This is a genomic window from Pseudoalteromonas sp. NFXS53, assembly GCF_056629255.1.
The window spans coordinates 1-115,343 of record NZ_JBWVBR010000011.1; the positions used below are offsets into that span (position 1 = coordinate 1).

Below are 115,343 nucleotides of genomic sequence, written 5' to 3' on the forward strand. Positions count from 1 at the left end.
TCGCTGCTACCGAAGTGTTTTAATTTTGTGTGGGTCGTCATTTATTGCGCCAATGTATTTTATTAGGTAGCACCGACATATTGTGCAAAATATACGTTGCGAAGCAAGGTTATTTTTGCGCAAGGTGAAATGAGCAATTTTAGCAGTTGCAATGGAGTGCTCAATCAACAGAACGCGATATGAAATCGCTGCTACCGAAGTGTTTTAATTTTGTGTGGGTCGTCATTTATTGCGCCAATGTATTTTATTAGGTAGCACCGACTTATTGTGCAAAATATACGTTGCGAAGCAAGGTTATTTTTGCGCCAGGTGGAATGAGCAATTTTGGCAGTTGCAATGGAGTGCTCAATCAACAGAACGCGATATGAAATCGCTGCTACCGAAGTGTTTTAATTTTGTGTAGGTCGTCATTTATTGCGACATTATCGTGCAAAATACACGTTGCTAAGCAAGGTTACTTTTTCGACAGGTGAAAAGGGAAAATTTAACAGTCACTATGGAGTACTCAATTATCCAACTTATCTCTTCACCAACCATCGTTTTCTTCACTTTACCCAAACCGGTAACTTAGATATTGTTGCTCTTGTTTAAAAAAGGAGCACACTATGCCAAGTGGAGATGGCGAAATAATTATAAAACACCATGGTGCAACCCAAGGGGTAACCGGTTCTTGTCATGAGCTGGTTATCAGCGAGCAATCTAGCTTGCTCATTGATTGCGGCTTGTTCCAAGGAGAAGAATCTCGGCAACCTCTAAGTATCGAATTTGATATTCAAACCGTCTCAGCGCTTATCATCACCCATTGTCATATTGATCATGTTGGGCGTATTCCTTATTTGTTGGCCGCAGGTTTTTCCAAGCCTATTTATTGTACCCCCGCAACAGCCAAATTATTACCGCTTGTGATAGAAGATGCACTTAAAGTTGGCGTTACACGAGAACAAGCATTAATTAATACCTGCCTCAAGTTGTTACATAAACTGATTGTACCTTTAGAGTTTAATCAATGGCATAAAGTTAATTTAAGCTGCGAGTCTGAGGCAAAAATACGATTTCAGCGTGCAGGTCATATATTGGGTTCTGCATATGCTGAAATTGATATAGGGCAATGTCATGAACAATCCAAAAAAAGTAAGCGCATAGTTTTTTCTGGTGACTTGGGTGCGCCTTACACGCCTCTTTTACCTACGCCAAAACCACCTTATAAAGCCGATGTACTCGTACTTGAATCGACTTATGGTGATAAAAACCATGATGGTAGAAAGCAGCGTACTAAAAAGCTAAAACAAGTGATTGAGAAGGCTGTTAGTGATAATGGTGTTGTGCTTATCCCTGCTTTCAGTATTGGTCGAACTCAAGAGCTACTCTATGAGTTAGAGCAAATTATTCATAGCGCATCTCAAAAGTCAGTCTGGCAGAGTATAGAGGTCATTATCGACTCACCTATGGCGGCCAATTTCACTGAATTTTATCTAGAATTTAAAGAACTGTGGGATGCCGAAGCCAAGCGCCGTGTAAAACAAGGGCGACACCCTTTGGACTTTTCTAGTGTTGTCACAATAGGCGATCACAAAGAGCATGTTGCAGTGGTGAATTATCTAAGAACGCGAAATAAGCCCGCGATTGTTATCGCTGCTGGCGGTATGTGTAATGGCGGTCGTATCGTAAATTACCTTGAAGCATTTCTACCTGACTCTAAGGCGGACGTTTTATTTGTGGGTTATCAAGCTAAAGGCACTTTAGGGAGAAACATCCAAAAATATGGTACTAGAGGTGGTTATGTGTTTATTAATAACCAGCGTGTAAATATCAATGCTGCGATTTACACTATCAGCGGTTACTCTGCCCATGCCGATCAAGCAGGTCTAATTCGGTTTGCCACTAAGATGAAAAGTCCGCCAAGCGTGATCAAGCTTGTACATGGTGATAAATCTGCAAAACAAGTACTTAAGAATAAGTTAGCTCCTTTATTACCAAAAACAGAAATACAAATCCCAGAGTAAAGCTTTTAATAGTACTTTACGGGTTGTTATTCGACTCGAAAGGCCGTTAAAATAACGAAAATGCCAAAGAATATGGCGATAAATAATAAATTGGACGAATTATGAAAGCAGTTATCCCAGTAGCGGGCCTTGGTACTCGTATGCTCCCTATGACGAAAGCCATTCCTAAAGAAATGCTACCTTTAGTTGATAAGCCTCTTATTCAATACATTGTGAAAGAGTGTGTTGCTGCTGGTATTAAAGAGATAGTGTTAGTCACACACTCTTCTAAAAATGCCATTGAAAACCACTTCGATACGAGTTTTGAACTTGAAGCTACCCTAGAAAAGCGTGTAAAGCGTAAGCTTTTAGATGAAGTTCGCGGTATTTGCCCAGAAGACGTAACCATTATGCATGTACGTCAGGGTGAAGCTAAAGGATTAGGTCATGCAATTATGTGCGCGCGTCCAATCGTTGGTGAAGACGATTTTGTTGTGGTACTACCTGATGTAATTCTAGATGAGTACACGGCAGATCAAAGCTCTGAAAATTTAGCTGCGATGATTGCTCGTTTTAGAGAGTCAAGTGCTAGCCAAATCATGCTTGAGCCTGTAGCACAAGAAGATGTCAGTAAGTACGGTATTGCTGATATCAACGGTGCTGAACTGAATGCGGGTGAAAGTGCGCCAATCAAAACTATGGTTGAAAAGCCTGCAGTTGCAGATGCACCTTCAAACCTTGCTGTAGTAGGGCGCTATGTGTTGTCTAAAAACATTTGGCCACTCCTTAAGAAAACACCAATTGGTGCTGGCGGTGAAATTCAACTAACTGATGCTATCGATATGCTAATGGAGCAAGAGACTGTAGAAGCATTCCATATGAGCGGTCGAGTACACGATTGCGGTGATAAAATGGGTTACCTAAAAGCCATTGTTGAATATGCAATGCGTGACGAAGCGTTAGGTCCTGAGTTCACAAAATTTGTGAAGAGTCTTTAATTTCTAGTTGTGTGATTACCAAGAGGTGCTGACGGTATAAGTGCCAAGCGACCTTGGCGTAGTCACACTATTAATATTACCGAGTTATTCAAGTTTTGCTAATCATAACGCTGTAGTATCCATATTTCCCATTAGCCAGATATTTCGAACGCCGCTAACATGTATGTCGGCTTCTCTTTATAGACTTGATAGGCCGTGACACTTTGGATTGCCCCATTCTTGGGGGAAGTTACACTTTAATTTGAGCTAAATTCTTTTCTGTTAATTCAAAACTCGCACTTACTAGCTTTTCTATTGCGCTGTGAATTGAAAAATTCTTACATTCTTTTTTTTTTGGTGACCAGATTACTGTACAATTTATCCCTTTGTAGAATTAGAGTTGTACATATGATTAATGTCAATATACAGTTACTTAGAGGTGTTTCAGTACTTCTAGTACTGCTTTTTCATCTGGATGTGGATGTTTTTAAGTTTGGATATATAGGGGTTGATATTTTCTTTTTGATATCCGGATTTTTAATGCCCATAATTCTTCCGAAGTATGATGCATGGGGGTTTATTAAAGCTCGTATTCGTAGACTTCTACCCGCTCTCTCTGCTGTAGTATTTACAACATTAGTTTTAGGCTATTTCTTACAATTACCTGGAGAGTACTTGAGTTTGGCAAACTCATCATTGAGCTCTTTTGCTTTCCTTAGCCAATTCTATTTTATGTTCAACACGGGATACTTCGATCAAGAATCAATATTTCAACCACTTCTACATACTTGGTCACTTGGAAATGAGTTTTTAGCTTATATTGCTGTTTTTATTTCATTATTACTTCTACCTAAAGAAAAATTAAAAAGCTTCTCGCTGGTTATGGTTTTTTTATCGGGTATATATACATTTTATATGATGACTTTTTCATCAATAAACTATTTAGACCCAATACCAAGAATATTTTTGTTCTTTATCGCTTTTTATGTATCTTACAACAGAGCTGACATAAAGATTTCTGATAAAAAGTTGGCTGTAGTTTCTTTTATTTCTCTGCTTTTAATCTGTGTTTTTTTTGGCGAACAAATTTTACTTAAATCCTGGCCTAACTATTCTATTTTGTTTTTTCCAAGTTTAATCCTTCCTTTGATGTTGATGGATAAAAATATAACACCATTTTTTGTTTTAAATAAGACACTTAAAAAGTTTGGTGATTGGAGTTACTCTATATATATATGGCATTGGCCCGTGATTGCTTTTGAGAGGATTTATCTTAGAAACGCTTATATAAGTAATAAGGAAGTATTATTCCTGTTTGTTGTAAGTGTTGTTGTTGGTGTTTTTTCTTATTATTTTATTGAGCGAAGAAAGCATATTGGAATTATAGGTTTAGTTCTTTCTTTGATTTTTTCTATAGGAATATACATTACAAATGGAGCATCTTATAGGACACCAGAGTCGTTGAGTAATTATTCATCTGTAGAGAGAATGACTGATAATAAATATTACCTCTCTGTGGAGAAAGTACAGGGTATTGATGTATTTAAGGTTGCTAACGGGGAAGTAAAAGGCACTACGGTATTGATAGGTGATAGTCACTCTCGACATATGCTGCCAATATATAAGTCAGGGTATAAATCTGATATTTTTCGTATTTCTCTTCAACCCAGTGAACTGATAGAAAATTGGAGAGAAGTTAATACTATTCTTGAAAGTCTGGGGGCAGATAAAATAATTTTTGCATACAGGTTTGATAAGAAAAATGAAAAAGAAGTAGAGTTATTGGTTGAAAAAATTAGCTTTCCGAACTTTACGAATAAATATGAAGTATCAATTATAAGAGATATCCCTTCATTTGACGGCGACCCAATATCTTGTCTTTTTGCAAATGAGTCAGACCTGCTTTTCAAGGGATGTGGGTTTGATATTAAGCATGGAATACCTGTTAGTGAAGTTATGAATCGTGACAGTTCTATTTGGAAGATTGTCTTTAATAATTCAAGCAATAAAATCAGGTTAATTGATACTCATAATAAAATGTGTAATTTGGATACTTGCATAACTATGGTTGAAGGTGAGTTTATTATGAGGGATAGCAACCATTTTAATGAAAAAATGTCACATACAGCTAATTTTTATCTGTATGAATTATTATTTGAGTACCGCTAATTATAAATGTTTCTCAGGCTGGATCACCGAATAGTGATCTGGCCGCATTTCAAACTTCAGATGATGGTTGACCTGTCCATTCCATTCCTAAATGTAATTTCTAAGTTCGATACCGGGGCACTTTTAGTTAGTGAGTTACGAGATGAAAGTTATGAGTTAGTTTGTAGGTGACGGTTTATCAGGCGCTTTATGTAAATGAGTGTGATGTAAAGTCAATTTATATAGTGATTTCTGAATTCTCGGTAGCACCGACTTATCGTGCAAAATACACGTTGCGAAGCAAGGTTACTTTTGCGCAAGGGCGAAACGCGTCTTGAGGCTTGCGAGTGCGCGCAGCAAGACTAGCGTTTAGCGTGAGGCCTAGGATGGCCGAACCGGACCTATGCTACATGGAAGTATTACAACTCAACTCTTATAAAGACCGAAACGAAGTTTCGCAGCACGAGGAGGTGAGGGTATGGATACCCGATGGGCGAAGCTACATGGATGTAAAACAACACTTCATCCAGAACTTTCCATTTATAGTGCGCACAGCAAGACTAGCGTTGAGCGTGAGGCCTTGGATGGCCGAACCGGACCCATGCTACATGGAAGTATTACAACTCACTATTATAAAGACCGAAACGAAGTTTCGCAGTACGAGGAGGTGAGGGTAAGGATACTCGATGGGCGTAGCTACATGGATGTAAAACAACACAGCGACCAGAGCTTTTCATTTACAGTGCGCGAAGCAAGGTTAAGTGAGCAATCTTATCAGCAACTACGGAGTACTCAACCTGTGGTTTTATCATCGTTCATGGCGACAAGGTGTTTTATGTTTCGGTAGCACCGACTTTATGTCGGGTAATTCAATTCATAGCATCAATTAAAAAGCCTTGTTGCACTAAAGCACAACTTTTTCCAAAACAGAACGCGATATAAAATCGCTGCTACCGAAGTGTTTTAATCATATGTAGGTCGTCATTTATGAGGGCAGGTTTAGTTAGCTTGTTGCACTTAAGCGCAACCTTTTTCAAAACAGAACGCGATATAAAATCGCTGCTACCGAAGTATTTTAATCTTATTTAGGCCGTCATTTTCGTGCAAAATACATGTTGCGAAGCAGGGTTATTTTCGCGCAAGGTGAAATAAGCAATTTTAACTGCTGCAATGGAGTACTCAATCTGTGGTTTTATCGTCATTATCGTGCAAAATACACGTTGCGAAGCAAAGTTATTTTTGCGCAAGGTGAAATGAGCAAATTTAGCAACTGCAATGAAGTACCCAATCAACAGAACGCGATATAAAATCGCTGCTACCGAAGTGTTTTAATCTTATGTAGGTCGTCATTTATGGCGACAAAAATGCAAACACAAAAAAGCCGAGCTGAACTCGGCTTTGTTATAAGAGACCTAATAAGTAGGGTAGAAATTACTTATATTGTGCGTCTAGTGTCACACCAGAGAAGCTGCTGTAAGCACGTAAACCGATGTGCCAAGTACCAGCTTGTGGGTTTGTGAATGTACAAGTTTCAGCATTACCGTTTTTGTACGGACGACAATCGTAAGTTGAAGTAGTTGGTTGGCTACCTTGTCTTACATATAGGTCAGCATCACCAGAACCACCAGACATAGTCACTGTAAAGCTTGTCATGCCCGCAGGGATATCAACTGTTTTGTAAACCCAATTGCCACGGCTTGCAGAAAGGTTCGTTTCAGTGATACCACCAGGTTGTGGGCCTGTTGCACCCGCAGTTAAATCACCTTGTAAGCTTACGCCTGTGTATGCAGAGTAACCTTGAAGCATTACGTGATACGTGCCTGCTGCTGGGTTATCGATGGTACATACTTCGTTGTTACCGCCTTTATAAGGGCGACAGTCGTATGACGATGTAGTCGGCTTGCTACCTGCTTTAACATAAAGGTCAGCATCACCTGTGCCACCGCTCATCGTGAATGTTACTTTGCTTGTGTTTGCTGGTACTTCCATTGTGTAGAAGTCTTGGCCGCCTTGCGAACCGCTAAGGCCTGTTTTAGCAACGCCATCAGCTAGTACATTGTCACCTACTGGAGGCTCAACTACACCGCCAGATGCTTCAGCAACTGCTGCAGCTGCATCGATAATACCCGTACCACAGTTGTTACAAGTCGCACCGAAGCTCTTTGTTGTATTCTTAAGAATCGTTTCAATCTCATCAGGCGTCGCTGAAGGCTTAGCTTGTTTGATTAGTGCCGCTACACCTGCAACATGAGGTGCTGCCATTGATGTACCTTGAGAGTAAGCATAGCTGTCAGAGCTTGGTGTTGTTGAACCTGAGTTGTAAGTAGATAAAACACCCTCAGGGTCATTTGCAAAGCTTTGTGCGCCACCCGGTGCTGCTACGTCAATGTTTGAGCCATAGTTTGAGTAGTAAGCACGACCACCGTTACGACCTACCGCAGCAACGTTCACTACGCCAGAACAGTTACCTGGGTTGTAGTTTGCTGAGTTATCGTTGTCGTTACCTGCAGCAATAACAACTACCGCACCATTTGCACGTGCTTGGTTAATTGCGTTTTGCGTTGTTGAACTACAAGCACCACTGCCACCTAAACTCATATTGATTACGTCAGCTGGGTTAGGGTTTGCAGGAACGCCAGACACTGAACCACCTGCAGCCCAGATAATACCGTCAGCGATATCAGATGTTAAACCACCACATTTACCAAGTACACGTACAGGCACAACTTTTGAGTCATAAGCAACACCAACAACCCCTTCGCCGTTGTTTGCTACCGCCGCAACCGTACCCGCAACGTGTGTACCGTGCCAGCTTGAACCTTGTGCACCGTGTGTGTATCCACACTCGTTTGCAGAAATCGCATCACCTGGATCGCTCGCGTCTGAATCACGACCACCACCATCATTGGCAACTAGTGTGTTTGAGATCATGTCATAACCAGGTAGTAGGTTAGCGTTTAGATCTGCGTGAGGGCGGTAACCTGTATCAAGCACAGCAACTACAACGCCAGCACCGGTTGCGCTATCCCATGCCGCAGGTGCGTTAATGCCCGCTGTATTTTCAAAATAGTGCCACTGATCAGAGTACTGTGGATCATTTGGAGTCGCAGTTGGTTTTAGCATTTGGTCAATTTCGATGTACTCAACATTGCCAGATGCTGCAATTTCTTGCATTAATTCGTTTGCTTCAAGCGCTGATAGTTTTTTGTTAACACGCATTACGTGGTGGTTGCTTAACGCCATTGCACGTACGTACTGAGGTGTTACTTTTGCTTTTTTACTTTTAAAGTTCTTAACAAAAGACTGAGCGCGTTGATTCATCATTGCTGGAGAAAGATCTCCGAACTCAGCTGACATCATCATTTGCTGTTGCATGTTGTCTTTATATTTGATGATGAACTGAGTGCCAAGCGTTGACTGGCTTTTTAGTTTTGCCGCTGTTTGGTTAACAGAAGGTGTGTTTACTTGGTCTTGAAAAGGTAAAGCTGAAACTGAACCTGCTACCATCGCAGAGGCCATTGCTAGGCTAAGTGCGCCTAATTTAAATGGTGTTTTAATTGTCATAATAGTTTCCCAATAGTCACTTGTTGTTTTTCTTCGCCAAACTGCGGCGAGAAAGAAAAGTAAAATAAAAGTTAATTTTTTGAAAGAGGAAGTTTGGTTATTAGTGTATGTGCAATGGTTATATATGGATGGATAAACGTCTTTTAAATTTAAAAGGGTATTGATTATTAAGGTTTTTTTAAATTTAAATGAAAGTTTAGAGTTTTAACTAGTAATGTAAACATATGTAAATAGCTAGTAATTTTGTGTTAATTTTATGCTTGTTTGCACAAAAGACCCACCATCAAGGTATAATCCTCCCCGATTTCGGCTAAACAGAGAAAAATATGTTGCAATACGATGTGGTGATTATTGGTGCAGGTGCTGCGGGTTTAATGTGTGCAGCTCAGGCTGGCTATCGAGGCAGACGTGTTGCAGTTGTTGATATGGGCAAAAAGCCAGGTCGTAAAATCTTGATCAGTGGCGGTGGGCGTTGCAACTTTACCAACGAGGGCGCAAGCCCAGCAAATTACTTGTGTGGTAATCCGCATTTCGTTAAATCTTGTTTAAGCCGCTATACACAACATGATTTTATAGAATTTGTTGACCGTCATGGGCTTGCTTACCATCATAAAACCTTAGGTCAGTTATTTTGCGACAATAGCGCACAAGATATCGTTGATATTCTCATGACAGAATGTGAATGGGCGGGCGTTGAATTACACCTCAGAAATGAAGTATTAAGCGTCTCTGAGTTAGCAGAAGGCGGTTATCAGGTAACTACCTCAGATAGTGTCTTTACCTGTGAGTCGCTGGTTGTAGCCGCAGGTGGCTTAACTATGCCGAAACTTGGTGCTACGCCGATTGGTTATAAAATCGCAGAGCAATTTAATTTAAAGGTGTTGCCGACAATGGCGGCGCTTGTGCCATTTACTCTTCATGATCATGATAAAACGCGTTTTGATGGTTTATCAGGGGTGAGTATTCCATGTTTGGTCTCGAGTGAATGCGGCACTGAATTTAGAGAAAATATTTTATTTACGCACCGTGGTTTATCAGGGCCCGCTATCTTGCAAATCTCATCATTTTGGCGAGCAGGGCAAGCGGTAACCATAAACTTATTGCCAGACCTTCAATTAGATGAAGCTATTCACCAATGGCGCAAAGAGCAAGGCAGTAAGTCTTTAAAGAACACCTTGTCTAATATCTTGCCAAAGCGCTTCATTGAAGTGCTGATCAACGAACAAGCTATTCCAGATAAAGCATTGAATCAATTAACACACACTGAAATTGATAAAGTTGCAAAATACATTCACCAGTGGCAGATCAAACCTAATGGCACAGAAGGTTACAGAACCGCTGAGGTGACCTTGGGTGGTGTAGACACCGATGAGTTAAGCTCAAAGACATTTGAATCGAAAAAGCAAAAAGGTTTGTACTTTATCGGTGAAGTAACCGATGTGACTGGTTGGCTAGGGGGTTACAACTTCCAGTATGCGTGGAGTTGTGGTTGGGCATGCGGGCAAGCTTGTTAGTTTTTCAGCATAAATGACGACCTACACAAGACTAAAACACTTCGGTAGCAGCGATTTTATATCGCGTTCTGTTGGTTGAGTACTCCATTGCAGTTGCTAAATTTGCTCATTGCACAAAAATAACCTTGCTTTGCAATGTGTATTTTGCACGATAATGTCGCCATAAATGACGACCGACACAAGATTAAAACAGTTCGGTAGCAGCGATTTTATATCGCGTTCTGTTGATTGAGTACTCCATTGCAGTTGCTAAATTTGCTCATTGCACAAAAATAACCTTGCTTCGCAATGTGTATTTTGCACGATAATGTAGCCATAAGTGACGACCTACAGATAACAAAACAATTACCTGTAGGTTGTGCTTTAGCGCAACAATATTATTGATTTAATACCGCACTCAAAAGTGAAGCTTAAACTAATATATTTACCTCATTATTCAATGCCATTGCTGCAGAACGATTAGGCGCATTTAATTTTTCTAAAATCTTCGCGACATGGTTCTTTACCGTATATTGGCTGATCCCTAGGATCATACCAATCTCTCCATTGGTTTTGCCTGATGATATCCAATCTAACACTTCTTTCTCACGCCCTGTAAGTAAGTGGATAGGTGAGTTATAAGCTCTCATAGACTCGTACCTAAACAGCTGTGCTTTATGTAGATAAGGTAAAATGAGCTCGATTAGATAAGACGCTGGGGCCGATGTGTTTGAGCGTTTGTTATTAAAGGCCACCAAAGTAACAAATCCAGAGTCTTGGTTATCTAAATCATATGTCGCGATATCAGATAATGGGTTTCTCGCTTTTGCGTAGCTTTTCAATAAATTAATATTGTTTAATTTAGTGCAATTAATGGTTTTTAGCAGTTGTTGTTGTTGGTTAGGTGAGTATTCGATTGAATAATCAGTTTTAACTGATAGGTTCGACTTATCTATTAATGCGATGTATAGCGCTTCTTTTTCAGCAAAAAACATAACCTCTTCAAAAATAGTGAGATCAAAAGAACGGTCCTTTATAGATGTTTTTAACAGCTCTATGGCCTTTAAAATACTTGATAGCTCTTCAGTACAACCCAAAAACATGTGCATTCTCCTTAAAATACGATGTCAAGGTAATGAATTTATTCATATTAATTCTGCAGACGGTGCAGTAACTAAATTCATATTTAATTAATCGCGTGATTAATTAAAGCATGGATGCGGAATTGATAGCAATTAAAAGTGAAGAAATTGTGAATGAAAAAAAATAAATCGCTGATCTCGAGTAATTGTCATAAAACTGGGTGTTAAACAAGCAAAATTGGGCCGTATAGACGGATACAAGTAATTTTTATGTAATCTAATAATGAAGTTGAGTGAGGTGATAACAGATAATTCAAGCTCTCTGTTTTTGCGACATGAGTGATAGATGGTCCTATCAGACTATACGAAGTGTCAACGCATATGGTTAGACTTAACAGGCGATTGAAAGGGATCAAGGTGTAATATGATTGAAAGATTACGGCGACCATCGTCATGGCCATTTTATTTTACCGTGCTGATTTATGCTGCATTGATTTGGTTACAAGGCCTCTCGAACTCATTGTTGCAAATAGTTCATGAATTTGAGATCGCGTTAACGATGGCATTAGGCTCTTTTGTGGCTGGTGGTACAGCTTTAGGTGGGGGAGCGGTTGCATTTCCTGTGATGACCAAGGTTTTAGCTATAGATCCCGCTACTGCTAAAGTGTTTTCTCTGGCTATACAGAGCTTTGGTATGACTGCGGCAGCAATCACCATTTTTTGTCGTCGCATTCCTATTTATAACAACATCGTTTTCATGGCATTGCCTATGTCGGCTTTAGGCGTGGCAATCAGTTTGTTGTATGTGGCCCCATTCGCGCCGAGATTATTGGTTAAATCGATTTTCAGTTTTCTACTTTTGTGTTTCGCCATTACCATGGTGCTGCGCTGGTGGAGAAAAGCACATCATCAACCGAGTGCTGAGCATATAAAGCCTAGCCTAGGACGGTTTTTATTCGTTGGGTTTGTTGGCGGTATTGCTAGCGGTTTAGTGGGGTCTGGTTCAGATATCGCATTATTTGCTTTGCTGATCATTGCCTACCAAGCCGACATCAAAAAAGCGACCGCAACTTCTGTAGTGGTGATGGCATTTACTTCATTGGTGGGCAGCGCCATTAATGCTTGGCATCTCAATGCGATTACCCCTGAAATTGAACAATATCTATTGGCTGCAATTCCCATTGTTGTTGTTGGCGCACCGCTCGGGGCTTATGTGTGTTCAAAAGTGAAAGTTGGCCAATTAGTGAGTTTTTTACTGTTGTTAATCAGCCTAGAAGTATTCTTTACAGGTTATGAACTATGGCAGCAGTAAATGCAATCTTCACCTGGCACTCGCAATCAAGAGAATTAGCATAAGTATCTATTCCATAAATAAAAAATAAACTTTAGTTGACTAAATAATGAACTTTATATTTAATTAACCGGTTGGTTAATTAAATATAAAGAGAATAAAATGACAACAAAAGTTACTCGAGGAAGGCCTGTTTGCGAAACTAAAAAAGCGGAGCAAAAGGCTAAGCTGATTATCGCTGCACAGCATTTACTCAACGTAAAATCGTATAGCCAGATCACTATTCGAGAGATAGCTGCCGAGGCAAAAGTAAACTCAGCGATGATTAAATATTACTTTGAGAGTAAAGAGGGCTTATTCGTTGAACTGATCCAAGCCTTAGCTGATGAACACTTTTCCCAATTTGGTGATTTGCATGCACAGGCTCGCCCTGTTTATCACTTTATGTGTCAGTTTAATCAAATCTTGCAAACGAACCCCGGATTTGTGCATTTGTTAGCGGAAGAAATTCTAAACAAAACCACGCCTTTAGCGAAGGCTTTTATGAGTGCGTTTCCAGAACGAGTGTCGCAATTTTTACCTGAGTTAATCAAACAAGAAACTGGCATTGAAGATCATAAAAAAGCCAAGTTGGCGGCTTTTTCACTGATGACACAATTGGTGTCACCTTACATTTTTAAAACATTACGTCAGCAAGCTTGGCAAATTGAAGATGCCGACATACAAAGCGAACAGCGTGTAAAGGAATTATATCTACAGTTTATTTTTGGCTTAAAGGAGCAACAAACTCATGAGGTGGAATTTTAGTGCAAGAAGGAACTTGCCTATCGCAGTGGCGATTGGCGTTCTATTAGTTGTCATCATTGTTAAATTAAATGCGTCAATGCAGCATCAGCCTACGACTGATGACGGTCAATTAGCGCATTATCAGTTGCTCAATCAGCGAGCAATAAAGCCAGAAATAGTGGGCTTTGGGCGCGTAGAGCCAAATATTCAATTTAATAGTATTGCTGAGGTGTCGGGTAAAATTATCTATGTACATCCAGCACTAAAAAAAGGCGAGCTATTTGAGCAAGGCTCTTTATTACTATCAATAGATGACAGTGATTACCAACTCCAACTGGCAAAAGCCAATGCCAACTTAGCTGCAGCAGAGGTTGAACTTGCAGCCAAGAAGACCGCACAATTAAATAATGCGCTCGACATTAAACTTAGCCACAACAAGCTCAAAATAGCGCAAAGCGAATACGAGCGCTTAGCGCGTTTATTTAAGCAAAAAAGCATATCTCAAAATGAGCTAGATAGAGCCCAGCAACAAGTGTTATTGCAACAGCAAGACTTGCAACGTAATGAAAATACCAAAAGCTTGTTGCCGTTAGAGATCAAAGCTCTACAGGCGGGAGTTAATAAAGCCCAAGCCGATGTGAAACAAGCACAGCTTGCGATTGAGCGTACACAAGTTCGTCTGCCATTTACGGGGCGTATTCATAAAGTGAATATTGAGCAATCGCAATGGGTCACTATGGGCATGCCATTATTCAGCGCCAGCGATGTGGCGCAAGTACAAATAAATGCCCAATTCACCTTTAACAGTTTTCATCAATTTACTGGTTTTTTTCAACGACCACCTAATATTACAACGTTATCAGGCCAAGGTATGGCCGCCTATTTTGACGAACAAGGTTTGCAAGCTCAGGTAGAGTTATTGGGTCATGAAGGTATGCGCTGGCAGGCTAAAATTGCTCGTATGAGTGATGAAATAGACCCACAAAGCCAAACTGTTGGGGTGGTTGTCACCATTGACGATAGTTATAAAAATATCGAGTTAGCAAACAAGCCGCCGCTATTGGCAGGTATGCGCGCAAAAGTAACATTAGTAGCCACAGAACAAAACTTCATTGCAGTGCCGAGGGCGGTGGTAAAAGGTCGCTATGCGCTTCTAGCCGATGCTCAAAACACATTACAAAAGCTTGATACGCGTGGTGCGCTGAAGCAGCAAAATTATTTTTTATTTCAAGATGAAAAGTTAGTCGGTGCGAAACTGATCACCACAGATCTTTTTCCTGTGATCGCAGGCAGTAAATTACAGTTAGTGCCAGAAAATGCCGTATTGGCGGTGACATCAGTGAAGGAGCTGTAATAATGATCCGCTTTTTTGCAGCGCACCCCACAGCAGCCAATATTTTAATGCTGCTGTTTATCGTGATTGGCTTAGTCAGCTTACCGCAAATTCACCGTGAAACTTTACCTAAAATCAACCAGTACCAGCTCGATATCGTGGTGCCTTACCCCGGAGCCAGTGCAGAAAACGTCGAACAAAAGATCTGTTTAAGTCTAGAAAGTGCGCTAGATGGGATCAGCTTTTTAGAAGAAAAACATTGTGTGGCACGACAAAATGTTGGCCAGATGACGGTCAAAATGTTTGAACAAGGTGACTTTGAACAGTTCAGTACTGACGTTAGAAATGCCATCGATACCATAGATGATTTTCCTGTTCAGGTTGAGCAATGGACCATTAATGAGCGAGGGCGTACACAAGATGTGGTGAGTGTCGCAGTGACCACTCATACGGCACAAAATGGCGCAGACAGCGGTTTATCGCGCGTTGAGTTAAAAGCCTTAGCAGAGCAAGTTAAAGTGACTTTACTGCGCCATCCTGACATTCCAATTGTTGAAATCAACGATTTTTCGAAACACCAGCTGCGTGTGACAGCATCGCAAGACGCGCTGCAACAATACGGCATGAGCTTGCAAACCTTGAGCCAGCGTTTAATTGCACAGAATATTGAACTGCCGCTTGGTGTGCTCGAAACATCAGAAGCCGACACGCAAATTCGTATTAAAGACGAACGTCGCTCTGCGGAGCAGTTGGCAGATGTAGTAGTGAGCACAGGCACACAAGGTAATCACGTGCGCATCGCCGATTTAGGGCAAGTGAGCGATACGTTTGAACGCGGTGAAAAGCAGATCTTTTTTAACGGTGCGCCTGCAGCCATTATCACCATTAAAAAGAACACCAACGAAGATAGTCTTAGGGTGTTACATGCCACCGAAGCGGTGCTGGCAAAGTTACAAACCAGTTTGCCAAGTGGGGTGCATTTAACCTTGACCAACGACAACACCAGTTTAGTGAAAGACAGGATCAATCTGTTGATCACCAATGCGTGGCAAGGTTTGTTGTTGGTATTTTTTGTGATGTGGCTATTTTTCTCTTTTAAATATGCGTTTTGGGTGGTGATGGGTCTACCTGTGTCATTTTTAGCGAGTTTCTTTCTAATGACGCACTTAGGGATCTCAATCAATATGCTCTCTATGGTGGCGCTGTTATTGGCGCTTGGGATCTTAATGGACGATGCCATCGTGATCGCCGAGTCTATTGGATCGCACATTGAAAAAGGCTTAAAAGTGCAAGATGCAGTACTTCAAGGCACGAAAGTCGTCTTGCCAGGGGTGTGTTCTTCGTTTGTCACTACGTTATGTATTTTTGTTGGTTTGATCTTTATTGAGGGTAATTTAGGGCAGATCTTAAAAGTGATCCCCATTGTGCTTATTTCTGTTATCACCGTTTCTTTGATTGAAGCCTTCTTCATTTTGCCGAACCACTTAAGTCATGCCTTACAAAGTAAAAGCAAAGATGGAAAATGGGCACAACGTGTTGGTGAAATTCGCGCTCGTTTTGAAGCTAAGTTTACCCATTGGAATCAGCAAATATTGCATTTGAACCATGTGTTGATCCGCTATCGCTACTTGGTGTTTGGTACGGTGATCGCCACCTTTTTATTGTCTTTGAGTATGTTGATTTCTGGCGTGCTGAAATTTACTGCATTCCCTGATATTGATGGCGATGTATTGCAAGCACGCCTGTTAATGCCAAACGGCACGCCGTTGGTTAAAACTCAGCAAACCATGCAAAAGATTGAGCAAGCTTTGGCGCGCACCAATGCAAAACTCAGTGAGCAAGAAGTTGGTGAGTTGGTGATTGCCAGCACTGTGGTGTATGGGCAAAACCCAGACTACCAAGATCAAGGGGCCAACTTGGCTTATATTTCAGTGGATTTACTCAGTGCCGAGCAGCGCAATACCCACTTACAGGCTTTTTCGGATCTATGGCGCAAAGAATTAGGTGATGTGCCAGAGGCGCTGAGTTTATCGTTCAAAGAGCCTAAATTGGGACCGCAGGGCAGAGCCGTCGATATTCGTTTGCAGTCTGACGATATAGAACAGCTGAGTCAGGCAGCCTACGAGCTAAAAAACTGGTTAAAGGGTTATCCTGGAGTGCAGAATATCACCGACGATTTGAGGCCGGGCAAACCTGAGTTTACCTTGACGCTTAAACCGGATGCATTAGTTACGGGCATTACCTCTGCTGACATTGCCCAGCAACTTAGGCCTGCATTTCAAGGCAGCAAATTATCTGACATTCATGTTGGGCTCGAAAACTACGAAGTGACGGTAAAACTGGCAGAGCAAAGTATGGACGAATACAGTGATTTTGATAACTTTCTGATTATTCATCCAAAAAGCCAAGTTGCCATTCCATTAGCTGCGTTAGTTAATATCGAGCAAACCCGAGGGCTTGCGGTGATCAACCGCGTGAATAATATGCCGACGGTTTCTGTATTCGCTGATATTGACAGTGAGCTTAATACCGCCTCTGTGGTGGTGAAAGATGTCGAAAAACGCTGGTTGTCTGAGCTCAATTCACGCTTTCCCGACATGGCTTATAGTATTGAAGGTGAAGTTAAAAATGCGGGGATCACTCAGTCGTCTATGCGCCGCGCCATGTTACTCGGCATGATAGGTATTTTCTTGCTGTTGGCTTTGCAATTCCAAAGTTATATCGAGCCTTTAATCGTCATGGTGTCTATTCCGTTTGCCATGATAGGCGTTATTTTAGGTCACTTTATTATGGGTATTAACTTCTCGATGCCCTCGCTAATGGGTTTTATTTCGTTGGCAGGTATTGTTGTTAATGATTCTATTTTGTTAGTGCAATTTGTGAAGCGTCGTGTCAAAGAAGGTTTGTCAGTACATGATGCTGCCGCTCAAGCCAGTCACGACCGTTTTCGTGCAGTGGTGTTAACATCAGTGACCACAATAGCAGGTATGACGCCGCTGTTATTCGAAACCAGTTTGCAGGCGCAGATCTTAATTCCGCTGGCGACCAGTATTGTGTTTGGTATTTTAGCCTCAACCTGTTTGGTACTGCTGGTGTTACCTTGCTTGTACAGCATTTTAGAAGACTTTGGAGTGGCAAAACCTTATCACAGTCATCATGGTATAGACTCAGGCGATGCGGTTAACGAGCGCGAGTTAGGTGGTAATGTAAAAGTTACAGCAGTAGTAAAATCAATTTAAACCGAGTCACAAAATTTAAAGGCCACAGCGGGGCAAACCGCTGTGGCTTTTTTGTTTTTATACCAGTCCTCTTAATTAAGCGGTCTATTTTGAGGCTGAAAAAAAGAGCCCTGACGGGCTCAAACACTAGGCTTAATTAGCTTGGTAAAATGCAGCTTTAAAAGCTGTGGAAATTAAATAGCTTGGGAGCGACCTGATAGCTGTTTTATCAAATCAATATTGGTATCGCCTATCAGTTCGATAGGCAGAGAGATTTTTTGATCTATGATCTTTTTTGCGGCCATAAAATCTTTTGCCGTGTTAATACAGTCAGCTGCGATGATGCGGCCTTGCTTTAAATACCACAATGAAAAGCTGCTTGATGAATGTTGGCGTAATACGGTGTTGTCATAGCCATTATTTAAGCCTGCGATCTGAATTTTGCAGTCGTATTGATCAGACCAAAACCAGGGTACTGACGTCACCGCTTGATGTTTACCACAAATCGTCGCGGCAGCGGTTTTTGCTTGTGCTAACGCATTTGGCACAGATTCAATACGTGTTGCGATACCACTGTGATGCTCAATACCTATGGTGCAATCGCCTGCAGCATAAATATTTTTATCTGTGGTTTGGCATAGTTCATTGACCACAATGCCATTTTGCTCCACCAGTAATCCAGCTTGTTCAGCAAGCTCAGTGTTAATTTCGGCGCCAATACCAACAATGACTAAATCGGCATTAAAATACTGCTCAGGCGCGTCTAATTGGGTAAGTGTTTTACAACGCACCCCAGTCACGGTTTGCTCACCGGTGAATGCTAAAACTTGTGTGTTGGTATGTATTTCTACGCCCTGTTGTTGGTGGAGCTGCTGATAAAACTCAGAAATAAAGGGCGCAGTAACGCGAGCAAGCAATCTCGGCGCTTGCTCTAGTAGTGTTATTTGATGGCCCATTTTATTGAGTACAGCAGCGGTTTCTAAACCAATGTAGCCGCCTCCAACCATCACAATACGCTGTTTATCTGTGTTTAATTGTGCAGCTAATTGTTCAATGTCTTTCAGGGTTTTTATATAAAAAACATTATTTAATTCACTGCCTGAACAAGTGATTTTACGCGCCCGACTGCCCGTGCACAGTAGCAAGTGTTCATAGCTTAGGCGCTCACCATTTTGCAGTACCACACTTTGTAAAGCGGGCTCTATTCTTGTCACTCGAGTGCGTAATTTTAGGGTGATGTTATCTTTTTGGTAGGCTTGCTCAGGTCTTATTAATAAGCCTTTTTCATCTACCTGACCCAGCAAATAATTTTTAGAAAGCGGAGGGCGATGATAGGGCAAGCTGTGTTCATCACTGATCAAAACAATTTCGTCAGTCCAGCCTTCTTTCCTTAAGCTAGTACAAGCTTGCGCGCCAGCATGTCCGCCGCCAATGATGATGCATCTTGCCATGATGTTATCCCTTAATTTTGTGGCTAAAGCTCAGACTATCCAGGGCTAGTATTGAGATTCTGGTAATCTTACTTGCAAGCCATGGTGCTCATCAGACACTAAAACCTGGCAACTTAGACGACTTAACTCAGTCGGCTCAGAGACCATTTCTAGCATATCTGCTTCACTGCTATTTGGTTCATTTACTTTGCCTTGCCAGTCGTCTGTTAAGTAACAATGACAGGTTGCGCAACTGCCTGAACCTCCACACTCAGCTTCAATGCCATCGATCATGTTTTCCATCGCGGCTTGCATTAAAGAAGTCCCTGCTGGTACATCTATGGTGGTTTCATTGCCGCTAAAATCAATAAAAGTAATATCAGGCATAACGACTCCTACACAGAAAAACGACTAAGTTGATTAATTTCAGCCAAGATAGCCGCCGGATCGGCTTCTAGTTGACTGTCCATGGTGGTATTCCAGCGGTTTAAAAAGCCACAAATGGCGATGACCGCTGAGATCTCAATGACCGCCGCTTCACTAAAGTGTTTACCTAAGTCGTCATAATGGTGTTTTTCTAGGTGAGCAGGCGAGGTGCTTGCAGCAAATGCAAAGCGAAGTGCTGCGCGTTCAGCATCGTCATATAAAATGCTGGTTTCAAATTCAAATGCGGCCAAGACCTTGGCACGATTCACATTCACGCGACTGGCGATATGCGAGAAATGCCCCTGACAATATTGGCACCCCGCAGCATTAGAACTAATGGTGGCAATCGCCCATTTTAGTTCTGTGCTGATGTGTTCAAATTGGCTTAAACAGCCAAACAACTGGCCAAAAGCTTTAGCGAGCATAGGGTTTTTAGCCATGGTCAAAATGCCGTTTGGTATAAACCCTAGATTGTTCTCAATGCCCTGAAAAATGGGCTCTAACTCAGGAATATCAGCGCGACTAACCGGGCTGACTAAGTGGTTTTTAGTTTGCTGCATTGCAGTCTTCCTAACTGTGATAGCGAGCCATCAAGGTATAGCTAAGCGTAGAACATTCCTATAGTCCCAACGGACCAAGGCCATAGTCCACAGGGGCTATATGGCTATATCAACATTCCCTGTAAGGTTTTTAATAGATTCAAACTGAACCCGAACATTCGCGGCATCGCTTACTATTCAAAGCAAATAAGTCGTGGTTGAAGGATTTGCAAAGACTAGACAGGAAACTAGCATGATTGAAGAACTAATCGACTTTATAAACAATGAATTACTTGAAGGTGCGGCACCTGATTTAGATCAGCACACACCGCTTTTAGAGCTAGGTATTTTAAATTCACTATCGATGGTGAGATTACTGGCGCATGTAGATCAGCGCTACGGTGCGAAGATCCCTGAGCACGATATTACCCCTGTGCATTTTGAGAATATAGAAACACTTGCAGCGCTTATTAACACCTTAAGTACAAAAGATGAGGTACAGGCTGAGCAATCGGTATCTGAGCTAGAGCGGCTTGTGAAATTACAAGAAAGCTATGGCATTCAGAGTGAGCTGGTGGATGCGGGTGAAGGCTTTAAGCAGCACGTATTACGAGTGAAAGGCGATGGGCCTTTATGGGTTTTACTGCCTGCACTTGGCAATCCTTCAACATCTTGGTCTTCAACGCTGCGTTCAGTACAAGGTCGTCACAATGCCGTGGCGCTTGATTTAGCGGGTTTTGGGTTGAGCCAAAGTGCCAATGAAGCGCCCTCTTATGTTGATCATGTTGAGTTTACATTGCAATACCTTGCAACGCTTGAAGAGCAAGAGTGGGTGCTGGTGGCGAACTCTGCAGGAAGCATGATCGCAACTGAGATTGCACGTCGCTTCCCTGAGAAAGTAAAAGCCTTAGTTTGTAGTGGCTTTGGTTTGGTTGAAGACGTCGAAAACTGGTGGGGCGACTTAAAGAAAATGTCGTCAAACCCAGAGCAATTTTTAGCAGCTGCTTATTACCACCCACCAAAGATGACGCCAGCCTTAGAGTCATTACTTGATGATGTCCTGTCTCGCCCTGCCTATCACAGCTTCTTAGATGATTATGCGCGTCAATCTATTGCGAAAACCTTTGATGGGGTGATGGTACCCACTTTATTTGTTGCAGGTAATCACGACCAAATTATTCCACCAGAATGGAGTGAAAAAGCCGCTGAGCTACTTGATAACGCCAGTGTTACTCGCCTTTCTCGCTGTGGTCACTTCTCGGCTTCTGAACGCCCAGAAGAGTTTGTTTGGGTAGTGGAAGATTTCTTAAATAGGGAAGCAATGTAATGGATCAGTTTAAAAGTTACGACGTCGTTATTATTGGCAGTGGCCCAGCAGGCAGCTTATGCGGTATAGAGTGTCGCAAAAAAGGCTTATCGGTTTTATGTATTGAAAAAGATGAGTTTCCGCGCTTTCACATTGGCGAATCACTAACTGGTAACGCGGGGCAGATCATACGCGATCTCGGTTTGGCGGATGAAATGAATGCAGCAGGCTTCCCAGACAAACCCGGTGTGAACGTGATTGGTTCACTATCAAAAAATGAGTTCTTTATCCCTATCTTAGCGCCGACTTGGCAGGTACGCCGTAGCGACTTCGATAATATGTTAAAGCGTAAAGCCCTAGAGCATGGCGTTGAATATCAGCAAGGCTTAGTTAAAGACGTGATCAAACATGAAGAAAAAGTGGTTGGCGCGATTTATAAAGCCGATGGCATTGAGCATCAAGTTCGTTCAAAGGTGCTGGTAGATGCCAGTGGTCAAAATACCTTTTTATCGCGCAAGGGCATTGCCGGTAAACGTGAAATTGAGTTCTTTTCACAGCAGATCGCTTCTTTTGCACATTATAAAAATGTTGAGCGTGACTTACCGCCTTTCTCAACGAATACCACCATTTTATATTCAAAGCAGTATCACTGGTCGTGGATCATTCCAATCTCGCCAGACACAGATAGTCTAGGGATAGTGATCCCGAAAGACTTGTACTACAAAGAATGTAAAAACCCAGATGATGCCATCGAATGGGGTATGGAGCATATCAGCCCTGAGATCAGACGCCGTTTCAAAAATGCAGAGCGCGTAGGTGAGTCGCAATCAATGGCAGACTTTTCTTACCGTATTGAACCGTTTGTAGGTGATGGTTGGTTGTGTATCGGTGACGCGCATCGATTCTTAGATCCAATTTTCTCTTATGGTGTGTCATTCGCCATGAAAGAGGGCATTAAAGCTGCCGATGCCATTAAACGTGCTATCGATGGTAACGATTGGAAAACGCCTTTCTACGAATACCGCGATTGGAGTAATGGCGGTCAGCAAATTGCTGCAGATCTTATTCGTTATTTCTGGATCTACCCAATTTTCTTTGGCTATCAAATGCAAAACCCTGATTTACGCGATGAAGTTATTCGCTTATTAGGTGGCTGTTGCTTTGATTGTGAAGGATGGAAAGCACCGACCATCTTTAGAAATGCCATTGAAGAATACGACCGCAAACAAATGGCTGGTTGAGGATAGATCATGAACTTTGCGTGGAATGAGGATCAGCTCGCATTACATGAGCACGCCTTGAGCTTTGCACGAGATCTCGACTTTTCGAAGATCTCTGCAGGCGAGTTTCCAATGGAAGCTTGGCAATCACTGGGTGAGTTTGGCTACTACGGTTTACCCGTAGATAGCCGCTACTCACCTTGTGGCAGTGGTTTTGACATTTTAACCACAGTTAAAATTTTAGAGGGTCTTGGTCAAGGTTGTGCAGATACCGGCATTTTATTTGCCGGTGCTGCACACACCTTTGCTTGCGTTATGCCGATTTATGAACATGGCAGTGAAACACTTAAACATGAATTATTACCAGCACTGACCAGTGGTGAGAAAATTGCGGCGAATGCCATTTCTGAAGCTGAAGCAGGGTCAGATATTGGCAAATTAACGACCAAGGCAACCAGAGAGGGTGATTACTACATCATCAATGGTGCCAAGTCTTATGTGACTAATGGCAGTGTGGCCGACTACTTTGTTCTCTATGCGACAACTAACCCAAAGTTTGGCTACTTAGGACAAACAGCCTTTGTTGTGCCTGCTGATTTACCTGGCATTGAAGTAGGAAAAAACTACAAAAAGTTAGGGCTTGATTCGGCGCAGCTAAACCAAGTGTTTTTTGATGAGGTAAAAGTGCATAAGGACTATGTACTGGGCAGCGAAGGGCAGGGGGCGCGTATTTTTGCTGCTTCCATGGATTGGGAACGCTGTTGTCTATTTGCCTTGTTCGTTGGTGTGATGCAGAACGATTTAGAGCGCTGTATTGAGTTTGCCAATACTCGCAAGCAGGGTGATAAAACCATCAGTAAATTTCAGGCGGTGTCACATCGAATTGCTGATATGGAAGTACGTTTACAAAGTGCGCGCCTATTGTTGTATTTCGCGGCTTGGCAAAAGTCGCAAGATGTTGATAACACCAAAGCAGTGGCATCAAGTAAGTTAGTCATCAGCGAAGCCTTTGTTCAATCGGGTATTGACGCCATTCGTATTCATGGCGCGGCCGGTTACTTACAAGAAAGCGGTATAGATAGCAGTATTCGTGATGCCCTAGGGTCGGTGTTGTTCTCAGGCACATCTGATATTCAACGAGAACTCATCTGCAACAGGTTGGGCCTACTATGAAATTGCTCAATCAAGTATTAACCCAAGGCTTAGTGTGTGCAGGTGAACAAGCTCTGGCAGTGAGCGATAGCACAGAGTCGTATAGTTATGGTGAATTACAACTCAGGGCGACTCAAATTGCTGTGCTGCTGCAAAAAATTGGCGTTAAAGCGGGTGATAGAGTGGGGCTTTGGTGTGATAAGTCATGTCGAGCTTTGGCTGGTATGTTGGCGGTGAGTAAACTCAATGCCGTTTATGTACCAATCGATCCAATGAATCCGAAAGTGCGTGTGGATATTATTCGTCAAGACTGCGACATGAAGGTATTGATCACCAATAAAGCTAAGTTTAGTCAATATCAGCGCGGTGATAATGCTTTATGCGACTTTGTGGTATTAGACGAAGATGCGCTAATTAGCTCTGTATTACATGTACACACGTGGCAGCATATTTCTGCTCAGCAACCAAGCCAGCTCAACTTACCAAAACAGGGTAAAGGTACAGATTTGGCGTATATGCTGTACACATCTGGCTCAACTGGCGTGCCAAAAGGCGTCAAAATCAGTCATGAAAATGCCCTTGCCTTTATTGAATGGTCGGCGACTAAACTCAATGCAACAGTGCAAGATCGTTTTGCCAATCATGCCCCTTGGCATTTTGATTTATCAGTGCTGGATATTTATGTGGCTTTATTATCAGGCGCAAGTGTTCATTTGGTATCTGAAATCGACAGCTATGTGGCACAAAAATTAGTGTCATTTGTGGCCCAAAAGCAGATCAGTATTTGGTATTCAGTGCCGACCGCATTGGTGATGATGCTAGAAGCTGAGGCGGACTTTGCAGAGCGTTGCCAGCAACTTAGAGCCATTATTTTTGCCGGTGAAGCTTTTGCGATTAAACCGCTTAAACAACTTCGTGAAGCGTTCCCCGAAGCCGAGCTTTACAACTTTTATGGCCCGACCGAAACCAATGTTTGTAGTTACTACAAAGTTCCTCGGGTAGTACCAGACAAGCTGCCTATAGGTTACCCAGCCAGTAATGCTTTGCTATCAATTTGTGATGAACAAGGTAAAGCACTGCCTGTGGGCGAGCAAGGGTTTGTTACTGTAATTGGCCCGACTGTTTTCAGCGGTTATTGGGGGCGCGCAGATCTGCAATCAGAAGCTTATAACACAGGTGATATCGGCTATTTCAATGAGCTGGGAGAGTTGATGTACGTCGGTCGCCAAGATCATATGGTGAAAGTGAATGGTTATCGAGTTCATCTTGGTGAAGTTGAACGCGCTATTTACCAGCATCCAGCAGTGAAAGAGTGCTTAGTTGAGCTCAGCAGCCAAAAAACACTCCATGCGCATATTGCCGTAGAGGGCGATGCGCCGTCTTTATTAACCCTAAAAATTCACTGTGCCAAACGTTTACCTAAATACATGTTGCCAGAGCAGGTGATAGTGCACGATGCACTGCCTCGTAATCGCAACGGAAAATTATCGCGTCAATGCTTATCTGGGTTGTCTGCTTAATCGTGATCTGAAAATAACACCCAGATCACGATGAGCGAGGCGTAACACGTTTGCTCCGGCAAACACCTCCTAGTTAAACAAGGAATGAAAAATGAGAAAAAAAATCGCAGTCATCGGTGCTGGTTTATCAGGCATTGCCGCCATCAAACAGCTTACGGACGGAGGCCATGAGGTTGTCTGTTTTGAAAAAGCTGAAAGCTTTGGTGGTGTATTTGCCGATAAAAAAATCTATGAAGATTTGCACCTAACCATTTCTAATTACTTTATGGCGTATTCAGATTATGTACCGAGTCAGCAAAAGCTGAAGTTCTGGTCTAAAAAAGAATACGTTAACTACTTAGGCGAATATCTTGCCCGCTTCGAATTAGGTCAATACATTCATTACGATCACGAAGTACGAAAGGTAGAAAAGCAAGCGGGTAAATGGCAGGTCACCACGAAGCATGGTATGGCTGAACAGACTGATACCTTTGACATGGTTGCCGTTTGCTCGGGTCATTTCCAAAAGCCAAAACTGCCTGAGCTTGCAGGTTTAGATATGTTCGAGGGTGAAATTGAGCACTCGAATGATTACCGCGATAAGCACAAATATGCGGGTAAACGTGTGTTATGTGTCGGTTTGGGTGAAAGTAGTGCCGACATTACTTCTGAGATTTCAGAGGTTGCGAGTAAATGTATCTTATCGTTGCGCCGTTACCCAGCTGTGGCACCGCGCTATATGGCGTTCCAAGAAGATCCTTATTTCACCATAGATACCAGCTGGTTAACATCACGCATCGTGAACAAATTACCACATCGTTATCATGGTGGGATCACGAAAGGTATTTTCAATAAGTATGTGAATAGCCGTAACGATCATGTGCGGATCAGAGGTGAGTGGCTGAAAAAATCTGGCCCTTCTCACCATCAGGCCGTCACTAAAAATGAGCGACTATTCAGGCCAATCGCCGATGGCAAAGTAGTGCCTAATATTGGTGGTATTGTACGTTTTGAGAAAAACGCCGTGGTGTTTCAAGATGGCACGCGTGAAGAAATTGATGCCGTAGTATTTTGCACAGGCTATCAACTGAGCTTCCCATTTTTAGATGTCAGCATCAGCAATATGCGTGACTTGTATAAACAAATGTTTATTCCTGAAATGGGTGACTCACTGTCGTTTATCGGTTTTGTTCGTCCGCAACAAGGAGGCATTCCGGTTATTGCTGAAATGCAATGTCGTTACTTATCACAGCTGGCCAGTGGCGAGAAATCATTACCGCCGCTATCAGAAATGGTAGATATCATTAAATACGACACTGAGCACTGGCAGACGGAGTATAAGATCACCCCACATGTGGCGTCTTTGGTTAACTACTGCCATTACATGGATTCTATGGCAAAGCTGGTCGGCTGCATGCCTGAGATCCCTAGCTTGTTTAAAGATCCACTGTTGCGCGTAAAGCTATTGCATAACCCACAGTTTGCAGTGCAATACCGTTTAGATGGCCCAAATAAAATGACGCATACAGCGCGCTCGTTTTTATTAGGCTTTCCAAATATCAGTTCTTGGCCACGCATCATTCATTTTGAATTGGCTTTGATCACCCAAAAACTACTCTCACGTTTACGTCTCGATGGCTTACGTGAGCTTAGTAAATAGCTGCTCAGGGACGGGAAAACGTTATGATCCGACTAACCGATGAGTGCTTGTGTAATTTAGATGATGCGTTGCAACCACACCGCTTTAACTTAAGTCGTTTAAGCCATTTGCAAAAAATCATCTTAGGCACCGATGGCACAGTAACCCAATTAATCGAAAGTATTGTCGATGAAAAGTTGGTGGTGAATAAACTGTTTGAAGCCGATGTTGATAGCGACACGATCGCCACAACCTCGAGTGAACAACAAGCTGAAACACATTGCCAAAGGCGGGTTATTTTATTGCAAGGCGAGACCTCAGGCTTGCCTTACCTATACGCCGACTCCTTGGTTTATCACGGCAACATGAACGTGAATTTTTCTCGCGCCCTGACTCATTCTCAGATCCCCATCGGCAAAGCTTGGGAAAAGTTTCAGGTAGAAACTTATAAAACCTTACTGTCATGGGGATTTGAATATGCCAATGAACTAGCACCTCACTTTGCGATTTCAAGCCATGATCTGGTGTTGTATCGCACCTATTTGGTGTTTTCTCAGGGCAAAAAGATCTTTCGGATCACCGAAAAGTTTCCTTTCGTTTGGTATCTGCAATCAGAGCAATTCACAGCGAGTGCAGCGACCACTGCAACGCCAACTTTAGTCAGCGGAATTTGAGCAATGAAAAATACAGACAGCGTCGTGGCGCAACCACAAATCAATTTAGACATTAATAAACTGACTCCGAGTATTCCTCACATCCCATTTAACAGCGAAGACGGGCAGCTGTTTTTTTGGGGTGAGGATTACCATCTAATTATCGAGTCTCTATCTAAGAAGTACGGAGATATCTACTCGGTTGAAACAGCCAAGGGCAATTTGGTGGTATTAAACGGCTATCAATACATCAAAGAAGCATTGGTTACACAAAATGACGTGTTCAATGTACGAGCCGATTATAAAATTCTGCAAATGGCACCACAAAAGCACTTTTTAGAATTAGAAGCTGGCGAGCCTTGGCAGGTGCACCGTAAAGTATTTGCCCATGCCATGCGCGAATATTTTGCTACGCGCTGGGATAATATTGAGCAATGGATGACCACTGAAATTGAGGATATCGCAGCACTATGGCAAGCAGACGAGGGCAAGCCATTTGACCCGAATCGCGAAGTGTCAATTAAGCTTGCTAGCTTTTTACATAAGGTCATGTTTGATGATCGTTTTGGTGAATTTGAAAAAGGCCTGTTTGACGAGAAAAGCTTAAGTTGGTTACCAAATGGTTTTATTAACAGCACGCGTTACGAGTTGATGCCTACTGAGCTGCAAGAGAAATATTATGCTCAGTATGGTGATGCGATTGAAAAGTTTAGCGGCAACCTCAACGCCCTTGATCAATATGTGTCATTCAATGTTGACCGTCGTAAAGCCGATTATAAACCGGGCGAGTATCGTGATTTATGTGATTATTTGTTTGCTGCAAATGACAGTGTTGATGAGCAAACGAAAGCAGCCTTAAACATTGATGAAAAAGAAATTGTCATCGGTTCACTGACTCAAGTCGCGGGAGCTGGTGGCGGTGTTGGTGCATTTGCGATGCGCTGGGCCTTGTTATACCTGGCTGCTTTTCCAAAACAGCAGCAGCGAGTACAAAAAGAACTCGATGAAGTGGTGGGTAAAAACGCGGTGCCATTGAATAAGCACAAAGCGGATCTGCCTTACACACAGGCATTTATTAGTGAGGTATTGCGTCATTGTTCAATTACATCAATGCCTGCAGCCAATTATGCAACCAGCAAAGACACGCTATTAGATGGATATTTTCTTGCCGAAGGCACGCCATTGGTGATTAATAATTACAGTATTACCCGAGATGAAACGCTGTGGGAAAACCCGCATGAATTTATGCCTGAGCGCTTTTTAGATGAAGATGGGGAGTTGAGCAAAAAGCAATTGGGTAAAGCTTTCCCATTTGGTTTAGGACAGCGCCGCTGCTTGGGTGAACATTTTGGTAAATACATCATTCATACCTTGTTTGCTCAGTTAGCGCATAAGTTTGAATTTAGTCTGCCTGAAGGGAAGCAAGCCAATCTTAAAGCGATTTCAGGGGTGTTCTTAGTACCTGAAGAAGTCGAAATCGTGGCTAAATCGCGCAACGTCTAATTCATTTTCATACGCATACATAAAGGTCGCGCACTTAAGAAAGTACGCGGCCTTTTTTATATGAATTAAGTTTTTATTTTACATTTAACATTTTTGTAACGTTGAGTTTTTATTCTATTCTAAGTAATTGATGTTTTTACTTAAGGAAAGAATATGAACAATAATAAATGGCTTTTTGCCCCGCTACTGCTGAGCGCTGCCTCGGCTTTTGCACTACCACAGTGCCCGCAACCACAATTGATGGAGCAGCGTTTTGAAGCGCCCAGCTTTGAAACGGGTAAATATACAAACTGGTCAAATCGTTTTATTACTTGGCTGCCAAGCTTTCATATGATCCACGATGAAATTGTCGCGGTAGGTAAGCCTGTTACAGTAACTGCTAAGTTTGATTACGGCAGCGTGGCGCATAAAGACTTAGAGTTTGAAACAGTGAAGTTTTATATTCGTGGTCAGAACGACTCGCAGTGGCAATATCTATCGACAGCGACCACAAACAGCGATGGCAAAGCGACTTTATCTTTACCAGGTATGTCTGCAGGTCAATACCGTATTTATGCGGGTGTTCCAGCTGATGGCTCGGGCACAGAAGGTTTCTTAACGGTCGTAGAGCTAAATACCGAAGCGGTATTATTCGACATTGATGGCACATTGACAGAGTCTGATGCCGAGCAAATTGGTGATTACACGGGCATAGATTATACTGATGCAAAGGATGAGGCTTATACCTTAGCGCGCAGCTATTTGGATTTAGGTTATCAGCCTATTTATCTGACCGCGCGTGTTTATTGGTATGCCAAAGGTACGCGTAAATGGTTATCTTGGATGGGCTTGCCTCAAGGTTATCTGCGCACATCGCTGAGTAATGAAACCAGCTTGTTCCGTACTGCTGAGTACAAAACAGAGCAGATTAATCAGCTTGAAGCGAATGGCATTAAAATTGTGCGTGCTTACGGCAATGCAAAAACGGATGCCGAAGCATTTATCAAATCTGGGTTGAGTGCATCTCAAAGCTTTACCATAGGTAAAGATGCGGGTCATTACGGCACAACGCCGATTTTAAATAACAGTTACGCCGATCATATCGCGACTCACGTCAGTAACTTCCCGAACGCGAATTGCCAGTAATTTATTTACTCTCTCCAGCCCTGAGTCTCCCAACCGCTTAGGGCTGTTATCAAAAATTTCACTCATTCCTTTTAAACTTTTATTAACATAGTTGTAACTTTAAAGTTTTAACTCTACTATGCGGATGATTTTTATTGGCTTAAGGAAATGAGCTGTAAAAAGCTTATTAAGCCCGTTCTATAAGGAAAATTATGAATATCAAAAAACTGAGTATTGGTCTTGCGCTGCTAGGTGCGACGTCAGCAAGTGCATTTACGCAATTAGGTGGCGGTGGCATCATGCCAATGGGTCACGAATGGCTCACACGTACCTCGGCACTAGAGTTATTAGACCAAGAGCACATCACTCAAACCGATCCTAATGATCCTCGATATCACTGGCAACATGGCCTGGCGAAGCGCACTGACTTAACTGCGGCGTATAATGAAGTACAGCGCATACAAGCTAAAAGTAATAACAATGCGAGTTACCAACCTAAGTATGATGATATCTATGCAGCCATTGTGGGCGAGCGCTGGGTGGACATTGCTGGGTTTAATGTGACGAATGCGAGTACGGATCCGACTGGACCAAACTGCTTTAGTGCGATTTCGCAAGAACCTGCCGATCTGCAACAAGATCACTTTATGCGTCGTTATGATGACATAGGTGGTCAAGGTGGTGTGGATGCCGCTTACCGAGGTCAAAAGCGCTTTATTGAACACTTTGTTAATGCCGCAATGGCAGAGCAAAAGCGTATTCAAGTGTGGGATGGTGGAGGCTATTCAGCTAAAGCCGAAGTAGATCATAACTATTTCTTGTTTGGTCGAGCGGTGCACTTATTCCAAGACTCATTTAGCCCTGAGCATACAGTGCGTTTACCAGCGGATAACTACGAAAAAGTATGGCAAGTAAAAGCTTATTTATGTTCAGAAGGTGCAGAGCAGCACACACATGACACCAAAGATGTCCTCGACTTCAGCAGTGGCGATGTGATCTGGCAAGAAAATACTCGCCTTGATTCAGGGTGGAATTCATATTCTGCAAGTAATATGAAGCCTGTTGCACTGGTGGCCTTAGAAGCAAGTAAAGACCTATGGGCGGCGTTCATTCGTACAATGGCCGTAGACAAAAGTGCACGTGAAGCTTACGCAAGGCAAGAAGCACAAACCTTGGTAGACAATTGGTTGTCGTTTGATGAACAAGCGATGCTTGCGTGGTATGACAACCAGCAACATAGAGATCATACCTATATACTCGCCCCGGGTGAAACCGGAACAGGCAAAACACTTGAAGCCTGTATGGGAGAATTAAATGTAGGCACAACCAATCAAGCTGAGCGCGTTGCGCAATTAGATGCTGAGCGTCGTCAGTGCTTATATAACATTGAAGCAGAACCCGGATACGCAGATCTGTACGATAACTATATGGGAATGCCATATAACTGGCGCTGGAAGTCACTTACTTGGCAAACACCATCAAATGATTGGCAACCTACTAAGCAGCAAGCTGACAGTGGCAAAGCGGTTGTGATCAAGTCTGCTGTAGATGGTAAGGTGCTGTCGGTGTCTGCTTTAAATAATAATGAGCGTTTAACCACAGCACTGAATAACCCTGTGGAGTGGTTAAAAGTACCAGCAAGTGAGGGGCGTTACTATTTACGAAGTCGCCAAGCACCTGCATTGTTCTTTAGCTATAGTGGGTCTTCATCAGGGTATGGCAAATTATGGAACTCGCCAAAACAAGCGGAGTATGAGTTTGTTTATCAAGGAGGCGTTTGGAATATTAAAAATACCTATTGGCAACAGTATTTTTGGTATAACCAAGATAAGCAGCGTCCACAATTAACTTCGACAGGCAGTGCAGATAAACAGCACTCAAAGTGGATTTTAGAATAACTTTACGCTCTTCTTTTTTTAAAGATACCTATCGGATTTCAAAAGGCACGAAGCTACAAACGTGCCTTTTGAGAGATAAAGGAGTCAGTTAGAACTGACCGCTTAGCATCAATGTAAAACGCGGTGAGCGTTCAAAACGACGATCTTCGTACTGTGAAATGCCATTTTCAGTAAATAAGCCGTTGTGTCGAGTTCTGATGTTTCTGGTTTTACGGCTTAGCAAGCGGTCGCCTTTAAGCGTTAATTTTAGGTTTGATGGCAATTTATAGTTTAGCTCCATGCTCGCCCACAACTTGTATTCTAACGTGCTTGTATAGTCGAAACGAGTAAACGGCGAAGTTCCTCTATCTTGTAGTTTCATGCTCCAATCAAGGTTTTCGATAGGGCCTGTTTGATTGATTTTAACTTGCCATTCATTATCGCTCAGTCTCGCTATTTTGTTGTCTTGACCTGTAAATGGGTCACGCATATTAGTATCACGCCAAGTATAACTGGCACTGATCATAGTATTTGGTAGGCCAATGACGTCTAAACCAAAATCAGTTTCAAGCTCAACACCATACTCTTTAGCACTGTCGATATTACCTTCACCTGAGTAGCTCACTAATGGGATCTCAACAATGAGATCGGTGATCTTATGGTAATACGGCGTCAGAGTCAGACTACCTGAGGTTGCTTGCCACTGTCGCTCAAAACTAACAGACAACTCGTCTCTGACTTCTGGGCGTAAGTTTGGGTTGGTTTCTTCTAATCGCTGTTCTTCTCGGTTAAAGCGAGGTACAAAGTCATTTAATCTTAATTGACTCACGGTACGCTCTAAATTGGTACGTAACTGAATATTGTCACTTAAATCATGGCGTAAGTTAATACGTGGTTTTAAGTAATTAAATGAACGTGTTGAACCACTGGTCGCTTGCTCAAAAGTATCAGTTTGCAGACTAAAATCTGTGGTGACATCCAGTTTTGAATACTCGTAAACCATTGATGCCTGCAGGTTCGTTGCTTGAGATATTGAATAGTTATAGTGACTAAAGCCTTCATAGCGGGTTTCTTTGATGTCATTAAGTTCAGCAGAATGATAAACATCATCTTGGCTGTCGATAAATTGCAGGTTTTCATCGAGTTTATTAATGGCAAGCTCAACGCCTGAGTCGAAGCTATGTTGTTTGTTTAGTGTGTATTTCCAACTGCCTCTCACTACGCTTTCTGACTCTCTGTAAAGTCGAGGGAGTTGGTATCCCGCAGTGGTGCTGCCATCGTCATTGATAATGGTTTGCCAAAGTTGATCGTTGGCTTTACTGCGGTTTTCGATAAATAGCAGCTTTAAGCTGTTTTTGTCGTTAATTTTATGACTGATGTCTCCGCCAATTTCCCATTCTCTCATTCCCCAATCAAATGTCAGGTTATCCGCCGTTGTGGTGTTATCGGCAAGTTGTATGTAGGTCGAGTCAAAGTCACTATCTAAATAGATTTTTTTATACATGCTGTTCAGCGTCATTGAGGTATTGTTTGAGTGTTTGTAGCTAAGCTTGTTGCTGAATATATCTTCGCGAAACCAATTTTTACGCACACGCTTGTAGTGTTTGGTGGGGTCATTGTCAGAAGAGCTAAACAGCTCATTGATTTTGACTTTCGTTGGGTAAAGTTGCCTCTCAAAACCAAATCGATACGTTAAATCGCCTTCACCCCCACTTAATACTAAAGAGCCTAGTGGTTTACCTTGCATAGAGTCTGTTTTCGTGACCCCGATATTCCATAGTACAGCGGTGCTGATGTCGTCTTTGAGCATGACATTGATGATTAAACCGTTACTTTGTACATCAAGACCAGATACCGATCCTCTGATCAGCTCAATGTAATCAACATCTTTGGCTTGAATGTTATCAATCTCACTTTTTATGCTATTGCCTTTACCCGATACGCGTTGTCGATTAATTAATATTTGCTCGCCTGACGAGCCAAAGCCTCGGGTTTCATTGTTGTTATTCATGGCCAATAGTAGGTTATTGGCCCCTGGAATTTTTTCTAAGATATCACGCAAGTTTTGCGGTGAAAATGGCGTGAAGAAGCTCTCGTCATAGGTATCAATATTAGCAGCTGTGTTGCTGCTTACATCATCATTGGCACAGCTTGCTTGGCTGTTAAAAAACAAAGTCAGTGCAGTTGCAACCACACTTAATTTTAAAAGACGAGATGTGAAAAGGCGTTTCATGATATTTCCCTCAATGGCGTTTGAACTCATATTAGGAAAGCGAACAAAGGTAAAATAGGCACAAAAAGTAAAACTCTGAGTAGGATTTTTTTACAAAAGTTTACTTAAGAAAATGTAAGGGCTGGGGTAGGGTAACGCGTGTGTAAAAAGGAGTATCAAACTATGAGCATCAAACCGAAATTGTTAATCGTGGAAGACGAAGCCAGTATTTTACGTGGCTTGACAGACTTATTTATTTTCCACGGTTTTGAGGTCGACAGTGAAATGGATGGTAAGCAAGGGTTAGAAACCGCGTTGCAAGGCCATTATCACTGTGTGATTTTAGATGTGATGCTGCCGAGTATGAATGGTTTTGAGATCTGTAATGCGCTACGCCAACACTCGCAAAGCCAAGCGATTTTGATGCTGACTGCTAAAAATAGTGAAGAAGATATTATCAATGGCATGACTTTGGGCGCTGATGATTATTTGGCTAAACCATTTTCGACATCTGAGCTGGTATTAAGAGTTAAAGCCTTAGTGCGTCGTTCAGGGTGGAGCCCCGAAGACAGTAAACTGACCATTTGCGATCAAGTGGAGATCTGCACTCAGAGTTTAACAGGCCAATCGTTCAACCAAACGGTGCGCTACACCCGCCGTGAAGTAGAAATCTTAAATTATCTAAGCCAACAAAAAGCGCCAGTTTCTCGCTGTGAACTGTTAAGAGAAGTGTGGGGGTATAAGTCCACCGATCACATTGATACTCGAACGGTTGATATTCATATAGCCAAGTTACGTAAGAAAATAGAGCCAGATCCTAAGGCGCCTAAATACCTAGTGACCCTGCGTGGCGAAGGGTATCAATTATTCGGGCAGGCTTCTTGATGAAAGCATTCTTAAAACCTTCTCCACTACTTAATTATCAACAGCGTTTAAAAAGGCTGAGAATCTTTACGTTGAGCTTTTTTTTGCTGCTGTTTATTCCGGTGTCATTGGTTTGTGTGTTTGTGTTTCAGCAATTCGAGCAAGAGCAAATTGTTAAATATCAAAAGCATGCCACTAAGCTGACAGATATCATTAATAAACGGCTATTTAAACAGGCGATTATCACTAACTCAGTTTCTTCGACAGAGTTTGATTATTACCAATACGCCTATAACACTGAAACTAAAAAAGTGACGCGGCACATTTCTCCGCTTGCTGATCCTCAAAGCTTTCAGCGTTATGAAGGTCTGGTAGGTTTCTTTCAGATAGATGCGCAAGGGCGTTTTAATAGCCCTATGTGGCCAGATGTGATTGAAGCGGATAATGTTTTCTCGGAAAAAGAAGCACAAAAAGACAGTCTCAAAATGGCACGCGGCTTATATGATGTGGTGATGCGTTCAGGGCAGATAAAAACTTTGATTAATAATGGCTTTATCGTACAACCCGAAAAATATGAAGTGATAGAAGACGTACCAGATTACTTCATTTTTTATCGTGTAGTCACTGTAAGTGATGAAGTTAAAATGCAGGGCTACGTGCTAGATAAACAGCGTTATTTACTCGGGCTTATCATGGAAGTCATGACCAATAAGCGTCCCAATGCATTTCTCGGATTGACTATCAGTGATAAGAAAGGTCATGCTGAGGATGCGTTTATTGTTTCTAAGATGCTAAAAAATGGGGATATGGACGTACAGCTACAAGAGTCATTACCGGCAAAGTTGATGCAAGTCCACCTGAAAGAAAGCAAGTTACACTGGCCGTTTCCATCTTATTGTATTTCATTTTCGACTAAAGCGTTTGGTACCAGTAGTCTTGCTTTGTATGGCTTGGGGTTAATGGGGGTCTTATTGCTGACTATTGCAATCGGCTGTTATGGTTTTTATGCTTTGGGTAAACGTCAGTTAAAGTTAGCCGAGCAACGTCTGAACTTTGTCTCGTCGGTGAGTCATGAATTAAAAACCCCACTGACATCCATTCGTATGTATTCAGAAATGCTGAAGTCAGGGCAAATTTTATCTGAGCAACATCGCAGCGATTACTATGAATTTATTTTTAGTGAGAGTGAGCGGTTGTCTCGCCTTATTGATAATATTCTTCAGCTTTCAAAGCTTAGTCAGCCAGCCCATAATGTTGAGCCAAACTGGGTTAAATTGAGCATTTTAAATGATGTGATCCAATCAAAAGTCTCATCTTTATTAGTGAAAAATGATTTCAAACTTACTATCAATCAGCCTTTTGAACAACCAGATAGTGCTTTACTGTGGGTTGATATGGATGCCTTTGCGCAAGTGGTGATTAATATTACCGACAATGCAGTGAAGTTTTTTGATCAAGCCAAGATCAATGATGTTGAGAGACAGAAAATCGATTTCAATTTTCATTATTCTAAGCAGCAAGCAGAGTTTATTCAGTTGCAAATACGTGATTATGGTTTTGGCATTAGTGAAGAGCAGCAAGAAAAGCTATTTGAGTTGTTCTATCGAGGCGGCAATGAATTAACACGGGCTACCCAAGGCACGGGAATTGGTTTGGCTTTGGTTAAAGAACTGATCAATGCCCAGCAAGGTGAAGTGAGCGTTGAACGTATGTCGCCGGGCTTGGCCTTGAATATACGGTTTAAATTTAAAATGACTGATGCCTAACTGTGAATTTTTAGTTGGTTCTGGTTTTTTGTTTCATCTGTACTTTAACGCGATATAAAATCGCTGCTACCGAGAAGTGCTTCGGTCGTAGCGTGAATACGGTAGCACCGACTTTATGTCGGGTTGTTTTGATATCTCTCTAACACTTAACGCGATATGAAATCGCTGCTACCGAGGAATATTTCGGTCGTCAGCGGGAATACGGTAGCACCGACTTTATGTCGGGTTGTTTTGATATCTCTCTAATGTTTAACGTTTAACGCGATATGAAATCGCTGCTACCGAGAAGTATTTCGGTCGTCAGCGTGAATACGGTAGCACCGACTTTATGTCGGGTTGTTTTGATGTCTCTCTAATGTTTAACGTTTAACGCGATATGAAATCGCTGCTACCGCGAAATACATCGGTCGTCAGCGGGAATACGGTAGCACCGACTTTATGTCGGGTTGTTTTGATGTCTCTCTAATGTTTAACGTTTAACGCGATATGAAATCGCTGCTACCGAGGAATATTTCGGTCGTCAGCGGGAATACGGTAGCACCGACTTTATGTCGGGTTGTTTTGATATCTCTCTAATATTTAATGTTTAACGTTTAACGCGATATGAAATCGCTGCTACCGAGAAATATTTCGGTCGTCAGCAGGAATATGGTAGCACCGACTTTACGTCGGGTTGTTTTGATGTCTCTCTAACACTTAACGCGATATGAAATCGCTGCTACCGAGAAATACTTCGGTCATCAGCGTGAATACTGTAGCACCGACTTTATGTCGGGTTGTCTTAAATAAATTGCAGCATGCTGAGTGAAACGGTATTAATAAAAAAGGGCCCTCAAATGAGGGCCCTTTGCGTTCACACTCTACACAATTAATCTTGGACTATCTAATGCCATATCGTTTAACACCACGGTATGTGCGCGTTTAAAAAAGTTGAAATCGGTTGCTGTGGCACTGGTGTAAGCGCCCATCATTTTACCAACGATTAAATCGCCATTGCTTAACGCGGGTAGCATAATGTTATCGGCAACTACATCGATACTGTCGCACGTCGGGCCTGTTAACACGCTACTTTGTAATGCGCTGGTACGCCAATTGTCATTCAAGCGTATTGCCGTTAACGGGTACTGCGCGTCATCAAACATTAAGCCGCTGAACGAGCCATAAATACCATCGTCTAGGTAGTACCACATTTGCCCTTCACGTTTTGCTTGGCCCATAATAGAGGCAACACTCACCATGGCTTCAGCAACAATAAAACGGCCAGGTTCTGCGATGACCTGCACTGTGTCTGGCAACCCAGCTAAAGCAGCATTAATCGGTACGCAGAATAGTTTAATAGGCATCACCTGACGGTTGTAGCTCACCGGGAAACCGCCGCCAATGTCTAGCATACTGAGTGCTGGTAAACCACAGTCGACGACTTTGTTCATTAACACTTTACAGGCTTCAATGGCATCCACATATTTTTGTGGGTTAAGGGTTTGCGAACCAACATGGAACGACAAGCCTTTAATGCGAATTTGCCAACGGTTAGCCGTTTCGATGATCTCTAATGCATCTTCTGCTGAGCAGCCGAATTTTTTTGATAAATCAGCAAAGGCCTCTTTGTTTCGAAAGCTTAAGCGCACTAATAGCTCAACCTGATCTTTATAAGGCTTAAATTTCTCAAGCTCATTCAGGTTATCGACAACAAACACGGTACAGCCATACTCAAGCGCGTCACGAATATCGCTATCGCGCTTAATTGGATGGGTGTGAATGGTGCGCTCTGCCGGTACACCAATTTGTTTGACTAGCTCAACTTCACCGCTGGTGGCCAAATCAAAGCATGCCCCCTCAGCCAGTAAGGTTCTCACTACTGCTTCATGAGGTAATGGTTTTAACGCAAAGTGTAAGGTCACATTTGGCAATGCGTCGTTTAGAGCATGGTATTGGCGGCGAACAGCTTCGCAGTCTAATAGCAATAATGGCACGCCATATTGTGCTACAGAGCTTTTAATTAAGCGTGTTTCATCGCTAGACAGTAAGCCGCTAGAATAAGAGTGAAAGTCTAAAACAGTGTGGGCTTGCGCCATTATAAATCCCCTTAAAAAAGGCACGCTCAATGTGTGATACGTGTAGTGTTAAAAAGTAAATAACACTTGGATAGTTACTCATCGCCTTGCCACAAAAACAGCTGTGATGTACTCGGATTGGCTATCATCAAGATGGCGCAGATAATAGGCGTAAGTTTTCTTTTCGACAATCAAAAGTTAAAGTAAAAACCACTAAAAATTTTTACTTTATCGACAATAAAAATTGATTAATTAAGGGCTAAGTCTCAAGTTAAATAGGGTAAATCGTTCTCAAATAAACCAGCAAAAAAGTGATGACTGCACGATGCGTGAGCGCGCAGTATTTGCAAAGGAAGGCATTAATCTATTTCAGGAATATATAAGGGTAGTTTGTTTTCTTTAGCATGATACATGGCTTTGTCAGCACGACTTAGCAACTCTTGGGTGCTATCCGCATGAGCGGGGTAGAGGACTGCGCCAATACTGACATCTAAATCAACTGCTTTTAATGCCCCGTTTTGGTCTTCTAAACAATAGGAGTCTGCGAGTAACTGATACTTGTAGTTTGCTAACTTTAACAAGTTATCTAGGCTATCTATGTGGTGCGCTATAATCACAAATTCATCACCTCCGTAGCGGGCAACAAAATCGGCAGTACGTTTGAACAGCTTGAGTTTAGATGCAATGAGTTTAAGTAGTTTGTCTCCTGCTTGGTGGCCAAGTTCGTCGTTAACAGGTTTAAAGTTATCTAAATCAATAAATAAGATGCCAAAAGTATGGTTGTGTCGCTGAGCCTCACTGAATGTTTCTAGTAAATGCTGATCAAACGCCCCGCGGTTATGCAGCATGGTTAACCTATCTAGCGACACTAGATCCTCTAAATTCTTTTGCATATCATGTCGCTCTTTAGAAAACATGATAGTGCGGTTGAGTAGAGTGCCAGAGAGTTCGTGTTTAGGAATATAATCTTGTGCGCCGAGCTGAATAGCTTGCTCACCATAAAGTTCTTCGGAAACACCTGTTAGCACTATGATGGGAATACCTTTGGCAATACGCTTTACATTGACCAGAGTATCTAGTCCCATGCTATCAGGCACATTTAAATCTATTAACAGGGTATCAGGTAGGGCTTGGGTGAGGGCTCTAGTCAATGAGCTTAAATCGGCAAATGCACATATTTTGTATTTCTGTCTAGTCTGCACTTCACTGAGCAGCTTTTTCACAAAATAAACATCATCTTCATTATCTTCGAGTAGATAAATCAACCAAGTACTCATACTTCAACACTCCCTATTTTGTTGTACTTAAACCAATAGCGTGAAATGGTGTTTATCATTTCAGTCAATTCATTGATTGAGCTGGGTTTACTTAAAAATGATTTGGCACCGAGTTGGTAGGCTTGGTGAATATCAGATGGGCTGTCAGAAGTGCTATAGCAGACCACTATCATTTCATTAAGCTGTTCACATTTATTTAAATGACCAAGCGCCTCTAGCCCCGACATTTCTGGCATATTGAGGTCGAGCAAGTAAACTCTATTTTTATTTGATGCCGTACAGGCCTCTTCTAGGAGTGCTTTACCGCTATTTAATACTTTTACTTTTGGAGAGTTTACCGATTTCGCACATGCTTGGCGGAAAAGGTAAATATCATCGGGATCATCTTCAACGAGCACTATTTCATTCATCATTAACCCTCCATCGGCAAGTGTATTAAGAAGGTAGCCCCTTCTTCGGTACTATCAATACACTCGATATATCCATCGTGTAATTCAACAATTTTTTTGACTAAAGATAAACCTATACCACTGCCTTCATATTGATTGGCAAATACTCTTTGAAATGGCTCAAATATTTGCGTGCGAAATTCGGGCTGGATACCAATACCATTGTCTTTATACGTAATAACTAAGCTATTTTGATCAGTATAGCAGCCTATCGCTATTTGGGGCGGACGCTCAGGGTGCTTAAATTTGATGCTATTGGTAATGAGGTTTTGGAATACCTGAAGCATTAAGGAGTAATCCACATTGAGTTTGCAGTTGTTGCCATCAATGACTATTTCAGCCTTTGCATCTTCAATGGGCAGAGACAATTGTTCACTGATGTCAGACACCAATAACTTGAGACTATTTGGCGTTTTGTTGACTTTTCGAGTCGTTAATCGAGAGAGCTTTAATAGATCTTGGATCATGTTACGCATTCTCTCTGTGGCGCTCAGCAAACGTGAAAATTCAAATTCTGCATCGGGATCGGCTTTCAAAGTAGTATTTAATCGCGTAGCTAAACTTGATGAGAATGAGGCAATTTTTCTCAGTGGCTCTTGTAAATCATGGGAGGCAATAAAAGCGAATCTTTCTAAGCTCTCATTAGATGTTTTTAGTTCATTGAGAAGCGTTGTTTGCTCTGTGATATCAATGAAGGTACCTAACATTAAATCAGGATTACCTTGTTCATCATAGGTCAATACGGTGTCAAACGAATAGCACCATATCCAATGTCCGGCTTTATGTTTAAACCGATAAGTCATTGGGGTTAAGTGGCCTTCAGGCTTTTGAATGACAGTTTGAATATGCGCAAACACTTCTTCAGCTTCATCGGGATGAAAAAGTTTGCTTAAGTCTTGTTGTTGTAGCTCTTCTAATGTGTAGCCAATTAGATCGGTATAGCGTTGGTTAATACGGGTATTTTGCAGCTTCTTGAGGTCGTAAAGATACAAACCACAGACAGTAGAGTCGATCATTTTTTCTAAAAAGTGCTGACTCTTTTGCAGCTCAGACTCTATGAGTTTACGATGTGTTACATCGATTGCTGTACCTACAATTTTAACTGTACCTTCTTGCTTATCAATGAGCGGGTAAAGGGTGGTTTGATACCAGTAAGTTTTCCCGTCAGAGCTAAAACTCTCGGTATATTCGGTGGGCGCCTTAGCGTGTGTGCACTGAGTGTATTTTTGCTTAATATGCTCAATATTTTCAGGCGTAAAAATTCCCCCTTTAAGTTGGGTTAGCCGTTTACCAATAACCTGTTGATAAGAAATCCCAGCACGTTGACACGCAGTTTGGTTGAACTCCAAGAAAACGAAGTCATCGTGTGTCGCTTTAACCAGCCAAATAGCTTGCTCTGTACCATTGTAGATGGCATGTAAAATGTCTTCTTTTTCAGCTATTTCTATTCTTAACTGTTTTTCAGTTTCAATATTACGAAGTGCGCCAGACATAACAGTGGGGTTACCCTGCTCATCAAAGGTGCTATTTCCTATGGCGAGAAACCAGCTGTAGGTATCATTTTTGTCTTTACCTAGATACTCAACTTTATATTGTTCTTTGGTTTTAAAATGGGTTTCTAAAGCTTTATTAACACGCTCAATATACTTGGGGTGAATGTGTTCTAGCCACATTTCAAATTTACCGGTTTGCTCGTGTCCATGGCCAATCATCTCAAGTAATTTAGGGGAGTAATTGACTTCATTACTTTGCACATTCCACTCCCAAATACCGTCCTCCGTAGCATTCACTGCACGTTGCATCTGCTGGTTAGACTCTTTTAACTCTGATTCGGTTAGACGAAGCGCTGAAAGGTTATTAAAAGCAGCGAGTATCAAGGTCTCGTCTTTGAACTGGCTACGTTTTAAATTAATTTCCATAGGGATCAATTGACCATCACTTGCTCGCATCGTACAGATTAAAGAGCGACTAAAATCGGGTGTGTTGGCGATTTCATTCTGTATTGCTTCATAGGTATAAAAAGGATCTTGTGATGTAAAGAATGCGTTTAAAGGTTGATTGCTCACATCTTCATTTTCGGAGTACTTCAACTCTTTCAAAAAGTGTGGATTTCCAGATAGGATGTTTAACTTTTCATCAAGTAGCAATGCACTTGCAGGAAGTGCTTCAAGTGTGAAACTTGTCAGTTCATGTTGACTTAACTTGGTTTTTAAAGAAGCGGTTTCTCTGGTGAAAGCGCTCAGTCTTGATTTAAACCCTTTAACTTCTTGTGGGGTTGCGAGGCTGAGCGCTTCAGGAAGCAGCCGAAAAAGATAGATGGCTGTGATCATTGAGACAATTGCAGTCGCAATTTTACTGATTGCTTGAATTCCATATATGCCATGCCAAACAGCAAAAATACCGATGAGATGGGTGAGACCACAGAGTAATATGAAGGCAGAAAATAACCAAGCAAGCCAATGTTGACCAAGCTCTGGGCGCTTTTTGGCCATGATCATAATAGCAATTGGGATAGAAAAGTAAGCCGCGGCGATGAGCGCATCAGCAAGTACATTACTCCAAAGCAAATGCGCTTGCCATAAATAGCAATGCCCGTGGGGCATATACATAGTATGGAAAAAAGATTCGAGCGTATTGAGCTCCATAAAGCTTATCCTTTCGCCTAAATAGAAAGTAAACGGATCTGTTTTGAATCTGTTTACGTGGTCATGGTGTTTTAAAGTTTGGCACAGCTCACTTTTTTTGCCATTTTGGTTGCAGGTTGTTTTTTAAAACCGTTTAAAATTTATTAGGTAAAAGGGATGGGAATAAATTATTATGATTAAAAGAAAGGTTTTTTGTTTGCTCATCCTCTTGTGCTGGCGTAATGTTAAAAAATGCGACAGAATTTTTAATTAATTCTCAGAGTTTTAGAGCTAGAATTACATTATCAGGTTTACACTATCTATGACAAAACCCGCGACTCAGTACATTGCTAGGCAGGCAATTCTCGATTCGACAAAGCAAATATTTGCTTATGAATTGCTTTATCGAGATTCGCAAAATAATGCTTTCCCTGTCGGGGTAAGTGACGAGCAGGCTACTGGGCGAATGTTTTTTAACTCACTTATTTTGGTTGGCAAAGAAAAACTTGTTGCCAATCATTGTGCGTTTATTAATCTTTCTGATACCACGTTATTGCAAGAGATCCCTCGACTATTAAAACCTGAAAACTTAGTGCTTGAAATTGTTGAGCGTTCGCAGAATATTCAGCAGTTACTTGAAACCGTTAAATTACTACGTAAACAGCATTACCGCTTTGCGCTGGACGATTATGATGCCGACTCACGATGGGAGCCGCTTTTACCTCATATGTCCTACATTAAATTGGAGCTTGAACAGCCTATTCTTAAAACCACTATGATGGTTAAGAAGTTAAAGCGTTTATATCCAAAAGTAAAAATTGTAGTTGAGCGAATTGAAACCTACGAAGAATTTGAATATTTGAAAAGTGCCGGGGTTGATTATTTTCAGGGCTACTTTTTTGCTAAACCAGAAATGTTGACACACGGTAATGTTGAGCCTTCTAAGCTGGTGGTGTTTGATTTATTAAAGTCAACGGCGCAGCCGAACCTGTGTTTTAAAGATATCGAGAAAAAAATCTCTAAAGACTTGAGTCTAACGGCTAGGGTGTTGAAGTTGGTAAATGCTCGCTCCGGTCTTGAAAAGTTAGAGATGAAGACGATTTCTCAAGCGGTTGTTTATCTAGGGGAAGATGCCCTAAGGCAATTTGTTCGAGTTTTAGCACTCAGTGAGTTGGGAGTTGATAAGCCAGCAGAATTAACTAAGTATGGCTTAATGCGTGCACGCTTTATGGCGTTGTTTCTAGCGCCCGGCGGTGAAGAAATGGCAGAGCAGGGGTATCTGATCGGACTTATGTCGATTTTAGGCGCTGTGCTTGATATGGAGTTAAGCACCATCATTTCTGAATTCTCACTTGATAGTAATTTAAGTGGTGCACTGTTGAATTACAAAGGCTTACTTGGTGGAGCATTAAAAGTAGCGATTGCCGTGGAGCAAAATAACTGGCAAGAAGCTGAAGCTGTATTAGCAGCCGTAAGACCGGCAACACCTATTAGCAATATTTATGATTTAGTTGCACAAAGTCGTGAATATGCTGATGAGATTTTCGCAGTGGTGTCATTACAATAAGTATGCCTTCTGAATAAATTCTTATTTAAAAAGGCTGCATACGCAGCCTTTTTAATGTTTAACTTATAGCTTTATTCTTACCATTACTCTCCGACGACAAAAGCAAGCTCGATCCCAATTGAGTCAAGATAGAGCTGTTCCTGTTCTAGATCTGCGTAAAGTAAAGCTTGTTCTTCAGGCAGTTGCGCATCAAACAGTACCGTACATTTATTGTCTTCTACATACAAAGTAGGGCGAGACAAATCGGTTAATTGACGAGTTCTATTAACTAACACGGCCAGTCTGAATAGCGTTAAGAGCTTCGCAAAGGTCTCTGAACATAAAATATTAAAGTGTTCGAGCTCTGGAAGTTTGATCTTTTTACGATGAAAACGGATCAAAGCACTTAATACACTTTGTTGCTGCTGCGTGAAGCCAGGTAGGGCCGTATTCATCACGATATACGCACTGTGCTTTTGAATACCAGATGAGTTAATTGACAAACCTACTTCATGTAATTGTGCAGCCCACTGGAGCTGTAGAAGGTCTTTTTGCTTTAAACCCCAGACTTTTTTGCATTGTGAAAATAAATGTTTAACGGTATCAAATACGTTATCTGCATGGGCGGTGTCTATGTTGTAGTGCTGACCGAGCGCGATGATGGTGCGCACTCTTAAGTCAAACTCATCATAGTTTAGCATTTCATGCAAAACGCCTTCACGCAGTGCATAATCACAGTATTCTAACCGCTCTAATTTAAGCTCTTTAAAGGCGGCAATGACAATACTTAAGCCGCCAGCGATATTAGTATGGCGTTCAGGGTTTAACCCTTTTATATCAAGCTGTTCAATACTGCCTTGGGAAATGAGCAGCGATTTGATGTCTTCTAAAATAGGCAGTGTTAAGTATTCACTGTCGAATTGTGCTTGTGCAATACCGATTAAGGCTTTGATAGTGCCTGATGTACCATAGCTTTGTTTCCAGCCAGTCTTGCGATAGCGGGGAGAGATGGGCTCAAGTGCTTGTCGTGCGGCTATTTCGGCTTTTTTGAATGACCCTTTACTGAGCTTGCCTGAGCTAAAAAATGCCTTGGTGATATTGGCACATCCGATATCACGACTTGTTAGCTGCAAGGCTTCAAAGTGTTGACCTATGACGAGTTCAGTACTGCCACCACCAATATCAATGACCAAGCGGTTATCTTTACCATGCACATAGTTTGCAACGCCTTGGTAAATTAAACGCGCTTCTTCTTGTCCTGATATCACATTGATATTAAAAGGAAAGTTTACTTGCGCTTGTTGCAAGAAGTGCTTTAGATTTTTAATGTTTCTAAGCGTGTAAGTCGCGACAACTTCGACATTGGCAGGGTCAAACCCCTGTAGAGTTTGTGCCAGTTGCTTAAAAGCCAGCATGGCACGTTCAATGGCCTCTTCTGAGAGTTCAAATTCTTCATTAAGACCAGCAGCTAAATGCACGCGATGCTTTTCTTTATGAAGAATTTGTAGTCTGCCCTCAACTTTGCGGGCGATGACTAAATGAAAGCTATTAGAGCCTAAATCGAGCGCTGCAAAACTCGCAGGCTCAGGTGTGTTGTGCATAATTGTGTTCCCATTTACTCAAGAGATCATAGATGGCAATTTGCGAACGTACTTTTTTACGGTTACCACGGGCAACGTATTTATTTTGTTGTTCGACATCTATGACTCTTGCTTTACAGCAATCTTTAAATTGTAGCTCTAAAATATTGATGATTAACTGCTTTAAGTGCTGATCGTAAATAGGCACACCGGCCTCAACACGGTGATCTAAATTTCGCGTCATCCAGTCAGCTGAAGAAATATAAACCTGCTGATCGCCTTGGTTTTCAAACACCATTACCCGAGGGTGTTCTAAAAAACGATCAACGATACTGATAACTGAGATGTTATCGCTAAATTTCGGTAATCCGGGGACTAGTGCACACATGCCACGAACAATAATACGAATTTTTACACCCTGTCGAGCAGCACTGTAGAGCAAATCAATGAGCTGTTTGTCGACTAGATTATTCACTTTTATGGTGATTTGTGCAAATTTACCATTCTTAGCAGCTGAAATTTCATTCTCTATGCCCTGACAAATACGCTCTCTGGCATTTAATGGTGAAATTTGTAGGTGTTTAAAAGTAAATGGGTGATAGCTGGTTTCGATGAATCTGAAGACTTCATCACATTCATCACAGATTTCGTTGTGTTTGGTGAATAGGCTGAAATCAGTGTAAATTCGCGCTGTCTTTTCGTGGAAATTGCCCGTACCTATGTGGGCATATTTTACAATCTTGCCCTTTTCTTTTCGGTGAATTACACAAAGCTTACTGTGAACTTTCAATGCCGGCAAACCAACCAGTACCTTAATACCTGCTTCGCTGAGTAACTTAGCCCATTCAATGTTGTTTTGTTCATCAAAGCGCGCTTTTAGTTCGACCATGACGGTGACTTTCTTACCATTTTTAGCGGCATTAATTAACGACGACACTAGTCTAGAGCGGGAGGCTACACGGTAAATATTAATTTTAATTTGAGTGACCTTAGGATCATAGGCAGCCTGTCTTACATACTCGAGCATATGGTTGAACGTATGGTAAGGGTAATAAAGTAAAATATCTTGCTCTGAGATGGCCTTAAAGACACTGTCGTGCTTTGCAAAAGCACTACTAGTGAGTGGTTTCAACGGCTTATTTTCTAAGTGCTTACGGCCAACATTTGGAAAGGAAATAAAGTCTCTAAAATTACGATAACGACCACCTGGGATGAGCGCATCTTGCTGGCTTGCACCAAGACGCTTTTTTAGTACCTTTAGCATCTCATCAGGCATAGCTTGATCATAGACCATACGCACCGGCTCAGCATAAAGACGCTGCTTCAGGCCTTTCGACATTTTATCGAGTAAGCCTTCTTCAATCTCATTATCTAAATTGTACTCAGCATCACGGGTCATTTTGATTGAATAGCCTTCAATACTGTCAAACTTCACAAAGCTTTTGAAAACCTCAGCTAAATAAAATTCGACTACATCATCAAGCATGACAATGGTTTTATGACGACGGCTTTTTTCAGAAGGTAAAATGACAAAACGATCTAGCCTGTCAGTGGGAATTTCTAATAATGCGAATTGTGACTTTTCGCCTTGCATATGGATAAAAAGATAAGTCATCGCATCATTGATGTTGCTTGAGTAATCTTTAGATTCAGTGAGTAGCATAGGCGACATATGCTGCAAAACTTGGTCTTTGAAAAAGTCTTCTAACCAGTCTTTGTGAAAGCCAGATAAATCGGCAGGCTGTTGGATATGGATGTTTTGTTTGTCGAGATCAGCGAGTAGTTGATGGTGGATCTGATTAAATTTTTTACCGAGTGACAAGACCTTTTTGTTAACTTGGTTTAATAACTCTTCGTCTGCGTCAAAGTGGGCGTCGGATAGACTGTTTAATAAAATTTTTCTTTTTAAATCAGCAACTCTCACCCTAAAAAATTCATCTAGATTATTTGAGAAAATACCTAAAAAACGCAGTCGCTCGATAAGTGGATTATTTTGATCTTTGGCTTCTTGAAGTACGCGTTCATTGAACGAAAGCCAGCTCAATTCTTTGGCAAAGTAACTAATAGTTGTTGAGGAGTGAGGTACAGAGTGCATGATCTATCCATAGGTAATCAAAGGTACAACACAAAATATATGGGGTTTTTGTGACACTTATATGACAGGCTTATTCCTCAGCCTGTCATATAATTTAATTTTTATTCACTTTCGATATCAACGACTAGATCGCTGGTGATCGATTCAAGTGCTTCAATCACATTATCTTTGTGCATGCCAGCAGGTAAAGTGACCGTGGCAAATGCACTGAAAATTGGCACTCCCCAATTTGGTGCGCTGCGCTGACGAGAATTTAAGTGGGTAATGTTTGCGCCCTTATGACGAATAACACTTGAAAGCTCTTTGACAATCCCCGGTCTGTCATTGCCTGTAATCACTAAATTAAGTGTTTCAGGTGTCTGAACTGCAACATCAGTATCGCCAGACTCAATGCGTACTTCTAAGCCTGGTAATGCATTTAGTGCTGATTGTATTTCTTGAAGGTGCTCCTCTGCTACGCCAACTTGAATGATACCTGCAAATTGGCCAGCTAAATGGCTGAGGTTACTGGTCATCCAGTTACCATGGTGTTCTAGGATGGTTGCTGAGATTTCATCAACGAGACCCGGCCGGTCCTTACCTATTATTGTTAAAACTAACTGCTTCATATCAATGTCTCTTATTATTTTAATCACCGTGTGGTGAAGTGGAAACGAGCGAGCATTGTTCAACATATCCTTACATTAATCGATGCATCGCAGTTTAAGATTAGTTTAGTTTTTTTGCTTGTCCAGAAAATCGGCATGATTGTTATGTTAACACTACGATTTATAGACATTTTTCTGACTTTTATGTGTTAATAAAAGTTCATACTTTCAGCGCTTAAAGTCCTTTTTGTGTAACAATACTGTCATCTTGATGAAATATAATACGCACAATTCAAAGATAATAAGGTGTTTTAATGTCTACCTCAGCACAGCAAAAATCTTTTAAAACGGACAAGCGCCGTTTATTTAAAGATCGCTTTGCACAATACAGTATTACCGCAGGCGGGGTAATGGTACTTGTGGCATTGCTGTTGATCTTCTTCTATCTACTATATGTCGTTGAGCCAATCTTAGAGTCAGCAAAAGTAGAGAAACGTACTGATGTCAGTTTATCTTCAGAGAAAAACTATGTCGGTATCGGTGTTGAAGAGCAAACAGAGATTGCTTATCTATTAGAAGATTCTGGGAGTGTCGACTTTTACCACATAAAAGGAGATAACTCAGGGCAATTAATGAAAAGCCTAGATGTTGAACTTGATGGAAATATCACGACATTCGCGAAAAGTGCGCCATTTTTAGGCCTATATGCATACGGTTTAGATAATGGTGAAATTAAGCTGGTTAAACCGAGCTTCTTAGTGACTTTCCCTGGTAATGAGCGCTTGATCACCCCACGTATTGGTTATCCATTAGATGGTGAGCAATTATTGGTAGATGAACAAGAACAGGCGATTGCTAAGTTTGCCTTTAGTTATTATGAAGATAAAGCAGCAGCAGTTGCAGTAACTGAAGATAAGCGTGTGGTATTTGCTGCATTCACACCTGAAGAAAATATGTTTACTGGTGAAGTTGAGTGGCTAATTGAGCGCACAGAGCTAGACATTGATGGCCGAGTAAATGAGTTACTGATTTCACCTGATACGTCTCGCGTATTTGTTCGTAGTGCGAATAAAATTTATATCTTTGATACGCGTGACCCAGCTGAAGTTGAGCAGTTCCAAGTACTAGCAGCGAACGAAGAAAATGCAAACCTAGTGAGCGCGACATTACTCGCTGGTGCAAACTCATTGATGCTGGCAAACGATAACGGTGAAGTGTCTCAGTGGTTTGAAGTAAACACCGAAGATAATGGCCGTCAGTTTGCCAAAATTCGTGCATTTGAAACTGAAAAAACGAATAAACTAGACATTTATACTGAATACTACCGCCGCACCTTTTTCACGACGACATCATCGGGCGACTTAGGCGTGTACTACACCACCAGTGAAGCTGAATTATGGCGCGGTAAAATCAGTGAGCAAGCCATTGATACATTTGCGGTATCACCTCGATCAAACGCGGTTTTATCTTTATCGAATAACACGCTTTCTGTATTTGAAGTGCACAACGAGCACCCAGAAGTAACTTGGTCAGCACTTTGGAATGAAGTGTGGTACGAAGGCTATCCAGAGCCTGCATACACTTGGCAGTCAACGTCAGCGTCTGATGACTTTGAATCTAAGTTCTCTTTAGTGCCAATTTCATTCGGTACGATTAAAGCGGCGATGTATGCCATGCTATTTGCTGTACCAATTGCAATTTCAGCAGCGATTTACACAGCCTACTTTATGTCGGGTGAATTGCGTCGTGTGGTTAAACCAACCGTTGAAATTATGGAAGCATTACCAACCGTTATCCTTGGTTTCTTAGCGGGTCTTTGGTTAGCGCCATTAATTGAAACGCATCTTCCAGCAGTGATTGCACTGGTGACTTTACTGCCAGTGGCGGTAATCGCGACCGCATTTGGTTGGACTAAGCTGCCAGCGAGTATTCGTCATCTAATTCCAGATGGTTGGCATTCAATTTTACTTATTCCTGTGGTGTTATTTATCGGTTGGTTGTCATTCGCAATCAGTGGTCAAATCGAACTGTGGGTATTTGATGGCAATGTACGACAGTATTTAACGAATGAGCTAGGTCTAACATTTGACCAACGTAACTCATTGGTTGTGGGTATTGCGATGGGCTTTGCGGTTATCCCGACTATTTTCTCAATCGCAGAAGATGCGGTATTCAGTGTACCTAAGCACTTATCAAATGGTTCATTAGCACTAGGTGCGACGCAGTGGCAAACCCTTGTTTATGTTGTGTTACTAACAGCAAGCCCAGGTATCTTTTCTGCGGTCATGATGGGCTTAGGTCGCGCAGTAGGTGAGACAATGATTGTATTAATGGCAACCGGTAATACGCCAATTATGGACTGGAGTATCTTCCAAGGTATGCGTACTTTAGCGGCGAACATCGCGGTTGAAATGCCTGAATCAGAAGTGGGTAGTTCTCACTACCGTATTCTATTCCTTGCTGCATTTGTGTTGTTTATTTTTACCTTTGTATTTAACACGCTCGCTGAATTTGTTCGTCAGCGTCTACGTGAAAAATACAGCTCAATGTAATTATCGGAGTTTCATGACATGGTAAAGCAATGGTTTAAGTCAGGATCTCCTTGGATCTGGATGACAGGTGGTGCAGTTAGCATCAGTTTAATCTCGGTTATCGGTTTATTAGCGATGATCGCGTGGAAAGGTCTAAGCTTCTTCTGGCCATCAGAAGTGGTTGAGTTAAAGCTTGAAGGCTCAGTGCCTAAGCAAACAGTGATTGGTGAGATTTATGACCGTGAGATGGTGCCTAAATCTCGCCTTGAAGCAGCAGGCTATGATTTATCGGCATACCAAGATGAGTATATTGAACGTATCTTGGTAAAAACGGGTAACCGTGAATATGTAGACCTAGATTTCCGTTGGATACTCACAACAGACATCCAATCTCAAACTAAGCCTGAAGCGATGGCGGTATTTGAGCGTAGTAAAAACGGTAACTTCTATGGCTATGTAGAGCGTGTAATCGAAGACGGTAAAGAAGTTACGAATGCGCCTAAAGATCGTTTAGTTGAACTGGTTGAGCGTGCTGTAGATTTAAATGAAGAAGCACTTGATCTACAAAACGGTGACATTGGTCACATTAACTATGAGCTTGAGCGCCTTCGTTTAAAAGAAAAGAAATACGCACTTGATAATGCCCTAACGGATGAAGTGCTGGCTGATTTAGAGTCACAACGTGCAGAACTTCGTGCTGAATACAAAGTATTAGAAGCGCGCTTATTTGAACTTCGTAAGAAAGCGAAGCGTGACCAAGTGGTTGTACGTGACATGCGTGGTGAGCTAGTAACTTTACCTATCTATCAGGTATTAGACTTGTGGTTCCCGAATGACATGGGCTTTTTTGCAAAATTAGGTCACTTCTTTGTTCAGTCAGGTAAATTTATCTCAGACGATCCGCGTGAAGCGAATACTGAAGGCGGTGTATTCCCTGCAATCTTTGGTACTGTTTTCATGGTTATGTTGATGGCAGTGATTGTGACACCATTTGGTGTAGTTGCAGCAATTTACTTACACGAGTACGCGGCTAAGAACGCTGTGACTAAGATGATCCGTATCGCGGTAATCAACTTAGCAGGTGTACCTTCTATTGTTTACGGTGTATTCGGTCTAGGTTTCTTCGTTTATATGTTAGGTGGTTCAATTGACCAATTGTTCTACCCAGAAGCTGCCCCAAGCCCTGTATTTGGTACGCCAGGTGTAATTTGGTCAGCATTAACTTTAGCAATCTTAACGCTACCTGTGGTTATTGTTTCGACTGAAGAAGGTTTATCACGTATTCCAAGTTCAGTACGCCATGGTTCATTGGCACTGGGCGCGACAAAAGCTGAAACGCTATGGCGCATTATTGTACCAATGGCAAGTCCGGCAATTATGACAGGTTTAATCTTGGCTGTAGCACGTGCTGCAGGTGAGGTTGCGCCACTTATGCTAGTAGGTGTTGTGAAAATGGCACCGACGTTACCGATTGATGGTAACTTCCCGTTTGTTCACTTAGATCGTAAGTTCATGCACTTAGGTTTCCACATCTATGATGTAGGCTTCCAAAGCCCGAACGTTGAAGCAGCGCGTCCATTGGTTTACGCAACCGCATTCTTACTGGTCAGCGTTATCATCGCACTGAATATTACCGCGATTGGTATTCGTAACCATTTACGTGAAAAGTTCCGTTCTCTTGAACATTAATAGTAAAGTATATAACTAGGTATTTTAGAAATGATTACAGTAGCTCCTGAAGTGAATAACACAAATCAAGTTAAATTAGATTTAGCTAATTTGAGCGAAGAGCAAACCGCGTTAGAGATCAAAGACCTAGATCTTTACTATGGTGACAAGCAAGCGCTTAGCAAAATCAATATGAAAATCCCTAAGGGTCAGGTAACGGCGTTTATCGGTCCATCGGGTTGTGGTAAATCAACACTATTACGTTGTATTAACCGCATGAATGACTTAGTCGATATTTGTCGCATCGAAGGTGAGATTAACCTTCATGGCCAGAATATCTATGACAAGAGCGTAGACGTTGCGGCACTTCGCCGTAACGTAGGTATGGTATTCCAAAGACCAAATCCATTCCCTAAATCAATTTATGAGAATGTGGTATACGGCCTACGCCTACAAGGTATTAAAGACAAGCGTAAACTAGATGAAGTGGTTGAGCGCTCATTACGTGGTGCAGCGTTATGGGACGAAGTTAAAGACCGTCTTCATGACAGTGCGTTTGGTTTATCGGGTGGTCAGCAGCAGCGTCTAGTGATTGCCCGTTCAATTGCAATCGAACCTGAAGTATTACTGCTAGACGAACCAACATCGGCACTTGACCCGATTTCAACTTTGGTAATCGAAGAGCTGATCAACGACTTGAAAGAGAAGTATACGGTTGTGATTGTTACGCACAACATGCAACAGGCTGCACGTGTTTCTGACCAAACGGCATTCATGTACATGGGTGAACTGATCGAATACGCTGACACAAACACGCTATTCACAACGCCTTCTAAGAAGAAGACGGAAGACTACATCACGGGTCGTTACGGTTAATAGCGAGCGAGAGGAATAAATCATGGAAAACAATTTAAACAAGCATATCTCTGGCCGCTTTAACGAAGAGCTAGAAAATGTTCGTAACCACGTATTAAGCATGGGTGGTTTGGTTGAAGAGCAATTAAACCTTGCACTTGATGCGATCAACGACAACGATGCTGAAAAAGCACGTAAAGTCAGCGAGAACGACTACAAAGTTAATGCCATGGAAGTAAACATTGACGAAGAATGTACACGCATCATTGCCAAGCGTCAGCCTGCAGCAAGTGACTTACGTCTAGTGGTTGCGATTGCTAAAACGATTGCTGACCTTGAGCGTATTGGTGATGAAGCAGAGCGTATCGCACGTGTTGCACTAGATTCATTTACTAAAGATCAGCAAGACTTATTGGTGAACTTAGAGAATATGGGTCGCCAAGTGTCGAAGATGTTGCACGATGTGCTAGATGCTTTTGCCCGTATGGATGCGCAAAGTGCTTTTGAAGTGCATAAAGAAGACGCAAAAGTTGACCGCGAATATGAAGCGCTGACGCGCCAAATTATGACGTACATGATGGAAGACCCGCGTTCTATTCCTAAAATTATGGATTTAATCTGGTCAGTACGTTCATTAGAGCGCATTGGTGACCGTTGTCAGAACATCGCTGAATACGTCATTTATTTTGTGAACGGTAAAGATATTCGTCATACATCTCAAGAAGATATCGCGAAAACGCTGTAAAAAATATATGCCTCTCTGCGCTGAATTTTTATGATTCAGCGTGGCTTATACCAATTCTTGTAATAATGTAAGCTACTTTGAGGCAAGGAAAGTTGCTCGATAACACCGCTCACGCGTCCTGCTATCGCTGAGGTACCTATGTCCATATAGGCAAGGCGAAAATTTTGATATTTAGTTGTTCTAAATGAGAAATTTTTAACGCGGTTAGTGACAACTTTAGTCCCTAAAAGTGTTTAAGTATTAATGAGAATTGGTATAAATTAGCATTTCGGACAAAAATCCGTTCACAACGTCGGCTAATGCTGTAAAATTCACCCCGCAAAGCATATTAATATGATTTAAGGGTCAGTTATGCCTACTAATGCGTTTTTAGGAGTATTTGCTAAGTCTCCTATTAAGCCAATAGAAGAACACATTAAAATCGTACATAAAGCTAGCAGTTCTTTAGTACCGTTTTTTAATCATGTATTCAAATCTGAATGGAAAGAAGCCGAAGCACTTCGTGTTGACATCCGTAACCTTGAACGTGAAGCAGACGTTTTAAAGCGTGAAGTAAGATTACACTTACCTCGTGGTTTATTTATGCCTGTAGAGCGCACCGATTTATTAGAGTTGATCACTCAGCAAGATAAAATTGCGAATAAAGCGAAAGACATCGCAGGTCGCGTTGTTGGTCGTGAAATGGTGATCCCTCAAACTATCCAAAATGACTTCATTGCTTATCTTGAACGTTGTGTCGATGCAACTAAACAAGCCTCTAAAGCCATCAATGAGTTTGACGAACTATTGGAAACTGGATTCCGTGGTCGTGAAGTAACTCTGGTTGAAAGCATGCTTGAAAAGTTGGACTCAATTGAGCAAGACACGGATGAAATGCAAATCAAGATCCGCCAAGAGCTTCGTGCTATCGAAGGTGAACTTAACCCTGTTGATGTAATGTTCTTATACAAGATCATTGAGTGGGTAGGTGAGCTTGCTGATATTGCAGAGCGTGTTGGTTCTCGACTTGAGCTAATGTTAGCTCGTTAATCGTTTTATTCGTATTTAAAATTTAAGGTTTAACAATGGATATCATTGCTAACTATGGTTCCATGCTGATCCTAATTGCTGCGGCAGTTGGTTTTTTCATGGCATATGGTATTGGTGCAAATGACGTTGCAAACGCCATGGGTACTTCAGTAGGCTCGAAAGCACTTACCATTAAACAAGCGATCATCATCGCGATGATCTTCGAATTCGCCGGTGCATACCTTGCAGGTGGTGAAGTAACATCAACAATCCGTAAAGGTATTATCGACGCAGCGCCTTTCGCTGACATTCCTGAGTTGATGGTATTGGGTATGATCTCTGCACTATTTGCTGCAGGTGCTTGGTTACTACTTGCGTCTTTACTGGGTTGGCCGGTTTCAACGACTCACTCTATCATCGGTGCGATTATTGGTTTCGCATTGGTTGCAGTGGGTAGTGAAGCAATTCAATGGGGTAAAGTTGCGGGTATCGTAGGTAGCTGGATTGTTACCCCTGCCATTTCAGGCTTCATTGCATACTTAATCTTTATGAGTGCGCAAAAGCTGATTTTCGATACTGACTCACCATTACAAAATGCCAAGCGTTATGTGCCTATTTATATGGGCCTAGCTGGCTTTGTTATGTCGCTTGTAACCATCAAGAAAGGTCTTAAGCACATTGGTATTAACCTAGGTGCGGTTGAAGGCTACGCACTTGCAATTGGTATTGCTGTGGTGGTTGGCTTCATTGGTAAAATGGCAATTAACCGTCTGAAAATGGACCCTAAAGCAGACAAGCAAATGCAGTTCAACAACGTTGAGAAAGTATTCGCGATCCTAATGGTACTGACTGCATGTTGTATGGCATTCGCACACGGTTCAAACGACGTAGCAAACGCGATTGGCCCACTTGCGGCAGTTGTGAACATTGTTGAGCACAACGGTGAAATCGCTAAGAAAGCGGCACTTGCTTGGTGGATCTTACCGCTAGGTGGTATCGGTATCGTAGTGGGTCTTGCGGTCCTTGGTAAGAAAGTAATTAAAACAATTGGTGAAGGCATCACGCACTTAACACCAAGCCGTGGTTTTGCTGCTGAACTTGCTGCTGCATCAACGGTAGTTATTGCATCAGGTACTGGTCTACCTATCTCTACAACACAAACGCTAGTAGGTGCTGTATTAGGTGTAGGTATGGCGCGTGGTATCGCTGCACTAAACATGGGTGTAATTAGAAATATTGTGGTTTCTTGGGTAATTACATTGCCAGTCGGTGCTGCACTTGCTATTGTTATATTCTACATTCTAAGAACCGCTTTCGGCGTGTAATTAGACTTACAGACTTTTAGCTTGAAAAGACCTCAGCATCATGGTGCTGGGGTCTTTTTATATCCATAATTCCTTAATAATATAATACCAACCCTCAATAATACTTAATCATTTTGAGGGACTAAAGCTGCCGCTAACCACGTTAAGAATTTCTCATTTAGAACAACTAAGTAGCAAAATTCTCGCCTCGTTATCGACAAGCTTTCCTTGCCTCAAAAAGGTCACTTGATTAAGAGGGTAGGTATAAGCAATTGATCTTATCCGTTTTACTCTGAGTACTTCATCGTTATACTGAATGAAATTTGAGTTTGCTTAGAGAAAACCGTGACAAACCTACCTAGTATTAAACAGCTTCAATATCTTATTGCAGTGCATCAGCATCAACATTTTGGACGTGCCGCTCAGGCGTGTTTTATCGGTCAATCGACTTTGAGTACGGCAATTCAAACCCTTGAAGAAACCTTAGGCAGTCAACTGATTGAGCGTGAGAACCGTAGCTTAATGTTTACCGAGTTAGGTGAAGAAGTGGTTGCACGTGCCAAGAAGATTGTTGCCGATACTATGAGTATTAAAGAGTTCACTGAGAGCTTTAAAAACCCGCTTTCAGGCAAATTAGTCTTGGGGTTAATTCCTACTATTGCTAGCTTTATTGCCGCACCGCTTTACCAATTTTGTCGTGAAGCTTTCCCGAATTTAGAGTTGATCTTGATTGAAGACACCAGTGATAAATTATTGGCTCGCCTTGAGCAAGGGCAGATAGACATGGCGATGCTAGCACTGCCTTATCAAACTGAGAAGTTCCACACTAAGGTACTGACAAAAGATAGTTTCTCCTTGGTTTATCACAAAAGCTATCCACTAAAAGACATAGATGATTACAACTTGCTGCCAGATCAGAGTGTGTTTTTACTTGAAAGAGAGCACTGTCTGACAGGTCATGCCCTAAGTGCTTGTCACCTTAACAAACATGAGTGCATCAACCCATTCGAAGCGAGTAATTTACATACTTTATTGAGCATGGTGGAATATCAGCACGGTGTGACATTCTTACCGCAAATGGCACTCAATGCAGGCATATTGTCTGGTAAAGATTTAGCCGTGAGAAAGTCGGGCACCGATGCGTATCGTGAGATTGGTTTGATTTGGCGAAAAACCACGGGTCGTATTCGTGATTTTCGTTTATTCAGTGAAGGATTATTGCCATTCATCACTGAACAATGTGATTGCGAAAAATAAATTTCATTTTTGGCAAACTTTTTTAAAACACCTTTCGACTAACTAAACAGAGATTATCAATTAGGGTTTAAAGGTGTTTTTTCAAAGCCAAGACAAACTCATACAAAAAGCCCAACAAGGCGATCAAGCTGCTTGGCTAAAGCTTATTAAGCAGCATGAGCAGCAGGTGTATAACCACTGTCTTCGCCTGACAGGCAATAGCCATGATGCGCTTGATTTAATGCAAGAAGCCTTTATGAGTGTCTATCGCTCTTTGCATAACTTTCATGGCCAGAGTCAATTTAAGACTTGGTTATTTTCGGTGACTCAAGCGCGCTGTATGGACTTCTTTCGTAAGCAAAGGCAGTCCAGCCCGCTTGAAGAAGTCTCTGAAGCAGCCCATACACCCAGTTGCCCAATTCAATTACAAAGTGATAATCAACATATTCATGCTGCGCTACAGGCTTTGCCGTTTGAACAGCGACAAATTGTTGAACTGAAGTTTTTCCAGCATTTCACTTTCGAAGAAATCGCTGAGCAACTGGCTATTTCGCCAAATACCGTTAAATCCCGTTTATATAGTGCGCTTGGAAAAATGAAAGCGCCATTGGAGGTGATCCGTGTCGAATCATGAAATGACCCCCCATGAACTACTTGAAAAGTGGCTTGATGGTGAGCAGCTTACAGAAGCACAGCAAGCCCAAGTTCTAGCTGATCCAGAAACTAAGCCGCTGTTTGAAAACGCCCAGTCTTGGCACAGCATGGCCAGCAACTATATAGAGCAAGAGGTTCCGTCTGATACGCACATAGTGATGCCACAGCTTAAACAAGTCAGTCGTTTTAAAGGGGATTGGATGCAGTGGGGCATGGCGGCTTGTGTTGGCTTTTTGAGCCTTCTATCTGTGCAACTGTGGCAACAAAACCAAACACTAGAGCAAGGGCTTGTGGCACAACAAACTCAAATTGCAAAACAGCAAGATACCATGCAAAAAATTTTAGCCCAGATGCAAACAAGTCAGAATTTACAAGCTGATCTAACCAATCAAGTGTTACTCACAAATCGTGCAGAACGCCAAGTGGCGCTCGATGATTTACTGGCATTTTTGCAAACACAAAGAGCCCAAGATCAAGCAATTCTACGTTTACAACTCAACGAACTTGCAGAGCAAGTGGAACATGCGCCATTGCAAACGGTTGCGCATAATGGAGACCAATAATGAAAACTTTACTCTCTTTATTATCAGTTGCAGTGCTAAGTGCAACATTTTCAACAGCTGCGAAGACAGAGCAAGATATCGCTAAATTACAACGAGAAGTGACAATTTTTCAGCGAGTTGTGAGCACGGCATTAAAGCATGATACCAAGGGGCAAGTGCACAATGTAGAAGGCTACTACTTAGCTGATCAAGGGCTTATTTTTGATGTGAGTTTACGAAATAAAAGTCTGTTTGATTGGCGTAAGCATATTGGCGATATGCAAGATATACATGGCCTTACAGAGATCCAATCACCAGATTTTTCAGCGTTAGAAATGCAAATGTCAGCGCTCGGCGACAACATTGCAGATGTCTCTAAAGAGGCGTATCAAGTAGCCCTAGAAGCGGTGCGCCAAGGCGCGGAGCAAATACGTGAAGTGGCAGAGCAAGAGCGTGAAACACGACGCGAGTTACATGAATTAGAGAGAGAAAAACATGAACTGGATTATATGCTAAGGCGTCAAGAAGAGAAAAACCAAGAGCTGCTTGAGCATCATAAAGAAATCGCTAAAGAAATCGCAAAATTAGAAGCCGAAAAAGTTAAATTGACCGAGAGTAAAGTACAGCTTAAAGAAAAACTGAAGCAGGATAGAGCACAGCGCCAGGCTCAACAGCAGGCGCAACAAGCGTTGCTTAAAACCACTGTGACGGTGAGTTTGGCAAATAGCTTATGTGATTATGGTAATGGCTTACGCAGTGTTAAAGCCAGTGAGCATGTGAGTTTCAAGTTTACGCCTTCGTACCAGCAAAAAAAGCATATTTTGGTATTTAAAAAGTCGGATATAGAGACATGTGTCAGAGGGGATATTAACGCAGATAAATTGGCGAAAAGCGCAACACAGTATCAATTCTAATGGTGTCAAACAGATATACTAAAAGAGGGCTATGAGCCCTCTTTTTCTTATGTATCATAAGTTAACTGCTTGATTGGCGCATCTGTGTTTGCTCGTTGAGATTTGGCAAAAACAGTAAATACACCCAAACAACCAGATTAAAATAAGGGATCAAACTAAGTAGAGTAAACACAAAAATAGGATAGCCTTTCTTCTGTGTACTTGAGTAACATTGATATGCAATGATGCAGTGTAAGATCAGTAAAAAAGATACTAATAGCAGCATAATGACCTCCTTAACTTTCCTATTGTGATATTTATCAATCCTTGTGATGTCGTACTAAAAAGTTGAAATCTTAATATTTAGATGACATCGTTTTTCACATAGGTTTTATTATAGATGAGAAATCGTTAAGTAAAAGTTCAGTTCTGTATTAAATTGTTACGCAACTGTTTTCTCAGGGAAAATAGTTGTAATTTCTTTCTTGAGTAGATTTATCGGCATTGGCTTAGCAATAAAATACCCTTGCCCATAATCAATGCCAATCTCTTTTAAAGCATCAAAAATGTCTTTGCTTTCAACATATTCAGCAACAGAGTGCTTGTCTAATGAATGACTAATATCGTTCACCGCCTTCACCAAAGCAAGATCAATGGGATCATTGAGCATGTCACGAACAAACGAACCATCAATTTTTACATGCTGGGCAGGGAGCTGCTTTAAATAACTAAAGGTACTAAAGCCTGTGCCAAAATCATCAATCGAGAAATGGCAGCCCAGTTGATTCAGTTTCTTGATCATCGCCTGAGTCGCTGACAAGTTATTGATACTCGCCGATTCTGTGATCTCAAATATTACTCGGCTTGGATTGACTTGATATTGCACCAAGCAATCTTGAATATGGGGTAATAACCTTTCGTCTAAGAAGGAATGGGCAGATAAGTTGATTGCAACCTGGCTTAATTCAGTATGCTCAGAGAGTGCCTTGATTGCATGTTTTACCACACATTGATCCATTAGGAAGGTATCGTTAAGTAACTCTAAAGCAGGAATAAACTGATTTGGGTAAATCAGTTCATCGTTAATTCTTAAACGCAACAAGGTTTCAAAGTAAGCAATTTGTGCATGTTTAAAAGACCAAATCGGTTGATAGTGCAGTTCGACTTGCTCGTTTTGTAGTGCTTGGCGTACAGCATGACCCCATTCTAATCCGCCTTGCAGGGTATTATTTTCGGCGTCGTCTTTGTTATAACAATGCACTAAATTACGACCTAAGCTCTTAGCAATATAGAGAGCAATATCAGCCTGTTTTAATGACTCATTGGCATCATGGTTAGAGGCCGTTATCTGAGTTAAGCCGATTGAGCAGCTAATGGAATAGCTATTTTCTTCAGAATGAAACTCATGCTTATCGATGGCCATGCAGATACTTTCGGCAATAATATGTGCATCAAGTAAACTGACTTCTTTTAAAATCACGGCGAACTCATCACCGCCAATTCGGAAGATCAGGTGTTCATCGCCTATGTTGTGGCCAAATAGTTGAGCAACTTCTTTAAGAATGATGTCACCTTGCTGGTGCCCTTTAGAATCATTAATAATTTTAAAATGGTCGAGGTCAATATATAGAAGTGCATGTTCAGAGAGTGAGTCTTCACTCATGGTTTTACAGAGACCTTGCAACTGTTGGTCGAAGTAGTAGCGGTTGTGCAGCCCGGTTAATGTGTCATGCAGGGCTAAATGGCGTAATTGCAATTCTGCCTGTTTACGTTCGTGAATGTTATCTATGGTTGCCGTAATCGTAACATCAGAAGTAGTGTTTTTAATAAGCTGAAAGCGACATTCAACCCAAATAGACGCGCCATTTTTTTGAGTGAGCTGTAATTCAAGCTGAGTGTAACGTTGCGCCCCAGTTTTGACTTTGGCGAGCTGTTTATTCAGGGGGTGCTGATCATCTTTATGAATAAACGACTTTAACGAGACACCTAAACTGGCTTTAATACCGAACCCTGAGAGAGCTTCCCAAGCAGGGTTAATAAAACGAATTTTAGCTTCGGTGTCTAACTCCATGACCACGGTATTTAAGTGCAATAGAATACGTTGGTGTGCAGAGAATAAATCTTTGTAGCGACGTTCGCTCTGGCTAAGTTGTGATACTTTGTCAGCAAACTCTGCATAGCTCACCATAAAATCTTCACGGCGCGCAGCATGATCACAGACTTTGTTTAAAATTGGCAGGTTGTAAGGCGTTCTGACAAAGTCAGTTACACCCATAAGGAGTAGCTGTTCAGCATCATTGACGTCTTTACTGTCGATGATAGTCACAACAGACTGATTTGGCTTATGCTCTAAAATTGCCCCGATTAATTGCTTGCTTTCAGAGTAGGTTGTACCTGAGGTGTTAATCAGCACAATTGCGTATTGGTTTTGTAAGAATAGCGCTTGTGCATCTTGTAGCGTGTTAACAACTGTACAAGCAAAACTGAACTCTAGTTGCTCGCAGATCTCTTCTGCTTGAGTATGATCAGGCTCGAATAATAACAAATCAAGGCGGCTGCTCTTTTCCAATTGTGTAGATAACACATTGGCTAATAACTCTGGAAGTTGCTCGTGTTTCTCAAAAGGTAAAACGGCATCAATGCTATAACTTCTGGCGGTAGTTTCAGCAATGCGTTCGCAATAAATAGGCGGTGTGAGCACGATGGGCGTGTGTTTGGGGGTTTCTAATAATCCTGAGCGCACCATGCGCGCAAAGCGCCAGCCATCAATTTTTCCAACATCGAGCCCAGTGATTATAAGATCAACGGCTCGTTGTTTTAATAGATGCAACGCAGCTTGGCTATCTTCACATTCGATGATTTCAAACACTTCTAGCTTATTGAGGGTAAGTGTAATGGTTGCGCGTTCGGACTCGCAGGCATTGACTATGAGCAATGAAAGTTGCCTTGCCATACTTATATTAACCTCAATCGATTTGTTGTCATCGTCTACGATACCTTTGCTTTACCGAGTATGTTTTATTTTAATTGTGCTTTTCTAAATTGTCGGTAATTAGCTGTTTCTAAAAACATTGCTTCGAAGACCTAGGTTAATGCTATTTTTGTGCACTTACAAGCACTTGATTAAGTGTTATAGGAACACTAAACTTGGCCGCTGTTTTATAACTTGAGGTGTTGTCATGCGCGTTGCTGACTTTAGTTTTGAACTTCCTGATGAGCTAATCGCTCGTCATCCTATGGCAGATCGTACTGCGAGCCGACTACTGACTCTCGATGGGAATACAGGCGAGTTAGGTCACAAGATCTTCAAAGATCTCATTGATTTCTTAAATCCGAACGATTTAATGATCTTCAACAATACCAAAGTGATCCCAGCCCGTATGTATGGCCAAAAAAGCACTGGCGGTAAAGTTGAAGTGTTGGTTGAACGTGTTGTAGACGAGCATCGAGTGCTTGCCCATGTCCGTTCAAGCAAGTCACCGAAAGAAGGTGCAACACTGATTTTAGAAGGTAAAGCAGAAGCGACTATGGTCGCACGTCATGGTGAGTTGTTTGAGCTTGAGTTCAAAGGTGAAAAAACGGTGTTAAACATCTTAGACGATATTGGTCATATGCCTTTACCGCCTTATATTGACCGCCCTGATACGGAAGAAGATAAAGCGCGTTATCAAACCGTATATAACGAAAAGCCAGGTGCAGTGGCAGCGCCAACAGCGGGGTTACACTTTGACGAAGCATTGCTTGAAAAAATCAAAGAAAAAGGCATCGAAACACAGTTTATCACTCTGCATGTAGGTGCGGGCACTTTCCAACCTGTACGTGTTGATTCAGTTGATGAACACGTGATGCATTCTGAGTACATTGAAGTGTCTCAAGAAGTGGTTGATGCCATCAAGAAAACCAAAGCCAATGGCGGTCGAGTGGTTGCGGTAGGTACGACATCAGTTCGTTCACTAGAGTCTGCGGCGAAAGCGAGCGAAGGTGAACTACAGCCACTTTATGGCGATACAGACATTTTCATCTACCCAGGTTATGAATTCCAGGTAGTCGATGCCATGATCACTAACTTCCATTTACCAGAATCTACTTTGATCATGTTAGTGAGTGCGTTTGCGGGCCAAGATCATATTATCAATGCCTATAAAACGGCAGTGAATGAGCAGTATCGTTTCTTCAGCTATGGCGATGCCATGTTCATCACCAAGCAAGATAAATAACAGCTAGAATTTTTTAGCTAGCAATATTCTATTATGGCCTTGAAACTCAGGGCCTTGTTGTTTTAAGCGTTTCTTCTTAACTCTTAATTCTTATCTCTTATCTCAGTCATCTTTAATTTCTTAGTTTTCGCCCCAATCATTAGAATTCACTGTGCAAACAAGGTAGAATCGGGCGGTTAAAATCAGCTCTAAAAATAAACGTGATGGCGTTTATAGAACTAGTGTTGGACTGTTTTTCCGACTTTTGAGGTAGCTATGAAATTTGAATTAGATCGCACTGATGGCAAAGCCCGTCGCGGCCGTTTGATTTTCGACCGTGGTGTTGTCGAAACTCCTGCATTTATGCCTGTAGGTACATACGGTACTGTTAAAGGTATGACGCCAGACGAATTAAAAGACACAGGTGCACATATCTGCTTAGGTAATACTTTTCACCTAATGCTTCGTCCTGGTACTGAAATCATTAAGCAACATGGTGACTTGCATGACTTTATGAACTGGGATAAGCCAATCCTGACTGATTCAGGCGGTTTCCAAGTATTCAGCTTAGGCGCAATGCGTAAAATCACTGAAGAAGGTGTTATGTTTAAGTCGCCAGTAAATGGTGAAAAAATCATGCTTTCGCCAGAAAAAGCGATGCAAGTACAGCGCGATTTAGGTTCAGACATCGTGATGATTTTCGACGAATGTACGCCTTATCCTGCAACAGAAAAAGAAGCGCGTGACTCAATGGAGCTTTCACTGCGCTGGGCAAAACGTTCGAAAGAAGGCCATGGTGATAACCCTTCGGCATTATTCGGTATTATCCAAGGTGGTATGTACCCTGAGCTTCGTGCAGAATCACAAAAAGGCCTAGAAGAAATTGGCTTTGATGGCTATGCACTCGGTGGTTTATCTGTAGGTGAACCAAAAGAAGACATGATCAATATTCTTGATCATTGTGCTTATAAAATGCCTGAAGACAAGCCTCGCTATTTGATGGGCGTAGGTAAACCAGAAGACCTAGTTGAGTCGGTGCGACGTGGTATTGATATGTTTGACTGTGTAATGCCAACACGTAACGCGCGTAACGGTCACTTGTTTATCACTACGGGTGTTATTAAAATCCGTAACGCAGTTCACAAAACAGATACAGGTCCATTAGATCCTGAGTGTGATTGCCATACATGTAAAAATTACTCGCGTGCTTATTTACACCATTTAGATAAGTGTAATGAAATCTTAGGTGCACGTTTAAATACCATCCATAACTTACGTTTCTACCAACGAGTGATGGAAGGCCTAAGAAATGCGATTGCCGAAGGCAAGTTAGACGAATTCGTAGAAGATTTTTACGCTAAACGTGGCCTACCTGTGCCTCCATTAGCTGAAACAGAATAATATAAATTTAAAATATAAGAGGAAGTGTTATGAGTTTATTTATCTCGACTGCGCATGCAAGTGCTGCAGCGCCTGCACCTGCTGGCGGTGGCATGGAAATGCTTATCATGTTAGGTGTGTTTGGTTTGGTATTTTATTTCTTAATCTACCGTCCACAAGCTAAGCGTGTAAAAGAGCACAAAGACCTAATGGGCGCTTTAGGTAAAGGTGACGAAGTACTGACGCAAGGCGGTCTAGTAGGTAAAATCACTAAAGTTGCTGATGACAAAGATTTTGTCGTTATTGCTTTAAATGACCAAACTGAAGTTACAGTACAAAAATCAGCAGTATCAGCTGTGTTGCCTAAAGGCACAATGAAATCGCTGTAATCTAAAAACAAAAATAAAAAGGTAAAGCCTGTGTTAAACAAGTATCCAATGTGGAAGTATTTACTTGTTCTGGCTGTATTAGCGATTGGTATTTTATATGCCACACCAAACCTGTATGGCCGTGATCCGGCCATACAGGTTTCTGGTACTAAAGGTGCCAGCGCTGATCTAAGCGTGCTAGACAAAGTAAATGAGACTCTAAAAGAGAACAACATCACAGTTAAATCTTCAGCATTAGAAAACGATCAAGTATTGGTACGTTTTACGAATGTTGAAGAGCAGTTAAAAGCGCAAGATATTTTGCGTGACAGCCTATCTGACGACTACATTTCAGCAATTAATATGAGCCCTGCACAACCTGACTGGTTGAAAGACATTGGTGGTAACCCAATGAAGCTAGGCCTAGATTTAAGTGGTGGTGTTCACTTCACAATGGAAGTCGACATGGTCACAGCGATGGACAATGCGCTAGAAACCATGGAACAAGATTTCAAGAGTGACTTACGTGGTGAAAAACTTCGTTATCGTTCTATTCGTCGTGTATCAGGTGCTGAACGTGTACAAGTCATCATGCGTAATGATGATGACAAAGATGCGGCAGAACGCTTCTTAAAGCAGCGTTACCCACTGTATAACTTTGTTGATGATAGCAGCAACAGCTTGGCATTCTTCACGAGCTTGAGCGATCAGAAATTCAAAGAGATCCGCGCTTACGCAATCAAACAGAATGAAACCATCATTCGTAACCGTATTAACCAGTTAGGTGTTGCTGAGCCAAATGTACAACAGCAAGGTGCTGAACGTATTATCGTGCAATTACCTGGTGTACAAGATACTGCCCGTGCGAAAGAGATTTTAGGTGCAACGGCTACGCTTGAGTTCCGTGAAGTAGATGAAAACGCGGATGTACGCTCTGCTGCACAGGGCCGTGTTCCTCCTGGCACAGAAGTGATCATGCACAAAGATGGCTACCCAGTAGTACTGAAGAAACGTGTTATTTTAGGCGGCTCTCACATTACTGGCGCACAATCGGGTATAGACGAATACTCACGCCCTCAAGTGAGCATCAACCTTGATAGCAAAGGTGGTGCTAAAATGAGTGCCTTCACTAAACGTGCTGTTGGTAAGCGTATGGCGACAGTATTCATTGAATACAAGCCATCAGGTAAGAAAGACGAAAACGGCAAAGCGCTTCCACCAATTAAGGTTGAAGAAGTGATTAACGTTGCAACCATTCAAGCTCGTCTGAACAACTCATTCCGTATTACAGGTATTGATAACCCAGCAGAAGCTCATAACCTGAGCTTATTACTTCGTGCTGGTGCCTTAGTTGCGCCAATTCAAATCGTTGAAGAGCGTACAGTAGGCCCAAGCTTAGGTCAGGAAAACATCGAAGCGGGTATGACAGCTGTGGTACTTGGTTTTGCATTTGTACTGGCATTTATGTTGTTGTACTACAAAGGCTTTGGTCTGGTATCTAACATTGCACTTGCCTCTAACCTAGTGCTTATTGTTGGCGTTATGTCGATGATCCCAGGTGCCACTCTGACATTACCAGGTATTGCCGGTATCGTACTAACCGTAGGTATGGCGGTAGATGCGAACGTACTTATCTTTGAGCGTATTCGTGAAGAATTAGCCGACGGCCGTAGCCCTCAGCAAGCAGTTCATCAAGGTTATGACAGTGCATTTAGCACCATTTTCGATGCCAACATCACCACACTGATTGCAGCCGTTATCTTATTTGCGGTAGGTACAGGTCCAATTGCGGGCTTTGCTGTAACACTTGCAATCGGTATCATCACGTCAATGTTTACGGCCATTGTCGGTACGCGTGCTGTGATCAATTTAGTGATCGGTGGCAAGCGCATTAATAAGCTTTCAATCTAGGAGACGGATATGCAGTTATTAAAATTAAATGACACCATCCGCTTTATGTCAGCGCGCAAGCTTACCATGGCGATTTCTGCGTTATTGATCTTGGCATCAATTGCGTCTATGGCAATCCGTGGATTGAACTTTGGCTTAGACTTTACTGGTGGTACTGCGGTTGAGGTTGGCTTTTCACAGCCAGCTGATCTGGCAAAAATCCGCTCTGTCTTAGCTGAAAATGGTTTTGCTGATGCGTCAGTACAGTTATTTGGTTCGAGCCAAGATGTACTGGTTCGTTTAGCACCACGTGGTAGCGATGTTAAAGCAGAGACGATTGGTAACCAATTGATCGCCGCGCTTAAGCAAGCGGATAGCAGTGTAGAGATGCGTCGTATTGAGTTTGTTGGCCCAAGTGTGGGTGAAGACTTAAAAGAGCAGGGTGGCTTAGCCATGCTAACCGCGCTTATCTGTATCTTGATGTATGTGGCATTTCGATTTGAGTATCGTTTTGCCATCGGTGCGGTCGCGGCACTTTTCCACGATGTGATCATCACTATGGGTCTTTTCTCATTATTAGACCTAGAGTTTGATCTGACGATCCTTGCAGCAATATTAGCGGTAATCGGTTACTCACTGAATGACACCATTGTTGTATCTGACCGTATTCGTGAGAACTTCCGTAAAGTGCGTATTGATGACACCATTGAAATTATCAATATCTCACTCACGCAAACACTAAATCGTACCTTAGTTACATCAATCACGACTATTTTAGTATTGATTGCACTATTCGTATGGGGCGGCCAGACCATTCATGGTTTCGCAACTGCACTATTATTTGGTGTTTTCATTGGTACTTACTCTTCTGTTTATGTTGCAAGCTCGGTTGCTGTTGCTATGGGTGTAAGCAAAGAAGATTTAATACCAGTAGAAGTTGAAAAAGAAGGTGCGGACCTAGACGCCATGCCTTAAGAAAACCCTGTGTTTTCTTTGAAAAAACCGCATATGAAAATATGCGGTTTTTTATTGTCTGAAAAGCAACTTTTGAACCTTTCCTTTGTAATTGCATCAAATCAGTTATAATCAAGAAAAGTATTTAAAATAGGTAAATTTATGAAAAGCTTATTGATTACAGTATTACCTTTGGCCTTTATATTATCTGGTTGCAAGGTAAACGAAGGTGAAGCATATGAGAAAGATAAAGCACCTGAAGAACGCTCTGAGTATGTAGGCACAGAAGGGCTTGCACAGGCACAAAAAGATAAACTGTATTTGATGGATAAAGAACTTAGAGACAAGTGTAACGATGCGAAGATCAGTTACGCGGTGGCGAAATCAAATAACAATGAGAAAGAAGCACAAGCGCAAAAAGCCATTATGGCCAATACCTGTAAGGGTAAGTAAGGCATCTAAAAGTTATCTAAATTCGCTGAATTTAGAAGAATAAAGAAAACCTCATAATTTTATGACAATGATATTTCATTCTTTTCTTTAAAGAGTATAATGAGAATTGTTTTCAATAATAATTACGAGGTTCTCATGAAATCTAGGTTGGCAATTTTACTTACAAGCCTTGCACTAACAGCATGTTCAGAGCAGGTTGAGCAACAAACACAAACGACTGAAGCTGCGCCAGCTAAAGTAACCAACTTAGACACCTATAAGCAACAAGCACAAAGCTTACTGGGTGAGATCAGAGCCAACGAAGCGTCTCAAAAGCTTGAACAAAGCTCACAGCAACTTGTTACGACCTCTCGTCAATTATTAGCTGAATTCACCGCTAAATATCCAGCGTGCGACAGCTACCTTTCTGCATTAGACAAAGCTGCTGACGTTATTCCAACGTTGCCATTAGAAGAAATTGAATCTGGTTACCATAAAGACGGTAAGTTACCTAAATACGATTCACCTGTGTGCTATCACGCAAAAGATTTATTGGTTCACCCTGCAACTGTGCAAGCAATGGCCTCACAAGGTATGCAGTTTGAATCGGCGTATGAAGACGCTGAACTTGAAATTGTCGAAGTGATTGCGCATTTCGATCAAGTTGAAAAAGCACTTCGCTAATTTCTTGCTTCGTTATAATTTATCGAAGAAATAATAATGGCGCCCATTGGGCGCCATTATTGATCTTACATTAGCCTGAATTTACTTATCTTGGCCTGTGAGTCGCAAAAACTTCTCAGCCAAGGCATCTAAATCTTCTTTGTGATTGGGGTCGGGCTTTATGCAATCGATCGGGCAAACACTTACGCACGTGGGGGTGTCATAATGGCCTACACATTCAGTGCATTTATTTGGATCAATCTCATAAATTTTCTCACCCATATAAATGGCCTCATTCGGACATTCAGGATCGCACATATCACAGTTGATACACTTTGAATTGATCAACAGCGCCATGATTTAGGCCTTTTTAAATGGGTTGCGCGTATCTTCTTGATCGTTTAGGTTACGCATCAAAATAGCGTGATCTAAGTCGATATTTTCAGGTAGAGGAATTTTTACAATGTGGCCAGAGCCTTTCGCATCGTCAATTTTCTCACCCTTTTTGTTTTCCATGTGCTCAAGGTTAAAACTGATGTTGCCTTGCGGTGTCATCAGCTCAAGGCTGTGACCCGTACAGAATTTATTCTTAACATCAATCTCAACCAAGCCATTGTCTAGGCGACCTAATACTTCACCCACAAATTGTTGTTTGTCAGAAACTGAATGGCCGTATTCATAGTTTTGGTAATCTTGGTGAGCGTGGCGCTTTAAGAAACCTTCGGTATAACCACGGTGTGCTAGGTTCTCAAGAGTGCGCATCAGGTTTGGATCGAATGGTTTACCTGCTACTGCGTCATCAATTGCCTTGCGGTAAACTTGCGCTGTACGTGCTACATAATAGAAAGACTTAGTACGACCTTCGATCTTCAAGCTGTGTACGCCCATTTTTGTCAGTTGATCCACATACTGCACCGCACGTAAGTCTTTCGAGTTCATGATATAAGTACCATGTTCGTCTTCAAATGCTGGCATGTATTCGCCTGGACGACCTTGCTCTTCTAACATGAATACTTCGTTAGTGGGCGCGCCTTCACCCAGTGTTGGTATCACAGATTGTGGGTCGATTTTGTGTACTACGTCGCCAGTTTCAGTTTCTTTACCTGGCTTAACGTCATATTCCCAGCGACAGGCATTGGTGCACGTGCCTTGATTCGGATCGCGTTTATTGATGTAACCTGACAATAAGCAGCGACCAGAATAAGCCATGCATAATGCACCGTGAACGAATACTTCTAGTTCGGTTTGTGGGCACAGCTCACGAATTTCAGCGATCTCTTCAAGAGATAATTCGCGCGATAAAATTACCCGCTCAATACCTTGTTTTGCCCAAAACTGAACTGACGCATAGTTAACTGCGTTAGCTTGTACTGAAAGGTGAATCGGCATATCAGGCCATTTATCACGCACTAGCATGATTAGACCCGGATCAGACATGATCAAGGCATCAGGTTTCATCGCTATAACAGGTTCAATGTCTTTTAAGTAGGTTTGCACTTTTTTATTGTGCGGGGCAATGTTTGAAACCACATAAAGTTTTTTATTGAGTGCATGGGCTTCGTTAATACCCAATTCTAAATTGGCTAAATCGAATTCATTATTACGCACGCGCAAGCTGTAACGTGGTTGGCCTGCGTATACGGCATCAGCGCCATATGCAAACGCATAACGCATGTTTTTCAAGCTACCTGCAGGCGATAAAAGTTCAGGAACAAACATAGTAAAAACCTCTTACATTGAACTGAGTTCTGGTCAGCTGTTTCGGTCAGAATTGACGGTTTTAAGACTTAAAAAGTGCTTCAAAATAACGGCAATAAGTTAAGTCATAATAAAAAAGCGGCGTAGTCTAACTATTCACATGCATGTCATGTTTGATGTGGATCATATTTTTTGACAAAAGCCAGATTTATCCCGAAAAATGAAAGGATCAAGATGTAGTAGGTTTTTAGAGCTAAAACGCGTATAATTCGCGCCCGTAAATATTCAACAATTATTATTGGAGCTAAAAAGATGGCTTTAGAGCGTACTTTTTCAATCATCAAGCCTGATGCGGTAGCTAAAAACCACATCGGTGCAATCTATAACCGTTTCGAATCTGCTGGTCTTAAGATCGTTGCTTCTAAAATGGTTCACCTTTCTCAAGAGAAAGCTGAAGGTTTCTACGCAGAGCACAAAGAGCGTCCTTTCTTTGGTGCACTAGTTTCTTTCATGACTTCTGGCCCAGTAATGGTTCAAGTTCTTGAAGGTGAAAACGCAGTTCTTAAGAACCGTGAAATCATGGGTGCTACTAACCCTGCAGAAGCACTAGCTGGTACTTTACGTGCTGACTACGCTGACAGCATCGACGAGAACGCGGTACACGGTTCTGACGCACCTGAGTCAGCTGCTCGCGAAATCGCTTACTTCTTCGCTGAAGAAGAAATCTGTCCTCGTACTCGCTAATCGCGAATCGAACAGAGTAAAGAAGGGCTCTCGGGCCCTTTTTTAGTCCTTGCTGCTTTTGCAAAGCCTGTTTTTATAGCTATTTTTGCAAAATCATCAACAATGTTTGAGTGTGTTGGTTGGTTTTTATACAATACGTCGTCTTTTTAATTTCGTACCGTCACTTTATCGAGGTTGCTTCATGGCCACTACAGAGAAAAAAATTAATTTACTTGATTTGAATCGCGAGGGGATGCGTGAGTTGTTCGCTACATTTGGCGAAAAACCGTTCCGCGCTGATCAGGTAATGAAGTGGATTTATCACTTCGGCATCGATAACTTCGACGATATGAGTAACATCAATAAAAAGCTACGTGCTAAGTTACAAGCGCAATGTGAAATTAAAGCGCCTGAAATTTCAGTTAAGCAAGTAGCCAGTGATGGCACCATTAAATACGCAATGATCTTAGAAGGCGGACAAGAAGTTGAAACTGTTTGGATCCCAGAAAAAGACCGCGCAACACTGTGTGTCTCTTCACAGGTCGGGTGTGCGCTTGAGTGTACATTCTGCTCAACGGCGCAGCAGGGCTTCAACCGTAACTTAAAAGTATCTGAGATCATCGGTCAGGTATGGCGCGTTGCGACAGATATTGGCCTACATAATGGTGACAGCACTAAGCGCCCAATTACTAACGTGGTTATGATGGGTATGGGTGAGCCATTACTGAACATCAACAACGTGGTTCCTGCGATGGAACTGATGATGGATGACTGGGCGTTTGGCTTGTCTAAGCGTCGTGTAACGCTAAGTACTTCAGGCGTTGTACCTGCGCTAGATATTCTTAAAGAGAAAATTGACGTCGCTCTGGCTATTTCTCTTCACGCGCCAACCAATGATTTACGCGATGTGCTAGTACCTATCAATAAAAAGTACCCAATTGAAGAGTTTTTAGCGGCATGTCGTCGTTATATTGATGGTTCAAAAGCCAATAAAGACATCACCATCGAATACGTTATGTTACAAGGCGTAAACGACAGTACAGATCAAGCCCATGAGTTGGTTAAAGTACTAAAAGGTACGCCGTCTAAGATCAATCTGATCCCATTCAATCCATTCCCGGGTAATGAGTATGGTCGTTCAAGCAATAGCCGTATCGATCGCTTCTCAAAAGTACTCCAGGCAGCAGGTTTAACCTGTATTGTTCGTCGTACCCGTGGTGATGACATTGATGCAGCTTGTGGACAGCTAGTCGGTGATGTAGTGGACCGTACTAAACGTATTATGAAAAAACAGCAGCGCGAAGATAACGCCATTGCTGTGAATGTGAGTAACTAACTTTTAGTAACTAAGTTTAGGCAATTATTTATTGCTGAAGTTATTTACATAAAATAGATGAAAGATAGGGGCTTTTAGGTAATATAGGTTCCTATTATTTCATACTATCAAGGTGGTACATGCGTTCTTATTGGGTAATTCCATTTGCGTTATTAGGCTTAAGTGGCTGTGTAACAGAAACACACAGCGTTACTAAAAATAGCCCTGTGGTGAATTCAGAAATGAATAACCAAGAAGCTGCAAGAACGCGTATCAGCTTGGCATTAGAATATCTAAAAGCGGGTAACAATACGCAAGCTAAGTTTAATCTTGAGCGTGCAGCCAAATTTGCCCCTAAATTACCTGAAGTACACTACACGCTGGCTTATTACTTCGAGCAAGTGAAAGAGTTCCAACAGGCTAAAGCGTCTTATCAAACCGCACTCAAGCTAGTACCAAACGATCCAAATACCCTGAACAACTATGGCACGTTTTTATGCCGTATCGGCGAGTATGATGAAGCGAGGGCGCAATTATTAAAAGCGATAGATACTCGCGGTTATCTACGTGTGTCGCAAAGTTATGAAAATCTGGCTTTATGTGCGGTGAAGCAAGATAAGTTTGAGTTAGCCCTCGATTATTTAAATAGTGCAGTGCAACACGATGGCCAAAGTAAAAGTGCTTTAATCTCTCTAGCTGGTTTATATTATGCCAAGAGTGACTTGCATCAGGCATTGCGGGTGTTAGAACGTTACACTGACAATGGCTTCATTTCATCGCGTAGTTTGTTTTTAGAGTATTTGTTACACCAAGAGATGGGGCATTTAGAGCAGTCTCAGAAAATCGCCACGACCTTAGTGCAGACTTATCCGCAATCTTACCAAGCACAAGCGATTATTAAAGAAGAATACAATAATAGCGAATTTGATGTATTGCGTGAGCAATATAGAAAAGCCAAGGTGGCAGAAATCACTGAGCAGTCACCGACGGTTTATAACGCTCAGCCTAAGATAAAAATTACCCGTAAGAAAGCCCCTAAACTAGAAAGTAATCACAATAGTGAAATAGTTCAGCCTGCTACTATAATAAGCACAAATAGTGCAAGTGAAACTGTGTCACTGCGTGGCGGTTTACAAACCCCTTCTGTGGTTGAAACGCAACCTCAGTCAAATCAGCCTACCAGCACGTTAAGCGCACCTGTAGCTGAAGAGAAAACCCAAGCGACGACTCCGCTTACTGAAACACCAAATAATCAGGTGAGAGTGGTGTCGTTTGGTGAAAAAACGTCAGTGCAACCAGCTCAAGGTCAAGTGCAATTCTATCAGCCAGATCCAAGTCAGGTTAGGTTCAGAGAAATAGCAGAGAATAATGCCCCAGTTCATACTGCTAAACCTTCATCAACGAGTGCGCCTTTGCTAAATCCAGAAGTGAATCTACCAAATGTGCCTGTGCATACAGTTGGGTTGGGTGAAAACTTATTTAGTTTATCGGTTAAATATGATGTCAAAATGGCGAGTCTGCTAGAATGGAACCAGCTGAAAGAATCAGACCGTTTACAGATTGGCCAGCAGGTGTATTTAAATAATCCACTTACCACCCATATAATTAAAGATGGGGATAGCTTGTATAATATCGCCACCGATTACCAATTACAGATTGGTGATTTGATGCGATGGAACAAATTAACACCAGACGTTGAACTTGCGGCTGGACATAGTTTACTGATTGTAGATCCGAGTAGTTATACTTTATGAATGAAATGAGCCCAGAATCAACTGAGCAACAAGCGTCTTTGGGGCAAGTACTAGCAAGCGCAAGAAAAGACGCGAATTTAACCATCGAAGTCGTGGCGGATAGGTTAAAGCTAAGCCCTAAGCATATCACCAAACTTGAGCAAGATGATTACACGTCACTTGGTCCAATCACCTTCGTTAAAGGGTACATCAAGGCTTACTGTACGCTATTGCAATTAGATCAAGGGCAAACCTTGGCATTGTTTCAGACTCCTGAAAGCGCGACTGATAATAAAAGTATGCAAAGCTTTTCACGTCGCACAGAAAAAGAAGCTAACGATAGCCGTTTAATGCTAGTTAGCTATGTGATTTTGGCCATAGTGTTGGGATCGTCAGGTTTTATGTACTGGCAAACTACATCGAATGAAAATGATGTTATCGTGCCTGAAGTGCAGAGTACCGAGCCTGAAAGCGAAGCGCCAGTTACAGAAAACAGCGTAGGAAGCGATATGCCTTCTGATGCTGTATTAACCGCAGAGGATGCGGTTGAGCTTGCTGTGGAAAAAGCCGAATCTGACAAACCAGTTTTAGATGTAGAAGCCGAACAAGCACCAGTCGAAGAGATTAGCAGTGCACCTGTATTAAATACGATTGTGATGCATTTCAAAGACGATTCTTGGGTAGAGATCTTTGATGCCTCATCAGAGCGTATTGCTTTTGGCGTTAAAAAAGCCGGATACACCATGACAGTGCAGGGCGTTGCGCCGTTTTCTGTGGTGTTAGGCCGTCATCAGCAGGTTGATGTAGAGCTAGATGGTCAATCAGTTGATTTATCATCATTGCCACGCAATCGTTCAGCTAAATTTAAATTACCCTTAACAGAGTAACCGTCATGTTTTCAGAATCTCCAATTAAACGTAGAAAGTCGACCCGTATTTATGTAGGTGACGTGCCTATTGGTGATGGCGCACCAATTGCAGTGCAGTCAATGACGAACACCAATACCATGGACATCGATGCGACCGTTGCGCAGATACGCGCCATTCAAGATGCTGGAGCAGATATCGTTCGTGTATCAGTGCCAACTATGGATGCAGCCGAGGCTTTCAAAAGTATTAAAGAGCAAGTTGATATTCCACTTGTTACTGACATTCACTTTGACTACCGTATCGCACTAAAAGTGGCGCAGTATGGCGCAGATTGTTTACGCATCAACCCGGGAAATATCGGCAGTGAAGATCGTATTCGTGCAGTGGTAGATGCGGCCGGCGAACGTAATATTCCAATTCGTATTGGTGTAAATGGCGGTTCGTTGGAGCGTGATTTACAAGAAAAGTACGGTGAACCAACACCAGAAGCTTTACTTGAATCAGCGATGCGTCATGTTGAAATCTTACAGCGTTTGAACTTCGACCAGTTCAAAGTCTCAGTAAAAGCGTCAGATGTATTCTTAGCAGTTGGCGCGTACCGTCTACTGGCAAAAGAAATCGATCAACCCCTTCACCTTGGTATTACAGAAGCGGGCGGCTTCCGCTCTGGCTCAGTAAAATCAGCGGTTGGTCTAGGTATGCTGCTTGCCGAAGGTATCGGTGATACTCTGCGTGTCTCGTTAGCTGCCGATCCGGTACAAGAGATTAAAGTTGGCTTTGATATCTTAAAGTCACTGCGTATTCGTTCTCGTGGTATCAACTTTATTGCCTGTCCGAGCTGTTCTCGCCAAGAGTTCGATGTGGTCAACACCATGAATCAACTTGAAGAGCGTCTTGAAGACATCATTGAGCCAATTTCAGTGTCAGTGATTGGTTGTGTTGTGAATGGCCCAGGTGAAGCTTTAGTGAGTGACATCGGCCTTGCTGGTGCAAACCGCCGCTCAGGGTTGTACATCAACGGCGAGCGTCAAAAGATGCGTATTGATAACGACAATATCGTCGAGCAGCTTGAAGAGCAGGTGCGCGATTTCGTTGCTAAGAAGCAAGCGCAGCCGGCGATCGACATCAAAATCGTCGAATAATTTTTAAAAATTACCGACAGAGCAAAGAATATCCTGCAGATCTTTTGCTCTGTCGTTTACGTTTTACGCGAGCTGGGTATAATACTTGACTCCTTTACCCACAATGCGCACTGTGTGTGGCACTCGCATTTAGCAAATAGATTGATTTAGGATTTTCAGTGGCAAAACAAATTCAGGCAGTTCGTGGTATGAACGATTGTCTGCCAGGTGATACGCAAGTTTGGCAGAAAGTAGAAGCAGTATTACGTGATACGGTGGCGTCTTATGGTTATCAAGAGATCCGTTTCCCAATTGTTGAATCTACCGACTTATTTAAGCGCTCTATTGGTGAAGTCACCGATATCGTTGAAAAAGAAATGTACACCTTTGAAGATCGTAACGGCGATAGCTTAACACTGCGCCCTGAAGGTACTGCAGTGTGTGTACGTGCGGGTAACCAAGGCGGCCTATTGTATAACCAAGAGCAGCGTCTTTGGTACATGGGTCCTATGTTCCGTCACGAGCGTCCACAAAAAGGTCGTTACCGTCAATTCCACCAATTTGGTCTTGAAGCATTTGGTATTGCGACTGCTGATATCGATGCTGAAGTGATTTTACTTACAGCGCGCTTGTGGAAGGCATTTGGTATTTCAGATCATGTTCGTCTAGAGCTGAACTCTCTTGGTTCAAATGAAGCGCGTGCAGAGTACCGTGATGCACTTGTGGCGTTTTTAGAGCAACATATTGATAAGTTAGATGAAGACTCTAAGCGTCGTATGTACTCAAACCCACTGCGTGTGCTAGACAGCAAAAACCCAGATGTACAGGCTATCTTAGTTGATGCGCCTAAGTTATCTGAACACTTAGATGAAGAATCAAAAGCACATTTTGCAAATTTATGTGAACGTTTAGACGCAGCAGGCGTCGAATACCAAGTTAATGAAAAGCTAGTACGTGGCTTAGACTACTACAACCGCACAGTATTTGAGTGGGTAACGGAAAGTCTAGGTGCGCAAGGTACTGTATGTGCTGGTGGTCGTTACGACGGTCTAGTTGAACAACTGGGTGGTAAAGCAACCCCTGCGGTTGGTTTTGCAATGGGTATGGAACGTTTAGTTCTATTACTTCAAGCGTTAGAAAGCGTGGGTGAAATTCGCCGTAATGCAGACGTATATGTTGCAGCTATGGGTGATGCCGCGAGTATTCAAGCGCCAGTGATTGCAGAGCAATTACGTTCAGACGTTACAGGTCTACGTGTACAAGTGCACTGTGGTGGCGGTAACTTTAAGAAACAATTAAAACGTGCAGATAAGAGCGACGCGCTAGTTGCGCTAATTTTAGGTGAAAGCGAACTTGCTGAAGGCAAGGTAACCGTGAAATATCTGCGAGAAGAAAAAGAACAAGTCACAGTGAGCCTGGAAGAGGTGAAAACACTGTTAGCAGACTTAGCAGTATAAGAGGACTGTATGGAAATTTACTCAACAGAAGAACAACAAGCAGAAGCAATAAAACGATTTTTCCGTGAAAACGGCGTTTCACTTGCGTTAGGTATCGTTATTGGTCTTGGTGGCTTATACGGTTGGAAATACTATAACCAAAGCAAGATCACATCTGCTGAAGCTGCTTCAAACGCTTACAATGAGTTAGTTGAAAGTGGCGAAGTTCTGACTAAGTCTGACTCATTCATTGCTGAAAATGGCGACTCAAATTATGCGGCGCTAGCGGCATTTGTTGCGGCTAAAGAGGCGGTTGAAAAAGGGGAGTTTGAAACAGCGGTAGCTAAACTAACTTGGTTACAAGACAATGTTCAAAACCCAGAACTAAAAGCCACAGCCATCTTACGTTTAGCGCGTGTACAAGCACAGCTCACACAATATGATGCAGCGCTAAAAACATTATCACAAACAACACCAGAGGCTTTTAAAGCACAAGTTGCGGAAGTAAAAGGTGATGTATACCTTGCAAAAGGTGACAAAGACAGCGCTCGCTCTGAATATGAAGCTGCGCTTGCTGAGTCAACAGAAGGTAATAACAGCCTACTACAGATTAAGTTGGACAATTTAGCCACAGCCCAGCCAGCAGCTTAGGAGTAGTTCCGATGAAAAAGCTAAGTATGGCCACATTGGCGTTATGTATGGCGTCTTTGTTAGGTTGTTCATCGAGCGATGATGAAGAAGAAATTGTTTTACCAGAAATCGTAAACCAATTCGAAACGCAAGTTGACTGGACGAACGGGGTGGGTGATGGCGTAGAGCATTACTTTTCTCGTTTAACGCCTGTTGTTCACAAAGACATTGTATTTGTGGCAGCTAGAAATGGTGAAATCGAAGCAATTTCAACCGAATCGGGCAAGACTCTTTGGGAAACTGATGTACGTAAAAACGTCACTTTCTGGCCTTGGGCAGACAACGACAGTGCTAAATTGTCGGGCGGTATTTTACAGGCTTATGGCAAACTATACATAGGCTCTGAGCATGGCGAAGTAATTGCACTTGACCGTGAAACCGGTGAGATCGTTTGGCGTAAAGCCGTACCAGGTGAAGCATTATCGTCTCCAGCAGCGGGTGATGGTCTTGTTTATGTAAATCTAGGCTCAGGTAAATTGTTGGCACTTCACCCAGATACAGGTGAAGAGCGCTGGCGCCATGAACAAGAAGTACCAGCATTAACGCTTCGTGGTTTAAGTTCGCCAACGTCTGCAAATGGTGGTGTGTTATTCGGTGAAGAAAGCGGTAAGTTAACGGTTTTAATCGCTGAAAATGGTTACACCGCATGGAGCGCAGAAGTTGCAACTGCAAAAGGAGCATCTGAATTTGAGCGCTTAGTGGATGTTGATACTAAACCTATCGTTGTAGGCGCATTTGCTTACGCTATCGCCTATAATGGTAACTTAGCTGCGGTTGATGTCCGCAGCGGTAATGTCGTTTGGAAACGTGAGTACAGCAGTTACCGTGACTTAAGCATCGAAGCCAATGTGATTTATGTTGTCGACAGTGACGGCATTATTTACGCGTTAGACAAAGACTCAGGTATTGAGCGCTGGAGTCAGTCAGGTCTTCGTGGCTGGTATTTAACAGCACCTGCTGTTGCTGGTAATTACTTGGCTGTAGGCGATCAAGAAGGTAACTTGCACTGGTTAGATAAGCAAACTGGTGATCTAGTTTCTCGAGAAAGTTTTGATAGCTCAGGCTTTTATGTAGAGCCTGTTGTAGCAGAAGATAAATTAATAGTGGTAACCCGAGACGGTGAAGTTAGCGCGGTTAAAATCCCATAACCATTAATTTATTTATGCATTTTTTCAAGGCTTCGCATTGCGAAGCCTTTTGTTGTTTATTGATGAGGTAGTCTATGCTTCCGGTGATCGCTCTTGTTGGGCGACCTAATGTGGGTAAATCCACACTTTTTAACCGTTTAACACGCACCCGTGATGCGTTAGTAGCGGACTTTCCTGGCCTAACGCGCGATCGTAAATATGGTCAAGCGAACTATGATGGCTATGAATTTATCGTTGTTGATACAGGTGGTATCGATGGTAGCGAAGAAGGGATTGAAACCGAAATGGCAGAGCAGTCACTGCTAGCCATTGAAGAAGCGGATATTGTTTTATTCTTAGTAGATGCCCGTGCGGGTATGAATGCTGCAGACCAAGCGATTGCGCAGCATTTACGTAAGCAAGAGAAAAAGTGCTTTATCGTAGCGAATAAAACCGATGGTATTGATGCAGACTCTCATTGTGCTGAATTTTATCAATTATCATTGGGTGATGTTCATCAAATCGCGGCAGCGCATGGTCGTGGTGTTACTCAGTTATTAGATCACACCTTACAGCCTGTTATCGCAGAACTTGCGGCCGAAGCTGAAGAGCTTGAGCAAGATGACGAAAGCTTAGCTGAACTTTATCTTGAAGGTGAAGATGGCGAGAAGCTGGAAGACGGTAAAACAGGTTTTGAAGATAAGCCGGTTAAGCTAGCCATTATTGGCCGCCCTAACGTAGGTAAATCAACGCTTACTAACCGTATTCTAGGTGAAGAGCGTGTGATTGTTTACGATATGCCGGGCACGACGCGTGACTCTGTTTATATTCCGATGACACGCAATGACAAAGAATACGTACTGATAGACACCGCAGGTGTACGTAAGCGTAAAAAAGTCAGCGATGTAGTCGAAAAATTCTCAGTGATCAAAACGCTTAAAGCCATTGAAGATGCCAATGTAGTGTTATTGGTGGTTGATGCGCGCGAAGGTATTTCTGATCAAGACTTAAGCTTATTAGGCTTTACGTTAAACGCAGGTCGTTCACTGGTTATTGCAATCAATAAGTGGGATGGCTTAGACGAGTACGTGAAAGAGCGTATCAAAACTGAGCTAGACCGTCGTTTAGGGTTCATCGATTTTGCCCGTTTACACTTTATCTCGGCGCTGCACGGTACGGGTGTAGGTCACTTATTTGAGTCTGTTGACGAAGCCTATGAATCTGCGACTAAGCGTATCAGCACAGCAATGCTGCGTCGTATCATGGATATGGCACAAGCGGATCACCAGCCACCACTCGTACGTGGCCGTCGTGTTAAGTTAAAGTATGCGCACGCTGGTGGTTACAACCCGCCGCGTATTGTTATTCACGGTAACCAGGTACATGATTTACCTGACAGCTACAAGCGTTACCTAATGAACTACTACCGTAAAGCGCTTGGCGTTATGGGTACACCGATTAAGATTGAATTTAAAGAAGGTGATAACCCGTATGCAGGTCGCAGCAACAAGATGACCTTATCGCAAAAGCGTAAGTTACGTGCTTTCTCAAAAGAAAGTCGTAACAAAGACAGTTAAGCTTTAACGGGCTTTATAGATATTAAAAAAGGAGCTTAAAGCTCCTTTTTTGTTATTTGCTTGCAACAAATCTACTCATTGAGTAGGTGAGCGTACTTTTGACTAAATTTTGCCACTTTAGGGGCTACAACCACACTACAGTAGCCCTGATTTGGGTTTTCATTAAAGTAGTCTTGGTGATACTGTTCAGCAGAGTAGAAAGTCACCGCAGGTGTTACTTCAGTGACAATTTTTTCGGCTAAATGAGGCTGTAACTGTTTGATGGCTTGTTCAGTCAGTTCAGCTTGTGCGTCGTCGTGATAGAAAACTGCACTGCGATATTGCGTGCCCACGTCATTACCTTGACGGTTTAATTGAGTTGGATCGTGCAAGGTAAAGAACATATCTAATAGTTGGCTGTAGCTGATAATATCAGCATCGAAGCTAAGCTGAACTACTTCAGCATGGCCAGTCATGCCTGTACAGATATCTTTGTAGGTAGGATCATCAGTTTGACCCCCCATGTAGCCAGATTCTACTTTATGAACGCCTTTGACGCGGCGAAACGCCGCATCAATACACCAGAAACACCCACCGGCAAAGGTTGCCGTTGCAATTTTAGCCATGATTTTTCTCCTCTAAAGCGCGTGCTTGTTCAGCAATTTTTTGGCTTAAGAACTCAGGTGATTGAGTCTTACGCGCCAGTAATGAATAAGCGCAAGGAATAATAAATAGCGTCAGTATAGTTGCCACGCTTACACCTGCAAAAATAACCACACCAATTACCATACGACTTTCTGAACCAGGGCCTGTCGCAAATACCAGCGGGATTGCACTCATTACTGTCGTCAGTGACGTCATGATAATAGGGCGAAGACGTTGAACGGCTGCATTAACTAAAGCTTGCTCAAATTCGATGCCTTTGTCGCGTAACTGGTTGGCAAACTCAACAATCAGAATACCATTTTTAGCACTTAAACCAATCAGCATCACAATACCTATTTGGCTGTAGATATTTAGGCTACTGTCGGTGATAAATAACCCATACATAGCACCAACGAGACCTAGCGGTACCGTTAGCATGATCACCAGTGGGTGTACAAAACTTTCAAACTGAGCAGCAAGCACTAAGAAGGTAACGGTTAAAGCGAGTAGGAACACGTAAGTCATGGCTGACTCACCTTCATAAAACAGCTTAGATTCACCTTTATAATCAACTGCACCATCTATGTGGTTTTCTTCTGCAGCAACCGTATTTAAGAAGTCTAAAGCTTCGGCTAGTGTGTAGCCATCAGCAAGGTTTGCAGTAATGGTGATTGCACGCATACGGTTATAGCGATTTAAACGTGAAGCTGTGGCTTCTTCAGTCACTGTGATCAAGCTATCTAGTGGGATCAATTTACCTGTACGAGACTTAACAAAGATATCAGCAATGTCATTTGGCGCAGCGAAATCTGCTTTAGTACCTTTTAAAATCACATCATATTCTTCACCTCGGTCAATAAAGGTGGTGACGCGGCGTTGGCCTAACATAGTTTCAAGGGTGCGGCCAATATCACTTACCGACACACCTAAGTCTGCCGCTTTTAATTTATCAATGCTGACCAAAAACTGTGGGAAGGTTTCTTTGTAATCATGATCTAAACGCACTAGTCCTTTGTTCTGGCGAGCTTTGGCTAAGATTTTATCTCGCCATTCGACTAGCTCTTCGTAATCGTTACCTTGCAGAACAAACTCGATAGGACGTGACTGACCGCCGCCGCCAATGCCTCGTCGCATAATAGCAAAAGCACGCACATCGGTGACTTCGCGCATCTTGCCACTGATCTCTCCCATTACTTGCCAAGTCGAACGTTTACGCTCGTCCCAATCCGGCATACCCACGATGGCAACACCACCACGGCCACCCCAGCCAGGAACACGCACTAGCACACGACTGAGCTCACCCGCTTCAACATATGGCAGTAGTCGCTCTTCAATCTTTGCCATATTTTCAGAGTTGTTTTCGTAACTCGCGCCTTCAGGGCCATTCATCATGACAAAGAAGGTACCGCGGTCTTCTCTAGGTGTAAGTTCAGATGGAATTTGCTTCATGAGGGTATAAGTCGCAAAACCGGCTAACACCAGTACCGCCAATAAGCTGAAGCGTCTGTTTAAGTTATCTTGTAGTACTTTACGATAACCATTTTCAAGCTTAGTGAATTGCTTATCCATCCACTGGGTAAAGCGACTTTCACTACTACTAGGCTTAAGCACCTTAGAGCATAAAGCCGGGGAAAGAGTTAATGCAGTAACACTAGAAAACACCACTGCGGCACTGGTTGCCATGGCAAACTCAGTAAAGAGTGCGCCAATTCGGCCATCCATAAACACCAAGGGCACAAACACGGAAACGAGCACAAGTGTTGTGGCTATGATGGCGAAACCGACCTCACGAGCGCCTCTAAATGCGGCTAAAAGTGGCGGCTCACCCAGCTCGATACGGCGGTAGATATTCTCGAGCATAACAATGGCATCGTCTACTACTAAACCGATGGCCAATACCAGTGCCAATAGAGTGAGTAAATTGATTGAATAACCCATTGAGAGCAAGAACATAAAGGTAGCGATTAGCGCAACTGGCACAGTAACCGCTGGAATTAAAGTCGCACGAATGTTGCCTAAGAAGATAAAAATAACAACGACAACTAGGCCCATAGCAATCGCAAGCGTACGATAAACTTCGGTAATAGATTCGCGAATGAAGATAGAAGAATCGTAACTATCTTGAATCGTCATGCCTTCAGGTAGGTTACGTTTTATTTTCTCTAATTCTTTACGAGCGTTGTCGACTACTTCTAAGGTATTGGCTTTGGCTTGCTTTACAATGCCCATACCGACCATGTTTTTGCCATTACCGCGGAAGGTACTTTCGTTGTCAGCGGCTTCGAGTAATACATCTGCCACTTCTCCAAGGCGAATTAAGTAGCCTTGCTCGCCTCGTTTAATGACAAGGTTATTGAAGTCTTCTTGGGTTTTGTAACTACGGGTGATACGAACAGAAAAGTCGCGATCAAGAGACTCAATTTCACCAGCTGGGAGTTCCACGTTTTCACGGCGTAAAACCTGTTCTATGTCACTTGAAGTAATACCGCGTGCCGCCATGGCTTTTCTATCTAGCCAAATTTTCATGGCATATTGACGTTCACCGCCAATGCGCACGTTCGAGACACCGTCAACAACTGCTAGACGGTCGACAATGTAACGCTGCGCATAGTCAGAAAGTTCAAGGGTATTCATAGTTGTACTGTTTAAAACAAACCAAGCTATGGGGCTTTCATCTGAGTTTGATTTAGACACCTCTGGCGGGCGAACTTGCTCGGGAAGCCGGTCTAGTGCGCGAGACACACGCTCGCGAACGTCATTGGCTGCGGCGTCGATGTCACGGTCGATATTAAACTCAATAGTAATGTTTGAACGGCCATTACGAGATGATGAAGTGATGCTTTTGATGCCTTCAATGCCTGAGATTCGATTTTCAAGCACTTGCGTGATTTTCGTTTCAACCACTTCACTTGAAGCGCCAGTATAGCTTGTAGAAACGCTGACGATTGGCGTTTCAATATCTGGATACTCTCGCAGTGGCAACATGGTGAATGCTACGATGCCGAACGTAAGTAACAGTAGGTTGATTACAATTGCAAAAACGGGGCGTTTTACCGCGGTATCTGTAATTCTCACTCGATTACCCCTGTGTTGTTACTGAAGAGCCAGGACGAATTTTAATGGTACCTTCGGTGATCACTTGCTGGCCCGCTTCTAAACCACTTTTAATGGCAACCCAACCATGAAATCGTTCAAGTAACTCGACTTTAACTTGCTGTGCTTTATTTTCACCGTCAATGATGTATACAAAGTGGTTATCCTGACGTGGGATAATGCTTTTTTCCGGCACCATGAGCGCTTCGATACGGCCCAGCTCGAGCGCAACTTGCATCAGCATACCTGGGCGCAATAAATTGGCTTCATTTTCAAAACTCGCAGTGACAGATACGCTGCGTGTTGCTTGGTTGATACGCGGTTCAATATGCGTCACTTCACCTGTAAACGGAGATTTAGGGTAAGCATCTGAAATCGCAGAGACCAACATACCTTGAGTTAATTGAGCCAAATATTTTTCAGGCACCTGAAAGTCAACCTTGATAACGCTGATATCATCTAAAGTGGTGAAAGGGGTATTACTATTAACAAAACTACCAATATCGACTAAACGTTTGCCCAGTACACCAGAAAAGGGGGCTTTGATCACCATTTCCTGCAGTTTTGACTCTGCATTAGCAAGTTTAGCTTGCAGAGCATCTACCTCAGAGGCTTGCTCTTCTAACTGAGACTGTGCTGCTGACTGAGAGCGAGCAAGCTCTTGCAAGCGTTTTAGCTGGCGTTGTTGCTCTTTTAAATTAATTTTTAATTCTTTGACTGTTAATTGCTCTTGTTTGTCGCGAAGGGTGGCAAGTACTTGCCCCGCTTGCACAAACTCACCATCTTTGAAGGTAAGAGACTCTATATAATCACTTTGCGCACTGATGATGTTGATGGCTTGGTTTGCTCGTGCTGTACCAACAGCATCAATATTGATACTTTTGATGTCAGTATTGACGGTATGCGCAGCAACTTGGGTTGCAGGACGAGACGAAGGTCCAGTTTTGCTATGGCTTACTGGTAAATAAAAATAACCACTAATTGCGATTAGCATTAAAATTAAAACGGGAAAAAGAACTTTACCTGATTGCTTGTTATACATGTTGTTCGACCACTGCTAATGATGAGCTCAGTTTACAAGCTTTATACGATCGAAAAATGATTATGGTCGTATTAATTTGTGTGTTGAACGAAAATTAAATCTTAGTTATGTGCTTGTACCGATTATGTTTTATGGATGTAAAGATGAAACCAGATAAAAAGTGTCCACGATGTGAGAAAATTAGAAAACTTGTTGTTTGGACAGTTTTGATGTTCATCTTTTATTTTGGTTTCTACAATGGCTGAATCAACGAAACATGTTTTTTTAAGGGCTTCTGCAAACCGGTTTAGTATCGAGTTTATGCTGGTAGGCGGTGTTGCCATCGCCATCGTTATGTTGTTTGTGACGCTCAGAGCAACACCCATTAGTATTATTGAAATCGTATTTGTGGCTACCGCGATTATGGCAGTGATTTTAGGCTTTTTGAAAAGCCGGGAGCCTTTCTATAGCTTTCAATTGGATCATAGAAAAATTACCTACTATCATAAAGTTGGGGAGTGGAGTGTCGATACATCTAACCTATTAACTATTGGTGTGCCTGTAGCAACTGATGGCTTTGAACAAGCAGAGTTAAATGCTGTTGGGATAAAGCTCAAAGACGAAGCAAGCTTCTTGAACGACTTACACCCTCGACTAGCGTGCAAATTATTAATTGAACAGCGGCATATTTTTTTACAAGCTGTTAAAATGCATTGCAAATCCGGCTCCTGCCCATCAAAATGGCTTGTTGAACCAAGTGAGTTCCAAGCGGGCTCGGGTCAAATTTATACCGGTTTAATCGCCATGTTCGCAAATCGGATGCAACATTTACACACGCTAACAGGCTACCACTTATTGTTGCCCGCAAATGTGTTAGACAGGGATATATGGGATTTTTCAAACCTATTGAACCACTGGAAATTAAATCCAGAAATGGTGGTCCAAGAATTGCTTGATAAACAGGCCACCGTTGCAAGAAGTAACAGGAACGATTCATGAGTACAGAAAGAGCCTTTATTAAAAGTGGTCGTAATACCATTATTCATAAAGAAAAGAAGCTCGACCTAGTAATTGTAAATGGTGAGGCACACCCAAAAATTAAAGTAACAGCGAATGGACTTGTGCCATTTAAAGAAGAACTGCCAAGAAATCGACGCGAAGGTAAAGAGCGTTATTTGGAAGTTGTTCAAGTCGCAAGTGCTGATGTTTTTGGGGAAGTAAAACGTTTGTTGTTTATCCAAGCGCTTGATGGCCGCGAATACAAAGTCGATTATAGTAAGGTCGGAACAAAGTTATTTGTGCGTATACATCAAGATAGCTATCTCTAATTTTATTAGGAGCGTCTATGTTGCGTCGAGCATCTCTAAGTGTTGTAGTGAGTTTTTTACTTTTAGGATGTGGCGGTGGAGGCTCCGACTCCAATGACACTGTTGAAAATGCCAGTGTTAATGCTGGCAGTGACTTTAGTGTTGAAGAAAAAGCAGAGTTTACGCTTTCAGCCGTAGGTTCACCTGCTGGCGGTACTTATACTTGGCAAGTGATGGAAGGTCCTTCTATGGAGGGGTTTCCACAAGAAGGCAAAGAGCTAAAACTAGCTGCACCAGATGTAAAGGCTGATACCTCAGCTACCTTAAAAGTTGAATATCTTGCGCCAAGCGGTGCTTTGGTTAGTGACACCATCAAAATAGCAATCGGTTCTAGAAACCAGTTGCCTGTCCCCCTCATCGAGCAAATTGCACCTGAAAATGATGTATTACAGTACAAAGATGAAGTGATCCTGAGTGCTGAAGGCTCAGTAGATCCCGATGAGAATGGTAAGATCATCGAATATCTATGGGAGCAAGTTAGTGGCCCACAATTGACTTTTGAGCGAAATGATCAAGTCACACTAAAATTCATTCACCCATTGTTATCAAGCAATGAAACAGCACGTTTTAAGTTAACTCTAGTAGATGATGAAGGCGGGCAAAGTAGCACTGAGTTCTCTTTGACACTTTATAAAAATGCGCAAGTTGTATTTGCTGATGCAGGCCAAGATTTGAAAGTCATCGAGTTTAATAAAGGTGAGTTGGATGCGACAGCGAGTTTATCGTCATCAGGAGAGTATTCTTGTTTATGGGAGCAGCTTGAAAGACCAAAAACTCAGCTAGAAGATTTAATTACAGACCCCACTCTATGTAAAACAACATTCACAGCGCCAGATGTCGATACTGCATCATTATTGAAGTTTCAAGTTACTGTTTCAGAACCTGGTGGTTTTACAGATAAAGACGTTATGGAAGTTAGCGTACAAAGACGTGCTGTTGGAGATAATTTAAATGACACGGGTCAACAACGCTGTTTTGATAGCGAAACGGTAATAGATTGCGAAAGTGATGTTTTTCCTGAGCAAGATGCTGAGCTAGGCCGAGATAGTTTTATACAGAATGAGGGAAAAACGGGGGCAGGCCTTGCTTCTTTCGATTTTACCAAGTTAGATGACAATGCTCGACCGATTATCGATAGTTCAAGTAGTGATTTTAGCTGTGTCAAAGACAACAACACAGGGCTGATTTGGGAAGTAAAGCAACCTAATATTGCTACACCACCAAATGCACCACTGCGAGATACAAGAAATACTTATACTTGGTTCCTAACGAATTACCCGAATGGTTTCCGAGGGACAGATGCATCAACTTGCCTTAATAACCGCTATTGTGATGCACAGCAGTATATTGATGATGTTAATGAGACCAACTATTGTGGTGGTCGAAACTGGCGTTTGCCTACTTTCACTGAATTTATGGGAATTTTTAATTATGGAGAAGTGTCTAGTAGCTCTTATGTACTAGACCCTAATTACTTCCCTGCCATTGCTAGCCCACAGTGGAATAACAACAGCTTTTACTGGACCTCACAATTAAGTATTGAAGGGGCGACTGACAATTCAAACTTAATCGAAGCGTATGCTTTCGATATGCAAACAGGTGAAACAGTAGAGTTAGAACACACAACGAAAGCTTATATTCGATTAGTGAGAGAGGTGTCGAGCAATGGTAACTAAACACACACTATTTCTGCCGTTCTTACTTTTAAGTGTAGGTGTATCGGCCCAAGTATGCTTCAGTGATGCAGCCAATCCAGTTGGTTTTGTTGACCCGAGTGAACGTTTTGAAATTAATGAAACGGATGGCATTGTACTAGACAGAAGCACAGGCCTCATGTGGCAACAATGTGAAGTTGGGCTTAATTATAATGCTGATAATAAAACTTGTATTGGCAGTACACAGAAACTCACTTGGCAACAAGCACTACTAGAGGCTAACGATAATAGCCATGCTGGCTTTACAGACTGGCATGTGCCTAACATTAAAGAGTTAGCAAGTATTATTGATCACAGTTGTGCATCGCCTGCGTTGCCTCAACTTGAGCTAGGCGTATTTCTTTTTAGCAACGAATTAATCAGTGGTGAAGAGGGAGATTACTGGTCTAGCACGACGGTGACACTTGAGCCTCAATATGCCTGGACGTTCCAAGTTTCTGATGGTAAGAACAGGTATCTCAAAAAAACGCAGACTGGTCGATTAAGGCTGGTGCGTTACGCAAAATAGATTTAGCTTCATAAGAGAATTTGCTAATCTGTGCGCCTTAATTTGATGGGGCTTTATTTTGCGACACTTGTTTAAAACACTGTTAATTGCAACGCTGTTTACTGGCTCAGTTTGGGCCAGTGATAAATGTGATGTTGAGCTTGATCATGGCTTGATCATCACTGATTCAGTGATCCGCATCGTCGATAAAGGCCAAACTCGTGTGCAAATCAATAACGACGAGCAGTTGCTCATTAAAGGCTACTATATTCAACTCAGTGATGAAGAAACCAAGGTCTTGAAAGAATATGCACTGGGCATACGCGATACAGTACCAGAGCTTGTGAGTCTTGCTACAGATGGTGTTAATCTGGGTTTAAGTGCCATTGAGCAAATTGTCGAAGGTATGTCAGACAAAGAGCCGGAAGTATTAAAGACTCAGCTGCAATATGTTGAACGTGCGCTGATGGACAAGTTCAAACGCGGTGATGACTTCTTTTTTATCGCCCCCCAGTCACTATCTAAAATTGACGACTTCTTTACTGAAGAGATCAGTCAAAAGATCCATTCTGCAATTCATGGCTCATTAGGCTCAATTCTAGTGTCGCTCGGCGATGCCTTTAAATCTCGTGAAGGTAATATTGAAGATCGTATTACTGACATGGGTCAGCGTATGGAGATCATCTCCAAAGAAATTGATAAATCTCTAAAAAAGAAAGCGAAACAACTTGAAGACAAAGCCGAAGAGTACTGTGAATGTTTGAACTCATTGGATGAAACTGAGGCGCGCTTACAAGCCATTGTGCCTAGTTTAAAGGCCTATGACTTAGTTAGGATCAGAGCGTCTAAATAGATTGTTAACATCGGGTCGCTTATTTCTGGTTAGCCAAAATAAAAGCGCTCGGCATTCGCAAAGCTGAGTTTGTGCCAAGTGGCAGAGTCATCCACGAGTTGTCTATAACCTTGCCACACTTTTAAATAATCCTCTCGCATTAAACAAACGGGATAGTTAGAAGCAAACATCACTCTATCTTCGCCAAAGTATTCTAATAAGAGATTTAATTTTGCCTTTGGGCATAAAGCATCTGCGCAGTGTTCCTGACCAGAAAACTTAATAAAGATGTTATTTGTATCCCTTAATAATGAGAGTGCGCTTGTGTAATCATGCAGGTTATCAATAAAGCCAGCGTGATTAATAACAATCTTAAAATTAGGATGCAGTGTGGCACTTTTGAGCAATGCTTTTACAGCATCAAGATGGCAAAGCTCAAACTGCGCTTCAAAGACTAAGCCGTGTTCAGCGAGCGTGTTAAGGTTTGTTTTGGTGTTATGAGACAATAACCTAAGATAATCTTGGCCTTCGGTAATGTCACGAATGCCAATAAAATTAGGTGCTGATAGTAACTCATTTAACTGTTGTTCAAAGATGTCAGGTTCACAGTCTATTTGAATGTAGCTGATGGCTTTAAACGGGACGTGTTCAGGCGTACTACTAGCAAGCCATGCAAGCTCAGCACTTGGGTTGGCATTGCTAAACCCTGCCTCTATGTGCACAAAGCTATGTACTTTAAATTCAAAATTGGCTAAATCGGCATAGTGGTGGTTTTTCTTAATTTTATCTAGATTCGGCCAGTTTGGACCTGAGCCTTGAGTGAGCCAATGATATTGACCCAAACTTAAGTCAAAAAAGTGTAAGTGTGGATCAATTATCTGCATCATTGTGCTGTATAGCCCCCATCGATGCTTTGTAGGCTGCCTGTGATAAAGCTTGCATCATCAGACAGTAAAAATGCGGTGAGTGCAGCAACTTCATGAGCTTGGCCTAAGCGGCCTAATGGCTGTAGTTGCGCTTCTTCAGCCACGATTTCTGCTTTGTCAGCACCACTTTTGGCACAATACTTATCAATGGCATGATGGAATAGCGGCGTTTCTATTGTGCCTGGGCACACTGCATTAGCGCGAATATTAAACTTTGCATAATCAAGCGCCGTGGTTTTTGCCATTGAAGCTAATGATGACTTAGTCAGGTTATACGCAAATGAGTTCGGTTTACCTATGATGGCTTGGTCTGATGCCATTAACACAATCGCACCGTTTTGTTGCGTTTTCATGCTTGGTAAAACCGCTTGAATAGCCGCATAAGCGCCTTTGACATTCAAGTTAAATAGCGCGTCTAATGTAGCTTCATCGGTATCTTCGATGGTGGCACTTAAATGCTTGCCGGCATTCGAAACTAGGGCGTCAACACGACCTGTTTGCGAAATAATTTCAGCTATACAGCGCTTAACTGTTTTGACACAACTAACATCACACTCTACGAAATTGCCAACCTCAGAAGGGGCAATATCTAGATTAAAGACTTGGTAGTTTTCTGATAGCAGCTTTTCAACAACGGCGAGGCCGATGCCAAAGCTGCCACCTGTAACGATGGCAACTTTATTCATAATGAGTTATTCAACCTAAAATTAGTGACCGCAGCCACCTTCACCGTGAACATGACCGTGTGATAACTCTTCAGCCGTCGCTTCACGTACAGATACCACTTCAACATCAAATGTCAGTGTTTTACCTGCAAAAGGGTGGTTTAAATCACAGTCAGCGTTAAAACGGCCAACTTTTACAATGCTTACTTGATGGCGACCTTGATTTGATTCAACAATGGCACTCATGCCCGGCTTCCATACTTTGTTGTTGCCAAGGCCCTGTAAGTGTTTAATAGGAATACGCTGAATTAAGCCTTCTTGATACTCGCCGTAGCTGTCTTTTGGCTCAAGTGTTACGCTGAATTTGTCGCCTGCTGCTTTGCCTTCAAGCGCCGCTTCAAGACCAGGAAGCATACCTTCAGTACCGTGAAGGTAAGTTAATGGCTCAGCATTTGTGCTTGTTTCAATTTGCTCACCTGCTTCACTTAACGTGTAGTGAAACTCAACAGCCGTATCTTTAGTAATTTGCATGTTTTTCTCTCTTATCTCAGTTTAGCGCACATTTTACGTGAGCAAATCATGAAGTGCGAGTGTTAAGGAGAAGTATTCGGCTTTACGAGTTGCTCGAGCTCAGAAAGAAACTTTTTAGGTTCTGGTTTCTTGGGTGTTTGTGCAGGTCTGGGTAAATGCAGTACCAGCTTTTTTCCAGGTTTAAGCAAGCTGTTACTTTTGAGGTTATTCCATGTCAGTAAGTCTTTGACGGGCACATTGAATTGTTTGCTTATCTCCCAAAGTGAATCGCCATTTTGAATGATGTATTCATGTTCCATGGTTAATACAGGCTGTTTTTCTTCTTGGGCCAGATAAGGGCTTACCTGATATTCAAGCATTAAGTTATCGAGCGGTTGTGCTTTTTTTATTTTTAGTACTTCACCAACTTTTAAAAGACTCGTTTGCTTATTATTGAGTGCCATTAATGTCTTGACCGAAGTATTAAAGCGACGTGCTAAACCATAAAAGGTATCGTTTTTAATCACGGTGTAGGTTTGGCTAAAGTAGTTTTGAAAAAAGTCACTTTGCCACAGTTGTTTTTCGGTCAGCGGTAACAATACTTTATGAGGGCCTTCAGGGGCACTTTGGTGTTGCAGGTAGCCGGGGTTTAGCTGGTGGAGTTGTTTTTTATTAACCCCAGTGAGTGAGGCGAGTACCGAAAAATCAAAACGCTGAGCAAAGTCGACTTCGCTGGTTACAGCATAATTAGGTAGTTTAGGCACCTTAAACTTAGGGTGCTTGGCCTGAAGTAAATAGCTTAAAGCGAGTAGTTTCGGTACGTAGTCGGCGGTCTCCGAAGGGAGTTTAAGTTGCCAAAAATAACCTTGCTTGCCTTGCTTTTTACTTTTTCGAATCGCTTTTTTTACTCGACCTTCTCCGCTGTTATAGGCTGCGAGCGCATGTAACCAATCGCCGTTAAAGCGTTGGTAAAGGTAAACCAAATAATCTAGGGCGGCATCGGTTGAGGCTAACACGTCTTGTCTGCCGTCGTACCATTCATCTGTTGTTACGCCAAAGTGGTAGGCGGTGCTATCCATTAACTGCCAAATACCCACAGCACTTTGACTAGAGTGCACCTTAGGACGAAAGTCACTCTCAACAAAAGGCAGTAACACCATGTCCATCGGTAAGCCTTTTTGTTTTATTTTTTGAGCAATATGAAACAGATAAGGTTTTGCACGCTTATTTACTTTTAACAAGTAGTCGGGCTGTTTCAAATACCAGTTAATGCGCTTTTGTAAGCGGGGGGTCGGCACTATGTCAAAGGCTAAGCTGGCAATTATTTCTTGCCAAAGATCGTCGTAAACAATAGGACTTGCTTCAGGTGTAATACTGGAGTGCATGTCATCTTGTGGTTTTTTTTCTGCTTGATAGGGCTTGTATTCAGGCGTAGATTGGTTAAATAGCGCCGCGATTTCATGAGGTTCAGCAGGGGCGTTTTGATGAGGTGTAGAGGTGCTTTGGCATGCTGTTAGTACTAGCAACCCAATACATAATAAAATGCTTCGAAAATGTATATTCATACCCATGCTCCCTGTAAAATTATAGCACTGTCCCTTGCTTTTGCATTTTTTGCGTCTGTTTGGTTTTAGCCAACTCATACATTAATCTTAACCGAGTTTGCGTGAGCTCATCCGCTTTGTACATTGTCTGTAATGCTTCTGGCATCGCTATCGAGTCGCTGTTAATTGCGGCCTCTAAAAAGGAAATTGGTTTTTGTAATGCATTGAGTTTATATGGTTTACCTTGTGCTGGTAGTAACCAAGTCACTTTTTCAGCATGGTGTAGTTTTTTGATTGTTGCTAACCACGCCACTAAATCACTGTTCTGCACATAAGGAATAGGGTTCGCTGTTAATCCTGAAAACAACCCGAGGCTATGATGGCTTAATATACTTAGGTCGCCTTGTGTCGCCCCTTTGATTTTTTCTACGACAAGAGAATGTTCTCCTAAATCTAGAGTCACTTGAGCAGCGCTTAATAAAGTAGGGGAAGAAAATGCTGCATTTTGCCACTTCTCAATACGCGCCTTTGCTTTATTTAGGCGTTGTTGCATCTGGGCATTAGAGTGTGAGCCTAATCGAGATTGACTGAGTTGTAGGCTTTTTTCGAATCGAGAGAGTTTATCTTTTAAGGCACTTTGGTATTCATTGAAATGCTCTGAAACATAACGCGGTGCATGCCATGTCGCATTAGGAAATTCATTTGCTAGTAGCATCATCCCTAAGGTTTGTTCTTCATCAGTGCTGGTGCTGAATAAATAGCAAATAGGCAGAGGTATACGTTCCTTTACTTCGCGGGCAAAGCGCTCTAGTGCGCTAAAATCTCCATGTGCATCAATAATAGCGGCGCACTTTTGACCGACCAAAACAGCCTGATTACTTGTGAGGTAGCGGGCGTCAGACGGAGGGGCTATCAAAAAAGTCTTGTCATCGAACTTTAGCCATTGTGTTGCAGAAGCTGAAATTGAGATAAAAATAAAAAGTAGGGCGAAGAAAAATCGCATAACCAAATAGAGTATTACTGTGCAGTTTAAAGTTGCACGTAATTTAACCGATTATGCGAATTGATGAAAGAGAATTACTCTTCGCTGCTAGTTAGATGAGAAGAAAGTTTTGTGATTAGCCCTTCGTGTGCAGTTTTCTGCGCTTGTAAGTCATGACACAGATGCAGCGCGGCCATAAGTAATGCGCTGTGCTCAGTACGTATAGAACTGCGCTGCTTCATTTCTTCTACAGTGCTATTAAGCAAGGCTGCAGCATCGAGGAGCGCGGCTTCTTGCCCCTCTGTGCAGGCAAATTGATGTGTTTTGCCAAGCAGGCTCACTTCAACTTGATTGGTTTTTTGTGACATTAGCTAGCCTGAGTTGCACTCTGTAGCTTGCTCAACAGGCCTGATAAAGTTTGGCTTGTCTCTTTTTGCTTTTCTTCGCTTTCAAGTACTTCTAGCTGTAGAGTTTCATTTTCATCAACTAGTTTTTCATTTTGAGCTTTAAGCTCTGAAAGCTCGTTATTTAAACGATTATTTTGGTTGATCAGTTCATCAATCAATTGTTCGAGTTTTGGGAGAGTTTCGTTGTTCATAAAGGCGCTCTATTGACTGTTATTTATGGTACAAATGTAAAACAAACTGACTGAGGATGCTAGCAAATACCTAGCTTTGCAGTGCATTTTGTCATTATTTAGTCATATTTAGGTAAATTCAGCTCGAATACATGTCATAAACTCTATTTTATAATGTTAGGTTGTTCGAAATTTATTATTTCTCTGAGCTGTGTCGTTTATATCTGAGGGTAATTAGGCGATAATGCAAGTTGTTTTCTTCATTCCTGAGAGAGTTCTCAGGTAAACACTTTTGGGCGCAACTATGCTGAGTTATCGACATTCATTCCACGCTGGCAACCCTGCTGACATCATCAAACACCTAGTTCTAGCACAAGTGCTCGAATACATGACAAAAAAAGATAAGCCGTTTGATTATATTGACACGCATTCAGGTGCTGGTTTTTTTGAATTAGCAGGCGCAGATTCACAAAAGACACAAGAGTATCTCGATGGCATTGGCAAGCTTTGGCACTACCAAGATCAGAACCAAGCAATTCTAGACTTTGTTGAGTTGGTTAAAGGCATGAACGAAGCGTCACTGGCCTTTTATCCTGGTTCACCCAAAGTGGCTGAGCAGTTTTTACGTCGCCAAGACAAGGGCTGGTTCTTTGAATTGCACCCGCAAGATTTAGCTTTGTTAGAAAAGAACACTCAGCATAAAAAATCTTTGCGTGTAAAAGGTGAAGATGGTTTTAAAGGCTTACAAGGCTTGGTGCCGCCAGCTTCAAGAAGAGCTTGTGTTTTAATGGACCCGCCATATGAAATTAAAACCGATTATCAACATGCCGTTAAGATGATTGTTAAAGCGCATAAAAAGTTTAGCTCTGGCACCTACATGATTTGGTATCCAGTTGTAGATAGAGAGCGTATTGATTTAATGGAGCAAACTTTAAAAGAGTCAGGCATTAGAAACATTCAATTATTTGAGCTGGCAACCAGTGCCGATACTGATGTTCACGGTATGACGGCCTCAGGCATGATGGTTATCAACCCGCCTTGGACATTAAAAAAGACCATGGATGAAGTGTTGCCTGAACTGGTTGATTTATTGTCTGACGAAGATGGCTTTTTCAGAAGTGAGCAGCTAGTCGAAGAATAATAAAGCAAAAAATAAAGCGGCGAAAATCGCCGCTTAAAAAACTTGCCCAAATAAACTTCTTCACCGCAATGGTAAAAAGCTAACTATGGGCTAGTCGGGAGTTTAGAACACGTATTTCACTGACATTTGAATACGGTTTAAATCACCATCTACACCACTTTCTGTCTCGCGAGTACCTACTTTATATTCAGCACCAAAAGTCAGCTTTTTAACTGGCGAATAAAGTAAGTTAGCGCTGTAGCTTGTGCTTGATTTAGTTGGGTTATAGCCCGTACCAAGTACATCAGTTACATTATCCGCTTCGAAGAATGAATATAAGAAAGTTGAGCGGAATTTGTCATTCCAATGGTGCTGATAAGCAACAAAACCAGATGTAGAGTCAATCGTATGCAGGTTAGAACCATCATATACCGCGCCATTCGCAACGTTCAAACCAACATAACGGCCAAGGCCGGCACCTTGAGTTAGCATAAACTTGAGGTTGTTCTTACCAAAGTTCACACGACCTGATGCACTCACACCGAATGATGCTTCACTTTCATCAGCCGCGCCAATTTTGTAAGTGATTTGACGTGCAAGCGCTGTAAGCACAAAATTACCCCAATCCGCTTTGTGCGTATAACGTGCGGTGAAATCAGGCATAGATGCATCATCTGTTACCTCACGGCTTTTGTCAGCTGTAGTTACTGTGCTTTCTGGGTTTTCTACTGAGAATGAGAAGTTACCGCTGGTATATTTCGCCATTGCTTGACGAACGAACACAGTACCTTCCGCTGGGCCTACGAAGTCAAGTGTTTCAGGCAGTGCACCGACGTTTTGGAAGTTTGACCAAGCTTGACCAAATAACCAGCCTTTATAGGTAACAAATGCTTGACGAATACGCGGAGAGTAAGAGTTACTCACACGCTCATTACCACCTGTTGAGGCAATAAAGTCTAGTTCGATTTTCGTTTTAATGGTGCTGCCATCTTCAAGTTTGGTGGCTGTGCCAAAGTTAAAACGAGATTGACGGGCATGCATGTCAAATACCGCATCTTCACTGCTAGAAGCAGATACTGGAGTTGTGCCCGGTACATAGAAGTCACGGCCAATGTGTTGTGCGCCTAAGGTACCGTCAGAAAAGTCACTCCAGATAGCGTCGAGCTTAACGTAACCGCCATAGCTTACTTTGGTGTCTTCGATGGTACCTGCTAGAGCGGGTAGGCTTAGAGCGCTTGATACTGCTAGTGCTGTAAGGGTTTTAATTGCTACACTTTTAGTTGTCATAGTTGATGTTCCTTAAAGCTACGTTGTAAATTGCAACGACGCTGTCATGAATAAGAGTTCATACCCACTGTTGTTGATGGTCGCTTTTTGCTCAATTAGCCTTTGGTCTATACGACTAAGGTGGAATAATAAACAAACAGTTCACAGACCATTAATAATTTGTGGCAGTATTTCGTCTATAAAAATAGTGGTTAATCGTATTTTACGCTTTATTTTTTATTTATTTAATATAGGGTTGAACTGTTTGGTTCTATTTTGGGCACTTTATTGCAAAAATTGATCTGTGTTTGTTTTTTAACCTTTATACAACTAAGGTCTAATTCTTAAACTGCAACGCCTGAGTGATCCTTGATGAAAGCCCAAGGGCAAGTAAATTAATATGGAGATGACTATGTCACAAAGCATTTATCCGGTTCCTGAAGCTATCAAGAACAATGCATTAGTTAATAACGACCAGTATGAAACTTTATATCAACAGTCTATCGACAATCCTGAAGCATTTTGGGCTGAACACGGTAAACGCCTTGATTGGTCAACCCCTTATACAAAAGTTAAAAACACTTCTTTCGATAAAGGTCACATCAGCATCAATTGGTATGAAGATGGTGAGCTAAACGCTTCTTATAACTGTATCGACCGTCACCTTAAAGACAAAGCCGATAAAGTTGCACTAATTTGGGAAGGCGACAGCCCAGAGCATAGCGAAAATATTACGTTCCAACAGCTTCATGACGAAGTAGCTAAACTTGCCAACGGCCTTAAAAAGCTAGGTGTTGAAAAAGGCGATCGCGTTGCGATTTATATGCCGATGACGCCATTTGCAATTTATGCAATGCAGGCCTGTGCACGTATTGGTGCTATCCATTCAGTGGTATTCGGTGGTTTCTCACCATCAGCAATTGCAGATCGTATTAAAGATTCTGGCGCAAAAGTGGTTATCACATCTGATGAAGGTCGTCGCGGTGGTAACACAGTGCCGCTAAAAGCTAATGTTGACGAAGCGGTTTCTCAAGATGGCGTCACAGTTGAGCATGTTGTTGTGCATCAACTAACAGGTGGCGAAGTTGATTGGCAAGGTCATGACGTATGGTGGCATGAGCTAACAGCTGATGTACCTGCTGAATGTGAACCAACGCCAATGAATGCCGAAGACCCACTATTCATTCTTTATACTTCTGGTTCGACTGGCACACCAAAAGGTGTTGTACATACAACCGGTGGTTACCTAGTTTATTCTTCAATGACCCATGAATATGTGTTCGATATTAAAGAAGACGATGTTTACTGGTGTACGGCCGATGTAGGTTGGATCACCGGTCACAGCTACATGGCATACGGCCCACTAGTTAATGGCTGTACTCAGGTAGTATTTGAAGGTGTACCAACTTACCCAAGCGCAGGTCGTATTGGTGAGGTGGTTGATAAGCACAATGTAACCATTCTTTATACTGCGCCAACGGCTATTCGCGCACTAATGGCTAAAGGCGATGAGCCAACAGCGAGTTCAAAGCGTGATTCACTGCGTATCATGGGTTCAGTCGGTGAGCCAATCAACCCTGAAGCGTGGACTTGGTACCATGAGCGTATTGGTAACAGTAAATGCCCAATCGTAGATACTTGGTGGCAAACAGAAACCGGTGGCATCATGATCACACCATTGCCAGGTGCGACAGACATGAAACCAGGATCGGCAACACGTCCATTCTTTGGTATTGCTCCAGCTCTATTTGATGCTGCAGGTGAAACACTACAAGGCGCAACAGAAGGTAACCTAGTTATTCTTGATAGCTGGCCGTCACAAGCGCGTACAGTGTATGGTGACCATGAGCGTTTTGAACAAACTTACTTCTCAGCTTACCCGGGCGTTTACTTCACAGGTGACGGTTGTCGTCGTGATGAAGATGGTTATTACTGGATCACAGGCCGTGTAGATGACGTACTAAACGTATCAGGCCACCGTCTAGGTACTGCGGAAATTGAAAGTGCCTTAGTTGCGCACGAAGCAGTTGCAGAAGCTGCGGTAGTTGGTTACCCACATGACATCAAAGGCCAAGGTATTTATGTGTATGTGACACCGAATGAAGGTGTACAGGTAAGCGATGAATTAACGAAAGAAGTGCGTAACTGGGTTCGTAAAGAGTTAAGCCCAATTGCTTCTCCAGATATGATCCAATGGTCACCGGGTCTACCTAAGACACGCTCTGGTAAGATTATGCGCCGTATTTTACGTAAGATCGCCGCAAATGAGCACCAACAGCTAGGTGATACGTCGACACTGGCCGATCCTACTGTAGTAGATGAATTAATAGAAAATCGTTTAAATCGTTAATAGAGCGCTAAAAACTTGAATTTCATTAAATTCTAATCGTACTATATCGGCTGTCCTCTTTCAGATGACAGCCGAATTTTTAGGAGAAAAGCATGAATCAGTTTTTAATTGCGGATGATCACCCTTTATTTAGGGAAGCTTTAAAAGGCGCATTGCAAAGTCAGTTTGAAGATTTAACCGTTTTCGAGTCTGAAAGTTTTGACAGTACCCTTGCTGTGTTATCAGAGCAAGACGAGTTAGATTTACTTTTACTTGATCTACATATGCCCGGCAGCGGTGATTTATACGGCCTCATTCGTATTCGTGAAGATTACCCAAGTCTGCCTATTGTGGTTGTATCAGGCAGTGAAGATCTCAGCATCATTTCTAAGGTAATGGCGTACGGTGCCATGGGCTTCATTCCGAAAGCTTCCTCAACACAAGATATCGCGCAAGGTATCGAAACCGTGTTAGAAGGTGAAACTTGGTTACCAGAAAATATAAAAGACAAAGTAGCCAATGTTGAAAATGAAGACAGAGAGCTCGCGCAACAAGTTGCTTCACTCACGCCACAACAATATAAAGTATTACAGTACCTGCACGAAGGTTTACTGAATAAGCAAATTGCCTATGAATTACACATTTCTGAAGCGACAGTAAAGGCACATATTACTGCTATCTTTAGAAAGCTAGGTGTTTATAACCGTACTCAAGCTGTACTGATTGCTTCAAAACTACAATTAGAACCCGTAGAAGCAGTGAGTTAAACATCGCGGTTATGCAATAGAAGATTTTTAATGCACTAGGCAAGGAGAGTCTTGGTGCAAAGCTCTAAAAAGCTTGTCACAGAATTTATAGTTAAATTTGCAACAAGCCCTGCAAATTTTCTAGCTAACCTTAGTTTTGGTTAACTAAATACCACAGTCCGATTGCCGTTGATAAACAGCTTGTGCTCAGAGGCGAGTTGTAAGGCGTTACAGAACACGGTTTTTTCGATATCACGGCCAATCTTCGCCATGGCTTCAGCATTGTGTATGTGGGTTACTGGCGTAACATTCTGTGCAATGATAGGGCCTTCATCGAGTTCATTATTCACAAAGTGTGCGGTCGCACCGACAATCTTTACGCCGCGCTCAAATGCTTGATGATAAGGCTTAGCGCCAATAAACGCAGGCAAGAAAGAGTGATGGATATTAATCACTTTATTCTCAAAGCGTGCAACAAACTCAGGTGACAAAATACGCATATATTTTGCAAGACCAATAATGTCAGGCTGATATTGCGCAATGGCATCACCGACGAGTTTATCGTGCTCAGCACGGCTTAACCCTTCATGTGAAATACAATGAAAGGGAATATCAAAGCCTGACACCAGCTTTTCCAAATCTGGATAATTGGCAATGACAGCCTGTACTTCGATGTTAAGGGCTTGCTCGTATTGCTTAAGCAGTACACCACCTAGGCAATGAGCTTCTTTTGTCGCCAGTAATACCACCTTTCTTTTTGACTCGTCAAAAAGCTCAACTTTGGCCCCAGAAGGCAACTGACTTTTTAATTGCTCAAGAAAAGCTTCACTGGGCTCTCCGGTTAATTCGGTGCGCATGAAGAAGCGTTTCGCTTCTTTATCAACAAATTCATTGTTGCGGGTGATATTAAGATTGTGCTCGTAACAAAGCCCAGTAATTTTCGCGATCAGCCCAACGTCGTCATCACATTGTGTGGTTAGTATTGTTTGCATTTCCTCATTCCTCTGCAAAGTCGAATAGTCACTCTAGCTTTATTACAGAGGAATGAAAATAGCTAACTCATGCTTATTAACGGCCAAAATTCATTAATGCTTTCAATTTTGCTGGTTTTACCGGTTTTGATAGATAATGAATGTTCAAAGCCTTTACTTCAGCTTTAACCTCTTGGTCGCGTACAGCTGTTATGAGCACAGCAGGGACTTGTGATTGCCATATCTCTCTCAAAGTTTTGATTAAGGTGATGCCATCACATTCAGTGCCTAGTTGATAATCCATGAGGATTAAATCTGGGGCTTTATTTGATTTGGCATGCGCCAGTACCGAATCAACATCATTAAATAGCTCGTAGTTAGTTTGCCACTTAGCTAATAAACTCGACATGGCCTCTAGGTTTTTAGGGTCGTCGTCAACGGCGATAATATTGAGCTTAGCGTTATTATCTCCTAGTGGCATGCTGGAAGTTGTGATGGTTTTCTTCGCCACCAAATTACCATCACCATAAGGGATTAACACGCTAAAGCGGCTCCCTTTTCCGGGGATAGATTTCACCTCTAAGACAATTGAAAGCAGGTCACATAGACGTTTTACCACCCCTAAACCCAAACCTACGCCTTTGTTGTCATTTGAGTGTATGCGATAGAAGTCATTAAATATTTTGGCTTGTTCGTATTCGCTGATCCCTGGGCCTGTATCGTACACTTCGACCAATAAGCCATGCTTTCGCTTACGGGTTGCAATCAATACTTCGCCAGAGTCTGTGTATTTTACGGCGTTTGATACTAGGTTTTGGATCACGCGACGCAAGTATGTGGTGTCGCTATGAACAATATTTTGATTGCTTCTGACTTTTAATTTAAGACCTTTTTCACTCGATAAAATCGCGTACTCATTGGCAAGTGGGCAGAGGATATCATCGATACTAAAATGTCTTGGGGTTGGCTGCATTGCCCCTTGTTCTAGTTTGGCAATATCAAGTAAAGATGACATCAAGTGAACGGTAGAATCGAGCGAGTCGTTGAGCTTATCAAAGCTGCCTCTATCTTGAGACGATAAGTGGTTAGGATCAATCGCTGCTGAGTATAATCTGGCAGCGTTGAGTGGCTGCAAAATATCATGGCTGGCGAGTGCTAAGAAGCGGGTTTTACTGTCATTGGCTTTTTCAGCTTCTTTTTTCGCAGCAATTAAGGCGTGCTCGGTTTCAATTCGCGAGTCTATTTGTGCTTCTAAGTCTTTATTAATATTTCGGATCTCTTGAGTGCGCGCTTCGATGCGGTTTTCAAGATCCATGTTAATTTCTTCAAGGGCATTTTGTGTGGCGATGTGCATGGTGACATCGCTAAAACTGGTCACAAATCCCCCTTCAGGTAGTGGGTTACCCGTCATTTCAAACACCTGGCCATCACGGCGATGGCGAATAAAGTGATGGGGTGTGCCATTTCTCAAATGTTGAACACGTTTTTCGACAAGGCGGTCAATTTCACCCGGGCCACATTCACCGCGTTTGGCGTTAAAACGAATGACTTCTTCAATCGGCTGGCCGACTTCTAAAAAGCCCTCAGGGTAGTTAAACATCTCGGCATAGCGCTTGTTCCAAGCGACTAGATTAAGGTCTTTATCTACAACAGAAATACCATGAGAGAGGTTCTCGAGTGAGGTATAGAGTAAGTTTTGGTTAAATTGTAGGGCTTGAGTGGTTTCATCAAAAAAGTTAACCACTTCTTCAAATGCCATTTGTTTGCCCGAGGCCACGGTATGAATAAGCGCTTGAGCAGACGAGGCACCGAGTACCCCGGTTAATGCACGTTCACAATAGGCGATAAACTCAGGGTCTGGATAAGCGTTGTTGTCATCAATATCATGTAATAATGCGTAGTGGCCAAGCAATTGTTGTGAGCGTTGAACACCTAAGAAAGTCTGTAATAGCACTTTGAAGTCATACACGGTTGCTTTGACATTTTTGTTCATGCGTTTAATCAGCGCCGCTTCTTCACGTGGATTTACAAAGGCTGCGGCTTGTATTTTATCGATTAAACGCTCATGGGCACCTAATGAGAAGCTAATGTAGCAACTAATATTCGCAAATAGGGCGATTAAGGTGCCCTGAGTGATAAGCTGCTGCCTTGCTTCGAAGTTGAGAGAAAATCCCATATCGACCATGGGCATCATTAAAAACAGTGTCCAACAGATAAATCCAGCTAATAACCCTGCATAAACGCCGTAAGCATGGCCCTTACGCCAGTACAAGCCGCCAACAATGGCAGGTAATAATTGGGTAACTAATGAAAATGCCACAAGACCCATACTTGCCAGTGATTCCCCATGACCAAAATGTTGTTGGTATAAATAAGCTAATAATAAAATGGCGGCGATGATAAAGCGGCGGATCAAGAGAATGGAAGACTTATAATTACCCAGTGCAGGGGCGCGGTGAAAACGGCGTTTCAATACCAGTGGCAATACAACATCATTCGACAACATCGTACTGAGTGTGAGTGTTGCGACAACGATCATCGCAGTTGCCGAAGACAGTCCACCGATAAAGACAAAGGTCGTGAGAATGGGGTGACCGGTTGAAATAGGCAATGCCAGTACAAAACTGTCTGCCGCCAAATGAGAGCCAATATTAGGATGAATAGCAGCAGTAGCAATCGGGACGATCATTGCAGCAGTTAACATAAGATATAGAGGAAAAGCCCATCTCGCTGTAAGTAAGTGCTTTCTATCTTGATTATCTACAACAGTCACATGAAATTGTCTGGGCAGGCAGATAATAGCCGCAGCCGCGATCAGGCTCTGACCAATAAAGTTGAAGCTACTAAAGTTAAAGTCTTGCCAGTGAGTGAGCAAATTTAAGCTATGTTTTGGCTGATTATAAAGTGCAATTAATGCTAAAGCCGCCACAGCAACAAGTGCTAACAACTTAATAATAGACTCAAAAGCAATGGCCAGCATCAAGCCTGACCGGTACTCGGTGACGTCTACTTTTCGTGTACCAAAGAAGATAGCGAAGAGGGCAATGATCAAGGTACCGGTAAGCGCTAAAACAGTACCAGAGAGTTGCTCATCTTGTTGCAGTAATAAAAAGCTAGAACTCAGCGCTTTAAGTTGCAGTGCAATATAAGGAATGGTCGCCAACAAAGCTATCATGGTAACCATGACGGCTGTGGTTTGTCGTTTGCCGTAGCGGGCAGAGATAAAATCGGCAATGGTGGTGATATTTTGTTTTTTACTGACTAATACCAGTTTTCTTAAAAAACCTTGTCCGAATAAAAATAATAAAGCGGGCCCTAATAAAATAGGTAAATAATGCCAACTACTCGCCGCAGCAGTACCTACAGCACCATAGTAAGTCCATGAGGTACAGTAAATGCCGAGCGCCAATGCATACACAAAAGGGTGGTGACTAAACTTTAGCGCACGGGGAGTGGTTTTATCTCCCCAGTTTGCCAGCCAGAATAAAACCCCTATATAACAAAGAGAAACAAATATCAGTGCAGCGCTCATAGTCTTATCTTTTTTATTGTCGACCAAATAACCTTACCACATTTGCTTTTTTTGTAATCCTTTTTGTATCGCAATTTAATGTTTAACTGACTGTTTAATATAGATTTTGTATTTATTACCCTGGCCAAATTAGACTAATGTCTTATACCATCCCCAAAATGCCTTTTTTGCTCAAAATGCGAACGTTTAATTTGCTAAGTGTCTGTTAAATATAATTAAACCGGATGTTTTTAGTGTGTCAATCTGCAGTTTACGTAAACGTTAACTTGATGTTACGACTAAGGTAGCAATTCCAACTTGATAGGGCGTTGCTAATGTAGATAGTGACGATTAACACCAACACAGCCAATTCATTGGCAAGTGATAGGGGACAACAAAAATGGCTTTTAAAGACGAAGAACAAGCAAAAGCATATTGGTCAGAAAATCTGAGCCTCATGTTTAAGCTATTAACAGTATGGTTTGTAGTGTCATTTGGTTTTGGCATTTTACTGGTAGATGTACTTAATGAGATCCGTTTCTTTGGATTCAAATTAGGGTTTTGGTTTTCACAGCAAGGCGCAATTTACACCTTTGTGGCTTTGATTTTTGTCTACGTGTTCAAAATGGATACGCTTGATAAAAAATACGGCGTAGATGAATAAGGAGCACGAAGATGGATGTTAAGATTCTTACCTTTATTATTGTTGGCTTGAGCTTTGCGCTCTATGTCGGCATCGCAATTTGGGCTCGTGCGGGCTCAACCAAAGAATTCTATGTTGCTGGCGGTGGTGTACCACCTGTGGCAAACGGCATGGCAACAGCCGCAGACTGGATGAGTGCAGCATCATTCATTTCAATGGCGGGTATTATTTCCTTCGCCGGTTACGACGGTGGTGTTTACCTAATGGGTTGGACTGGTGGTTATGTACTACTGGCGCTTTGTTTAGCACCTTACCTTCGTAAATTTGGTAAATTTACGGTACCAGATTTCATAGGAGATCGTTATTACTCTCAAGTTGCCCGTGTAGTAGCTATCTTGTGTGCAATCTTTATCTGTTTCACTTACATTGCTGGTCAAATGCGTGGTGTAGGTGTTGTGTTCTCTCGCTTCTTAGAAGTAGACATTGAGACTGGTGTTTACATCGGTATGGTTATCGTATTCTTCTATGCTGTATTAGGTGGTATGAAAGGTATCACGTATACGCAGGTTGCTCAGTACTGTGTATTAGTATTTGCTTACCTAGTACCTGCTATTTTCATCTCACTGATGATGACGGGTCATTTATTACCGCAAACTGGTTTTGGTGCAACTTTAGCTGATGGCTCGGGTGTGTATATGCTCGATAAACTCGATGGACTGAGTACCGAATTGGGCTTCTCTCAATATACCGAAGGCTCTAAGAGCATGATCGATGTATTCGCTATCACTGCCGCTCTTATGGTCGGTACTGCGGGTCTGCCTCACGTAATCGTTCGTTTCTTCACAGTACCGAAAGTAAAAGATACGCGCATCTCAGCAGCATGGACGCTTGTATTCATCGCGATTGTTTATACGACAGCACCTGCGGTTGCATCATTTGCGCGTGTAAACATGATTGACACAATTAATGGTAAAGACGGTAGCGGTACATTATATGAAGAAGCACCAGCTTGGGTTAAAAACTGGGAAAGAACTGGCCTTATCACATTCGAAGATAAGAATGGTGACGGCAAAATGCAGTACTCTGCAGGTAAGATCTCAGATCCAAACAGTGCTAACGAAGTAAACATTGACCGTGACATCATGGTACTGGCGAACCCTGAGATTGCTAATCTACCAGCTTGGGTTATCGCATTAGTCGCAGCGGGTGGTATTGCAGCAGCACTATCAACCACAGCGGGTCTACTGCTGGTAATTTCAACCTCGGTATCGCATGATTTACTTAAGCGTACGCTGAAACCAGATATCAGTGATAAACAAGAGCTACTAGCTGCGCGTTTAGCAGCGATGATAGCGATTGCAATTTCAGCTTACTTCGGTATTAACCCGCCAGGATTTGTGGCCTCAGTTGTGGCATTTGCATTCGGCCTAGCAGCAGCGAGCTTCTTCCCAGCAATCATTATGGGTATCTTCTCTAAGAAGATGAATAAAGAAGGTGCGATTGCAGGTATGGTAACAGGTATTGGCTTCACAGCGGCTTATATCATTTACTTCAAGTTCATCAGCCCTGAGCTTAATGCACCAGCAAATTGGTTATTCGGTATCTCTCCAGAAGGTATTGGTATCATCGGTATGCTAGTTAACTTCATCGTTGCTGCGGTTGTTCTTAAACTAACTGCTGAAACACCAAAAGAAGTGCAAGACATGGTTGACAGTATTCGTAACCCTAAAGGCTCAGGTGAGGCACACGCCCACTAATATTTGAGCGAATAAGCACAAAGCTCAGCCGGCAAGGCTGGGCTTTTATTCGTTTTAGCAAAGTGCTGTTTTTACATTTTTATAGCTGTATTTTGCTAAAACGATTCATACCTAAGCGTAAACACTAACATTTCTCTCTTTTATTGTAGTTGTTTATAGGCGGGTGACTTAGGAGTAGAGCATGACCCCAGAAGTTGCTGAAGTCGCAAAATTTGTTGCCTTACAGGCGCCATTTAGCCAATTACCAGAAGCGGCGACCCACTATTTTGTGTCCCATTTAGAAATTGTTTACTTAAATAAAGACAATCAGTCGCAGTGGTTAAAATCAACTGAGCCAAATTTATACTTAGTTCGCTCAGGCCAATATGATCTGGTCAATGCCAAAGAAGAAGTGATCACGCAAATAGCAGAAGGTGACTATTTTGGCTTTCCGTCTTTACTCACCGGCGATGCCATACAAAACCGCATCGAAGTGTCGACCCCCGGCTTAATCTACATCTTAAATCAAACCAGCTTTGACTATTTACGTCGTGAATATAAGGCGTTCGAACAACACTTTGTACGAGCCCATGCTAATCGTTTACTGTCATCTCATTATCAGCAGAAAAGCGACAATTGGTCTGAGAAAAAAATCAGTGAGCTATTGACCAGAAAGGCAATAACACTCGGACCTGATGCATCAATTCGTGATGCTGCAGTGAAAATGAGTGATCATGGGGTCTCTTCAATTATGGTCACCGAGCAAGAGAGTCTTATTGGTGTACTCACTGATAGAGACTTGCGTAATCGGGTTCTGGCCAAAGATGTAGACCCTAATATGGCAATAAATCAGGTCATGACGGGCAAGCCAAAATTCATCTTCGAAAATAATCGGGTGTTTTCTGCTTTGCATTTAATGCTTAAACACAACATACACCACTTGCCTGTGCTCGATGAAAATTACACGCCACTGGGTATGTTGACCAGTACAGATTTGTTGCGTCAGCAAAAAAGCGATCCGGTGCAGCTTATTGGCCGCATTTATAAAGCGACATCAGTTCAGCAGTTACGTCTTTATGCACAAGAGATCCCTGCACTATTAAAGAGCTTTTCTCATAACATTGATGATATCTCGGTAATGGGCAAACTATTAAGTGGCCTGACCGATGCATTGACCAGTCGATTAATTCGCATTTATCAGCAGGAGCATGGCACAGCGCCATGTGCGTTTAGTTTTATTTGCTTTGGTTCACAAGCCCGCGAGGAACAAACCTTGCATTCAGATCAAGATAACGGATTGTTGCTACCAAATAATTTAACTGACGATCAAAGAGCTTATTTCAAAGGGATGGGCGAATTTGTCTGTGAACAACTGGTTGAATGCGGTATTAAGCGTTGCCCAGGTAATATAATGGCAAGTAACCCCGAGTGTTGCGGCACCTTAAATGAGTGGTCAGAGCGATTTTTTAAGTGGATCAAATCTCCTACGCCACAAGCCATGTTGAACTGTAAGATCTTTTTTGATCTGCGCTTTATTGATGGTTCGAATGAGCTATATAGTGACTTATGTGTGTCGCTTGAACGAATAAGCAAAAATGAACTCTTCTTTGCGGCCATGGCCACAGATATTAACGCGAACTCAGTACCGATTGGTTTGTTTCAGCAATTTAAACTTGAGAAGAGTGAGTCTAAGCATAAGTATTTAGATCTTAAAAAGCGCGGTGTTGTGATCATCAATGATATTGCAAGGCTCTATGCACTAAAAGCTGGAGTAAGGCGGGCCAATACCCTTGAGCGTTTGGATGCGCTGACTAAATTTAATCTCATAAGCGCTAAAGACATTTATAACCTCAAAGATTGTTGGCGCTACCTGACGCAATTGCGACTCAAAACCCAATTGAATAAAGAGGGCTTGCCGGGCAATTGTATTGACCCTGAAATGCTTACCTCTTTAGAAAAACATCAGTTAAAAGAAGCGTTTTATCTGATTAAGCAAGCACAGCAAGCCTGCGCGTTTAAGTTTGCCAGAGGCAGTTTGTAAATGCAGAAGTTAGTACAAAAAGCGCTTCGCTATTTAAAAGCCAAAGGCAAGTCACTTGATGAAGTGGAGTTTGTGGTTTTAGACCTAGAACTGACAGGGCTTGATCCTAAAGCACATGAAATTGTATCTGCGGCTTGGGTGACGATGCGCAATGACAGAATTCAGTTAAAAAGTGCGAGGCACATCATTAATAGTGATGTGAAGCAGTTAGATCAGAGTCCGGTTTTTCATGGTATTGATGAGCAAACGCTTAATGAAGGGGTATCTCTTAAGGCGTTAATGACTGAGCTATGTGATGCTTTGCACGGTAAGGTCTTAGTGTGCCACAACGCTTATTTAGACTGGGGGTTTATCCGACTAAATAGCAAAGCGTTAGGGTTAGAGGCACTTCCTTTGGCCATTGTCGACACCATGCAAATTGAGAAAAGGCGTCAGTTAAAGCAGAACACCGAACTACATCAGGACAGCCTAACTCTGGCTAATTGTCGCACTCGTTATCAACTGCCAGACTATGAGGTGCACAATGCACTCACCGATGCCTTAGCAACTGCCGAGTTGCTGTTAGTCTTAATTAATAAAATTGGGGCGGGTAAGCCACTTAAACTTTCAGCCTTGATGTGAGATTTTTTTTCGCGCAAGTGTATACATAATTTGCCTATGTCGATTACAATAGCGCCATCTTTTAGGAAGTTACTTTCCTGTCTCTGCATTTAGCTAGGTCCACAACTTAATGGCAATAAAACTGGCAATAAATGGGTTTGGTCGTATTGGACGCAATGTTGTGCGTGCATTATATGAATCAGGCCGCCATCAAGATATTGAAATCGTGGCTATTAACGAATTAGCCGACCCCAAAGCCGTTGCGCATTTACTTAAATATGATACCTCTCACGGTCGTTTTGCTTACTCGGTTTCGCATGATGCGCCTTTCTTAGAAGTAAATGGTGACAAGATCCAATTGTTTAGTGAGTCAGATCCCGCTCATTTGCCTTGGCAGGCTTTGCAAGTTGATGTGGTACTTGAGTGTACGGGTGTGTTTCACAGTCGACTAGACGCTCAAAAACATCTATATGCAGGTGCTAAAAAAGTTTTATTCTCTCAACCAGCCGATGCAGATGTTGATGCAACCATAGTGTATGGCATTAACGAAGATGAACTTAAAGCTGAGCACACAATTGTTTCTAATGGTTCTTGTACAACCAATTGTATTGTGCCTGTGATCAAAGTCCTTGATGATGCCTTTGGCATTGAATCGGGTGCTATTACCACGATCCATGCGTCGATGCATGACCAGCAAGTGATCGATGCGTATCACAGTGATTTACGTCGTACTCGTGCAGCGAGTCAGTCAATCATTCCTGTCGACACTAAATTAGCCCGTGGTATTGAGCGCATTTTGCCTAAATTTGAAGGTCGTTTTGAAGCCATCGCTGTACGTGTTCCGACGATAAATGTGACGGCCATGGATTTAAGTGTTACGCTAAACCAAGACGTTGATTTAGATAAAATAAATCAGGCAATTCAGGCTAATACACAAGGCCGATTAGAAAATATTTTAAGTTACACCGAAGAGCCTTTGGTGTCGGTAGATTTTAACCATGATGCACATTCTTGTATCATTGACGGCACGCAAACACGCGTAAGTCATAAAAGGTTAGTAAAACTTTTAGTATGGTGTGATAACGAGTGGGGGTTTGCGAACCGTATGCTCGACACCGCTGAGGCCATGATGGCCGCTAAATAACAACAAAGCTATTACCCAGTATCGTTCTTAAAGGAGACATCAATGTCAGTCATCAAAATGGCGGATCTAGATTTATCAGGCAAGCGTGTTTTAATTCGTGAAGATTTAAACGTGCCAGTAAAAGGCGGCAAAGTAACGTCTGATGCGCGTATTCGCGCTTCACTTCCGACTATTAAACTTGCACTTGAAAAAGGTGCAAAAGTGATGGTGATGTCTCACCTTGGTCGTCCAACTGAGGGCGAGTACAATGAAGAATTCTCACTTCAGCCAGTGGTTGACTATCTAAACGAAGCGTTAGAGCAAAATGTACGTTTAGAAAAAGATTACCTAAATGGTGTTGAAGTAGCTGACAATGAAGTAGTTGTGTTCGAAAACGTACGCTTCAATGTAGGTGAAAAGAAAGACGACGAAGCACTTGCTCAACAGCTTGCTGCATTATGTGACGTATACGTGATGGATGCATTCGGTACGGCTCACCGTGCTCAAGCGTCTACACATGGCGTTGGTCTATTCGCTGAAGTTGCGTGTGCTGGCCCACTGTTAGCGGCTGAACTTGATGCACTAGGTAAAGCACTAGATAACCCGGCACGTCCACTTGTGGCGATTGTAGGTGGTTCTAAAGTATCGACTAAACTGACTGTACTTGATTCACTATCAACTGTGGTTGACCAGCTAGTTGCTGGTGGCGGCATCGCGAACACTTTCGTTGCGGCAGCAGGTCACCCTGTTGGTAAGTCGCTTTTCGAAGCTGATTTAATCGACGAAGCAAACAAATTAACATCAGCAGCGCGTGCAAACGATGGTGACATTCCAGTACCAACAGATGTGGTTGTTGGCACTGAGTTCTCTGAATCAGCAGTGGCAACAATCAAAGATGTGACTGAAGTATCTGATGAAGACATGATCTTTGATATTGGTCCAGATACAGCACAAACTCTAGCTAAAATCATTGAAAATGCAGGCACGGTTGTGTGGAATGGCCCAGTTGGCGTTTTCGAATTTGACCAGTTTGGTAATGGCACAGAAGCAATTGCAAATGCAATTGCAAAGTCTAATGCCTTCTCAATTGCAGGTGGCGGCGACACGCTAGCAGCAATCGACAAATATGGCGTTGCAGATGAAATTTCTTACATTTCAACGGGCGGTGGTGCTTTCTTAGAATTCTTAGAAGGGAAAAAACTACCAGCTGTTGCTATGCTTGAGAAAAGAGCAAACGCATAACAGTTTTTCAGGCCAGCTTTTGCTGGCCTTTTTATCTTAATCACTCTCACTCAGATTAAGGTAAATAAAAAATTAGTAGCAACAAGCGAAAGGCTACTTTCGATATATCCGTTCAAACTAGATAGCAAAAGCTATCGACTATTGGAGAAAGCAAAATGGCTTTAATCAGTATGCGTCAACTTCTTGATCATGCAGCAGAGCATGGTTACGGCGTTCCAGCGTTCAACGTTAACAACCAAGAGCAGATGCGTGCCATCATGGAAGCGGCTGATAAAACAAACAGCCCAGTGATCGTTCAAGGCTCTGCAGGCGCACGTGCTTATGCAGGTGCCCCTTTCATTCGTCATATGATTTTAGCGGCTGTTGAAGAATGGCCACATATCCCAGTTGTTATGCACCAAGACCACGGTACATCTCCTGGTGTATGTCAGCGTTCTATCCAATTAGGTTTCTCATCAGTGATGATGGATGGTTCTTTAATGGAAGATGGTAAAACACCTTCTTCATATGAGTACAACGTAGACGTAACACGTCGTACGGTTGAGATGGCACATGCATGTGGTGTGTCTGTTGAGGGTGAGCTAGGTGTACTAGGTTCACTAGAAACCGGTGAAGCTGGCGAAGAAGATGGCATTGGCGCTGAAGGTAAGTTAACTGAAGATCAACTACTAACTGATCCTGAAGAAGCTGCTGACTTCGTTAAGAAAACAGGCGTAGATGCACTAGCAATCGCGTGTGGTACATCACACGGTGCTTACAAGTTCACACGTCCACCAACAGGTGACATC

General features: G+C 42.2%; 91 protein-coding genes (1 of these 91 running past the window's edge). 61 read left to right on the plus strand and 30 right to left on the minus strand.

Translation table 11 applies throughout. The annotated features are described in order from the left end of the window. Positions 1-626: 626 nt before the first annotated feature. The 3 genes from AC1HJP_RS12645 (at position 627) to AC1HJP_RS12655 (ending at position 5,128) form a co-directional block, all read left to right on the plus strand. Entirely contained in the window at positions 627-2,003 is a 1,377-nt protein-coding gene (locus AC1HJP_RS12645) for an MBL fold metallo-hydrolase RNA specificity domain-containing protein (protein WP_480362237.1), read from the plus strand. A 101-nt stretch (positions 2,004-2,104) separates the two neighbouring features. Beyond that, entirely contained in the window at positions 2,105-2,980 is an 876-nt protein-coding gene (gene galU / locus AC1HJP_RS12650) for a UTP--glucose-1-phosphate uridylyltransferase GalU (protein ID WP_480362136.1), read from the plus strand. 387 nt (positions 2,981-3,367) lie between these two features. After that, positions 3,368-5,128 carry an acyltransferase family protein gene (locus AC1HJP_RS12655; protein WP_480362137.1) on the plus strand — a complete coding sequence of 587 codons (1,761 nt, stop codon included), beginning with the start codon at positions 3,368-3,370 and terminating at the stop codon, positions 5,126-5,128. 1,410 nt (positions 5,129-6,538) lie between these two features. Here AC1HJP_RS12655 and AC1HJP_RS12660 read toward each other — a convergent pair. Next, positions 6,539-8,671 carry a S8 family peptidase gene (locus AC1HJP_RS12660; RefSeq protein WP_480362138.1) on the minus strand — a complete coding sequence of 711 codons (2,133 nt, stop codon included), beginning with the start codon at positions 8,669-8,671 and terminating at the stop codon, positions 6,539-6,541. A 326-nt stretch (positions 8,672-8,997) separates the two neighbouring features. On the opposite strand from AC1HJP_RS12660, the gene AC1HJP_RS12665 reads away from it, so the two are divergent. Continuing rightward, entirely contained in the window at positions 8,998-10,185 is a 1,188-nt protein-coding gene (locus AC1HJP_RS12665) for a BaiN/RdsA family NAD(P)/FAD-dependent oxidoreductase (protein ID WP_480362139.1), read from the plus strand. 410 nt (positions 10,186-10,595) lie between these two features. On the opposite strand, the gene AC1HJP_RS12670 is transcribed toward AC1HJP_RS12665, so the two are convergent. Next, positions 10,596-11,267, minus strand: coding sequence for a response regulator transcription factor (locus tag AC1HJP_RS12670; protein WP_480362140.1), 672 nt, complete (start codon positions 11,265-11,267; stop codon positions 10,596-10,598). Between the two features lie 403 nt (positions 11,268-11,670). On the opposite strand from AC1HJP_RS12670, the gene AC1HJP_RS12675 reads away from it, so the two are divergent. The 4 genes from AC1HJP_RS12675 (at position 11,671) to AC1HJP_RS12690 (ending at position 17,895) form a co-directional block, all read left to right on the plus strand. Then, on the plus strand, positions 11,671-12,558 hold the full coding sequence (locus tag AC1HJP_RS12675; protein ID WP_480362141.1) for a sulfite exporter TauE/SafE family protein: 888 nt from the start codon (positions 11,671-11,673) through the stop codon (positions 12,556-12,558). 141 nt (positions 12,559-12,699) lie between these two features. After that, positions 12,700-13,344: a TetR/AcrR family transcriptional regulator gene (locus AC1HJP_RS12680; protein WP_480362142.1), complete on the plus strand. Its 645-nt coding sequence runs from the start codon at positions 12,700-12,702 to the stop codon at positions 13,342-13,344. Further along, a complete protein-coding gene (locus AC1HJP_RS12685; protein WP_480362143.1) occupies positions 13,328-14,677 on the plus strand; it encodes an efflux RND transporter periplasmic adaptor subunit in 1,350 nt (449 codons plus the stop codon). The genes AC1HJP_RS12680 and AC1HJP_RS12685 overlap by 17 nt, the downstream gene beginning before the upstream one ends. A 2-nt stretch (positions 14,678-14,679) precedes the next feature. After that, complete coding sequence (locus AC1HJP_RS12690; protein WP_480362144.1) at positions 14,680-17,895, plus strand: efflux RND transporter permease subunit; 3,216 nt, start codon at positions 14,680-14,682, stop codon at positions 17,893-17,895. Between the two features lie 173 nt (positions 17,896-18,068). Here the strand turns inward: AC1HJP_RS12690 and AC1HJP_RS12695 are convergent, their stop codons facing one another. The 3 genes from AC1HJP_RS12695 to AC1HJP_RS12705 are packed head-to-tail and all read right to left on the minus strand — an operon-like array spanning position 18,069 to position 20,290. Beyond that, positions 18,069-19,325: an NAD(P)/FAD-dependent oxidoreductase gene (locus tag AC1HJP_RS12695; RefSeq protein WP_480362145.1), complete on the minus strand. Its 1,257-nt coding sequence runs from the start codon at positions 19,323-19,325 to the stop codon at positions 18,069-18,071. Positions 19,326-19,370: 45 nt separating this feature from the next. Beyond that, the gene (locus tag AC1HJP_RS12700; RefSeq protein WP_130254559.1) at positions 19,371-19,691 is read right to left on the minus strand and encodes a 2Fe-2S iron-sulfur cluster-binding protein; all 321 of its coding nucleotides are present in this window, start codon (positions 19,689-19,691) and stop codon (positions 19,371-19,373) included. Between the two features lie 8 nt (positions 19,692-19,699). Then, positions 19,700-20,290: a carboxymuconolactone decarboxylase family protein gene (locus tag AC1HJP_RS12705; RefSeq protein WP_480362146.1), complete on the minus strand. Its 591-nt coding sequence runs from the start codon at positions 20,288-20,290 to the stop codon at positions 19,700-19,702. A 232-nt stretch (positions 20,291-20,522) separates the two neighbouring features. On the opposite strand from AC1HJP_RS12705, the gene AC1HJP_RS12710 reads away from it, so the two are divergent. The 9 genes from AC1HJP_RS12710 to AC1HJP_RS12750 all read left to right on the plus strand — a co-directional run bounded on the left by AC1HJP_RS12710 (position 20,523) and on the right by AC1HJP_RS12750 (position 32,243). Further along, a complete protein-coding gene (locus AC1HJP_RS12710) occupies positions 20,523-21,596 on the plus strand; it encodes an alpha/beta fold hydrolase (protein WP_480362147.1) in 1,074 nt (357 codons plus the stop codon). After that, positions 21,596-22,816 (plus strand): NAD(P)/FAD-dependent oxidoreductase, encoded by a 1,221-nt coding sequence (locus tag AC1HJP_RS12715; protein WP_480362148.1) that lies wholly within the window; start codon positions 21,596-21,598, stop codon positions 22,814-22,816. The genes AC1HJP_RS12710 and AC1HJP_RS12715 overlap by 1 nt, the downstream gene beginning before the upstream one ends. A 9-nt stretch (positions 22,817-22,825) precedes the next feature. After that, complete coding sequence (locus AC1HJP_RS12720; protein ID WP_480362149.1) at positions 22,826-23,968, plus strand: acyl-CoA dehydrogenase family protein; 1,143 nt, start codon at positions 22,826-22,828, stop codon at positions 23,966-23,968. Further along, positions 23,965-25,467, plus strand: a complete 1,503-nt coding sequence (locus AC1HJP_RS12725; protein ID WP_480362150.1) for an amino acid adenylation domain-containing protein — start codon at positions 23,965-23,967, stop codon at positions 25,465-25,467. Before AC1HJP_RS12720 ends, AC1HJP_RS12725 begins: the two co-directional genes overlap by 4 nt. Before the next feature lie 91 nt (positions 25,468-25,558). Beyond that, on the plus strand, positions 25,559-27,106 hold the full coding sequence (locus AC1HJP_RS12730; RefSeq protein ID WP_480362151.1) for an NAD(P)-binding domain-containing protein: 1,548 nt from the start codon (positions 25,559-25,561) through the stop codon (positions 27,104-27,106). Positions 27,107-27,129: 23 nt separating this feature from the next. Continuing rightward, positions 27,130-27,759, plus strand: a complete 630-nt coding sequence (locus AC1HJP_RS12735; protein WP_421963553.1) for a chorismate--pyruvate lyase family protein — start codon at positions 27,130-27,132, stop codon at positions 27,757-27,759. A 3-nt stretch (positions 27,760-27,762) separates the two neighbouring features. After that, positions 27,763-29,241, plus strand: coding sequence for a cytochrome P450 (locus tag AC1HJP_RS12740; protein WP_480362152.1), 1,479 nt, complete (start codon positions 27,763-27,765; stop codon positions 29,239-29,241). A gap of 153 nt (positions 29,242-29,394) precedes the next feature. Further along, a complete protein-coding gene (locus AC1HJP_RS12745) occupies positions 29,395-30,366 on the plus strand; it encodes an LNS2 domain-containing protein (protein WP_480362153.1) in 972 nt (323 codons plus the stop codon). 191 nt (positions 30,367-30,557) lie between these two features. Beyond that, complete coding sequence (locus AC1HJP_RS12750; RefSeq protein ID WP_480362154.1) at positions 30,558-32,243, plus strand: hemolysin D; 1,686 nt, start codon at positions 30,558-30,560, stop codon at positions 32,241-32,243. A gap of 88 nt (positions 32,244-32,331) precedes the next feature. Here AC1HJP_RS12750 and AC1HJP_RS12755 read toward each other — a convergent pair whose 3' ends face one another. After that, complete coding sequence (locus AC1HJP_RS12755) at positions 32,332-34,455, minus strand: TonB-dependent receptor plug domain-containing protein (RefSeq protein ID WP_480362155.1); 2,124 nt, start codon at positions 34,453-34,455, stop codon at positions 32,332-32,334. A 162-nt stretch (positions 34,456-34,617) separates the two neighbouring features. Here AC1HJP_RS12755 and AC1HJP_RS12760 point away from each other — a divergent pair, with 162 nt between their 5' ends. Both AC1HJP_RS12760 and AC1HJP_RS12765 read left to right on the plus strand, forming a co-directional pair. After that, on the plus strand, positions 34,618-35,319 hold the full coding sequence (locus AC1HJP_RS12760) for a response regulator transcription factor (protein WP_480362156.1): 702 nt from the start codon (positions 34,618-34,620) through the stop codon (positions 35,317-35,319). Beyond that, the gene (locus tag AC1HJP_RS12765) at positions 35,319-37,064 is read left to right on the plus strand and encodes a sensor histidine kinase (RefSeq protein ID WP_480362157.1); all 1,746 of its coding nucleotides are present in this window, start codon (positions 35,319-35,321) and stop codon (positions 37,062-37,064) included. The genes AC1HJP_RS12760 and AC1HJP_RS12765 overlap by 1 nt, the downstream gene beginning before the upstream one ends. 860 nt (positions 37,065-37,924) lie before the next feature. Here the strand turns inward: AC1HJP_RS12765 and AC1HJP_RS12770 are convergent. From AC1HJP_RS12770 to AC1HJP_RS12785, 4 genes are all read right to left on the minus strand, one after another. Next, positions 37,925-39,139, minus strand: a complete 1,215-nt coding sequence (locus AC1HJP_RS12770; protein WP_480362158.1) for a type III PLP-dependent enzyme — start codon at positions 39,137-39,139, stop codon at positions 37,925-37,927. A 338-nt stretch (positions 39,140-39,477) separates the two neighbouring features. Next, the gene (locus tag AC1HJP_RS12775) at positions 39,478-40,395 is read right to left on the minus strand and encodes a GGDEF domain-containing protein (protein WP_480362159.1); all 918 of its coding nucleotides are present in this window, start codon (positions 40,393-40,395) and stop codon (positions 39,478-39,480) included. Continuing rightward, positions 40,392-40,808, minus strand: a complete 417-nt coding sequence (locus AC1HJP_RS12780) for a response regulator (RefSeq protein WP_480362160.1) — start codon at positions 40,806-40,808, stop codon at positions 40,392-40,394. The genes AC1HJP_RS12775 and AC1HJP_RS12780 overlap by 4 nt, the downstream gene beginning before the upstream one ends. Beyond that, positions 40,808-43,489, minus strand: a complete 2,682-nt coding sequence (locus tag AC1HJP_RS12785) for a PAS domain-containing sensor histidine kinase (RefSeq protein ID WP_480362161.1) — start codon at positions 43,487-43,489, stop codon at positions 40,808-40,810. The genes AC1HJP_RS12780 and AC1HJP_RS12785 overlap by 1 nt, the downstream gene beginning before the upstream one ends. A 301-nt stretch (positions 43,490-43,790) precedes the next feature. Between AC1HJP_RS12785 and AC1HJP_RS12790 the strand changes: the two genes are divergently transcribed. Further along, positions 43,791-45,035, plus strand: a complete 1,245-nt coding sequence (locus AC1HJP_RS12790) for an EAL and HDOD domain-containing protein (protein ID WP_480362162.1) — start codon at positions 43,791-43,793, stop codon at positions 45,033-45,035. Positions 45,036-45,118: 83 nt separating this feature from the next. On the opposite strand, the gene AC1HJP_RS12795 is transcribed toward AC1HJP_RS12790, so the two are convergent. The 3 genes from AC1HJP_RS12795 to AC1HJP_RS12805 all read right to left on the minus strand — a co-directional run bounded on the left by AC1HJP_RS12795 (position 45,119) and on the right by AC1HJP_RS12805 (position 49,297). Further along, positions 45,119-46,615, minus strand: coding sequence for a Ppx/GppA phosphatase family protein (locus AC1HJP_RS12795; protein WP_480362163.1), 1,497 nt, complete (start codon positions 46,613-46,615; stop codon positions 45,119-45,121). Next, complete coding sequence (gene ppk1, locus AC1HJP_RS12800) at positions 46,599-48,689, minus strand: polyphosphate kinase 1 (RefSeq protein WP_480362164.1); 2,091 nt, start codon at positions 48,687-48,689, stop codon at positions 46,599-46,601. The genes AC1HJP_RS12795 and ppk1 overlap by 17 nt, the downstream gene beginning before the upstream one ends. Positions 48,690-48,790: 101 nt before the next feature. Then, on the minus strand, positions 48,791-49,297 hold the full coding sequence (locus tag AC1HJP_RS12805) for a glycine cleavage system transcriptional repressor (RefSeq protein WP_480362165.1): 507 nt from the start codon (positions 49,295-49,297) through the stop codon (positions 48,791-48,793). A 293-nt stretch (positions 49,298-49,590) separates the two neighbouring features. On the opposite strand from AC1HJP_RS12805, the gene AC1HJP_RS12810 reads away from it, so the two are divergent. The 10 genes from AC1HJP_RS12810 (at position 49,591) to AC1HJP_RS12855 (ending at position 60,733) form a co-directional block, all read left to right on the plus strand. Then, positions 49,591-51,828 (plus strand): ABC transporter permease subunit, encoded by a 2,238-nt coding sequence (locus tag AC1HJP_RS12810; RefSeq protein WP_480362166.1) that lies wholly within the window; start codon positions 49,591-49,593, stop codon positions 51,826-51,828. 18 nt (positions 51,829-51,846) lie between these two features. Next, a complete protein-coding gene (gene pstA / locus AC1HJP_RS12815) occupies positions 51,847-53,496 on the plus strand; it encodes a phosphate ABC transporter permease PstA (protein WP_480362167.1) in 1,650 nt (549 codons plus the stop codon). A gap of 30 nt (positions 53,497-53,526) precedes the next feature. Next, positions 53,527-54,351 carry a phosphate ABC transporter ATP-binding protein PstB gene (gene pstB / locus AC1HJP_RS12820; protein ID WP_058028771.1) on the plus strand — a complete coding sequence of 275 codons (825 nt, stop codon included), beginning with the start codon at positions 53,527-53,529 and terminating at the stop codon, positions 54,349-54,351. A gap of 22 nt (positions 54,352-54,373) precedes the next feature. Then, a complete protein-coding gene (gene phoU, locus AC1HJP_RS12825; RefSeq protein WP_058028772.1) occupies positions 54,374-55,075 on the plus strand; it encodes a phosphate signaling complex protein PhoU in 702 nt (233 codons plus the stop codon). A 351-nt stretch (positions 55,076-55,426) separates the two neighbouring features. Next, positions 55,427-56,104: a TIGR00153 family protein gene (locus AC1HJP_RS12830; protein ID WP_138560716.1), complete on the plus strand. Its 678-nt coding sequence runs from the start codon at positions 55,427-55,429 to the stop codon at positions 56,102-56,104. A gap of 35 nt (positions 56,105-56,139) precedes the next feature. Next, the gene (locus tag AC1HJP_RS12835; RefSeq protein ID WP_480362168.1) at positions 56,140-57,408 is read left to right on the plus strand and encodes an inorganic phosphate transporter; all 1,269 of its coding nucleotides are present in this window, start codon (positions 56,140-56,142) and stop codon (positions 57,406-57,408) included. Positions 57,409-57,732: 324 nt separating this feature from the next. Further along, on the plus strand, positions 57,733-58,644 hold the full coding sequence (locus AC1HJP_RS12840) for a hydrogen peroxide-inducible genes activator (protein WP_138479716.1): 912 nt from the start codon (positions 57,733-57,735) through the stop codon (positions 58,642-58,644). 73 nt (positions 58,645-58,717) lie between these two features. Further along, the gene (locus tag AC1HJP_RS12845) at positions 58,718-59,257 is read left to right on the plus strand and encodes an RNA polymerase sigma factor (RefSeq protein ID WP_480362169.1); all 540 of its coding nucleotides are present in this window, start codon (positions 58,718-58,720) and stop codon (positions 59,255-59,257) included. Then, positions 59,244-59,840 carry a hypothetical protein gene (locus AC1HJP_RS12850; RefSeq protein WP_480362170.1) on the plus strand — a complete coding sequence of 199 codons (597 nt, stop codon included), beginning with the start codon at positions 59,244-59,246 and terminating at the stop codon, positions 59,838-59,840. Before AC1HJP_RS12845 ends, AC1HJP_RS12850 begins: the two co-directional genes overlap by 14 nt. Further along, a complete protein-coding gene (locus AC1HJP_RS12855) occupies positions 59,840-60,733 on the plus strand; it encodes a hypothetical protein (RefSeq protein WP_480362171.1) in 894 nt (297 codons plus the stop codon). The genes AC1HJP_RS12850 and AC1HJP_RS12855 overlap by 1 nt, the downstream gene beginning before the upstream one ends. 61 nt (positions 60,734-60,794) lie before the next feature. Here the strand turns inward: AC1HJP_RS12855 and AC1HJP_RS12860 are convergent, their stop codons facing one another. Both AC1HJP_RS12860 and AC1HJP_RS12865 read right to left on the minus strand, forming a co-directional pair. Beyond that, entirely contained in the window at positions 60,795-60,998 is a 204-nt protein-coding gene (locus AC1HJP_RS12860; RefSeq protein ID WP_480362172.1) for a hypothetical protein, read from the minus strand. A gap of 156 nt (positions 60,999-61,154) precedes the next feature. Continuing rightward, complete coding sequence (locus tag AC1HJP_RS12865) at positions 61,155-63,665, minus strand: two-component system response regulator (RefSeq protein WP_480362173.1); 2,511 nt, start codon at positions 63,663-63,665, stop codon at positions 61,155-61,157. A 226-nt stretch (positions 63,666-63,891) separates the two neighbouring features. On the opposite strand from AC1HJP_RS12865, the gene queA reads away from it, so the two are divergent. From queA to AC1HJP_RS12900, 7 genes are all read left to right on the plus strand, one after another. Next, positions 63,892-64,929 carry a tRNA preQ1(34) S-adenosylmethionine ribosyltransferase-isomerase QueA gene (gene queA, locus AC1HJP_RS12870; protein WP_480362174.1) on the plus strand — a complete coding sequence of 346 codons (1,038 nt, stop codon included), beginning with the start codon at positions 63,892-63,894 and terminating at the stop codon, positions 64,927-64,929. Positions 64,930-65,184: 255 nt separating this feature from the next. Next, positions 65,185-66,309 carry a tRNA guanosine(34) transglycosylase Tgt gene (gene tgt / locus AC1HJP_RS12875; protein WP_480362175.1) on the plus strand — a complete coding sequence of 375 codons (1,125 nt, stop codon included), beginning with the start codon at positions 65,185-65,187 and terminating at the stop codon, positions 66,307-66,309. Positions 66,310-66,338: 29 nt separating this feature from the next. Beyond that, complete coding sequence (gene yajC, locus AC1HJP_RS12880; protein WP_058028783.1) at positions 66,339-66,677, plus strand: preprotein translocase subunit YajC; 339 nt, start codon at positions 66,339-66,341, stop codon at positions 66,675-66,677. A gap of 30 nt (positions 66,678-66,707) precedes the next feature. After that, the gene (secD, locus tag AC1HJP_RS12885; protein ID WP_480362176.1) at positions 66,708-68,567 is read left to right on the plus strand and encodes a protein translocase subunit SecD; all 1,860 of its coding nucleotides are present in this window, start codon (positions 66,708-66,710) and stop codon (positions 68,565-68,567) included. A 9-nt stretch (positions 68,568-68,576) separates the two neighbouring features. Continuing rightward, complete coding sequence (gene secF, locus AC1HJP_RS12890; RefSeq protein WP_349284574.1) at positions 68,577-69,521, plus strand: protein translocase subunit SecF; 945 nt, start codon at positions 68,577-68,579, stop codon at positions 69,519-69,521. Between the two features lie 141 nt (positions 69,522-69,662). Next, the gene (locus AC1HJP_RS12895) at positions 69,663-69,953 is read left to right on the plus strand and encodes a hypothetical protein (protein ID WP_480362177.1); all 291 of its coding nucleotides are present in this window, start codon (positions 69,663-69,665) and stop codon (positions 69,951-69,953) included. A gap of 135 nt (positions 69,954-70,088) precedes the next feature. Next, positions 70,089-70,616, plus strand: coding sequence for a hypothetical protein (locus tag AC1HJP_RS12900; protein ID WP_480362178.1), 528 nt, complete (start codon positions 70,089-70,091; stop codon positions 70,614-70,616). 81 nt (positions 70,617-70,697) lie between these two features. On the opposite strand, the gene AC1HJP_RS12905 is transcribed toward AC1HJP_RS12900, so the two are convergent. Further along, on the minus strand, positions 70,698-70,952 hold the full coding sequence (locus AC1HJP_RS12905; RefSeq protein ID WP_058028788.1) for a YfhL family 4Fe-4S dicluster ferredoxin: 255 nt from the start codon (positions 70,950-70,952) through the stop codon (positions 70,698-70,700). A 3-nt stretch (positions 70,953-70,955) separates the two neighbouring features. Beyond that, positions 70,956-72,314 (minus strand): prephenate-dependent tRNA uridine(34) hydroxylase TrhP, encoded by a 1,359-nt coding sequence (trhP, locus tag AC1HJP_RS12910; protein ID WP_058028789.1) that lies wholly within the window; start codon positions 72,312-72,314, stop codon positions 70,956-70,958. Positions 72,315-72,605: 291 nt separating this feature from the next. On the opposite strand from trhP, the gene ndk reads away from it, so the two are divergent. The 9 genes from ndk to der all read left to right on the plus strand — a co-directional run bounded on the left by ndk (position 72,606) and on the right by der (position 82,884). Continuing rightward, positions 72,606-73,037, plus strand: coding sequence for a nucleoside-diphosphate kinase (gene ndk, locus AC1HJP_RS12915; RefSeq protein WP_058028790.1), 432 nt, complete (start codon positions 72,606-72,608; stop codon positions 73,035-73,037). Between the two features lie 181 nt (positions 73,038-73,218). Beyond that, positions 73,219-74,352 carry a dual-specificity RNA methyltransferase RlmN gene (rlmN, locus tag AC1HJP_RS12920; RefSeq protein ID WP_138479741.1) on the plus strand — a complete coding sequence of 378 codons (1,134 nt, stop codon included), beginning with the start codon at positions 73,219-73,221 and terminating at the stop codon, positions 74,350-74,352. Between the two features lie 119 nt (positions 74,353-74,471). Continuing rightward, positions 74,472-76,085, plus strand: coding sequence for a type IV pilus biogenesis/stability protein PilW (pilW, locus tag AC1HJP_RS12925; RefSeq protein ID WP_480362179.1), 1,614 nt, complete (start codon positions 74,472-74,474; stop codon positions 76,083-76,085). A gap of 5 nt (positions 76,086-76,090) precedes the next feature. Next, positions 76,091-76,951, plus strand: a complete 861-nt coding sequence (locus AC1HJP_RS12930; protein WP_480362180.1) for a RodZ domain-containing protein — start codon at positions 76,091-76,093, stop codon at positions 76,949-76,951. A 5-nt stretch (positions 76,952-76,956) separates the two neighbouring features. Then, a complete protein-coding gene (gene ispG / locus AC1HJP_RS12935) occupies positions 76,957-78,075 on the plus strand; it encodes a flavodoxin-dependent (E)-4-hydroxy-3-methylbut-2-enyl-diphosphate synthase (protein ID WP_138566842.1) in 1,119 nt (372 codons plus the stop codon). Between the two features lie 158 nt (positions 78,076-78,233). Further along, a complete protein-coding gene (gene hisS / locus AC1HJP_RS12940; RefSeq protein ID WP_138479749.1) occupies positions 78,234-79,511 on the plus strand; it encodes a histidine--tRNA ligase in 1,278 nt (425 codons plus the stop codon). A 9-nt stretch (positions 79,512-79,520) separates the two neighbouring features. Further along, a complete protein-coding gene (locus AC1HJP_RS12945) occupies positions 79,521-80,141 on the plus strand; it encodes a YfgM family protein (RefSeq protein ID WP_480362181.1) in 621 nt (206 codons plus the stop codon). 11 nt (positions 80,142-80,152) lie between these two features. Continuing rightward, positions 80,153-81,328, plus strand: a complete 1,176-nt coding sequence (gene bamB, locus AC1HJP_RS12950) for an outer membrane protein assembly factor BamB (protein ID WP_480362182.1) — start codon at positions 80,153-80,155, stop codon at positions 81,326-81,328. Positions 81,329-81,402: 74 nt separating this feature from the next. After that, complete coding sequence (gene der, locus AC1HJP_RS12955) at positions 81,403-82,884, plus strand: ribosome biogenesis GTPase Der (RefSeq protein ID WP_138479755.1); 1,482 nt, start codon at positions 81,403-81,405, stop codon at positions 82,882-82,884. A 71-nt stretch (positions 82,885-82,955) separates the two neighbouring features. Here the strand turns inward: der and msrA are convergent, their stop codons facing one another. Genes msrA through AC1HJP_RS12970 form a run of 3 tightly spaced genes read right to left on the minus strand, consistent with a single transcriptional unit; the run spans position 82,956 to position 87,643 of the window. Next, a complete protein-coding gene (gene msrA / locus AC1HJP_RS12960) occupies positions 82,956-83,492 on the minus strand; it encodes a peptide-methionine (S)-S-oxide reductase MsrA (protein ID WP_480362238.1) in 537 nt (178 codons plus the stop codon). Then, positions 83,482-86,583, minus strand: a complete 3,102-nt coding sequence (locus tag AC1HJP_RS12965; RefSeq protein ID WP_480362183.1) for an efflux RND transporter permease subunit — start codon at positions 86,581-86,583, stop codon at positions 83,482-83,484. The genes msrA and AC1HJP_RS12965 overlap by 11 nt, the downstream gene beginning before the upstream one ends. Positions 86,584-86,587: 4 nt before the next feature. Next, positions 86,588-87,643 carry an efflux RND transporter periplasmic adaptor subunit gene (locus AC1HJP_RS12970; protein ID WP_480362184.1) on the minus strand — a complete coding sequence of 352 codons (1,056 nt, stop codon included), beginning with the start codon at positions 87,641-87,643 and terminating at the stop codon, positions 86,588-86,590. Between the two features lie 237 nt (positions 87,644-87,880). Here AC1HJP_RS12970 and AC1HJP_RS12975 point away from each other — a divergent pair, with 237 nt between their 5' ends. The 5 genes from AC1HJP_RS12975 to AC1HJP_RS12995 are packed head-to-tail and all read left to right on the plus strand — an operon-like array spanning position 87,881 to position 92,044. Beyond that, positions 87,881-88,621: a DUF2982 domain-containing protein gene (locus AC1HJP_RS12975; protein WP_480362185.1), complete on the plus strand. Its 741-nt coding sequence runs from the start codon at positions 87,881-87,883 to the stop codon at positions 88,619-88,621. After that, a complete protein-coding gene (locus tag AC1HJP_RS12980) occupies positions 88,618-88,950 on the plus strand; it encodes a hypothetical protein (protein WP_475158665.1) in 333 nt (110 codons plus the stop codon). The genes AC1HJP_RS12975 and AC1HJP_RS12980 overlap by 4 nt, the downstream gene beginning before the upstream one ends. Before the next feature lie 17 nt (positions 88,951-88,967). After that, positions 88,968-90,665: an Lcl C-terminal domain-containing protein gene (locus AC1HJP_RS12985; protein ID WP_480362186.1), complete on the plus strand. Its 1,698-nt coding sequence runs from the start codon at positions 88,968-88,970 to the stop codon at positions 90,663-90,665. Continuing rightward, on the plus strand, positions 90,655-91,212 hold the full coding sequence (locus AC1HJP_RS12990; protein WP_480362187.1) for an Lcl C-terminal domain-containing protein: 558 nt from the start codon (positions 90,655-90,657) through the stop codon (positions 91,210-91,212). Before AC1HJP_RS12985 ends, AC1HJP_RS12990 begins: the two co-directional genes overlap by 11 nt. Before the next feature lie 55 nt (positions 91,213-91,267). Next, entirely contained in the window at positions 91,268-92,044 is a 777-nt protein-coding gene (locus AC1HJP_RS12995) for a YggN family protein (protein WP_480362239.1), read from the plus strand. A gap of 29 nt (positions 92,045-92,073) precedes the next feature. Here AC1HJP_RS12995 and AC1HJP_RS13000 read toward each other — a convergent pair whose 3' ends face one another. The 7 genes from AC1HJP_RS13000 to zapB all read right to left on the minus strand — a co-directional run bounded on the left by AC1HJP_RS13000 (position 92,074) and on the right by zapB (position 97,248). Continuing rightward, a complete protein-coding gene (locus AC1HJP_RS13000; RefSeq protein ID WP_480362188.1) occupies positions 92,074-92,910 on the minus strand; it encodes an amidohydrolase family protein in 837 nt (278 codons plus the stop codon). Next, positions 92,907-93,635 (minus strand): SDR family NAD(P)-dependent oxidoreductase, encoded by a 729-nt coding sequence (locus AC1HJP_RS13005; RefSeq protein WP_480362189.1) that lies wholly within the window; start codon positions 93,633-93,635, stop codon positions 92,907-92,909. Before AC1HJP_RS13005 ends, AC1HJP_RS13000 begins: the two co-directional genes overlap by 4 nt. Before the next feature lie 21 nt (positions 93,636-93,656). Continuing rightward, positions 93,657-94,145 (minus strand): FKBP-type peptidyl-prolyl cis-trans isomerase, encoded by a 489-nt coding sequence (locus AC1HJP_RS13010; RefSeq protein ID WP_138479777.1) that lies wholly within the window; start codon positions 94,143-94,145, stop codon positions 93,657-93,659. A gap of 62 nt (positions 94,146-94,207) precedes the next feature. Next, positions 94,208-95,689, minus strand: coding sequence for a LysM peptidoglycan-binding domain-containing protein (locus tag AC1HJP_RS13015; protein WP_480362190.1), 1,482 nt, complete (start codon positions 95,687-95,689; stop codon positions 94,208-94,210). Positions 95,690-95,708: 19 nt separating this feature from the next. Then, complete coding sequence (locus tag AC1HJP_RS13020) at positions 95,709-96,671, minus strand: hypothetical protein (RefSeq protein ID WP_480362191.1); 963 nt, start codon at positions 96,669-96,671, stop codon at positions 95,709-95,711. A gap of 74 nt (positions 96,672-96,745) precedes the next feature. Further along, the gene (locus tag AC1HJP_RS13025; protein WP_480362192.1) at positions 96,746-97,018 is read right to left on the minus strand and encodes a cell division protein ZapA; all 273 of its coding nucleotides are present in this window, start codon (positions 97,016-97,018) and stop codon (positions 96,746-96,748) included. Further along, positions 97,018-97,248: a cell division protein ZapB gene (zapB, locus tag AC1HJP_RS13030; protein WP_058028813.1), complete on the minus strand. Its 231-nt coding sequence runs from the start codon at positions 97,246-97,248 to the stop codon at positions 97,018-97,020. The genes AC1HJP_RS13025 and zapB overlap by 1 nt, the downstream gene beginning before the upstream one ends. A gap of 283 nt (positions 97,249-97,531) precedes the next feature. On the opposite strand from zapB, the gene AC1HJP_RS13035 reads away from it, so the two are divergent. Next, the gene (locus AC1HJP_RS13035) at positions 97,532-98,368 is read left to right on the plus strand and encodes a 23S rRNA (adenine(2030)-N(6))-methyltransferase RlmJ (protein WP_480362193.1); all 837 of its coding nucleotides are present in this window, start codon (positions 97,532-97,534) and stop codon (positions 98,366-98,368) included. A gap of 102 nt (positions 98,369-98,470) precedes the next feature. Here the strand turns inward: AC1HJP_RS13035 and AC1HJP_RS13040 are convergent, their stop codons facing one another. Continuing rightward, positions 98,471-99,634, minus strand: a complete 1,164-nt coding sequence (locus AC1HJP_RS13040) for a DcaP family trimeric outer membrane transporter (protein WP_480362194.1) — start codon at positions 99,632-99,634, stop codon at positions 98,471-98,473. Positions 99,635-100,025: 391 nt separating this feature from the next. Between AC1HJP_RS13040 and acs the strand changes: the two genes are divergently transcribed. Together acs and AC1HJP_RS13050 are read left to right on the plus strand one after the other, a co-directional pair. After that, positions 100,026-101,963 carry an acetate--CoA ligase gene (gene acs / locus AC1HJP_RS13045; protein WP_480362195.1) on the plus strand — a complete coding sequence of 646 codons (1,938 nt, stop codon included), beginning with the start codon at positions 100,026-100,028 and terminating at the stop codon, positions 101,961-101,963. Positions 101,964-102,055: 92 nt separating this feature from the next. Then, positions 102,056-102,709, plus strand: a complete 654-nt coding sequence (locus AC1HJP_RS13050) for a response regulator transcription factor (protein ID WP_138479791.1) — start codon at positions 102,056-102,058, stop codon at positions 102,707-102,709. Positions 102,710-102,849: 140 nt separating this feature from the next. Here the strand turns inward: AC1HJP_RS13050 and purU are convergent, their stop codons facing one another. Next, positions 102,850-103,680, minus strand: a complete 831-nt coding sequence (purU, locus tag AC1HJP_RS13055) for a formyltetrahydrofolate deformylase (RefSeq protein ID WP_480362196.1) — start codon at positions 103,678-103,680, stop codon at positions 102,850-102,852. A 76-nt stretch (positions 103,681-103,756) separates the two neighbouring features. Next, complete coding sequence (locus AC1HJP_RS13060; protein ID WP_480362197.1) at positions 103,757-107,191, minus strand: PAS domain-containing hybrid sensor histidine kinase/response regulator; 3,435 nt, start codon at positions 107,189-107,191, stop codon at positions 103,757-103,759. A 379-nt stretch (positions 107,192-107,570) separates the two neighbouring features. Here AC1HJP_RS13060 and AC1HJP_RS13065 point away from each other — a divergent pair, with 379 nt between their 5' ends. The 7 genes from AC1HJP_RS13065 to fba form a co-directional block, all read left to right on the plus strand. Next, complete coding sequence (locus AC1HJP_RS13065) at positions 107,571-107,834, plus strand: DUF4212 domain-containing protein (protein ID WP_058028820.1); 264 nt, start codon at positions 107,571-107,573, stop codon at positions 107,832-107,834. 11 nt (positions 107,835-107,845) lie between these two features. Then, complete coding sequence (locus AC1HJP_RS13070) at positions 107,846-109,570, plus strand: sodium:solute symporter family protein (protein WP_421963601.1); 1,725 nt, start codon at positions 107,846-107,848, stop codon at positions 109,568-109,570. Between the two features lie 181 nt (positions 109,571-109,751). Further along, a complete protein-coding gene (locus AC1HJP_RS13075) occupies positions 109,752-111,590 on the plus strand; it encodes a DUF294 nucleotidyltransferase-like domain-containing protein (RefSeq protein ID WP_480362198.1) in 1,839 nt (612 codons plus the stop codon). Further along, positions 111,591-112,211, plus strand: a complete 621-nt coding sequence (locus tag AC1HJP_RS13080) for an exonuclease domain-containing protein (RefSeq protein ID WP_480362199.1) — start codon at positions 111,591-111,593, stop codon at positions 112,209-112,211. A gap of 109 nt (positions 112,212-112,320) precedes the next feature. Then, positions 112,321-113,334 (plus strand): erythrose-4-phosphate dehydrogenase, encoded by a 1,014-nt coding sequence (gene epd / locus AC1HJP_RS13085; protein ID WP_480362200.1) that lies wholly within the window; start codon positions 112,321-112,323, stop codon positions 113,332-113,334. A 42-nt stretch (positions 113,335-113,376) separates the two neighbouring features. Next, positions 113,377-114,555, plus strand: coding sequence for a phosphoglycerate kinase (locus AC1HJP_RS13090; protein WP_480362201.1), 1,179 nt, complete (start codon positions 113,377-113,379; stop codon positions 114,553-114,555). 155 nt (positions 114,556-114,710) lie between these two features. Beyond that, a protein-coding gene (gene fba, locus AC1HJP_RS13095; protein WP_058028826.1) for a class II fructose-bisphosphate aldolase crosses the window boundary here: on the plus strand, positions 114,711-115,343 show its 5' portion. 432 nt of this gene lie beyond the right edge of the window; only the first 633 of its 1,065 coding nucleotides appear in the window; its start codon is at positions 114,711-114,713; its stop codon lies off the right edge, out of view.

Bases quoted from the DNA above. Each gene is read 5' to 3' on its own strand.
- galU (WP_480362136.1), top strand. From the start codon at position 2,105: ATGAAAGCAGTTATCCCAGTAGCGGGCCTTGGTACTCGTATGCTCCCT.
- AC1HJP_RS12655 (WP_480362137.1), top strand. From the start codon at position 3,368: ATGATTAATGTCAATATACAGTTACTTAGAGGTGTTTCAGTACTTCTA.
- AC1HJP_RS12660 (WP_480362138.1), bottom strand. From the start codon at position 8,671: ATGACAATTAAAACACCATTTAAATTAGGCGCACTTAGCCTAGCAATG.
- AC1HJP_RS12665 (WP_480362139.1), top strand. From the start codon at position 8,998: ATGTTGCAATACGATGTGGTGATTATTGGTGCAGGTGCTGCGGGTTTA.
- AC1HJP_RS12670 (WP_480362140.1), bottom strand. From the start codon at position 11,267: ATGTTTTTGGGTTGTACTGAAGAGCTATCAAGTATTTTAAAGGCCATA.
- AC1HJP_RS12675 (WP_480362141.1), top strand. From the start codon at position 11,671: ATGATTGAAAGATTACGGCGACCATCGTCATGGCCATTTTATTTTACC.
- AC1HJP_RS12680 (WP_480362142.1), top strand. From the start codon at position 12,700: ATGACAACAAAAGTTACTCGAGGAAGGCCTGTTTGCGAAACTAAAAAA.
- AC1HJP_RS12685 (WP_480362143.1), top strand. From the start codon at position 13,328: ATGAGGTGGAATTTTAGTGCAAGAAGGAACTTGCCTATCGCAGTGGCG.
- AC1HJP_RS12690 (WP_480362144.1), top strand. From the start codon at position 14,680: ATGATCCGCTTTTTTGCAGCGCACCCCACAGCAGCCAATATTTTAATG.
- AC1HJP_RS12695 (WP_480362145.1), bottom strand. From the start codon at position 19,325: ATGGCAAGATGCATCATCATTGGCGGCGGACATGCTGGCGCGCAAGCT.
- AC1HJP_RS12700 (WP_130254559.1), bottom strand. From the start codon at position 19,691: ATGCCTGATATTACTTTTATTGATTTTAGCGGCAATGAAACCACCATA.
- AC1HJP_RS12705 (WP_480362146.1), bottom strand. From the start codon at position 20,290: ATGCAGCAAACTAAAAACCACTTAGTCAGCCCGGTTAGTCGCGCTGAT.
- AC1HJP_RS12710 (WP_480362147.1), top strand. From the start codon at position 20,523: ATGATTGAAGAACTAATCGACTTTATAAACAATGAATTACTTGAAGGT.
- AC1HJP_RS12715 (WP_480362148.1), top strand. From the start codon at position 21,596: ATGGATCAGTTTAAAAGTTACGACGTCGTTATTATTGGCAGTGGCCCA.
- AC1HJP_RS12720 (WP_480362149.1), top strand. From the start codon at position 22,826: ATGAACTTTGCGTGGAATGAGGATCAGCTCGCATTACATGAGCACGCC.
- AC1HJP_RS12725 (WP_480362150.1), top strand. From the start codon at position 23,965: ATGAAATTGCTCAATCAAGTATTAACCCAAGGCTTAGTGTGTGCAGGT.
- AC1HJP_RS12730 (WP_480362151.1), top strand. From the start codon at position 25,559: ATGAGAAAAAAAATCGCAGTCATCGGTGCTGGTTTATCAGGCATTGCC.
- AC1HJP_RS12735 (WP_421963553.1), top strand. From the start codon at position 27,130: ATGATCCGACTAACCGATGAGTGCTTGTGTAATTTAGATGATGCGTTG.
- AC1HJP_RS12740 (WP_480362152.1), top strand. From the start codon at position 27,763: ATGAAAAATACAGACAGCGTCGTGGCGCAACCACAAATCAATTTAGAC.
- AC1HJP_RS12745 (WP_480362153.1), top strand. From the start codon at position 29,395: ATGAACAATAATAAATGGCTTTTTGCCCCGCTACTGCTGAGCGCTGCC.
- AC1HJP_RS12750 (WP_480362154.1), top strand. From the start codon at position 30,558: ATGAATATCAAAAAACTGAGTATTGGTCTTGCGCTGCTAGGTGCGACG.
- AC1HJP_RS12755 (WP_480362155.1), bottom strand. From the start codon at position 34,455: ATGAAACGCCTTTTCACATCTCGTCTTTTAAAATTAAGTGTGGTTGCA.
- AC1HJP_RS12760 (WP_480362156.1), top strand. From the start codon at position 34,618: ATGAGCATCAAACCGAAATTGTTAATCGTGGAAGACGAAGCCAGTATT.
- AC1HJP_RS12765 (WP_480362157.1), top strand. From the start codon at position 35,319: ATGAAAGCATTCTTAAAACCTTCTCCACTACTTAATTATCAACAGCGT.
- AC1HJP_RS12770 (WP_480362158.1), bottom strand. From the start codon at position 39,139: ATGGCGCAAGCCCACACTGTTTTAGACTTTCACTCTTATTCTAGCGGC.
- AC1HJP_RS12775 (WP_480362159.1), bottom strand. From the start codon at position 40,395: ATGAGTACTTGGTTGATTTATCTACTCGAAGATAATGAAGATGATGTT.
- AC1HJP_RS12780 (WP_480362160.1), bottom strand. From the start codon at position 40,808: ATGATGAATGAAATAGTGCTCGTTGAAGATGATCCCGATGATATTTAC.
- AC1HJP_RS12785 (WP_480362161.1), bottom strand. From the start codon at position 43,489: ATGGAGCTCAATACGCTCGAATCTTTTTTCCATACTATGTATATGCCC.
- AC1HJP_RS12790 (WP_480362162.1), top strand. From the start codon at position 43,791: ATGACAAAACCCGCGACTCAGTACATTGCTAGGCAGGCAATTCTCGAT.
- AC1HJP_RS12795 (WP_480362163.1), bottom strand. From the start codon at position 46,615: ATGCACAACACACCTGAGCCTGCGAGTTTTGCAGCGCTCGATTTAGGC.
- ppk1 (WP_480362164.1), bottom strand. From the start codon at position 48,689: ATGCACTCTGTACCTCACTCCTCAACAACTATTAGTTACTTTGCCAAA.
- AC1HJP_RS12805 (WP_480362165.1), bottom strand. From the start codon at position 49,297: ATGAAGCAGTTAGTTTTAACAATAATAGGTAAGGACCGGCCGGGTCTC.
- AC1HJP_RS12810 (WP_480362166.1), top strand. From the start codon at position 49,591: ATGTCTACCTCAGCACAGCAAAAATCTTTTAAAACGGACAAGCGCCGT.
- pstA (WP_480362167.1), top strand. From the start codon at position 51,847: ATGGTAAAGCAATGGTTTAAGTCAGGATCTCCTTGGATCTGGATGACA.
- pstB (WP_058028771.1), top strand. From the start codon at position 53,527: ATGATTACAGTAGCTCCTGAAGTGAATAACACAAATCAAGTTAAATTA.
- phoU (WP_058028772.1), top strand. From the start codon at position 54,374: ATGGAAAACAATTTAAACAAGCATATCTCTGGCCGCTTTAACGAAGAG.
- AC1HJP_RS12830 (WP_138560716.1), top strand. From the start codon at position 55,427: ATGCCTACTAATGCGTTTTTAGGAGTATTTGCTAAGTCTCCTATTAAG.
- AC1HJP_RS12835 (WP_480362168.1), top strand. From the start codon at position 56,140: ATGGATATCATTGCTAACTATGGTTCCATGCTGATCCTAATTGCTGCG.
- AC1HJP_RS12855 (WP_480362171.1), top strand. From the start codon at position 59,840: ATGAAAACTTTACTCTCTTTATTATCAGTTGCAGTGCTAAGTGCAACA.
- AC1HJP_RS12860 (WP_480362172.1), bottom strand. From the start codon at position 60,998: ATGCTGCTATTAGTATCTTTTTTACTGATCTTACACTGCATCATTGCA.
- AC1HJP_RS12865 (WP_480362173.1), bottom strand. From the start codon at position 63,665: ATGGCAAGGCAACTTTCATTGCTCATAGTCAATGCCTGCGAGTCCGAA.
- queA (WP_480362174.1), top strand. From the start codon at position 63,892: ATGCGCGTTGCTGACTTTAGTTTTGAACTTCCTGATGAGCTAATCGCT.
- tgt (WP_480362175.1), top strand. From the start codon at position 65,185: ATGAAATTTGAATTAGATCGCACTGATGGCAAAGCCCGTCGCGGCCGT.
- yajC (WP_058028783.1), top strand. From the start codon at position 66,339: ATGAGTTTATTTATCTCGACTGCGCATGCAAGTGCTGCAGCGCCTGCA.
- secF (WP_349284574.1), top strand. From the start codon at position 68,577: ATGCAGTTATTAAAATTAAATGACACCATCCGCTTTATGTCAGCGCGC.
- AC1HJP_RS12895 (WP_480362177.1), top strand. From the start codon at position 69,663: ATGAAAAGCTTATTGATTACAGTATTACCTTTGGCCTTTATATTATCT.
- AC1HJP_RS12900 (WP_480362178.1), top strand. From the start codon at position 70,089: ATGAAATCTAGGTTGGCAATTTTACTTACAAGCCTTGCACTAACAGCA.
- AC1HJP_RS12905 (WP_058028788.1), bottom strand. From the start codon at position 70,952: ATGGCGCTGTTGATCAATTCAAAGTGTATCAACTGTGATATGTGCGAT.
- trhP (WP_058028789.1), bottom strand. From the start codon at position 72,314: ATGTTTGTTCCTGAACTTTTATCGCCTGCAGGTAGCTTGAAAAACATG.
- ndk (WP_058028790.1), top strand. From the start codon at position 72,606: ATGGCTTTAGAGCGTACTTTTTCAATCATCAAGCCTGATGCGGTAGCT.
- rlmN (WP_138479741.1), top strand. From the start codon at position 73,219: ATGGCCACTACAGAGAAAAAAATTAATTTACTTGATTTGAATCGCGAG.
- pilW (WP_480362179.1), top strand. From the start codon at position 74,472: ATGCGTTCTTATTGGGTAATTCCATTTGCGTTATTAGGCTTAAGTGGC.
- AC1HJP_RS12930 (WP_480362180.1), top strand. From the start codon at position 76,091: ATGAGCCCAGAATCAACTGAGCAACAAGCGTCTTTGGGGCAAGTACTA.
- ispG (WP_138566842.1), top strand. From the start codon at position 76,957: ATGTTTTCAGAATCTCCAATTAAACGTAGAAAGTCGACCCGTATTTAT.
- AC1HJP_RS12945 (WP_480362181.1), top strand. From the start codon at position 79,521: ATGGAAATTTACTCAACAGAAGAACAACAAGCAGAAGCAATAAAACGA.
- bamB (WP_480362182.1), top strand. From the start codon at position 80,153: ATGAAAAAGCTAAGTATGGCCACATTGGCGTTATGTATGGCGTCTTTG.
- der (WP_138479755.1), top strand. From the start codon at position 81,403: ATGCTTCCGGTGATCGCTCTTGTTGGGCGACCTAATGTGGGTAAATCC.
- AC1HJP_RS12970 (WP_480362184.1), bottom strand. From the start codon at position 87,643: ATGTATAACAAGCAATCAGGTAAAGTTCTTTTTCCCGTTTTAATTTTA.
- AC1HJP_RS12975 (WP_480362185.1), top strand. From the start codon at position 87,881: ATGGCTGAATCAACGAAACATGTTTTTTTAAGGGCTTCTGCAAACCGG.
- AC1HJP_RS12980 (WP_475158665.1), top strand. From the start codon at position 88,618: ATGAGTACAGAAAGAGCCTTTATTAAAAGTGGTCGTAATACCATTATT.
- AC1HJP_RS12985 (WP_480362186.1), top strand. From the start codon at position 88,968: ATGTTGCGTCGAGCATCTCTAAGTGTTGTAGTGAGTTTTTTACTTTTA.
- AC1HJP_RS12990 (WP_480362187.1), top strand. From the start codon at position 90,655: ATGGTAACTAAACACACACTATTTCTGCCGTTCTTACTTTTAAGTGTA.
- AC1HJP_RS13000 (WP_480362188.1), bottom strand. From the start codon at position 92,910: ATGATGCAGATAATTGATCCACACTTACACTTTTTTGACTTAAGTTTG.
- AC1HJP_RS13005 (WP_480362189.1), bottom strand. From the start codon at position 93,635: ATGAATAAAGTTGCCATCGTTACAGGTGGCAGCTTTGGCATCGGCCTC.
- AC1HJP_RS13010 (WP_138479777.1), bottom strand. From the start codon at position 94,145: ATGCAAATTACTAAAGATACGGCTGTTGAGTTTCACTACACGTTAAGT.
- AC1HJP_RS13015 (WP_480362190.1), bottom strand. From the start codon at position 95,689: ATGAATATACATTTTCGAAGCATTTTATTATGTATTGGGTTGCTAGTA.
- AC1HJP_RS13020 (WP_480362191.1), bottom strand. From the start codon at position 96,671: ATGCGATTTTTCTTCGCCCTACTTTTTATTTTTATCTCAATTTCAGCT.
- AC1HJP_RS13025 (WP_480362192.1), bottom strand. From the start codon at position 97,018: ATGTCACAAAAAACCAATCAAGTTGAAGTGAGCCTGCTTGGCAAAACA.
- zapB (WP_058028813.1), bottom strand. From the start codon at position 97,248: ATGAACAACGAAACTCTCCCAAAACTCGAACAATTGATTGATGAACTG.
- AC1HJP_RS13035 (WP_480362193.1), top strand. From the start codon at position 97,532: ATGCTGAGTTATCGACATTCATTCCACGCTGGCAACCCTGCTGACATC.
- AC1HJP_RS13040 (WP_480362194.1), bottom strand. From the start codon at position 99,634: ATGACAACTAAAAGTGTAGCAATTAAAACCCTTACAGCACTAGCAGTA.
- acs (WP_480362195.1), top strand. From the start codon at position 100,026: ATGTCACAAAGCATTTATCCGGTTCCTGAAGCTATCAAGAACAATGCA.
- AC1HJP_RS13050 (WP_138479791.1), top strand. From the start codon at position 102,056: ATGAATCAGTTTTTAATTGCGGATGATCACCCTTTATTTAGGGAAGCT.
- purU (WP_480362196.1), bottom strand. From the start codon at position 103,680: ATGCAAACAATACTAACCACACAATGTGATGACGACGTTGGGCTGATC.
- AC1HJP_RS13060 (WP_480362197.1), bottom strand. From the start codon at position 107,191: ATGAGCGCTGCACTGATATTTGTTTCTCTTTGTTATATAGGGGTTTTA.
- AC1HJP_RS13065 (WP_058028820.1), top strand. From the start codon at position 107,571: ATGGCTTTTAAAGACGAAGAACAAGCAAAAGCATATTGGTCAGAAAAT.
- AC1HJP_RS13070 (WP_421963601.1), top strand. From the start codon at position 107,846: ATGGATGTTAAGATTCTTACCTTTATTATTGTTGGCTTGAGCTTTGCG.
- AC1HJP_RS13075 (WP_480362198.1), top strand. From the start codon at position 109,752: ATGACCCCAGAAGTTGCTGAAGTCGCAAAATTTGTTGCCTTACAGGCG.
- AC1HJP_RS13080 (WP_480362199.1), top strand. From the start codon at position 111,591: ATGCAGAAGTTAGTACAAAAAGCGCTTCGCTATTTAAAAGCCAAAGGC.
- epd (WP_480362200.1), top strand. From the start codon at position 112,321: ATGGCAATAAAACTGGCAATAAATGGGTTTGGTCGTATTGGACGCAAT.
- AC1HJP_RS13090 (WP_480362201.1), top strand. From the start codon at position 113,377: ATGTCAGTCATCAAAATGGCGGATCTAGATTTATCAGGCAAGCGTGTT.